The organism is Dinoroseobacter sp. S76, from assembly GCF_049801095.1.
Taxonomy (GTDB): Bacteria; Pseudomonadota; Alphaproteobacteria; order Rhodobacterales; family Rhodobacteraceae; genus Dinoroseobacter.
Genome location: NZ_JBNAGH010000009.1, coordinates 1 through 95,776, shown reverse-complemented (window position 1 = coordinate 95,776; position 95,776 = coordinate 1). Strand labels below are relative to the sequence as shown.

The 95,776-nt window shown below is 61.6% G+C and carries 86 protein-coding genes, 1 tRNA gene and 1 pseudogene; 43 read left to right on the top strand and 45 right to left on the bottom strand.

What is annotated here, in order from left to right:
• Positions 1-480: 480 nt before the first annotated feature.
• The 4 genes from ACP153_RS19435 to ACP153_RS19420 all read right to left on the bottom strand — a co-directional run bounded on the left by ACP153_RS19435 (position 481) and on the right by ACP153_RS19420 (position 4,033).
• Positions 481-1,689 carry an IS91 family transposase gene (locus ACP153_RS19435; protein ID WP_424972062.1) on the bottom strand — a complete coding sequence of 403 codons (1,209 nt, stop codon included), beginning with the start codon at positions 1,687-1,689 and terminating at the stop codon, positions 481-483.
• Positions 1,690-1,695: 6 nt separating this feature from the next.
• The gene (locus ACP153_RS19430) at positions 1,696-2,610 is read right to left on the bottom strand and encodes a tyrosine-type recombinase/integrase (RefSeq protein WP_424972061.1); all 915 of its coding nucleotides are present in this window, start codon (positions 2,608-2,610) and stop codon (positions 1,696-1,698) included.
• Between the two features lie 216 nt (positions 2,611-2,826).
• Positions 2,827-3,219 carry an ester cyclase gene (locus ACP153_RS19425; protein WP_424972671.1) on the bottom strand — a complete coding sequence of 131 codons (393 nt, stop codon included), beginning with the start codon at positions 3,217-3,219 and terminating at the stop codon, positions 2,827-2,829.
• 223 nt (positions 3,220-3,442) lie between these two features.
• Positions 3,443-4,033, bottom strand: a complete 591-nt coding sequence (locus ACP153_RS19420) for a GNAT family N-acetyltransferase (RefSeq protein ID WP_424972670.1) — start codon at positions 4,031-4,033, stop codon at positions 3,443-3,445.
• A gap of 104 nt (positions 4,034-4,137) precedes the next feature.
• On the opposite strand from ACP153_RS19420, the gene ACP153_RS19415 reads away from it, so the two are divergent.
• A complete protein-coding gene (locus ACP153_RS19415) occupies positions 4,138-5,013 on the top strand; it encodes a LysR substrate-binding domain-containing protein (protein WP_424972669.1) in 876 nt (291 codons plus the stop codon).
• A gap of 334 nt (positions 5,014-5,347) precedes the next feature.
• Here the strand turns inward: ACP153_RS19415 and ACP153_RS19410 are convergent, their stop codons facing one another.
• From ACP153_RS19410 to ACP153_RS19385, 6 genes are all read right to left on the bottom strand, one after another.
• Positions 5,348-6,064 (bottom strand): VPLPA-CTERM sorting domain-containing protein, encoded by a 717-nt coding sequence (locus ACP153_RS19410; RefSeq protein ID WP_424972668.1) that lies wholly within the window; start codon positions 6,062-6,064, stop codon positions 5,348-5,350.
• 309 nt (positions 6,065-6,373) lie between these two features.
• Positions 6,374-6,946 (bottom strand): TIGR04282 family arsenosugar biosynthesis glycosyltransferase, encoded by a 573-nt coding sequence (locus ACP153_RS19405; protein ID WP_424972674.1) that lies wholly within the window; start codon positions 6,944-6,946, stop codon positions 6,374-6,376.
• A 29-nt stretch (positions 6,947-6,975) separates the two neighbouring features.
• The gene (locus ACP153_RS19400) at positions 6,976-7,407 is read right to left on the bottom strand and encodes a GNAT family N-acetyltransferase (RefSeq protein WP_424972667.1); all 432 of its coding nucleotides are present in this window, start codon (positions 7,405-7,407) and stop codon (positions 6,976-6,978) included.
• The gene (dapE, locus tag ACP153_RS19395; protein ID WP_424972666.1) at positions 7,404-8,561 is read right to left on the bottom strand and encodes a succinyl-diaminopimelate desuccinylase; all 1,158 of its coding nucleotides are present in this window, start codon (positions 8,559-8,561) and stop codon (positions 7,404-7,406) included. The genes ACP153_RS19400 and dapE overlap by 4 nt, the downstream gene beginning before the upstream one ends.
• Before the next feature lie 3 nt (positions 8,562-8,564).
• The gene (locus tag ACP153_RS19390; protein WP_424972665.1) at positions 8,565-8,927 is read right to left on the bottom strand and encodes a hypothetical protein; all 363 of its coding nucleotides are present in this window, start codon (positions 8,925-8,927) and stop codon (positions 8,565-8,567) included.
• A gap of 132 nt (positions 8,928-9,059) precedes the next feature.
• A complete protein-coding gene (locus tag ACP153_RS19385; RefSeq protein WP_424972664.1) occupies positions 9,060-9,506 on the bottom strand; it encodes a carboxymuconolactone decarboxylase family protein in 447 nt (148 codons plus the stop codon).
• Between the two features lie 204 nt (positions 9,507-9,710).
• Between ACP153_RS19385 and ACP153_RS19380 the strand changes: the two genes are divergently transcribed.
• Positions 9,711-10,568, top strand: coding sequence for a homocysteine S-methyltransferase family protein (locus ACP153_RS19380; protein ID WP_424972663.1), 858 nt, complete (start codon positions 9,711-9,713; stop codon positions 10,566-10,568).
• 180 nt (positions 10,569-10,748) lie between these two features.
• On the opposite strand, the gene ACP153_RS19375 is transcribed toward ACP153_RS19380, so the two are convergent.
• The 3 genes from ACP153_RS19375 to ACP153_RS19365 all read right to left on the bottom strand — a co-directional run bounded on the left by ACP153_RS19375 (position 10,749) and on the right by ACP153_RS19365 (position 13,392).
• Complete coding sequence (locus ACP153_RS19375) at positions 10,749-11,780, bottom strand: peptidoglycan-binding domain-containing protein (protein WP_424972662.1); 1,032 nt, start codon at positions 11,778-11,780, stop codon at positions 10,749-10,751.
• A 60-nt stretch (positions 11,781-11,840) separates the two neighbouring features.
• Positions 11,841-12,668, bottom strand: a complete 828-nt coding sequence (dapD, locus tag ACP153_RS19370) for a 2,3,4,5-tetrahydropyridine-2,6-dicarboxylate N-succinyltransferase (protein ID WP_424972661.1) — start codon at positions 12,666-12,668, stop codon at positions 11,841-11,843.
• 64 nt (positions 12,669-12,732) lie between these two features.
• Positions 12,733-13,392 (bottom strand): hypothetical protein, encoded by a 660-nt coding sequence (locus ACP153_RS19365; RefSeq protein WP_424972660.1) that lies wholly within the window; start codon positions 13,390-13,392, stop codon positions 12,733-12,735.
• 254 nt (positions 13,393-13,646) lie between these two features.
• On the opposite strand from ACP153_RS19365, the gene ACP153_RS19360 reads away from it, so the two are divergent.
• Positions 13,647-14,498, top strand: a complete 852-nt coding sequence (locus ACP153_RS19360) for an LOG family protein (RefSeq protein WP_424972658.1) — start codon at positions 13,647-13,649, stop codon at positions 14,496-14,498.
• A gap of 115 nt (positions 14,499-14,613) precedes the next feature.
• Here the strand turns inward: ACP153_RS19360 and ACP153_RS19355 are convergent, their stop codons facing one another.
• The 5 genes from ACP153_RS19355 to ACP153_RS19335 all read right to left on the bottom strand — a co-directional run bounded on the left by ACP153_RS19355 (position 14,614) and on the right by ACP153_RS19335 (position 24,066).
• Positions 14,614-16,665: a M12 family metallopeptidase gene (locus ACP153_RS19355; RefSeq protein WP_424972657.1), complete on the bottom strand. Its 2,052-nt coding sequence runs from the start codon at positions 16,663-16,665 to the stop codon at positions 14,614-14,616.
• Positions 16,666-16,807: 142 nt separating this feature from the next.
• Positions 16,808-21,346, bottom strand: a complete 4,539-nt coding sequence (gltB, locus tag ACP153_RS19350; RefSeq protein WP_424972656.1) for a glutamate synthase large subunit — start codon at positions 21,344-21,346, stop codon at positions 16,808-16,810.
• On the bottom strand, positions 21,343-21,789 hold the full coding sequence (locus ACP153_RS19345; RefSeq protein ID WP_424972655.1) for a GFA family protein: 447 nt from the start codon (positions 21,787-21,789) through the stop codon (positions 21,343-21,345). The genes gltB and ACP153_RS19345 overlap by 4 nt, the downstream gene beginning before the upstream one ends.
• Entirely contained in the window at positions 21,789-22,493 is a 705-nt protein-coding gene (locus ACP153_RS19340; RefSeq protein WP_424972654.1) for a hypothetical protein, read from the bottom strand. Before ACP153_RS19340 ends, ACP153_RS19345 begins: the two co-directional genes overlap by 1 nt.
• A gap of 133 nt (positions 22,494-22,626) precedes the next feature.
• On the bottom strand, positions 22,627-24,066 hold the full coding sequence (locus tag ACP153_RS19335; protein ID WP_424972653.1) for an NAD(P)-dependent oxidoreductase: 1,440 nt from the start codon (positions 24,064-24,066) through the stop codon (positions 22,627-22,629).
• A gap of 219 nt (positions 24,067-24,285) precedes the next feature.
• Here ACP153_RS19335 and ACP153_RS19330 point away from each other — a divergent pair, with 219 nt between their 5' ends.
• From ACP153_RS19330 to xrtE, 4 genes are all read left to right on the top strand, one after another.
• Entirely contained in the window at positions 24,286-25,089 is an 804-nt protein-coding gene (locus tag ACP153_RS19330; protein ID WP_424972652.1) for an undecaprenyl-diphosphate phosphatase, read from the top strand.
• Between the two features lie 403 nt (positions 25,090-25,492).
• Entirely contained in the window at positions 25,493-31,405 is a 5,913-nt protein-coding gene (locus ACP153_RS19325) for an SdrD B-like domain-containing protein (protein WP_424972651.1), read from the top strand.
• A gap of 142 nt (positions 31,406-31,547) precedes the next feature.
• Positions 31,548-31,742, top strand: coding sequence for a hypothetical protein (locus ACP153_RS19320; RefSeq protein WP_424972650.1), 195 nt, complete (start codon positions 31,548-31,550; stop codon positions 31,740-31,742).
• A gap of 103 nt (positions 31,743-31,845) precedes the next feature.
• Positions 31,846-33,474 (top strand): exosortase E/protease, VPEID-CTERM system, encoded by a 1,629-nt coding sequence (gene xrtE / locus ACP153_RS19315; RefSeq protein WP_424972649.1) that lies wholly within the window; start codon positions 31,846-31,848, stop codon positions 33,472-33,474.
• A gap of 71 nt (positions 33,475-33,545) precedes the next feature.
• Here the strand turns inward: xrtE and ACP153_RS19310 are convergent, their stop codons facing one another.
• A complete protein-coding gene (locus ACP153_RS19310; RefSeq protein ID WP_424972648.1) occupies positions 33,546-34,529 on the bottom strand; it encodes a complex I NDUFA9 subunit family protein in 984 nt (327 codons plus the stop codon).
• A gap of 171 nt (positions 34,530-34,700) precedes the next feature.
• Between ACP153_RS19310 and ACP153_RS19305 the strand changes: the two genes are divergently transcribed.
• The 16 genes and pseudogenes from ACP153_RS19305 to ACP153_RS19230 all read left to right on the top strand — a co-directional run bounded on the left by ACP153_RS19305 (position 34,701) and on the right by ACP153_RS19230 (position 45,793).
• Positions 34,701-34,787, top strand: a tRNA-Leu gene (locus ACP153_RS19305).
• A gap of 137 nt (positions 34,788-34,924) precedes the next feature.
• On the top strand, positions 34,925-36,076 hold the full coding sequence (locus tag ACP153_RS19300) for a tyrosine-type recombinase/integrase (RefSeq protein ID WP_424972647.1): 1,152 nt from the start codon (positions 34,925-34,927) through the stop codon (positions 36,074-36,076).
• Positions 36,077-36,100: 24 nt separating this feature from the next.
• Positions 36,101-36,934, top strand: a complete 834-nt coding sequence (locus ACP153_RS19295; protein WP_424972646.1) for a helix-turn-helix domain-containing protein — start codon at positions 36,101-36,103, stop codon at positions 36,932-36,934.
• Between the two features lie 30 nt (positions 36,935-36,964).
• Positions 36,965-37,333 (top strand): helix-turn-helix domain-containing protein, encoded by a 369-nt coding sequence (locus ACP153_RS19290; RefSeq protein ID WP_424972645.1) that lies wholly within the window; start codon positions 36,965-36,967, stop codon positions 37,331-37,333.
• A 418-nt stretch (positions 37,334-37,751) separates the two neighbouring features.
• Positions 37,752-37,988, top strand: a complete 237-nt coding sequence (locus ACP153_RS19285; protein WP_424972644.1) for a hypothetical protein — start codon at positions 37,752-37,754, stop codon at positions 37,986-37,988.
• Between the two features lies 1 nt (position 37,989).
• A complete protein-coding gene (locus ACP153_RS19280) occupies positions 37,990-38,166 on the top strand; it encodes a hypothetical protein (protein ID WP_424972643.1) in 177 nt (58 codons plus the stop codon).
• A 51-nt stretch (positions 38,167-38,217) separates the two neighbouring features.
• The gene (locus tag ACP153_RS19275; protein WP_424972642.1) at positions 38,218-38,418 is read left to right on the top strand and encodes a helix-turn-helix transcriptional regulator; all 201 of its coding nucleotides are present in this window, start codon (positions 38,218-38,220) and stop codon (positions 38,416-38,418) included.
• 108 nt (positions 38,419-38,526) lie between these two features.
• The gene (locus ACP153_RS19270) at positions 38,527-38,874 is read left to right on the top strand and encodes a DUF3768 domain-containing protein (protein WP_424972641.1); all 348 of its coding nucleotides are present in this window, start codon (positions 38,527-38,529) and stop codon (positions 38,872-38,874) included.
• Between the two features lie 445 nt (positions 38,875-39,319).
• The gene (locus ACP153_RS19265; RefSeq protein WP_424972640.1) at positions 39,320-40,303 is read left to right on the top strand and encodes a type IV secretory system conjugative DNA transfer family protein; all 984 of its coding nucleotides are present in this window, start codon (positions 39,320-39,322) and stop codon (positions 40,301-40,303) included.
• 2 nt (positions 40,304-40,305) lie between these two features.
• Positions 40,306-40,644 carry a hypothetical protein gene (locus tag ACP153_RS19260; RefSeq protein ID WP_424972639.1) on the top strand — a complete coding sequence of 113 codons (339 nt, stop codon included), beginning with the start codon at positions 40,306-40,308 and terminating at the stop codon, positions 40,642-40,644.
• Entirely contained in the window at positions 40,644-42,209 is a 1,566-nt protein-coding gene (locus tag ACP153_RS19255) for a type IV secretion system DNA-binding domain-containing protein (protein WP_424972638.1), read from the top strand. Before ACP153_RS19260 ends, ACP153_RS19255 begins: the two co-directional genes overlap by 1 nt.
• A complete protein-coding gene (locus tag ACP153_RS19250; protein ID WP_424972637.1) occupies positions 42,210-42,689 on the top strand; it encodes a hypothetical protein in 480 nt (159 codons plus the stop codon). It begins immediately after the preceding gene.
• Positions 42,690-42,743: 54 nt separating this feature from the next.
• Positions 42,744-43,724 carry a hypothetical protein gene (locus ACP153_RS19245; protein ID WP_424972636.1) on the top strand — a complete coding sequence of 327 codons (981 nt, stop codon included), beginning with the start codon at positions 42,744-42,746 and terminating at the stop codon, positions 43,722-43,724.
• 38 nt (positions 43,725-43,762) lie between these two features.
• Complete coding sequence (locus ACP153_RS19240; protein ID WP_424972635.1) at positions 43,763-44,320, top strand: CHC2 zinc finger domain-containing protein; 558 nt, start codon at positions 43,763-43,765, stop codon at positions 44,318-44,320.
• Between the two features lie 149 nt (positions 44,321-44,469).
• Positions 44,470-44,679, top strand: a complete 210-nt coding sequence (locus ACP153_RS19235; protein ID WP_424972634.1) for a hypothetical protein — start codon at positions 44,470-44,472, stop codon at positions 44,677-44,679.
• 357 nt (positions 44,680-45,036) lie between these two features.
• Positions 45,037-45,793: pseudogene (locus ACP153_RS19230) on the top strand (IS5 family transposase).
• Between the two features lie 32 nt (positions 45,794-45,825).
• On the opposite strand, the gene ACP153_RS19225 reads toward ACP153_RS19230, so the two are convergent.
• The gene (locus ACP153_RS19225; protein ID WP_424972633.1) at positions 45,826-46,809 is read right to left on the bottom strand and encodes a hypothetical protein; all 984 of its coding nucleotides are present in this window, start codon (positions 46,807-46,809) and stop codon (positions 45,826-45,828) included.
• Positions 46,810-47,433: 624 nt separating this feature from the next.
• Here ACP153_RS19225 and ACP153_RS19220 point away from each other — a divergent pair.
• The 4 genes from ACP153_RS19220 to ACP153_RS19205 all read left to right on the top strand — a co-directional run bounded on the left by ACP153_RS19220 (position 47,434) and on the right by ACP153_RS19205 (position 50,205).
• The gene (locus tag ACP153_RS19220; RefSeq protein ID WP_424972632.1) at positions 47,434-48,414 is read left to right on the top strand and encodes a tyrosine-type recombinase/integrase; all 981 of its coding nucleotides are present in this window, start codon (positions 47,434-47,436) and stop codon (positions 48,412-48,414) included.
• 267 nt (positions 48,415-48,681) lie between these two features.
• The gene (locus tag ACP153_RS19215; protein ID WP_424972631.1) at positions 48,682-48,858 is read left to right on the top strand and encodes a hypothetical protein; all 177 of its coding nucleotides are present in this window, start codon (positions 48,682-48,684) and stop codon (positions 48,856-48,858) included.
• A 131-nt stretch (positions 48,859-48,989) separates the two neighbouring features.
• Complete coding sequence (locus tag ACP153_RS19210) at positions 48,990-49,529, top strand: hypothetical protein (RefSeq protein WP_424972630.1); 540 nt, start codon at positions 48,990-48,992, stop codon at positions 49,527-49,529.
• Between the two features lie 55 nt (positions 49,530-49,584).
• A complete protein-coding gene (locus ACP153_RS19205) occupies positions 49,585-50,205 on the top strand; it encodes a hypothetical protein (protein WP_424972629.1) in 621 nt (206 codons plus the stop codon).
• Between the two features lie 51 nt (positions 50,206-50,256).
• Here ACP153_RS19205 and ACP153_RS19200 read toward each other — a convergent pair whose 3' ends face one another.
• Together ACP153_RS19200 and ACP153_RS19195 are read right to left on the bottom strand one after the other, a co-directional pair.
• Positions 50,257-50,472 carry a WGR domain-containing protein gene (locus ACP153_RS19200; protein WP_424972628.1) on the bottom strand — a complete coding sequence of 72 codons (216 nt, stop codon included), beginning with the start codon at positions 50,470-50,472 and terminating at the stop codon, positions 50,257-50,259.
• A 5-nt stretch (positions 50,473-50,477) separates the two neighbouring features.
• Positions 50,478-51,083, bottom strand: coding sequence for a tyrosine-type recombinase/integrase (locus ACP153_RS19195; RefSeq protein WP_424972627.1), 606 nt, complete (start codon positions 51,081-51,083; stop codon positions 50,478-50,480).
• Between the two features lie 175 nt (positions 51,084-51,258).
• Between ACP153_RS19195 and ACP153_RS19190 the strand changes: the two genes are divergently transcribed.
• Positions 51,259-51,855, top strand: coding sequence for a hypothetical protein (locus tag ACP153_RS19190; RefSeq protein WP_424972626.1), 597 nt, complete (start codon positions 51,259-51,261; stop codon positions 51,853-51,855).
• 91 nt (positions 51,856-51,946) lie between these two features.
• Here ACP153_RS19190 and ACP153_RS19185 read toward each other — a convergent pair.
• Positions 51,947-52,704 (bottom strand): IS5 family transposase gene (locus ACP153_RS19185; RefSeq protein WP_424972625.1). Its coding sequence is split into 2 segments (ribosomal slippage): positions 51,947-52,383 and positions 52,383-52,704, totalling 759 coding nucleotides; the frame shifts between segments, so codons are not numbered across the junction.
• A gap of 590 nt (positions 52,705-53,294) precedes the next feature.
• Here ACP153_RS19185 and ACP153_RS19180 point away from each other — a divergent pair.
• The 8 genes from ACP153_RS19180 to ACP153_RS19145 all read left to right on the top strand — a co-directional run bounded on the left by ACP153_RS19180 (position 53,295) and on the right by ACP153_RS19145 (position 59,252).
• A complete protein-coding gene (locus ACP153_RS19180) occupies positions 53,295-53,906 on the top strand; it encodes a ribonuclease D (RefSeq protein ID WP_424972624.1) in 612 nt (203 codons plus the stop codon).
• 10 nt (positions 53,907-53,916) lie between these two features.
• Entirely contained in the window at positions 53,917-54,879 is a 963-nt protein-coding gene (locus tag ACP153_RS19175; RefSeq protein WP_424972623.1) for a KpsF/GutQ family sugar-phosphate isomerase, read from the top strand.
• 3 nt (positions 54,880-54,882) lie between these two features.
• Complete coding sequence (locus ACP153_RS19170) at positions 54,883-55,485, top strand: hypothetical protein (protein ID WP_424972622.1); 603 nt, start codon at positions 54,883-54,885, stop codon at positions 55,483-55,485.
• Positions 55,486-55,498: 13 nt separating this feature from the next.
• Positions 55,499-56,008 (top strand): LptA/OstA family protein, encoded by a 510-nt coding sequence (locus ACP153_RS19165; RefSeq protein WP_424972621.1) that lies wholly within the window; start codon positions 55,499-55,501, stop codon positions 56,006-56,008.
• A complete protein-coding gene (lptB, locus tag ACP153_RS19160) occupies positions 56,005-56,763 on the top strand; it encodes an LPS export ABC transporter ATP-binding protein (RefSeq protein ID WP_424972620.1) in 759 nt (252 codons plus the stop codon). The genes ACP153_RS19165 and lptB overlap by 4 nt, the downstream gene beginning before the upstream one ends.
• Positions 56,764-56,769: 6 nt before the next feature.
• Complete coding sequence (locus ACP153_RS19155) at positions 56,770-58,098, top strand: RNA polymerase factor sigma-54 (RefSeq protein WP_424972619.1); 1,329 nt, start codon at positions 56,770-56,772, stop codon at positions 58,096-58,098.
• A gap of 74 nt (positions 58,099-58,172) precedes the next feature.
• Positions 58,173-58,748, top strand: a complete 576-nt coding sequence (hpf, locus tag ACP153_RS19150) for a ribosome hibernation-promoting factor, HPF/YfiA family (RefSeq protein ID WP_424972618.1) — start codon at positions 58,173-58,175, stop codon at positions 58,746-58,748.
• Positions 58,749-58,787: 39 nt separating this feature from the next.
• Entirely contained in the window at positions 58,788-59,252 is a 465-nt protein-coding gene (locus tag ACP153_RS19145; protein WP_424972673.1) for a PTS sugar transporter subunit IIA, read from the top strand.
• On the opposite strand, the gene ACP153_RS19140 is transcribed toward ACP153_RS19145, so the two are convergent.
• The 8 genes from ACP153_RS19140 to cysQ all read right to left on the bottom strand — a co-directional run bounded on the left by ACP153_RS19140 (position 59,249) and on the right by cysQ (position 68,529).
• The gene (locus ACP153_RS19140) at positions 59,249-60,688 is read right to left on the bottom strand and encodes a nodulation protein NodH (RefSeq protein WP_424972617.1); all 1,440 of its coding nucleotides are present in this window, start codon (positions 60,686-60,688) and stop codon (positions 59,249-59,251) included. The genes ACP153_RS19145 and ACP153_RS19140 overlap by 4 nt on opposite strands.
• Positions 60,689-60,692: 4 nt before the next feature.
• Positions 60,693-62,405: a beta-1,6-N-acetylglucosaminyltransferase gene (locus ACP153_RS19135; RefSeq protein WP_424972616.1), complete on the bottom strand. Its 1,713-nt coding sequence runs from the start codon at positions 62,403-62,405 to the stop codon at positions 60,693-60,695.
• Complete coding sequence (locus tag ACP153_RS19130) at positions 62,402-63,418, bottom strand: glycosyltransferase family 2 protein (protein WP_424972615.1); 1,017 nt, start codon at positions 63,416-63,418, stop codon at positions 62,402-62,404. The genes ACP153_RS19135 and ACP153_RS19130 overlap by 4 nt, the downstream gene beginning before the upstream one ends.
• An 85-nt stretch (positions 63,419-63,503) precedes the next feature.
• Positions 63,504-64,562, bottom strand: coding sequence for a glycosyltransferase family 2 protein (locus tag ACP153_RS19125; protein WP_424972614.1), 1,059 nt, complete (start codon positions 64,560-64,562; stop codon positions 63,504-63,506).
• A gap of 82 nt (positions 64,563-64,644) precedes the next feature.
• Positions 64,645-65,538 carry a UTP--glucose-1-phosphate uridylyltransferase GalU gene (gene galU, locus ACP153_RS19120; RefSeq protein WP_424972613.1) on the bottom strand — a complete coding sequence of 298 codons (894 nt, stop codon included), beginning with the start codon at positions 65,536-65,538 and terminating at the stop codon, positions 64,645-64,647.
• A 116-nt stretch (positions 65,539-65,654) separates the two neighbouring features.
• Positions 65,655-66,935 carry a glycosyltransferase family 2 protein gene (locus ACP153_RS19115; RefSeq protein ID WP_424972612.1) on the bottom strand — a complete coding sequence of 427 codons (1,281 nt, stop codon included), beginning with the start codon at positions 66,933-66,935 and terminating at the stop codon, positions 65,655-65,657.
• On the bottom strand, positions 66,932-67,732 hold the full coding sequence (locus ACP153_RS19110; protein ID WP_424972611.1) for a 3-deoxy-manno-octulosonate cytidylyltransferase: 801 nt from the start codon (positions 67,730-67,732) through the stop codon (positions 66,932-66,934). The genes ACP153_RS19115 and ACP153_RS19110 overlap by 4 nt, the downstream gene beginning before the upstream one ends.
• The gene (cysQ, locus tag ACP153_RS19105; protein ID WP_424972610.1) at positions 67,732-68,529 is read right to left on the bottom strand and encodes a 3'(2'),5'-bisphosphate nucleotidase CysQ; all 798 of its coding nucleotides are present in this window, start codon (positions 68,527-68,529) and stop codon (positions 67,732-67,734) included. The genes ACP153_RS19110 and cysQ overlap by 1 nt, the downstream gene beginning before the upstream one ends.
• A gap of 143 nt (positions 68,530-68,672) precedes the next feature.
• On the opposite strand from cysQ, the gene ACP153_RS19100 reads away from it, so the two are divergent.
• Complete coding sequence (locus tag ACP153_RS19100) at positions 68,673-69,497, top strand: ABC transporter permease (protein ID WP_424972609.1); 825 nt, start codon at positions 68,673-68,675, stop codon at positions 69,495-69,497.
• Between the two features lie 10 nt (positions 69,498-69,507).
• Here the strand turns inward: ACP153_RS19100 and ACP153_RS19095 are convergent, their stop codons facing one another.
• The gene (locus ACP153_RS19095; protein ID WP_424972608.1) at positions 69,508-70,143 is read right to left on the bottom strand and encodes an alpha-ketoglutarate-dependent dioxygenase AlkB family protein; all 636 of its coding nucleotides are present in this window, start codon (positions 70,141-70,143) and stop codon (positions 69,508-69,510) included.
• 166 nt (positions 70,144-70,309) lie between these two features.
• Between ACP153_RS19095 and dnaK the strand changes: the two genes are divergently transcribed.
• The 3 genes from dnaK (at position 70,310) to radC (ending at position 74,251) form a co-directional block, all read left to right on the top strand.
• Positions 70,310-72,226, top strand: a complete 1,917-nt coding sequence (gene dnaK / locus ACP153_RS19090) for a molecular chaperone DnaK (protein ID WP_424972607.1) — start codon at positions 70,310-70,312, stop codon at positions 72,224-72,226.
• A gap of 74 nt (positions 72,227-72,300) precedes the next feature.
• Positions 72,301-73,455 (top strand): molecular chaperone DnaJ, encoded by a 1,155-nt coding sequence (dnaJ, locus tag ACP153_RS19085; protein WP_424972606.1) that lies wholly within the window; start codon positions 72,301-72,303, stop codon positions 73,453-73,455.
• A 34-nt stretch (positions 73,456-73,489) separates the two neighbouring features.
• Positions 73,490-74,251, top strand: coding sequence for a RadC family protein (radC, locus tag ACP153_RS19080; protein ID WP_424972605.1), 762 nt, complete (start codon positions 73,490-73,492; stop codon positions 74,249-74,251).
• Here radC and ACP153_RS19075 read toward each other — a convergent pair.
• Together ACP153_RS19075 and secA are read right to left on the bottom strand one after the other, a co-directional pair.
• The gene (locus ACP153_RS19075) at positions 74,223-75,734 is read right to left on the bottom strand and encodes a hypothetical protein (protein ID WP_424972604.1); all 1,512 of its coding nucleotides are present in this window, start codon (positions 75,732-75,734) and stop codon (positions 74,223-74,225) included. The two genes, radC and ACP153_RS19075, sit on opposite strands and share 29 nt — an antisense overlap.
• Positions 75,735-75,736: 2 nt before the next feature.
• Positions 75,737-78,448, bottom strand: coding sequence for a preprotein translocase subunit SecA (gene secA, locus ACP153_RS19070; protein ID WP_424972603.1), 2,712 nt, complete (start codon positions 78,446-78,448; stop codon positions 75,737-75,739).
• 227 nt (positions 78,449-78,675) lie between these two features.
• Here secA and ACP153_RS19065 point away from each other — a divergent pair, with 227 nt between their 5' ends.
• From ACP153_RS19065 to ACP153_RS19055, 3 genes are all read left to right on the top strand, one after another.
• Positions 78,676-79,518, top strand: a complete 843-nt coding sequence (locus ACP153_RS19065; protein WP_424972602.1) for a peptidylprolyl isomerase — start codon at positions 78,676-78,678, stop codon at positions 79,516-79,518.
• A gap of 122 nt (positions 79,519-79,640) precedes the next feature.
• Positions 79,641-80,849, top strand: a complete 1,209-nt coding sequence (gene argJ, locus ACP153_RS19060; protein ID WP_424972672.1) for a bifunctional glutamate N-acetyltransferase/amino-acid acetyltransferase ArgJ — start codon at positions 79,641-79,643, stop codon at positions 80,847-80,849.
• Positions 80,846-81,244 carry a (deoxy)nucleoside triphosphate pyrophosphohydrolase gene (locus tag ACP153_RS19055; RefSeq protein WP_424972601.1) on the top strand — a complete coding sequence of 133 codons (399 nt, stop codon included), beginning with the start codon at positions 80,846-80,848 and terminating at the stop codon, positions 81,242-81,244. Before argJ ends, ACP153_RS19055 begins: the two co-directional genes overlap by 4 nt.
• Before the next feature lie 363 nt (positions 81,245-81,607).
• Here the strand turns inward: ACP153_RS19055 and infB are convergent, their stop codons facing one another.
• The 11 genes from infB to acs all read right to left on the bottom strand — a co-directional run.
• Positions 81,608-84,097, bottom strand: coding sequence for a translation initiation factor IF-2 (infB, locus tag ACP153_RS19050; RefSeq protein WP_424972600.1), 2,490 nt, complete (start codon positions 84,095-84,097; stop codon positions 81,608-81,610).
• The gene (locus tag ACP153_RS19045) at positions 84,094-84,732 is read right to left on the bottom strand and encodes an RNA-binding protein (RefSeq protein WP_424972599.1); all 639 of its coding nucleotides are present in this window, start codon (positions 84,730-84,732) and stop codon (positions 84,094-84,096) included. Before ACP153_RS19045 ends, infB begins: the two co-directional genes overlap by 4 nt.
• Positions 84,733-84,752: 20 nt before the next feature.
• Positions 84,753-86,387, bottom strand: coding sequence for a transcription termination factor NusA (nusA, locus tag ACP153_RS19040; protein ID WP_424972598.1), 1,635 nt, complete (start codon positions 86,385-86,387; stop codon positions 84,753-84,755).
• A 14-nt stretch (positions 86,388-86,401) separates the two neighbouring features.
• Positions 86,402-86,992, bottom strand: a complete 591-nt coding sequence (gene rimP / locus ACP153_RS19035) for a ribosome maturation factor RimP (RefSeq protein ID WP_424972597.1) — start codon at positions 86,990-86,992, stop codon at positions 86,402-86,404.
• A gap of 162 nt (positions 86,993-87,154) precedes the next feature.
• Positions 87,155-88,612 (bottom strand): exonuclease domain-containing protein, encoded by a 1,458-nt coding sequence (locus tag ACP153_RS19030; RefSeq protein ID WP_424972596.1) that lies wholly within the window; start codon positions 88,610-88,612, stop codon positions 87,155-87,157.
• A gap of 20 nt (positions 88,613-88,632) precedes the next feature.
• Positions 88,633-89,148, bottom strand: coding sequence for a hypothetical protein (locus ACP153_RS19025; protein ID WP_424972595.1), 516 nt, complete (start codon positions 89,146-89,148; stop codon positions 88,633-88,635).
• Between the two features lie 12 nt (positions 89,149-89,160).
• Positions 89,161-90,981: a putative nucleotidyltransferase substrate binding domain-containing protein gene (locus tag ACP153_RS19020; protein WP_424972594.1), complete on the bottom strand. Its 1,821-nt coding sequence runs from the start codon at positions 90,979-90,981 to the stop codon at positions 89,161-89,163.
• Between the two features lie 117 nt (positions 90,982-91,098).
• Positions 91,099-92,865, bottom strand: a complete 1,767-nt coding sequence (locus ACP153_RS19015; RefSeq protein ID WP_424972593.1) for a sodium:solute symporter family protein — start codon at positions 92,863-92,865, stop codon at positions 91,099-91,101.
• A gap of 18 nt (positions 92,866-92,883) precedes the next feature.
• Positions 92,884-93,141, bottom strand: coding sequence for a DUF4212 domain-containing protein (locus ACP153_RS19010; protein ID WP_424972592.1), 258 nt, complete (start codon positions 93,139-93,141; stop codon positions 92,884-92,886).
• A gap of 56 nt (positions 93,142-93,197) precedes the next feature.
• Complete coding sequence (locus ACP153_RS19005) at positions 93,198-93,887, bottom strand: adenylate kinase (protein WP_424972591.1); 690 nt, start codon at positions 93,885-93,887, stop codon at positions 93,198-93,200.
• 5 nt (positions 93,888-93,892) lie between these two features.
• Positions 93,893-95,776, bottom strand: a 1,884-nt coding sequence (gene acs / locus ACP153_RS19000; RefSeq protein ID WP_424972590.1) for an acetate--CoA ligase, incomplete at its 5' end; no start/stop codon positions are given.

Sequence of the window (95,776 nt, the reverse complement as noted above, 5' to 3'; positions counted from 1 at the left end):
AGAAGGCCGCAGGTCGACCACGCCGCTCAGCGCCTTCTGTTCGAGCAGAGCCAAAAGCGAACAAGCGACACAGCGCCCCTGAAGTCTCCTCCGGGCCATTCCGGCCGCCTGAGCGCCCCGCTTCCCAGGTCTGCTGTGATTCGGGTTTCTCGGACGCCGTGCGCTTTCGTTTGAGTTGCGCGGGGCGCTGCCCGGCGTCGGAGAAGCGCTCAGGCGGGAAATCGCGGGTTTGGTCTTGGTGGGTGGGTTCTATGGGGATTTGTAGGCTGGGCTGGGCTGGGCTTTGGGCTAACCCTGCCAGGCCGTAGAACGACTCCCGTCTGGCTGGGCGCGGCATTGGCCTGGCTTGTTTCTGGGCGATATGGACGGTGTTTTTCACGAGCCCTCGCCTTTTGAGATTTCGGTGACGTGATCCACACATAACTATGGTGCCGCAGGTGGCTGCAGCTGAGGTGTCGTCAGTCCTATTTGGCGCGTGTGTCATGCTGCGTCTCTTGCCGATCTCGGCGGTGCTCTGGGATGTTGCGCAGGGGCGAAGGTGTCGGTGATCATCAACCGCCCACCGCAGCAGGGGCATGGCAGCGCGAGGACCCTGGGGTGCTGATCGGTGTCGCCTCCATTTGCATCACCGGTGTCGTTTCGGCTCGGCGCTCTGGCCCCGATCAATTCTCTGATCCGGGCGATATTGGCGGCACGGTTGCCATTTCCGTAGAAGCCGTAGTGGCGGATACGGTGCTGGCCTTTGGGCAGGACGTGGATCAGGAACCGGCGGATGAATTCCTCGGTTGCGAACGTCATAGTGGTGTGTCGTCTGGGGCCGTCGACCCTGTAATCCTTCACCTTGAAGGTCACGCTTGCCGCATCGAACCGGACCAGGCGACTGTTGGATGCCGCGATGCGGTGGGTGTAGCGCGACAGGTAGGCCAGCACGGCCTTTGGTCCGGCGAAGGGTTCTTTGGCGTAAACGACCCAATCGATCTTGCGTAGCGTTTGCAGAAATGCCCCAAAGACTGCGGGATCGGCAAGTTTGGCGTGATCGCCGAAAAACTGCAGCTTTCCTGCGCTGTGCAACTTCGCCAGCCCTTCCAAAAGCAGCCGCCGGTAGAGCCGGGACAGAACCCTGACGGAGAGCAAGAAGTTCTTGCGGCAAGTGATCCACTTGGTGCCGTCCGCAGACAGACCGCCGCCCGGCACGATCATGTGGACATGCGGGTGGTGCGTCATTGCGGAGCCCCAGCTGTGCAGTACCGAAGTAATACCGACTCGAGCACCAAGGTGCTTGGGGTCGGCGGCGATTTTGATCACGGTGTCGGCGCTCGCGCGCATTAACAGATTGTAGATCTCGCGTTTGTTCTGGCGGGCGATGTCGGCAATGGGCTTTGGCAACGTGAAGACAAGATGGAAGTACCGCACCGGCAGCAGTTCAGCCTCCGGCGCGGCAAGCCAAGCCTTTGCCGCGCCGGACTGACATTCAGGACAGTGCCGATTGCGGCAGGAATTGTAAGCGATGTGCTCGTGCATGCAGTCTTCGCAGCGTGTCACATGACCGCCAAGTGCCGCTGTGCGGCAGCGTTCAACGGCGCTCGTGACCTTCATCTGATCAAGGCTGATATGGCCTATATTGGCCGCGCGCCACGCCGCACCATGGTCACGGAAGATATCCGCGACTTCCAGGCCTGCCCGTGCCAACGCGGGCTATGGCGCGCCTTTCTTGCCCCTCTTACTTTTGGCTTGGCCAAGATTGTCCAGCGGGCTCTCCACCGCCGAGATCATGCCCGTGGCAACGCTGGCATAGCGCGCCGTCGTAGTCAGCTTGGTGTGTCCGAGCAGAGCTTGGATCACGCGGATATCCACGCCACGTTCCAACAGATGGGTGGCAAACCTGTGCCTCAGAGTGTGCAATGTGACTGGCTTGGTGATGCCCGCCGCCTTTGCGGCCTGCTTGAACAGGCGCGAGATCTGGCGCGGCGACAGGAGCTTGCCGTTATACCCTGGGAAGATCACCCGGTTCGGACCCGCCACGCCCTTGTCCTGACTGGTCGGGGCTTCTTTCCACCACTCGCGCATCAGGCCAAGAATATCAGCGGGCCGCATCACATTGCGATCCTTGCGCCCTTTGGATTGCACGATCCGGGTGATCTTCTGTTCCCCATCGATATCCCCAGCCTGCAGCCTGACCACCTCGCCCGCACGCATCACGCAACCATAGGCAAGCGACAACATCACCCGCGCTTTCAAGCTCGGGGCCATGAGTAGGATCCGTTTGACCTCGTTGCGGCTCAACACCAGCGGGATCTTGACGGGCTCCTTCAGGCTGAAAATCGCCGCCACCAAATCATGCCGCCGCAGGGTTACCCGGAACAGAAACTTCACCCCTGTCATCGTGCGATTGCGCGTGCAGATGCTGGTCCCGGTCTCAATCAGATGCTGCTGGAACTCGCGCACATCATCCGGCTCAGCGGTCTCCGGAGAGCGCTCCAACCACGCCGCGAACCTCTTGCAGGCCCGCAAGTGACCGAGCTGTGACGCGGGGCCAAGATTGCGCGATGTCATATCCGCGATCATGCGTGCACGCAGCGGCGTCATGTTCGTTGTTTGCTGAATGTTCATGGGAATATCCTCTGTCAACCAAGGCAAAATCACCTCGACCAACAGCAAACTTCCAACCCCACAATCCGCGAAACAAATCCCGGCTACGCCCAACCCACGCCAAAAGCACCCCTATCGCGAAGCGTTTTAGTGCGTGGGCCTACTTTGACCGATGCTGGGGTCTGCTCAAACGTCGGCATTAGCTCTATTTTTGCAATTCGGGTTCTAATAGCCTTTTCAGCCAGCCACTTGCCGCTCGTAGTTTTCTCCATCAAACCAGCCCAATGAGGATGTGACCTTCATGTCATCGTCGAGCTCCCACTCTTCCCAGCCCTGGACGTTCAAGGCGTTGCCGGTTTCAGCATGGTGACCGGTGAATGTCCAAAGATAAACGACATGCCTCCCAGCGCCACGAATGCCGTTACACGAGAGGTGCAAATCTGGAACGTCCGCGTGGAAGCCAGCCGCCATTTCGGTAAGTCCCATATGGCCAACTGAGGGCTCACCTTGATTTATAGTTATGCTACTGCTTTGTGTGTGGAAAAACGCAACATTCTCCGGAACTTTCGAGTTCCCAGCATCGGTATAACGTTGTGCAAGTTCATCTAAATCACTTTGTGTAAACGCCATGGGTTCGTCCTCCCTGGTTGGAAAATGGCATCGTCGGCGCACCCGAGAGACAACACACTGCTACTTGTCCAGAGCATCTGTGGCGCGTCCTTGTCCGCACACTTTCACCGCTCCGAGCAATATGGCGTGCAGTGGCCGAGGTCCGGTTGGAAACCAGAACAACCGGTGCGGCAAGCTGCATGAACGTCCGTTCTGACTCTGGGGAGATCAGTTCCGGCCCCACTTACAGGTCTTTTCGAAAGAAGATAAGGCAGTCGGCGATACCCGGTGACGCCTTGAGGGTCCCACTCGTCAAGGGCCGGTCTATTTGTTCGAATCCCAGGCTTTGATAGAGCGTCGGCATCTCGGGAAACGCGCCGATTGTGTCGGCAAAAACGGTTTTTGCCCCCATGGTGCGCGCGTCCTCTAGCCGAAGCTCAACCAATCGACGTCCCAAGCCGCTACCGCGATGATCATCGCGGACATAAAGGTGCTTCATTTCAACACTTGTATCGTCGAGTTTACGCATGGCCCCAAAGCCAATGGCTGCCCTTAGCTCATCGCGGACCATGTAAAAACGACCATTAGGAGGAATAACACCTTCTATCTTTTCCATGAACGCCGCCACATGTGCCTCTGGGTCGTTGTCGCGTTGGCCGATTTGAATCAGTCGACCATGCATGACTTCCGATTGCTCCAGAACGATGGACTTCACCTCATCCAAAGGGACCTCGGAAAGCGCCTCAAAGCTTTGAAACACATATCGGTAGTCTTGGCGCATTGATCGCGCCGTCACGCTCGCGGTCGTTTCTGTTTCAGTAAGTCGCTGGTCCACAGTGCCATTCCCGCATGTTGCTAGATCGCTTCACAAAAACGAGTATAGAAAAGTCGCTTGTTCTGAATAGACAAATAACTATTCAAGACATTAGATTTACTATCATGTCTTATGATTGGAAAACGCTGCCCTCTCTGACGGCACTAAAAGCGTTCGATGCAACGGCCACATACGGCGGTTTTGCCAAAGCTGCACGTGCGTTGAATGTGACTGATGCTGCAATCGCCCAGCAAGTGCGCGCCTTGGAGGCCGAGCTTGGTGTTCGGCTGACCATCCGCCAAGGACGACACATCAGACTAACCGAGCAAGGCAAAGGCCTGGCAATTGGTCTGACATCCGCCTTCCAGATAATCGGCGATGAGATCGCTTCATTGCGCGAAGCGACTCGTCGGAAAGGTCTGCGCGTGACGACGTCTCCTTACTTGGCGGACAAACTAATTGTTCCCAATCTGTCCGAGTTCTGGCGAAAGACTCCTGGAGCCGAAATATCGCTATCGCCCAGTCGGGACTTCGTTGATGTTGTGCGAGACGGATACGATCTCGCTATCCGCGCCTTTCCTCAGAAGGATACTCCGGATTGGCCCGGAACCGATGTTTTGCGCATCGCAGATGTGCCGATCACTGCGGTCTGTGCTGCTTCCGTCGCTGAGAATGCAGGCAATGACGTCCACAAAATGCCGTGGCTTTGGCATGATGGGATGAGCGTCAAAGTCGAAATGATGCGGGATTGCGGTATACAAGTAGACAAGATCAAGTGCGTCAGGATCGGCAGTCCGAACCTGCTTCTCGAGGCCACACGGCAGGGGCTCGGTGCGACGTTGTTCAACGCGCAGATCGCGCAGGAGGTTTTGAAAGATGATACTCTCGTCGAAGTTGAACCACCAATGAAAGCCATGCTGACGTATTATGCCGTTTTGCCCAAAGGGCCACGACATTACCTTACCGACCAATTTGTCGATTGGGTCGGTTCTCTGATGTGATTGCGTCACAGCCGTCGTGTCTGTCAGTGTTGCAGGCGGCGTAGCCTTTAGCATTTCACAGCGGTTTTGCTGCTTTTCCGCAAAGCGCGTCGTTGATGCGGTTGCAGCTAACGGCAGTTTCGTCCGCTCAGAGGTCGATCCACGCGGGCCGGCTGAGAGCGGCGAGACCGCCAGATCCTCGTAGGCAACGCTCTGCATCGTTACGGGATCCTTGGTGTGTTCACGGGTGGCAAGGCGGCCCTCGGCTGCAAACGGTGGCGCGTATGAGAGCGGCTCAGTTTCGCCCTATGTGTCGCCGAGGGACCGGACTTCGCCCGCCCCTCGGCGCGTCCGGTCAGCCCTCCTTCCGACGACGGGCCACGGAGGCCATCCCGCCGAACGCCATCGCCAGCAGAGGCAGGCTCGCCGGCAGCGGGACCGGCGCAATCGAGGTCCCGGTCTGCGTGGTGAAGCTGGTCGCCAGCGTGTGGTTGTCGGATTCGAAGTTCGGACCGGACAGAACCACCGTGTCGAACGGCGTGTCCGAGAACATGTTCAGGAACACGAAGGGTTCATGGGTGACCTTGCCCTGATACCTGTCATTCGGATTGCCGTAGTAGTCCGAGGAAATCGCCGCATTGGTGTCCAGAAACTCCAGCACATCATCGGTGTCGAAGACAAAGACGCTGACCCCGTCGCTGATAAGCTCGACGCTGTTCCCGACGCTGCCCGCAGACCACCACAGGCCGAAATAGGTCGCCTCGTCATCAAGGGTCAGCGTGGTGCCCGGGCTCGACTGGGAAAACAGGTACTGGGTTTCATCCGCCCCGCCATACTGGTTCACGGGTTTGACGCGCCCGGCGCTATAGGTGCCCAGATCCGATTGGTACTCGGTAAAAGACCCGGTTCCGATCATGTCGAAGGTCTCGACCTTGGCGCCTGTCGCGCCGATGGCGTCGAGGTCAACCTCCATGGCGCCGGGGTCACCAATGGTGACGGACACAGTCGCCGCCTGCACGGCCATGGGGAGAGACAGCAACAGCGCTGCGGTGCTCAGGGTCAGGATTTTCATAACGTCTTCCTCGCTGGGTTACCTACAAAACGCACCGGTCGCGCCGGGGACGATCAACTGGCGATCGTCAGCGGTTCCGGTGTTCACACAAAAGCAATACTGCGCGGATGGGGGCCGTGCGACGCAGCATGGGGATAGACGTTTATCCTTTGGGATAGGGTGGATGGCGCATCCGAGGGGGTGCTTCTGTCTGCGACCTTGCATGGACGGGAGCGGTGCAGGAACGGGACGGAGTGGGCCCGCCGACGGGGGCTTGCCGGGCAGCGGGTTCGGTGCGCGCGCGCGGACGGCAGACCGTCCCGCAGAATTTCAGCCCGCAGGCCCCGCGATCTTTGCCAGATCCGCGACGGTATCCACGTCCTGCAATTCAGAGACGAGCGCCACGCGGCAGTCGCGCAAACCGGCGAGCGTGTCGGCGCGGGTATGCTCCGTCGACCAGCGAACCCCGTCAAAGAGCCGGGCCGGCAGGGCGCGTTTTCCGGCCCAGCCGATCAGCCAATAGCCGCCATCCGGCGCGGGGCCCAACACTGCATCAGCGCGCCCGAGCGCGGCAAAGGCCTCGGCAATGCGGGGGGCGGTGATGCCGGGGATATCCGCGCCGATCACAACCACGGGCCCGGGCCCAAATGTATAGAGCGCGCGGCCCATCCGGTCGCCCAGATCCCCGCGCCCCTGGGGCCAGCGGGGCAGGTCCCCGGGCCAGACCCGGCTCGCGAGCCCTTCCGCATCGGGGGAGACCGCGAGCACCAGATCCCAGCGCGGGTCGCGCAGGCAGCGGATGAGGCGGCGCACCTGATGGCGAAACCACCAGGCCGCTCGGGTCATGCCGAGCGCGCGCCCGAGACGGGTTTTCACCCGGCCCGGATGGGGCTCCTTGATCATCAGAACGAGGGTCGGACGGGCCCGGGCAGTCACGGGATGGCCCGGCGCATATGGCGATGGGGCATGCCGCCATCCATGAACTCGGGGCCAAAGGCCTCAAAGCCCAGCGCTTCGTAGAAGCGGATGGCATGGAGCTGCGCGCCCAGCTTCGCCACGGTTACCCCCGGCATGGCGCCCAGCGCGTCAATCGCGGTCCTCATGAGGACCGCGCCATGGCCTGCCCCGCGATGGGCCGCCAGAACACAAACCCGCTCGATCTTGCCGGTCTCGCCCAGCTGGCGCAGGCGCATGGTGGCCACGGGCGTCTCGCCGTCGAACACCAGCCAGTGGCGCGCCTCGGTGTCGCGCCCATCCCATTCCTCGGCCTCGGGGACCGCCTGCTCGTCGATGAAGACCTCCCGGCGCAGGGCGCGACAGATCTCGAGCTCCTCCGGCCCGGCAATCTCACGGACCGTGATCATGCGAAATAGTCAGCCAGGATCCGGCCATAGATGGCCTTGAGCTGCGGGATCTGGTCGAGCGCCACGCGCTCATCCACCTGATGCATGGACTGGCCCACGAGGCCGAACTCCACCACCGGGCAATGGTGCTGCACAAACCGCGCATCGGAGGTCCCGCCAGAGGTCGACATCTCGGGCACCCGACCGGTCTCGGCCTCGACCGCGCGCGCCACCATATCCGAGAGCCGCCCGGGTTCGGTGATGAAGCTCTCGCCCGAGACCGACAGGCGATCGGTGATCTTGATCCCGGTCTCGGCGGCCACCGCGGCGGCCTCGGCACGGATCATCTCGGTCAGGCTGGCCGAGCTATGGGCGTCGTTGAACCGGATATTCACCGTGGCCCGACAGGTCGCCGGGATCACGTTATTGGCCGGGTTGCCCGTGTCAAAGGTCGTCACCGCAAGGGTCGAGGGATCGAAATGCGCAGTCCCCTGATCCAGCTCCAGCGCCGCGAGCCGGTCCACCAGCCGCGCCAGCGCGGGCACCGGGTTCTTCGCGCGATGCGGATAGGCGGAGTGGCCCTGCACGCCCTCGGCCTCGAAATAGAAGGTCATGGAGCCGCGACGCCCGATCTTCATCATCTCGCCCATTTCCGTGGGGCAGGTCGGCTCGCCCACAAGGCAGAGATCCATCGCCTCGCCCTCAGTCGCCATCCAGTCGAGCAGCGCGACCGTGCCGTCCCGCGCGTCGCCCTCCTCATCGCCGGTAATCGCCAGGATCACGGCCCCATCGGGCGGGGTCTGGGTGACGAAATCGATGGCGGCGGCTGCGAAACAGGCCACGCCGGATTTCATGTCCACGGCGCCGCGGCCATACATCCAACCCTCCGCCTGCTCGGCCCCGAACGGATCGAACTGCCAATCCTCGCGCGCGCCGATCGGCACCACATCCGTATGCCCGTTGAACCCGAAGCTGCGTGCATGGCCCTTGTCGCCCCAACGCGCATAGAGATTGGCGATCCCGCCACGGTCCACCCGGGTGCAGGCAAAGCCCGCCGCGCTCAGCCGCGCCTCCAGAAGAACCAGCGCCCCGCCCTCCTCCGGCGTCACCGAAGGGCAGCGGATCAGATCCGCCGTCAGGGCCACCGCATCGGTTTCAGCCACTGCGTCTTTCATGGCTCAGCTCCTCGCGCGCGGTGCGTCCGCGTCCTCGTAAAAGGCCGTGGTTTGGGCGATCACGACCGAATTTTCGTCCAGAGCGCGCTGCATCAGGTCGCGCTCCTCCTCCGGGATGTCATGCCCCTCGGCAAGCCGCTCCGGCAGGGAGCCATAGCCCGTCACCTCCAGCGGATTGAGATCGGCCTGCTTCAAAAGGGCCACGGTTTCGCGCACGGCCTCGGCCTCGTCCACGCCAGAGGCATAGCACATGAGCGCGGCACCGGTGGCGTGGTCCGGCAAGCCATCCCCATCGCACCGCCCGACCTCGACCAGCAAGGTATAGACCTCGTGGGGGCGCTTGGGTTTCTTGGGTGTCTGGGCCATGGGGCGCTCCGGAATTTGATCGCGGCAGACCTAGCACCAGAGATCCGCGCTGACCAGAGAGGGGCCTGCGTGAGGGGATGAAGGCTCTGTGAGCAGCACCCGATGCCTCTGGTGGGCTACATCGGCAGGGTGCTACTCCGCTCTGGGATCCGGCAGGTGGTGAAAGCCAATGGCCAGCCTGTTCCAGGCGTTCATCTGCGCGATGATCAGGGTCAGATCGACGATCTGCGCGTCGGAGAAGTGATCGAACAGGGCGTTGTACAGGGCCTCGGGCGCCCCGTTGCCCGCGATCCGGGTCAGGGCTTCGGCCCATGCCAGCGCGGCCTTCTCGGTCTCACTGTAAAACGGCACCTCGCGCCAAACCGGCAGGCAGTCGAGCCGTTGCGTCGTCTCCCCCGCATGCCGCGCCTCGCGCGTATGGAGGTCCACACAATAGGCGCAGCCATTGATCTGCGAGACCCGCAGCTCAAGGAGCGCCCGCAGCTTGCGATCAATCGAGGTCACGTCGGATTTGGCCTGCGCCATGCTCGCGATGGCCGGGCCGTTAATCGAGACATAGTCGAGACGTTCAATCATCATCTTCCCTCCGCGTTGCGCAGAGGGTCGCATGCTTCCGTCAGCTTCACCAGATCCACACCGACGACCATTCTGCGCCTGATAGAGGTGCAGAGCCGCGCGCCCCAGTGAATCTGCCGTGCGCCCCAGCGCAGCTTCGCAGGAAAGCCACTGGACAGACCATGCATTGCGCCCCATTTGGTGCCGATACGATGTGGGAGGCACGCGATGATCACGATCCTTGATGGCGGCATGGGCCAAGAGCTGATTGCCCGCAGCGATGCGGAGCCGACGCCGCTTTGGGCGACGAAGGTCATGCTCGATACGCCGGACCTGGTGCGCGCGGTCCATGATGACTTCTTCGCTGCCGGGGCGACCGTGGCAACAGCGAACACCTATAGCATCCACCACGACCGGCTGATCCCCGCCGGGCTGGATGACCAGTTCGAAGCGTTGCACCGCTCCGCCTGCGCCCTCGCTTCGGCGTCGCGCGATGCTGCCGGGGGCGGGCAGGTTGCCGGCGCGCTTGGCCCGCTGAACGGATCCTACCAGACGGACCGACTGCCCGAGGACGCCATTGACCGTTTCGAGGAGATCTGCCGCATTCAGGCACCGCTTGTGGATCTTTTCCTGATCGAGACCGCCGCGTCCATCGCACAGGTGCGCGCCACGCTGACCGGTGCGTTCGGCCATGGCAAACCGGTCTGGCTCGGGGTTTCCGTGGATGACAGGGACGGGACGAAGCTGCGCTCCGGCGAGCCCCTCGAGGAGGTGGTGGACTGGGCGGAAGGGGTCGATGCGCTTCTGGTGAACTGCTCCACCCCCGAGGCGGTCAGCACGGCGGTCGATGTGATCAAGGGCGTCGATGTGCCCTTCGGCGCCTATGCGAACGGGTTCACGCGGATCACCGACAGCTTCGTGCAGGTGGGCGCGACGGTGAAAAGCCTCGCGGCGCGGACCGACATGACCCCCGCCGCCTATGCAAGCTTCGCCGAGGACTGGGCTGCCAAGGGCGCCACGATCATCGGCGGCTGCTGCGAAGTCGGCCCCGCCCATATCGCAGAGCTGGCGCGGCGGTTGACCTGAACCCGCTCCTCCGGCGGGTTTGAAAACCGCCCCGCGCGCTAACTTCCGCAAGGTGGAACGCACGGCTTGGCCCGCCAGGCAGATCGCCCGGTCCTACCTGGCAATCTCCGATCTCGGTCACGAGGCGCTTGCCGCATCGAAACACTTCGAGTGCCCCGCCCGCAGATGTCAACCGCCCCGCTACTCGGAGGAGGATGGCGCGACCTCCGCGAAATGGTCCATGAACTCCAGCAGACCGATATCGAACGCGGCCTCAAACGCTCGGCTCGGCTCCAGACCAAGACCGATCCCCTTGTAGTAATCCGCGATGGCACCCTCATAGCCTCGATCCGTCAGATGGTAGACCGCGAGAGCACCGGCGTCATAGGCCTCGGACGCCAGACGCCCTTCCAGAGGAAACAAACGCAGCTCTTCCAGAGGCGGCAAGCCAGCTCGGTAGCCATCGGAGAACCAGCCGACGCTCCGACCAATGCGCTTGCGATCCGAGAGACCATAGGTCATCGCCCATTCTATGAACACTGCACTGCCTTCACGGAACCAGGCTGGGCCGAGCGGGCTGACCATCCCATTCGGAAGCTCCGTTCTGAGACGTTTCCCCGCCAATTGGGTTTCCGCATCATGGAACAGCTCATGGGCGAGGATACGCCAGACATCCTGTCGCCGGACCCGATCAGAAGGACCCGGCCCTGACCCAAGACAGATCAACACGCCGCTCCAAGTGTGTACCCCATCCCAGCTTCCCGGATGAAGGCACGAGCCGTCGGACCAGAGCTCCGCCTCCTTATCGGAAAACCCATGCTCGGCCTTCAAGGCGCTGCGGAAATCCTCGTTGTTGCCGACAACGCGCACATCCACTGCCAGCGGGAGTTCCGGGAAGGACATTTCTTCGAGCAGGGCTTCGAACAAGGCGAGTCCGGTTCGGACATCTCGTCGGTTCGCTTCGTCGACATCGTCCCCAAACCGGACAGTGTATTGCTCCGCACGCGCGGGCCAGGCCTGTTTGAGCTCTGGTCGTGCCTCCCCGGCCAACCGGCAAAAGACCACCGCGTTACGGTGCGTGAGGGATTGGAGGACCGGGAGAGGGGTCTCCTCGCGAAAACGGCGCAAGGCCGCACGGGTTCGGGGCCCAATCTGCCCATCCTCGGGCCCGGCGTCATACCCCGCTGCGTTCAGCACGGCTTGCAGGCATTGCACGCCCGGCTCCGAGGCCATTGCGCTCGTCGCAAAGAAAAGCGCGGTCAGAAGCGATGCAACGAAACCGCGCCCCAAGGATCAGTCCCGCAGCAGTTCGTTGATCCCGGTCTTGGAGCGGGTTCGTTCGTCGACGCGCTTCACGATCACGGCGCAGTAGAGGTTGATGCCGTTCTTCGACGGCATGGAACCCGCCACGACCACGGAATAGGGCGGGACCTCGCCATACATGACTTCGCCGGTCTCGCGGTCCACGATTTTGGTAGACTGGCCGATGAAGACACCCATGCCCAGCACGGAGCCTTCGCGGACGATGCAGCCCTCGACCACTTCGGAGCGCGCGCCGATGAAGCAATTGTCCTCGATGATGGTCGGACCCGCCTGCATGGGCTCCAGCACGCCGCCAATGCCCACACCGCCCGAGAGGTGCACGTTCTTGCCGATTTGCGCGCACGAACCGACCGTGGCCCAGGTGTCCACCATGGTCCCCTCATCCACATAGGCGCCGAGGTTCACGAAGGACGGCATCAGCACCACGCCCGGCGCGATGAAGGCGGATTTACGCACGACACAGTTCGGCACGGCGCGGAAGCCAGCCGCCTTCCACTGATTGTCGCCCCAGCCCTTGAACTTGCTGTCGACCTTGTCCCACCAGCCGCCAGCCTGGGGGCCGCCGTCCTGCTGTTCCATGTCCTTGATGCGGAAGCCCAGCAGCACGGCCTTCTTGGCCCATTGGTTCACATGCCAGCTGCCATCATCCTGTTTCTCGGCCACGCGCAGCGTGCCCCCGTCGAGCGCATTCAGCGTGTCCTCGATGGCCTCGCGGGTCTCACCCGTGGTGTTCGGCGTGATCGTGTCACGGGCTTCCCAGGCGGCTTCAATCGCGGTTTCGAGCTGTGCGTTGGACATCGGTCCCCTCCGAGGGTGCAAAATCAGGTTGCGTGCCTATAGACCGTCCCGGGCAGCGCTGCAATCAGCGCCGGGCGCTGGCCTGCTCGCCTTGCCCGGGCAGAGCGGCGCCGTTGCTGGCCGGCCCATGCGGGTGGCGGGTCAGGAATTCGGACATGCGTTCCGCCACATCCCCCGGAACCCGCTCCACATTCGCGGCGCGCAGGGGCGCCGCCATGGCCCGAGCCGAAAGGGTGAAATCCACGGCGAGGGTGACCAGCATCCAATCGCCGAGCCGCCCCACAGGACCGCGCAGCACGAAATGCTCGAAATGAGCCTGCCCCATGATCTCCCAGGATCCGCGGCGCTTCTGCTCGTCGGTCAGCACCCGCGAGAAATCCAGGGGAAAGACAGCCGGGGGCAGCTCGACCTCGATCGCCTCGCGCAGACGGTTGGGGGAGACCTGCAGCCCGTGACAGAAGCGCGCCATCATCTCCTGCTCCGCCTCCGGATCCCGCATTCCGAACCCGTCGGAGACCATGCACTGCAATGCCGGGCGCAAGACCAGCGGATCGCGCGGCACAGGCGCCTTCCAGCCTTGCGTGTCCTGATCCCAAACGTTCAATGGCGCAGGCGGCGGCACGAGGCGCGGCGCCACATTCTCCACAAACCCTTGATAATCCTGAAATCTTTCGAACGGCGCAGCCTCCAGCGACGCGCGTCCCACAGTAATGCGTAGTGCCACCCTTGTCCCCCGAAGGCAGGCTGAATAGCCGCCATGGCGAAAATCTTAGCCCGATCCCCGGCGAAGTCGCAACGTTTTTGCAACGAAGAGATGACAATCCGGTCGCAAGCGGATCGGACCCGAAGACGCAGCCCGGCAGCATCCCCTTGCGTTTTCACAGAAACCCGCCAGTTTGGGGCGATACGCTATGCGCCAGCCCCGCCTCCCGCGCCGCCTCAGACCCGGCGCCCCCATGTTCAGAAGCAGGCAGCCCGATGAAAGACGACCACAAGCACGGCCCGTTCCGCGACGCCCATCAGGACGTGGAAACCGCCGATAGCAGCCCCGACACGCCCCAGACCCGGGCGCCCGCCTATCGGCTCGCCTTTGACGACCCGGATTTCCTGTGCCGCGAAGAGCTGCGCCCGGTGCGGCTGCAGCTGGAGCTGCTGAAACCGCAGATGGTGCTGGATGAGCGCGGGGTCGAGAGCACGATCGTGATGTTCGGCGGCGCGCGCATCCCGTCGCCCGCCGAGAAGGCAACCGCGCGGACCCAGACCCTCGCCGATCTCTCGGGCTTTTACGAGGAGGCCCGCAAGTTTGCCTATGCCATGACCCAGAAGAGCATGGAGAGTTATGGCCGCGAGGACGTGATCGTCACCGGCGGCGGCCCCGGCGTGATGGAGGCTGGCAATCTCGGCGCCCATGAGGCGGGCGGGGCCTCGATCGGGCTGAGCATTGTGCTCCCCCATGAACAGGCGCCGAACGAGTACGTGACGCCGGATCTGTGCTTCAACTTCCACTATTTCGCCGTCCGCAAGATGCATTTCCTGATGCGCGCCAAGGCGATCGCGGTCTTCCCCGGCGGGTTCGGAACGCTGGACGAGCTCTTTGAATCGCTCACCCTGATCCAGACCGGCCGCATGGCGCGGGTGCCCTTCCTGCTCTTCGGTTCGGAATTCTGGCGCGAGATCATCAACTGGGACGCCCTCGCCGAGGCAGGCACGATCTCGGATGAGGATCTCGACCTCTTCCGCATGGTCGACACCGCCGAGGACGCCATCGCCCTGATCGAGGCTTGGGATGGCGAAACCGGCTGGCGCGACAGCATCCCCGGACGTCTCTAGACCCGCATCCAAAACCTGCATGTCGGAAAGGGCGGGCGTCGCCCCCTCCTCCATCGCCTCGTCATCGGAACGGGCGATGCATCGGTGCCCTCGCCCTGAAGCGCCACCCAGTGCCCTAGCGCGCCTGATCGATGGAATACCAACCTTCCATCTGTGGCACCGGAGCCTTGAAGATCATGACATTGCCGGCCCGCGTGCCGTTTCGCGCGTCATTGTTCGGCGCTCCGACAACCAATTCATCGGCCCCATCTGCATCCAGATCAATCGCGACAAATCGGGCTCCGAACTGATCTCCGTCCGTGTTTTCTGAGAGGGGCGCCTGGCTCACCATTGTCGTGCCCCGAATGGTGTTGCCAATGCCATCGAAGGACCCATAAGCGATCTGTATGTATCCCGGGCGCGTTACCAGGCGACTGGCTTGCTCCCCCGGAAGGCCGATGGCGAGGTCGGCGAAACCGTCTCCGTTGAAGTCACCCGCGACAACCGCATTCCCAAATCGGTCACCGGCCTCGGCGCCGCCCAAACCAAGATCGTTCTGGTCAAAATGTTGCTGCGGCGCGAATGTCAGAGGCGAGGTCGGTGAGCGGGTTGAGTTATAGAGGACACTGACCAGCCCAGCCGCCTGGCTGCTGTCGATGGCTTCGGAGGGTGTGCCGATGGCAATGTCCATCAAGCCATCGCCGTTGAAATCGCCCGTGGTGACGGAGTCGCCGAAGCGATCACCGGCCTCCGGGCTTGCGCCATTTCTCTGGGAGATATCCGCGACGATATTGGGGGCGATCCCGGGCGTTCCATCCGAGGCTGCGGGAAACTCCAGGACCTGAACGTGACCCGATTTCTTCGGCGTCCCCGGACGCTCGCCTCCGCCGTACCCAATCACCAGCTCCAAGCCGGGCGAGGAGGTCAGATCCGCCGCGGCCATTGTCGTAGCGCCGTTGGTGATAAAGGCACGCTGTTCGACAAAGCGTCGGTTTCTCGCATCCCAGTAGACAGGCAGCACACGCTGCACCCCGGCGGGGGTCTGAGCATTGAGAAAGACTTCGGCGCGCCCATCGCCCGAGACATCCGCGACCAGGAAATCGATCAGCCCTGCAAATCGCAGCCCAGACGCCGCGCTCGGAGAGAAGGTCGCCAATGGCGCCAGCGCCGCGCCGTCCCACTTATAGGCGAAAAGTGCACCGCGCGCCTGTGGATCGGATCCGGGCTTTTCAAACGGCGCGGACAGAAAGACCTCGTCGATGCCGTCCCCGTCCAGATCTCCCATCTTGACCAGCCACCCCAAGCGATCTTCGGGCTCTGTGTTTCCCATCCCGTCCTGGGTCAATAACTGCGTGGGACGCAGGGCCCCCACCGCATTCCCGCGATAGGCAAAGCCCGCTCCTGCAAGGCGTTGGCCCCGGAACTCTTCCAGCGGTGCGCCAACGACCACATCCGCAAAACCATCGCCGTCAAAATTGCCCGCCGCGAGCCCATAGCCGAAGAAATCGCCCGCCTCGTTGGCCCCAAGGGACAGCGAGGCATTGACACCATAGACCTGCTGCACGGCCTGGATATCCAGCGGGCTCAGATGCCCGATGCGGTAATCCTGTGTCCGGCAGTAATTCATGATCGAATCCGGGTCATACCGGGTCAATTCACTGGTCGGGTGGATCGGGTCGCTATTGCCAAGATCGGTGACACACCAATTCGGGTTGTCCTGCCGCGCCTGAGAATGGCTGAAGTTCAACACATGGCCGAACTCGTGCACAACCGTGCCGTCAGACGCGTTGAGATTGAGGCTGGTATAGCCTTTGCGGCCCTCGAACATCCCCGGCAAGGCCGAGGACGTGTCGGTGGTGAATTTGACACGCACACCTTGGCGGCTCTCCACACATGCCCCCACATCGGAAAAGGCCAGCCGCGAGTGGCGCGCCCAGGTTTCAGCCAGGACGCGTTGGACATTGTTGCGGAAGGCGCGCGTGCTGGTCGCCGTATTTGTGCTGTCGAAAACATAGCAGACCGGGATGCTGGTGATGTCCCAGTTTGCCCCCGTGTTCAGGGCCAAAGGTTGCTGAATCGTGACGTCTTGAGCATTGGCTGGTTGGCCGAGATGCAGCGGCACCGCAAGGGCAAGGGCCGTCAATACCAGCGCCTTGGAAAAAAGGTCGTCAAATAGAGCGCGTTTCAAAGGATCCTCCGTCCGTTCCAGTCAGGAGGGTATCGCTTTGGTTCCGTCAGACAAACGTTAGCGTGCGCCGGGCAGAGTATTGACAAGCAAAAAGAAAACGCCGCCCCGAGGGGCGGCGTTTCGTGTTTCTGGTCCCGCATGATTACTCGGCGGGGATGGCACTCTCCTCGATGCCGAGGGGCACCGGGATATGGACCAGCATCTCTTTCGGGCAGACCTGCAGGAAATGGTCCTTCTCGATGTCCCAATGCTGGAGGATATCGGCGGCCTTGCGGCTGCCGGTTTCCGCCAGATGACGCTCGATCAGGCCTTTCAGCTGGGCCTCCCAATGCTCCATGGTCACCGGGCAGCGCACCAGGGTCTCCATGTTCATCATGTCGGGCGCCTTGCCCTCGGGATCATAGAGGTAAGCCATCCCGCCGGTCATCCCGGCGCCGAAATTGGCGCCGATCTCGCCGAGGATCACCGCGACACCGCCGGTCATGTACTCACACCCGTTGGAGCCGCAGCCCTCGATCACTACCGACGCGCCCGAGTTCCGCACAGCGAAACGCTCGCCCGCGCGTCCGGCGGCAAAGAGGTAACCATCGGTCGCGCCATAGAGCACCGTGTTGCCGATGATCGTGTTCTCGCTCGCATTCAGCGGCGAGCCCAGCACCGGCTTGACGACAACCGTGCCACCGGAGAGGCCCTTGCCCACATAGTCATTGGCATCGCCCGACACTTCGAGCTTGAGGCCCGGGGCCGCGAAGGCGCCCAGCGACTGACCGGCAGAGCCTTCGAGCTTCACCGTCAAGTGATCCGGCTGCAGCGCGTTGCGCATGCCGAAATTGGTGACGATATGGCTCGAGGTCCGCGTCCCGATGGTCCGCAACGTGTTCTGCACCGCATAGGACAGCTGCATCTTCTCGCCTTCCTGCAGGAAACGCGCCGCGTCCGAGACGATCTGCGCATCCAGCGTATCCGGCACCGCGTTGCGCGGCTTGTTGCGGTCATAGACGATGTTCTGCGCGCCATCGACGGTGATCAGGAGCGGGTTGAGATCCAGATCATCCAGATGCGCCGAGCCGCGGCTGACCTGCTTTAGCAGATCCGCACGCCCGATCACCTCATCGAGGCTGCGCGCCCCGATGCTGGCGAGGACTTCGCGCACTTCCTGAGCGTAGAAGGTGATCAGGTTGACGACCTTGTCCGCATTGCCGGTGAACTTCTCGCGCAGCTCTTCGTTCTGGGTACAGACCCCCACCGGGCAGGTGTTGGACTGGCACTGGCGCACCATGATGCAGCCCATCGCGATCAGCGCGGCGGTCCCGATCCCGTATTCCTCGGCCCCCATCAGGGCGGCCAGAACAATGTCACGGCCCGTGCGCAGACCGCCATCGGTCCGCAGGGTCACCCGGTCGCGCAGGTTGTTCATGGCGAGCACCTGATGCGCCTCGGTCAGACCCATCTCCCACGGCAGACCCGCATATTTGATCGAGGTCGCGGGCGACGCGCCCGTCCCGCCATTATGGCCAGAGACAAGGATCACATCCGCCTTGGCCTTGGCCACACCGGCGGCAATCGTGCCCACGCCCGAGGAGGCCACCAGTTTCACGGTCACCTTGCAGCGCGGGTTGATCTGCTTGAGGTCATAGATCAGCTGGGCCAGATCCTCGATCGAATAGATATCGTGGTGCGGCGGGGGCGAGATCAGCGTCACGCCCTTGGTCGAGTGCCGCAGCCGCGCGATCAGGTCCGTGACCTTCATCCCCGGCAGCTGGCCCCCCTCCCCGGGCTTGGCGCCCTGGGCGACCTTGATCTCCAGCTCTTCGCAATGGTTCAGGTACTCGGCGGTCACACCGAAGCGGCCCGAGGCCACCTGCTTGATCTTGGCCGACGGGTTGTCCCCGTTCGGTTCGGGGACGAAATGCGCCGGATCCTCACCGCCCTCGCCACTATCCGAGCGCGCGCCGATGCGGTTCATGGCAACGTTCAGGGTCTTGTGCGCCTCGGGGCTCAGCGCGCCCAGCGACATGCCCGGCGTGACGAAGCGCTTGCGGATCGAGGTGACGCTCTCGACCTCCTCGATCGGCACCGGCTGGCCCATGGGCGTGATCGCCAGAAGGTCCCGCAAATGGATCGGCGGGTTCGACTGCATCGCCTTGGAGAACTGCTTCCACAGCTCATAGGACGACCGGTTACAGGCCGCCTGCAACAGGTGCATGGTCTGGGCTTCCCAGGCGTGCTTCTCGCCCGAGCGGCGCGCCTTGTAGAAGCCACCAATGGGCAGCACGTCCTGCCCTCCGCACCAGCCCTTGGCATGGACCTCTTCGAGCTTGGTCTGGATACCGGAGGTCCCGATCCCCGAGATCCGGCTGGTCATGCCCGGGAAATACTCGGCCACCATGGCACGGCTGAGACCCACGGCCTCGAAGTTCAGACCCCCGCGATAGGAAGAGATCACCGAGATCCCCATCTTCGCCATGATCTTCAAGAGGCCCTGATCGATGGCATCGCGATAGCGCCGCACGGCCTCGGTCAGGGTGCAATCCAAGAGCCCGCGCCGGATCCGGTCCGCGAGGCTGTCCTCGGCGAGATAGGCGTTCACCGTGGTCGCACCACAGCCGATCAGCACCGCAAAGTAATGCGGATCGACGCATTCCGCCGCGCGCACGTTGAGCGAGCAGAAGGTCCGCAGGCCCTTGCGGGTCAGCCATGAATGGATGGCGCTGGTCGCGAGGATCATCGGCATGGCCACACGGCCCTCGGACTGGGCCCTATCGCTGAGCACGATATGGGCCGCACCCGAACGCACGGCGTCCTCGGCCTCATCGCGGATCCGCCCAAGTTCCTTCTTGAGGGTGCCTGCGCCACTACCGGCCGGGAAGGTACAGTCGATATAGCAGACCGCATCGCCGAACTGGGCGATCAGACGCTCGAACTGGGCGTTGCCGACGAAGGGGCTCTCCAGCACGAGGATCTCGGTCTGTTCCGAGGTCTCGTCCAGCACGTTCTTGAGGTTGCCGAAGCGCGTCTTGAGGCTCATGACCCGGTATTCGCGCAGACTGTCGATCGGCGGGTTGGTCACCTGGCTGAAATTCTGGCGGAAGAAATGGCTCAGCGGGCGGTACTTGCCCGAGAGCACCGCGGGCGGCGTGTCATCGCCCATGGAGGCCAGGGTTTCCTTGCCGTCCTCGGCCATGGGCACGAGGATCTGCTCGATCTCTTCGATCGAGTAGCCCGCCGCGATCTGGCGCTTGCGCAGCTCGCCGCCCTCATAGAGCGCGGTTTCGGTCACGCCTTCGAGCTCGGCATCCATATCGGTGATCTTGCCGACCCACTCGCCAAAGGGCTGGGAGGCCGCGAGCTTGTCCTTGATCTCGGTGTCGTGGAAGAGCGTGCCTTCGGCCATATCCACGGCCAGCAGCTGCCCCGGACCCAGCGCGCCCTTCTCGACGACGCCATGCTCGTTCACAGGGACCATGCCTGCTTCGGAGCCCGCGATCAGCAGACCGTCGCCGGTCACCACATAGCGCATGGGGCGCAGGCCGTTCCGGTCGAGACCGGCGCAGACCCAGCGGCCATCGGTCATGGCCAGGGCTGCGGGACCGTCCCAGGGCTCCATCACAGAGTTGCAGTAGGAATACATGTCCCGCCAGGCCTGCGGCAGCTCCACCGCCTGCTTGGACCAGCTCTCCGGCACCAGCAGGGTCTTGGCCATGGGCGCGTTCCGGCCCGAACGCACGAGCACTTCGAACACCGCGTCCAGCGCGGCACTGTCCGACGAGCCGCCCGGGATGATCGGCTTGATGTCCTCGGCCAGCTCGCCAAAGGTCCCCGAGGCCATGCGGATCTCATGGCTCTTCATCCAGTTGGTGTTGCCCTTCAGCGTGTTGATCTCGCCGTTATGGGCCAGCATGCGGAAGGGCTGGGCCAGCCACCATTGCGGGAAGGTGTTGGTCGAGTAACGCTGATGGTAGATCGCGAAGGCCGACACGAAGCGCTCGTCCTGCAGGTCCGGATAGAACTCGGCGACCTGCTCGGCCAGCATCATGCCCTTGTAGATGATCGACCGGCAGGAGAGAGAACAGATATAGAGCCCGGCCACCTGGGCTGCGGCAGCGGCCTTCTCGATCCGGCGGCGGATGACATAGAGCTCGCGCTCGAAGGTTTCCTCATCCACGCCCTTGGAGTTCGAGATGATGATCTGCTCGATCTCGGGACGGGTCGCGTTGGCCTTCTCGCCGAGACAGGAGACATCCACCGGCACGTGGCGCCAGCCATAGATGCTGTAGCCGAGGCGGAGCACTTCGGACTCCACGATCGTCCGGCAGGTTTCCTGGGCGCCGTGATCCGTGCGCGGCAGAAAAACCTGCCCCACGGCCATCAGCTGATCCATCTCGGGCTCGTGGCCCGTGTGACGGACCTGATCATAGAAGAACTCGACCGGGATCTGCACATGGATGCCCGCACCGTCGCCGGTCTTGCCATCCGCATCCACAGCACCGCGGTGCCAGATCGCCTTCAGCGCGGTGATCCCCGCCTCGACAACGGAGCGGGACTTCTCGCCCTTGACGCTGACCACAAGGCCCACACCGCAGGAGGAATGCTCTTCTTCCTCGGAATAGAGGCCATGCTCGGCCATCCAGGCGCGCTTCGCTTCTTCGGCGGCGGCCCACTCTGCGTCATACTTCGTCATGGCGTCTCTCCTTCTTGGGCGGCCGCGACCATGGCCATGATATCGGCTTCGGTCAGGCGCGTGTGGTCTCCGGTCAGGGCATAGCCCGCCGGTTTGTGATCGATATAGACCTCCTGGGTCAGCTCCAGCCCGTCGAGGCTGTCGAGCGTGCCCGCCGCAACGGCATAGAGGCCGTGCATCGGTCCGGGGGCGGTCAGGCGCCAGTAAAGCGAGCTGCCGCAGGTGGCGCAGAACCCACGCTCCGCCCAATCGGAGGAGGTGTAGGTCCGCAAGGTTTCATCAGTCTCGAAAACGACCCCGCCGGCGGGCACTTCGATGCCCAGCTCGATCCCGCCCGAGAATTTCCGGCACATGCCGCAATGGCAGGCGCCAAGGCCCTTCGGGGGCTCGGCAAGGCGGTAGCGCACCGCGCCGCAGAGGCAGGAACCGGTTTGGGCAACCATCACAGCTCCTCCCCGCAATCGAACCGGCCCTGATGGGAGGCAAAGCCGGGATCGCCGGGCACGAGGATCTCGCGCACATCCGTGTCGAACTCGCGCGTGTCCCGGTCGGTCACCATGGTGGAGCGTCCGAGGATCACAAAGTTCTCGCCCTCGGGCAGCAGCAGATCCCAAACGCGGGAGAAGCCGCCAATCGAGGCTTCGGTCTCCATATCCATCCCGGCACTGCCCGTGCGGAAGGTCACCCCGTTCCGGATGACCGTGTTCTCCGACAGCTCCAGCCGCAGGGAGAGGCGGATCGCCACCTCCTCCCCCAGATCGAGGATCGAGTCCGTGCGGGCGGTCTCGCTGCCCGTCTCGCGCAGCAGGTTCAGGTCCAGCGGATCATGGGTCATCTCGACCGTGACCGAGCCCGGCCCGGCAAGGGAGACGAAATCCCCCAGATCGCCGGTCAGATCCGAGAACTCGACCCCGACCAGCTCGCCCGCCTCGGCGCTGACAATCGCATAACCCTGATCGGCACAGCGATAGAACTGATCGACCTCGCACATGCCCTTTTGCGCCGTGAGGATCGGTGTGCAGCGCTCGGTGATCTCATCAACCAGCGGATGGGCCCCGGCCCCAGAGGCGATCCCGGACGCAAGGAGGACTGTCAGCGGCAGCAGGGCCGCAGCATAGGCGGTGCGTGGCGATGCGGTGGCGCGCATGATGTCCTCTCCGTTTTGGGTCAGTCTCTCTGACCGTTGCGTTTTCTGGTGTTAACCGGATGCCCGACACTTGCCCGACAGGTGTCCGACACCTGTCAGACGCTCTGCCGACAGGGGTCGGGCAGGGTGTGCGTTACTCGGCTGCGACCGATGCGGATTTGGCGTTGAACGCTTCGAGCATGGCCTCGGCCGCCTCGCGCCCGTCGCGGATCGCCCAGACCACAAGGCTCGCGCCGCGCACGATATCGCCCACCGCATAAACGCCGTCCATGGCGGTCTTGTGGGTGCGGAAATCGGCCTTCACCGTGCCCCAGCGGGTCACTTCCAACTCGGGCTCGCCCCACAGCGTGGGCAGATCCTCGGGCTCGAAGCCGAGCGCCTTGATCACCAGATCCGCGTCCTCGACGTAATCCGCGCCCTCGATCAACTCGGGGGCCTGACGGCCCGTGGCATCGGGCGCGCCGAGACGCATCTTCTGGACCATGACACCGGACACATCCGCGTCGCCGGTATAGCCCTTGGGGGCGGTCAGCCAGACGAACTCGACGCCTTCTTCCTCGGCATTCTGCACTTCCCGCTGGGAGCCCGGCATGTTCGCCCGGTCCCGACGATAGAGACACTTCACGCTGGTCGCGCCCTGACGGGTCGCCGTGCGCACGCAGTCCATGGCCGTGTCACCACCGCCGATCACGACAACGCGCTTGCCCTCAGCATTCAGCTCACCACTGTCGAACTCGGGCACATCATCGCCAAAGCTCTTGCGGTTCGACGCGGTCAGATAATCGATCGCGCGCACGATGCCATTCGCGCCGGCACCCGGTCCGCCCAGATCGCGGGACTTGTAGACGCCCGTGGCGATGAGCACCGCGTCATGCTTCTCGCGGATCTTCGCAAAGGAGATATCCGTGCCCACGTCGCAGTTCAGCTCAAAGGTGACGCCCCCCTGCTCGAGCTGGTCGTTGCGGCGCGTGACCACGTCCTTTTCCAGCTTGAAGCCCGGGATCCCGTAGACCAGCAGCCCGCCCGCGCGGTCATAGCGGTCATAGACGGTGACCTGGATGCCCTGACGGCGCAGCACATCCGCCGCGGCGAGGCCACCCGGGCCCGCACCGATGATGCCGACGCTCTCGGGGCGTTCCTGAGACGGGGCGATGGGCTTGACCCAGCCCTGCTCCCAGGCGGTGTCGGTGATGTATTTCTCGACCGAGCCGATGGTGACAGTGCCATGGCCCGATTGCTCGATGACGCAGTTGCCCTCGCAGAGACGGTCCTGCGGGCAGATCCGGCCACAGATCTCGGGGAAGGTGTTCGTCGCCTGGCTGACCTCATAGGCCTCCTGCAGACGGCCCTCGGCGGTCAGCTTGAGCCAATCGGGGATGTTGTTGTGCAGCGGGCAGTGGCTCTGACAATAGGGCACGCCACATTGCGAGCAGCGCGAGGCTTGCTCGGCGGCCTTCTCGGTCGCATACTCGCGATAGATCTCGTCAAAATCCTGTTTGCGCGCGTCTGCATCGCGCTTCTCGGGCATATCCTTCGCGATCTTGACGAATTTGAGCATCGGCTGATGGGCCATAAGGTCCTCCTGGCTGTCGCGCGCTGTATAAACGCGACCTTCAGGAAATAAAAGTCATGTTTGCTGACCTTAAATGTAAAAAATTCGCCGCGAGCGAGGCTTGCGGCGATATATCACCCGATTTTAGGTCAGCATGTGATACCTACCCTGCGTCAATGGGTGGTTTTTCTTTTACACTTACGCTGGATAAGTTGCCATCGAATCAATGAAGCGTACGCAGTGTCTCTGTTCCACCTCTTCCTCATCGCCGTCATCCAGGGCCTGACCGAGTTCCTGCCGGTCTCCTCCTCGGGTCACCTCATCCTGCTGCCTGCGCTCACCGGGATGGAGGATCAGGGTCAAACCATTGATGTTGCAGTGCATGTTGGCACGCTCTTTGCGGTGGTTCTGTATTTCTGGGCGGATGTGAAGATTGCGGCGGGCGGCCTGACACGGCTCGTGCGCGGCAAGGTGGATACGGCGGGCGCTTTTCTCGCCCTGTGCCTTGTGATCGCGACAGTGCCGGTGATCCTCTTGGGCCTCGTGCTCAGCGTGACGGGGCTGAATGATGCCTTGCGCAGTACGGCGGTCATCGGGTGGACCATGCTCATTTTCGGGATCGTCCTCTACTGGGCCGACCAAAAGGGTCCCAGCACCCGCGAAGCCAGCGGCTGGTCCCTGAAACACGCGCTGATCATGGGGCTCTGGCAGGCGGTGGCCCTGATCCCGGGCACCTCCCGCTCGGGCATCACGATCACCGGGGCGCGCTTTCTCGGCTACAAGCGGGAGGACGCGGCCAAGCTCGCCATGCTCATGTCGATCCCGACAATCATCGCCTCGGGCACGCTTCTGGGTCTTGAGGTCGCCTCGGACGCCAATTGGCAGCTTCTGATCGACGGCGCGATCGCCGCCCTCTTCGCCTTTGTCGCAGCCCTCGCGGCTCTGGTCCTAATGATGCGTTTGCTGAAATCGGTGAGCTTCACACCTTACGTGATCTACCGGATCGCACTCGGCGTGATTCTGCTGATCATCGCCTATAGTTGATTTATTTCGCCTAAAATTTGTGCGGTCACTACCCGCGAAGTTATCAACAATAATTTACATAACACCGAATTGTTTCAGACTGTAACATCTAAAATCCGATATTTTCTTATGTTTTCAAAGCGGTTTTGTTAACGATTTTTTAACACGCTTGAATCGTCGGCAATTCTCCGCGTAACGTCCGATCACGTTTTTAGTAGTGAGGTAATGGTTCCGTCGATAGGTCGCGGGAAAATAGACCGAGACGGCTTGGTTCAAAAAGTCATTGATTTACGCATCCTGCGACAGCGCTGTTGAGCGCGTGTGTGTGTCGTTGCGGGACAGTTCTGTGCACTTTTTATGGCCCCATTCCCTTCGAACTTGATGCCGGAGCGACACCGGCGAGGTCTGATGAGGGAACAGCAGCATGACCACCAGGACATATGAATTCACGGCCTTCACGGAGGACGATCTGGTCCAGCAGGGCACGATCGGCGGAGGTCTTGGAGAGGGCGAGACATTCGTCATGCCCGCCGCGGCAACCACGGTCATCTCGACGAAGGATGACGACAACGTCCTGTCCGGCGACTACGGCAAGGACAAGGACGACAACGCCAAGGACAGCTCCGGTCAGATTGCGGTCATCAACGGCGTCGAGATCTCCGGTGAGCAGGTCTATATCGAGAAATACTTCGTGGTGAAGGGCTCGGACGGCAAGACCTACTACCTCGCGGAGATCGAGGTCGAGGATTACCACGCCCCCGGTCAGGGCGACGACTTCTTCACCTTCATCGGCGATGTTCCCCCGGCGGGCACCACCCTGAAGACGATCGACTCCTGTGGCGTTAAAGACGGCATCAAGTACGAAGATCTGGGCGCAGGCCCGCTCGAGGATGATGCACCGGATGGCGAGTGCATCACCATCGAAGCCGAGGACATGAACGACCATGGCTTCCGCACGGTCCATGGCGACAAGGCCTCCGGTGGCCAACTGGTCAAGATCGAAGGCAATGACGGCAAGCTCAGCACCGATTTCGACGGCCCCTCGGCGGTTTATGACCTGACCCTCTATGCGCAGGACGAAACCGACGGTGTCTCGAAGCTGCGGGTCTTCGTGGATGGCGAGCATGTGGGCACCATCATGCTCGACCGGCAGAGCAACGGTCAGGGCAGCGACAATAGCGGCTTCACCGGCTTCACCCTCGAAGGGCTGGAGATCCATGAAGGCGCCGAGATCGAAATCCAGGCCTGGAAAGACTGCGGCGAGTGGGTTCGGATCGACAAGCTCGAGCTGAAGAAGGTCGATGACCTGCCCGAGAACGAGGACCCGAGCTTCGACAACCTGCCCGATGACGGCGTGATCTGCGTTGACGAGAACGAGACCTTCGTCGCCGATATCGACGCCTCCGACGCCGATGGCGACAGCCTGACCTACGAGATCGTGGGCGGCCGCGATGGCGACATGTTCACCATCGACCCGAACACCGGCGAGCTGTCCTTCAAGACGGCCAAGGACTACGAGAACCCGACCTCCGGCGGTGGCAACAACACCTATGACGTGACCGTCAAGGTCAGTGACGGCAAGGGCGGCGAAGAGGTCAAGCCGCTCTGGGTCAAGGTCAAGGATGTGGACGAGCCGGACCCGGTCTGCATCGTCATCGAAGCCGAAGACATGCATCTCTGCGGCTACTCGGTAGAGCATAACGGCGACGCCTCGGGCGGCGCGAACATCAAGGCGACCGGCTATTACGGCATCGCCGAAACCGTGTTCAACGGCCCGGCAGGCACCTATGACCTGAGCGTCTTCTCCATGGACGAGAATGACGGCAACGGCGCCATCGATGTCTTCGTGAACGGCGAGTATGTGGACACGATCTGGCTCGACCAGGGCAATGATGGCGGCGGCGGTGCGAATACCGGCTCCACCTTCTCCGAAGACGTGTTCCAGGACCTGCAGCTCGACACCGGCGACGTGATCAGCCTGGTGGGCTACACCGATTGCTACGAGTTCGCGCGGATCGACAAGATCGTGCTCTGCGAAGACGGCAAGACCTGCCCGCCGGATTACATGAAGCTCGACTTCTCCGGCCTGCAGAAGGGCACCACCGTTTCGAACCAGTTCGACGGTGTGACCATCTCGGCCCAGAAGGCTGGCGACGGCGCGGGCTCGCCCAATGACGCGATGATCTTCGACAGCAACAACACCACCGGTGGTGACGGCGATCTGGGCTATAACGGGCTGGGCAATATCCTCATCATCTCCGAGGACAATGACGCCTCCGATCCCGACGACAATGCCGGCGGCGGCACGATCACCTTCGATTTCGACGCGCCCTCGGACCTGCAGAACATCCGTCTGCTGGACATCGAAGAGCATGGCGGCACGATCAAGCTGTTTGACGAAGACGGCAACCTGATCAAGACCGTGGCCATCCCTGCCGCGGGTAACAACTCCAACCAGCTGGTGGATCTGAACGCGACCGATGTCGCCTCCATGGAGATCAACCTGGTGGGCTCCGGTGCGGTCGATGACCTCTGCTGGAAGCCGGGCGATCCGCCCGTGGAGCTGGGCTCCCTCGCCGGGCGCTACTTCTGCGACGAGAACGACAATGATATCGACGATGGCGAACCCGGGATCGCAGGCGCCACGGTCGAGCTTCTGGACGCCGCGGGCAATGTGATCGGGACGACGACCACCAATGCCAATGGCGACTATCTCTTCGAGGGTCTCGAGGCGGGCACCTATGCGGTGCGCTTTGCCCCGGATGCCGATGGCAAGACCTTCGTGGCTCAGGATCAGGGTGGCGATGATGCCGTGGACAGCGATGTCGACCCGAACACCGGCGAGACCGGTCCGATCATGCTGGCCGCGGGCGAGAACAAGACCGACGTGGATGCCGGGGTCGAAGATCCGGGCACGGCAGCTCTGAAAGGCCGCTACTTCTGCGACGAGAACGACAATGACGTGGACGATGCCGAACCCGGTGTCAGCGGCGTCACGGTTACTCTCTTCACCGCAGCGGGCGTCTTCGTGGCCGATACGGTCACGGCAGCAGACGGCTCCTACGAGTTCCTCGGCCTTGATGCGGGCGACTACAAGGTGGTCTTTGACGCGGATCCGACCGGCAAGACCTTTGTCGCTCAGGATCAGGGCAATGACGACACCGTGGACAGCGATGTGGATCCGAATACCGGCGAGACCGGCGTGATCTCTGTCGCCATCGGCGAGGTTGTCGAGGATGTCGACGCAGGCGTCGAAGATCCGGGCACGGCCTCCCTGGGCGGGCGCTACTTCTGTGACGAGAATGACAACGACATCGACGACAGCGAACCGGCTGTCGCGGGCGTCGAGGTCTTCCTGCTGGATGCCGCAGGCAATGTGGTCGACAGCCAGTTCACCGACAGCAATGGCGACTACCTCTTCACCGGGCTTGAGGCGGGCACCTACTCCGTGCGCTTTGCTGCAGAGCCCACCGGCAAGACCTTCGTCGCGCCGAACGAGGGCAACGATGACACGGTCGACAGCGACGTGGATCCGAACACCGGGGAAACCGGCCCGATCCAGGTCAATATCGGCGACGCCATCCGCGACGTGGATGCCGGGGTCGAAGATCCGGGCACGGCCTCGGTCGGCGACACCGTGTGGTTCGATGCCAATGGCAACGGCTTGCTCGATGGTGGCGAAGCTGGCGTCTCTGGCGTGAGCGTGACCCTCACCGGTGCAGGCGCTGACGGCGTGCTGGGCACGGCAGACGACACCACCGCCACCGACGTCACCGACGGCAACGGCAACTACCTCTTCGATGGTCTGGATGCGGGCACCTACAAGGTGACCTTCGATGCCTCCACCACAGGTGGGCTCGTCTTCACCACCGAAGGTGCTGCAGCCGATGACGTGGGCGCCGATGACAGCGACGCGGATCAGGCCACGGGCATGACCGAAGCCTTTGAGCTCTCCATCGGTGAAGCCGAACTGGATATCGATGCAGGTCTCGTGGACCCGGGGACAGCTTCCCTCGGAGGTCGCTACTTCTGCGACGAGAACGACAACGACATCGACGACAGCGAACCGGCTGTCGCAGGCGTCGAGGTCTTCCTGCTGGATGCCGCTGGCAATGTGGTCGACAGCCAGTTCACCGACAGCAATGGCGACTACCTCTTCACCGGGCTTGAGGCGGGCACCTACTCCGTGCGCTTTGATGCGGAACCGACCGGCAAGACCTTCGTCGCGCCGAACGAGGGCAATGATGACACGGTCGACAGCGACGTGGATCCGAACACCGGCGAGACCGGCCCGATCCAGGTCAATATCGGTGACGCCATCCGCGACGTGGATGCCGGGGTCGAAGATCCGGGCACGGCCTCCCTGGGCGGTCGCTACTTCTGCGACGAGAATGACAACGACATCGACGACAGCGAACCGGCTGTCGCGGGCGTCGAGGTCTTCCTGCTGGATGCCGCTGGCAATGTGGTCGACAGCCAGTTCACCGACAGCAATGGCGACTACCTCTTCACCGGTCTCGACGCGGGCACCTACTCCGTGCGCTTTGATGCGGAACCGACCGGTAAGACCTTCGTCGCGCCGAACGAGGGCAACGATGACACGGTCGACAGCGACGTGGATCCGAACACCGGCGAGACCGGCCCGATCCAGGTCAATATCGGCGACGCCATCCGCGACGTGGATGCCGGGGTCGAAGATCCGGGCACGGCAGCTCTGAAAGGCCGCTACTTCTGCGACGAGAACGACAATGACGTGGATGATGCCGAACCCGGTGTCAGCGGCGTCACGGTTACCCTCCTCACTGCAGCGGGCGTGTTCGTGGCCGATACAGTCACGGCGGCAGACGGCTCCTACGAGTTCCTCGGCCTTGATGCGGGCGACTACAAGGTGGTCTTTGACGCGGATCCGACCGGCAAGACCTTTGTCGCGCAGGATCAGGGCAATGACGACACCGTGGACAGCGATGTGGATCCGAATACCGGCGAGACCGGCGTGATCTCTGTCGCCATCGGCGAGGTTGTCGAGGATGTCGACGCGGGCGTCGAAGATCCGGGCACGGCGTCTCTCGGGGACAAGGTCTTCCTCGACCTGAATGGCAATGGCGTTCAGGACGCGGGCGAACAGGGCGTGGCCGATGTTTCGGTGATGCTTCTGGACGAAAACGGCACCCCAATCGCCACCACAACCACCGACGACATGGGCATGTACCTGTTCGACGGTCTGGATGCGGGCACCTACTCGGTCAAGTTCGGGGAGCCGGACGGGTTCGACTTCACCGCTCAGGATCAAGGTGGAGACGACGCGGCCGATAGCGACGCGGATCCGACCACCGGTGAAACGGCGCAAGTCACCTTGGCCATTGGGGATGAGAACCTCACCCTCGATGCAGGCCTTGTGGTCGAGAATGGAGCCCCCACGCCGCAGGATGACGCAGGCATGATCTGCGCCAATGAGCTGCTGACGCTGGATGTTCTGGCCAATGACTCCGATCCCGAGAACGACGCTCTGACTGTGACGGCGGTCAACGGAACGTCGATCACGGAAGGTCAGACCATCAATGTGGACGGTGTGTTCATCACCCTGAGCGGAGGCCAGCTGGTCTTTGACGGCGAAGCCGCCTTCATCGATCTCGACATCGGGGACACCGCGGATGTGCAGTACACCTATACCGTCTCCGACGGGATGGGTAACTTCTCGGATGCCTTCATCGACGTGGCCTATTGCGGAACCGCCGAAGATCTCGAGGACATCGCGGCAAGCCTGCCGGTTCAGGTGAACTATCAGATCATCGACGAAGCAGCAGCAGGCACCACCGATGGCTTCACGATCAAGGTCACCGGCTCGGGCGACGCGCGTCTCGACGACATCGTGTTCGAAGCGGCGTACTGCGCCAGCGCCTTCGATCCGGCCGATGGCGGAACGGATTTCACCAACGCGCCGATCCTCACCGGGGATCTCTATGTCGCCGAGGCGAGCCTCCTGCCCGACAATGTGCTGGCCGGCCAGACGGGGATCAACGGCCAGAGCGCCGAGGATAACCTCGACCTGATCAACTGGATCCTCAACCAGGACTTCCAGGGCCAGGGTTACACCGATTTCGAGGTGCAGGGCGCCATCTGGAGCCTGACCGACAGTATCGATTTCATCCGCCCGGATCTGGGTGAGCTTGAAGATGTGCGCGAAATCGTGGCACTCGCCGAGGCAAATGGGGAAGGTTTCGTGGCCGGTGAGGGCGATGTGGTCGGATTGATGATCGATCCGAACCCTGCGTCATCGACGAACAGCCAGCCGTTCATCATAGGCATCGATTTCAATGACATCGATTGCCTCTGCTGATAAGGTATTAACAAAAGGTTTACGGCGGGACCCTGTCCCGCCGTTGCTGTGGCCGTAACCGGCTTCTAAGACGCGATGCGCCGCGCGTTACTTTGTTGGATGGATTTCGCGCATGAAACCATCGTCTTTAGGAGTTACGAATATGCTTCGTACTGCACTCACCACTGCCGGGGTTTTCGCCCTGACCGCGGGTGCTGCCATGGCGACGACCGATTGCTCGCTCGTCGGCAACTGCCCCACCGTTCCGGAAATCAGCGCCCTCGAAGGCACCGCAGCGCTCGCCGCTGTGCTCGCCGTCGTTGCTCTGGTTTGGGAGCGTCGCCGCCGCGCGGCCTGAGACTAAGTCTCACGCAATAATCATTGTCGGCCCCGTGACGTCTGCCACGGGGCCGATCTATTTGTGCCCCTGTTTAGTCCCTGTTTTCTGAGATGACGCGCACATGACCGATGTTTCTGTATCCGCCTCCCCCGCACGCTCCGCCCGTCGCATGGCCTGGGCTCTGGCCGCCGGGTTGCTTGGCGTCGAGCTGCTGCTGATCTCGGTGCTCTACCAACACAATTTCGACTTCACCTGCCGCGACCTCGCCCCGGATGGGTTCTGCGCCTTTGCCGGACGGATCGTGCCCCGCGCACTGGGCGTGCTGGCGGCCTTCGGGGTCTTCGCCCTCGCCTATTCCGAGCTGATCAAGCGGACGCTGACCACCCCTGGCCCCCGCCCCCTTGGACTGGGGCTGAGCCTTGCCGGGCTGGCGCTGGCACTGGCCCCATGGCTCTTCCTCAGCGATGCAAGCGGCGCGGGTCACGTGGCGCTTGGCGGGATCGGCTGGCTCGGCGGCGCGGCCTTGGCCGCCGCGGGCGCCGCGCTGATCCTTGCGCCCTGGTCTGCATGGCGCGCGCTTCTGGCTGAGAAGGGCCCGGCGCTCGGCGCGCTGCTGGTGGCGGGCATGGCGCTGCCGGAAATCGCCGACCGGATCCAGCCGCTCTGGCACGCGGATTGGGTCACCGACATTACATTTGAGTCCGTGCTCTGGGTGCTCGACCTCGTGGGCTACACGGTGGACGGCAATCCCGAGACCAAGATCATCGGGATTTTCGGGACCGGCGATGTGGAGAACTTCCTCGTCGCCGTCGGCAAGGAGTGTTCGGGCGTCGAAGGCTTTGCCCTCATCACGGTGTTCCTGACCGTCTATATGGCGCTGTTCCGGCGCGAACTGGCCTTCCCGCAGGCGCTGCTGCTCTTTCCCATTGGCATCCTGCTGAGCTGGGCCTTCAATGTGCTGCGGATCTCGGCGCTGTTGAGCCTCGGGTTCGAGGTCTCGCCCGAGCTGGCCATTGGCGGCTTCCACAGCCATGCGGGCTGGCTCGCCTTCACGACCCTCTCCGTCGGGCTGATCCTCGTGGCGCGGCATGTGGCCTTTTTCAACAAGGCGGAGGCTCTGGCCTCTGCCCCCGCGCCCTTGCCGCCCTTCTTCTCGGATCCGGTGGTGGCCAAGGTTCTGCCCTTCGCGATCTTCATGCTCTCGGCCCTACTAGCCTCAACCTTCAGCGAGACACCGAGCTTGCTCTACCCGTTCCGCGCCATCGCCATGGCGCTGGCCCTGGCGCTCTTCTGGCAGGTCCTGCGGGATCTGCCCTGGCGGCTCGACCCGCTCTCGCTGGCAAGCGGTGTGGTGATCGGGGTCGCCTGGATCGCGACCTCCCCTGCCGCGGACGGGCCGCCGCCCTTCGGGGCGCTGACCGGCGGCATGCTTGCCCTCTGGATCCTGTCGCGCGTGATCGGCACGGCTGTGCTCGTCCCGATCATCGAGGAGCTTTTGTTCCGTGGCTACCTGCTGGAGCGTCTGGCGCCCTCGGGCAAAGGGGTGCGCATGATGATCGCCATCGTGATCAGCGCGGGCCTCTTTGCCCTGCTCCATGATCGCTGGCTCGCCGCTGGGCTGGCCGGGATCGTGTTTGGCGCGCTGGTCTACCGGTCGGGCAATATCACCGATGCCATTGTCAGCCATGCGGGTGCGAATGCCACCATCGCCGCCTGGGCCCTGGCCATGGGCGCGTGGCACATCATCTGACGCGGTCCACAGCCCTCAAACGACAAAGGCCCGGAGCGATCCGGGCCTAACTTCATTCCAACGAGAGACTGTCAGGTCTTCAGGTTGCGACCCGAGCGCTTGAGCTCTTCGTATTGGCCCGAGGGGCGGAAGCGCCACAGATAGTCCGGCAGCACCGCCTCCAGCGCGACAGGCTCGATCCCCAGCGCGTCAAAGCCCTGCGCGTCCTCGGCGACGACGTTTTCATTGGCGAGGTTGCGCACCTGATCGCGGGTGATCATGCCGTTGTGGATCAAGCCCAGCGTCACCTTTTGAACCATGTCGAAGCCAAAGCCCATGGCGCGCGCCACCGGGAAGGGGACGTTCAGCACCAGCCGGCGGCGGTTGATCACCGCCAGCATCTGGCCCATGAGCGCGCGGAAGCTGCTCACATCCGGTCCGCCGAGTTCATAGATGCCCGGGGCTGCAGCGCCGCTGACAGCCTTGACCGCCGCTTTGGCCACATCATCCACATAGACCGGCTGGAACTTCGTCTCGGCCCCGACAACGGGCAGAATCGGCCCGAGGCGCGACATGGAGGCGAAGCGGTTGAAGAACTCATCCTCCGGACCGAACACGATCGAGGGCCGCAGAATCACTGCCGATGGGATCGCGGCGAGCACAGCCTGCTCGCCCTCGCCCTTGGTGCGGGCATAGTCGCTCTTGGCTGCGGGGTCCGCACCGATCGCCGAGATCTGCACAAAGCTGGTGATGCCCTCTGCGGCGGCGATCTTGGCGACGCGAGCCGCGCCATGGCTCTGGACGGAGCCGAAGGTGTTCTTGCCGCTCTCGGACAGGATGCCCACGCAATTCACTGCCGCATCAGCCCCTTGCAGGGCGGCCTGCACGGAGGCGTCGTCGCGGATATTGCAGAGCACCGGCTCCACCTGGCCGACCGCGCCATAGGGCCGCACGAAGAGCGCCTCATTCGGGCGTCGCACGGCCACACGGACGCGCCACCCCTCCTGCGCCATGCGCCGAGCGATGTATCGACCCACAAAGCCGGATCCCCCAAAGATGGTCACGAGTTTGGACATCTGGTGCTCCTTGATCCCTTCTCCCCAACGGGTTTAGCGGTGCGGAAAATGGCCGACAAGGCGCAGGTCGTCGCGGGCCGGACCAAGGGGCGACAGAAAATCTTTGGAAAGGCGATTGAGGGCCGTTGACACCCCTGCAAAGCGCCTGTAACTCACCGCCTCACGACACCTGCCCAGGTGGCGGAATTGGTAGACGCGCTAGCTTCAGGTGCTAGTGTCCGTATGGACGTGGAGGTTCGAGTCCTCTCCTGGGCACCATCACACCCCCTCAAGAAATCCCATCACGCCTCGAATCCAATGGAATTTCAGGCGCTTGACCGCTGAGCGGATCTCATGTCTTCTCATCTTGTCTCATAGTTTCGCAAGCGCTAGGGTGGCCTAAAAGGTGGCCCGGTATGACGAAGCTTCATGCGCTCTCACAGATGAAGGCCAAGGCACTTGGGCCGGGGAAGCACTTTGACGGACAGGGTTTGATGCTGGTGAAGAGCCGGAAGGACGCTGGTAAGTGGAAGTTGCGGCTTACGGTGGCTGGAAAGCGCAGAGAAATGGGGCTTGGGAGCTGGCCTGATGTCTCGATTGCGGAAGCCCGTGATCGTGCGGCGGAGGCGCGCAGGCAGCTTAGAGATGGCATTGATCCTATCGACGCGCGGCAAGCAGCACGGATGCGCGCGCATCGCCTGACTGTCGCCGAGGCGATTGAGACGTGTTTTGCCGCCCGCCAGGCTGAACTCAAGAATGATGGCCAGGCCGGTCGCTGGCTCTCCCCTCTCTCGGTGCATGTGATCCCGAAGATCGGCACGACGGCGATTGAGGCGGTCGATCAACATGTGCTCAAGAAGACGCTGCAGCCGATCTGGCACGAGAAGCCGGACACCGCCCGCAAGGCGATGAACCGGATGAACCTGACGCTGAAGCATGCGGCAGCACTTGGGCTCGATGTCGATCTGCAAGCGGTGATGAAGGCGCAAGCGCTGCTCGGGAAACGGCGGCACGAGACGAAGCACATCCCCTCGCTTCCCTACCAAGAGGCCCCGACATTCTATCGCTGGCTGTGCGATCAAAAATTCGGCTCGGCCCTGGCGCTGCGGTTTTTGATCCTCACGGTCGCCCGCACGAGCGAGGTGCGGTTCGCGACCCTCTCAGAAATCGAGGGCGATACCTGGGTGCTCGACCCCATGCGCACGAAGACCGCCACGGCCCATCGCGTGCCGCTGTCGGGCGAAGCACAAAAAGTCATCTCAGATCGTCTGGTGTTTCGTGACAGTGACTTGCTCTTCCCCACGCCGCGCGGGAAGGCAATGTCAGATGCCACGATGAGTAAGCTGATGCAGCGCGAAGAGATGGAGGCGCGCCCCCATGGCTTCCGGGCGACGTTCCGAACCTGGGTGGAAGAGACGACCGACACGCCGTTTGAGGTCAAAGAAACCGCCCTCGGCCACCAAGTTGGTAGTGAGGTTGAGCGCGCCTATCAGCGCAGTGACTTGCTGGAGAAGCGACGTGTCTTGCTCGAAGACTGGGCCGCTTTCCTGACCCGCGAGGCCGCGTGATCCGCGTGCTAGAATATCCGGTATATGAACGACACCACAATCGGACGATACCGGAGCACACCCCTGCACGCCGCTGAAGCGGGTGCTGATCATTCTGAGCTGAGCCCTCAAAATAACGCTCTGCAGGAGGATGCAGCGGTGCAGCCGCATACAGCGGCACCGCAAACGGAGGCCGAAAAGACCGACCTTCCCGCTGCTGCTGAGTACACGATTTCGGTGGAGCAAGTGCGCGATCACCTTCGCCTGAAAGGTCTCAGCAAGTCGAAAGACACGATCCAACGCTGGTGTCGTGCGGGCGATCTCGATTGTCGCAAGATGGGTTTGCTCAACCGGTTCTTCACCACCGAGGCTTCCCTGCAGGCGCTGGAAGAAAAACTCCTTCCCGACATGATCGCAGATCAAACCGGCACGGCGCAGCCGCATGAAGCTGCAGCTGAACCTGCGTTCAGCGGCACGCAGGAGAGTGCACCGGATAGATCAGTCCAACACAGCATCATGCAGCCGCAATTAGGTGCAGATGCAGCTGCGCCGACCGGGGCGCAGGCGGATGCAGAAGTACGTGCAGCTGCACAAAGCGGAACGCAGATTGATGCCGAAGTCGCGGAACTGCGCGCCAAGGTGGACGGCCTCACAAGCCAGTTGCAGCAGGCCCAGGAGATCACAAAATTCTTGCAAGACGAGATCGTCTCAGCACGCGGGCAGCGGGGAGACGTTGTCAAGATCGCGGAGCAGATGCTTGGGACGTTGGAGACGATTGCCGTTGGCGGGCGGTTGGAAAAACCGACATCTGCAACGCCGCCGAACCCCTCCGACCCTGTGCGTTACCAACAGGTCAATGATCGACCGGGTGAGGTATAATTCTTGGACATGGCCTCAATGGAAGATCTCATGAAGGCGCGGACGGTGCGGTTCAAGAAAGCCAACCCGTTGCTCGCGAGTGGCTTTGCGCAATTGCCGCGTGTGGTTATCCGAGCGGGCAAAAGGATCTCGCCCATGGCGAAGATCACCTTCGCCGCTTTGCTTGACTACGCCTGGCAGGACGGCTTCTGCTTTCCCGCCCAAGAACGTCTGGCCCGCGACATCGGCACCAATGAAAAGTCGATCCGAAAGTACCTGGCCGAGCTGCAGGACTTGCAGATGATCGAGGTGAAAAAGCAGGGGCGCGGTTTGCACAACATCTACGTGATCAATGACGAAGCCCCGGTGCTGAAAGAGGTGCAGCGCGAACTTGAGAAAGAACAGTCGGACGCGGCCTAAATCCCGAACGCGCCAAACCAGACCGGTAAGATTTACCGTTCTAGGACGGTAAAATTGGGTCACCCAGTTCGGTAAGATTTACCGCTCTAGGCCGGTAAGACTTACCGACTACTATACTCAAGGACTAAAACGCAGAGACTAGACCAGAAACAAATACACAAATTCCCGAATAAAAATTCGAAAAGATCTGTCTCGAAACCTAAGATCTCGGAGCCGCTCAAAGCCAGAACAGGGAAGCTACATATCCTGCTCAAGACGCCAGCAGAGCCCAAAAATGCCACGCTGCGCGATTTGCCCGCCAAAATCGACGTGACCCCCACCTTTGCCGAAAAAGACGCGCAGAGAGGCTTACAGAGCCTCACAGCGCTTGGGCCGCTTACCATGACAAATCTGGGCGTGTGTGGTAGGGTAATGGCATATGACTACAGTCGCATTGGACACGTTGAAGACCGTCCAAAAACTACAATCCAAAGGCTTTACCGCCGCGCAGGCGGAGGGCATTGTCGAGGCGCTCACCGAGAGCGAATTGGTGACCAAGCAAGATCTCAGACTTGCGCTCACGGAACTCAAATCAGACCTCAAGGTGTGGGTGGCGATGGCGCTTCTGGCGCAAGGCGCGCTGGTGGTGACGCTGCAGAACCTCTTGGGCGGGTAGTATGGACGCGCTCATCTCAGAAACAGTGGCCGCGTTGCACACTCTGCCAGAGGACGCCAAACGTCAGATTGCGTTGGACTTGCTGCATGGGGGAGCGCCGCTCGATCTGCCCGTGATCGAGTTCACCGACCCCACGCTTGACCGAGCAGACGCGGCCAGCGACACTCTTCCTGCCTAGGTTGTCGCAAACCGGGGTGATCGCGATTGCTCCTTAATCGGAGAAATCGTGATGACGAGACTACTGAGCAAAAAGCAAGTCCGGGAGATTGTAGGGTTCAGCTTTGCCCATATCGATCGCATGGAGAGCAAGTCTGAGTATGCGCATCTTGGCTTTCCAAAGCGCGTCCAGGTCGGCTTCCGGGTCTTTTGGGTGGAAGAGGAAATCTACGCCTGGGTTGCGGCGCAGATAGCCAAGCGCGATGCCTCCTAGCGGGGCGTGGGGGGCGGGTCCAACCGTCCCCCATTCTCTGAATGCTTCGTGTCGTCACCAGATCGATGCGCCCGAATGGTCGGACGCATCGAGACAGTGAGGACATCCATGTCAGACGATGACACCGCGATCATTCGACAAGCGAATGACGACTTCCGGGCAGGTAAGCCCAACATCCCCGGCCAGTGGCTCATGACCCAGGGCATCGCGGGCCTGATTGAAGAGACCAACAAAGCACCGCTCGACGTGCTCGCTATCGTGCAAGGCTTCGATCAGTTCAGCTCTGACAATGATCCTTACGGCGCGCATGACTTCGGCTCCTTCGCATTTGAAGGCGAGACCTGTTTTTGGAAGATCGATCTTTACGACACTGATCTGCGCTATGGCACGCCGGAGCCGACAGATCTGTCGCAGACCAAGCGCGTGCTGACCATCATGCTCGCATCGGAATACTGATCCCATCCCTCGGCCACCGCCGGGGGATGTTTTTTGTTTGGGTCGCGGGATTGGACACCCGCAATCACCAGGCTTGGACGCCTGCAAACAGACGTGCCTTCGCGCATTCCTTCTGTTTCCATGTCTGAAAGCACGTCACCACTTTCGAACATACGGCCTCATACAACACCATTCCGCATCAACTGGTCGTCAGGCATGCGCCATGACCCAATGCCTTTATGGCATAAAACCAAAACCCATTGGGTCATGGCGCAGCAGCGCCAGACGACACAGTTGAGCGGACACGGTTCCAGCGGAGATGCTGGCCACCACACATAAACTGTCCTTTACCCCCGACCTGATACAATTCCCGGTGGATGCTCTTTAACGGTAGCTTGCCTGCAGCCCCCGACTGGTCACCGCACACGGGGCGGGGGACTGGTATGCTACCGTTATGGCGCATCGGATGCTCATCGGCGCGCATGGCACGGGCAAGACGTCCCTGCTCGTCGAGATGATGACGGACAGCATCGCCAGAAGACACGGCGTTTGCTTTTTCGACGCGCATGGGCTGACGCTTCCTGGCACACTCATTGATCCCGCGACCAAGCGCTGGAACCCCCTGCGTGAGCCGATTGAGCCTGCGCTGGCGGCGACACTCTTCCAGGGGACCACCAAGAGCGCTTGGGACTATGCCGGGATGACCACACCCACGATGGACATGTTCCTGCTGTTCTCGGCAGCTGCGCTGATCGAGAATGCGCGCAATCTATCGGACATCCTCAAGCTGCTGACCGACAGACAGTACCGGTCGACGCTTTACTATTCCGATGAGGTCACGGCCAAGTTCTGGGCCGACTTCGAGGATCTCAACCCGGCACAACAACGCCAAGAGGTGTCGAGCACACTCAACAAGTTCTACAGCCTGCTGTCCGATCCGCGCATCCGGCGCATGCTGTCGGTGAACAAGAAGGGGATCTGCCTATCAGATTTCCTCGACGATCAGGTGCTCCATGTGCGTTTGCCCGTGCGGCTCTACGGCAAGGCCAAGGCGAAACTCATCGGCTCGCTGATCCTGTCCTACCTCACGCAGCTCTTGTTGGAGCGCAACGATCCACGTCCCTACGACATCTATATCGACGACGCCCACCTTTACGCCCACGATACGGTTCACAATACCCTGGTCAGTTCGAGCCGGTATGGGCTATCGGCAACCGTGGCTATCCAGAACAGCAAGCAGCTCGATCCGGGTCTGTTTGATGCATTGCTGGGCAACACTGACGCGCAATACCTCTTCCGCGTGTCGCGCGAGGATGCCGATGTGCTGTCGCCGCACATGCCGCCCAACCATTCGAAGGTTTCTCTTGATCGGCTGCCGAACCATTCCTACCGTGAAATACCATTTGATAAATTACGACCCGATGGGGTCACTATTCCACTGGAGATTTGACCGTGAAAGTTTCGATCACGCAAGAGACCCGCAAAGCCGGGCTATTGGGCGGCAAGAGAGAATGGACAACCACAATGACACTGACGCTGTCCGAAGAGGAGAAAGCCATCATAGCTGAAGGTGGTATCGGGTCCCGTATTGCCTTGGCAGTGCCCCAACGCGGTGATGTTGAGGATTTCAATTATTCAATCGAGCAAATCACAACCAGACCCGTGTCTGCCGACGCATTCAACAAATTGAGCGCCAACGATCATGCGAGAAACTTCAAATCGGCAGCGGCAAACCTCAAGGCAACCCTTGAAGACGTAACAACAGACGAAACCGGCGAATTTGAACTCTGATGGATGACACCCTGGGGCTGATCCTGGGAGCAGCAGTGCTGGCCTTGCTGACCTTTGCTGTCGTCGCGATGGGATCAGTGGTTGCTGTTGCTGCGATCCCTGGTGCCATCGGCTATGCGATCTACTGGCAAGCGACGAAGTCGCCAACAGCGCTGGAGAAGCAAGCCAAAGAGCGCACCTGGCAGCTCTACCGCGCGGTGCAGTCGAAGTTCACCGCCATCGACATTCCCGCCTTCATGGCCGACCGGCTGGGGGACGAGGGCGATCTTGACCCAAACATCCAAACGCAAACTGAGATCGCCCTTGAGCTGGTGCGCTTCGAGGGGCTGGACACCTATCCGCCAGAGCCGCCGGAGCTGTGCAACACCATCGAAGGCGGGCGGTATCGGGACTTCCTGAACCAGGTCTCGCCCGCTGACTTTGAACGCCGGTTGAGCCACATTTGCCGTGTGGCTGAACTGTGCAATCGGCCCGTGACCAATGAGACCGTGGCGGTTGTGATCTACACCGCCGTTGAGACCTTCGAGGACGAGCGGGCGCTGTTGCCCAATGTCACAAAGCGGCTCGACGAAAACTATGCGCTGCAAAAGCAAGTGGCACCGCGCGACTATACTGGCACCGATATTATCGGCGCGTATCTCAAAGGCACACCCCTGACGATGATGCGCGAGATGGTGTTCGACGACAACATCGAGATCCCGCATCACCTGCGCACCCAGCATCATATGATCGTGGCAGGCACTGGCCACGGCAAGACACAGTGCCTTCAGCAGATGTTGCTCAAGGATTTTGAAGAAGACGACGCTTGTGTGATCGTCATCGACAGCCAGGGCGCGATGCTGGAAAAGCTCCTGCATGTCGTGTCCTGGGATCGGATCATGTATCTGGACGGTGGCAATATCCGGCACCCGCTGGCGCTCAGCGCCTTCTCCATTGGCCGCACCGACCGCCCCGAGGACGAGCCGAAAGTGCGAACAGCCGTTGCCCTGTATGAGCATATGTTCGCAGCCCGCGAGACCGCCCTCACCACCACGCAATCGACGCTTTATCGGTTCCTGTCGCGGTTCTTGATGGTCATCCCCAACGCCAACTTCGACACGGCGCTTGAGATCCTGCAGGACGGCTATGACGCCTATGCCGCGCACCTGGATGCGCTTGACGAGACATCGCAGAAGTTTGTCACGACCCAGCTTTGCAGCCCCAAGGACAAAAGCGCGAGCCAAAGCTATCGCACGACCCGTCAGGAGGTGGCGCGACGGCTCTTCACGCTTATGGAAAGCCGGACGTTGAAGGGCATGTTCAATGCACCGACCAGCAAGGTGGACATCCCCCAGGCCATTCGGGATCGCCGGATCATTCTGATCAACACTGCGCAAGGGGTTCTGGGCGACGAGGGCGCGCAGCTTTTTGGCAAGTATTGCTTCGCTCAGATTGCCATCGAGATCCTGGCGCGACCGGAAACCAAGGATCGGGTGTATCTCTATCTCGACGAGGCCCAGGAGTATCTCTCGGACAGCCCGATCATCCGGCGGCTCTATGAGCAGGGGAGAAAGCGGGGGCTTTGAATGGTGACGGCATGCCAGGAGCTCGACCAGTTGGAGCGGGCGGGGATCGACCGGATGATGCATTCGCTGACGTCGATCAAATTTGCGGGCGGCGTGAGCGCGCAGGACGCGACCAAACTGGCCCGCGAGATGGACACAGACGGTGAGACCATCCGAGGCGTGCCGCCGCTGACCTTCGCGGCCTGGGTCAAGCACGAGGGCGCAGGGACATACAAAGTCACGCCTGGCCAGCTCGAAGCGCGGATCGCTGCGGAGCCGGAAGACATCGAGACGCTCAAGGAAATGTGCCTCAGTGCGTACCACTACGATCCGACAGAGAAGACCGATGCACCGTCTAAGCCAGAAAGCGAAGAGCCAGACTTCGAGACCTATTGGGATGATGAGGAAGAGAGTACTCAAGCAGATAAGGAAGACCCGCCCAAGCATGCGTCCAAGCCGAAAAAGGACATCGATCCCGACGGCCCGCAAAATCTCGACTGATTTTTGCTATACTGCATAGGTGTTTATCCGACCCATCGCTCACCACCGGACATCATGCTGACCTTTGACGCGGGCGCGCGCAGCACCCATCAAGAAGGTATGCGCAAGCCTCGGTTCAAACGTGTTCCCCCCAAATCCGCCCTCACCATGGCCCCGACCATGTATGAGGTTTTGGAACTGATCTATCAGTTCAAAGCGCTGCGCTCGCATCACATTGCGATGCACCTGCCGCATCGGCACGCGCGCGGATTGTCCCACTCACTGCGATTGCTCTTCGATCACGGGCTGATCGAAAAGCGCCTCTGCGGGCTCTACGAGCACGACACCTATTACCTTTTGCCGAGAGGATACGAGACCCTGTCCGGTCGCGATCTGCCACCGCGATATTTGTTCTTGGGCGGCGGGCTCGACATCAATTTGAGCCGCGAGTGGGATCATTCGATGATGACGATTGATCTGCTGTCGAACCTCAAAGCCGGAGCGGACGCCGCTGGGATCCGCCTGATCTCAGCGGAAGAGATCTATGCCAACGGGGAAGGGGACAGTCCGTTCATCTTCCCGCGCAAGTCGGTCTACACCGAGCGAAAAACCAAAGAGATCATGCCCTACACGGTCGTTCCGGACGGGGTCGTGGGGCTTGAGTATCAAGACAGCAAGCGCGCGTTCTTCGCCCTCGAGGCGGAGCACAACAAGGCCAACAGTCGCTTTGACGATGACGATTTGCGCTCAAAACAGAACTCGACACGGAAGAAGATCAAAGCCTATCGCGACGTGGACTGGCGGCAGGTCTACGCGAGGCTGGGCATCGGCAACATGCGCGTTCTGATAGTCGCACCAACGCCAAAGCAGATCGAGAACAAGTTCCAGGTGGCACGCAGCGTGGTCGCACAGAGCCACCTGTTTTTGGGCCATTGGATGCCGGTCGTGCAAGACAGCGATGTACCGATCTTGCCGGACATTCTCGACGCGCCGTGGCTTCGCATCGGCTTGCCACCAGAGCAGATCAACGCTTCGTCCCTGCGCAAACGCGCATGAGCTAGGGCGTCGAGACGGCGTGTTACAATACGGCACGGATGTCCTTCAGAAAGGAGACCGTGGTGTCTACATTCGTCGATTTTGAGGCGGTCAAAGCCGCAAACCCCTTTGCAGAGGTCGCAGAACGACTGGGCCTCATTCTCAAGAAAGCGGGTCAAAGCCTACGAGGCCCATGCCCATCGGGGGAGGGTGGCCCGAGAGCGCTCGCTGTAACGCCAAGCAAAGGCGTCTGGTATTCCTTCGGGAAACAAGAAGGCGGCGACGTGCTGGCGTTGGTTCAGCTCGTCCATGACTGCGACGTGAAGGAGGCTGCACAATTCCTCGCGGGTACAGAGCCACTGGAGAAGGCCCAAAAGCCCTCGCCAGAGAGGGGCGCGGGACGTGGCTTCCGCCCCCTCGACTATCTCCAGCCAGACCATCCGGCGGTAGGAGCGCTGGGGCTGGAAGCATCCGATGCCGAGATGTTGGGCATTGGCTACGCCCCGCGGGGCACGTTGCGCGGCACCGTGGCCGTCCCGATCCGCTCTGAGACCGGCACGTTGGCAGGCTATATCGGCATCACGGAGGCAAAGCTTCCGCCGAAATGGGAAGCTTAGTGCCCAGCGTGGCAAGAAAAGATGGCCCTAGAAGGCCATCTTTTTTGTACCAGGTTCGGAATGGTCAACATGGTCGGTACGATTTTATTGAAACAAAAACAGCGTCTTGCGATGATCTGCACATACGCATATCTCAAAAGGAACTGGCCATGGCGCGCAAAGACAAACTTGGGCTCAAGGATCACAAAGCAGGGCTGAAACGCCTGAAGACCAACGCCACTGAAGCTGGCAAAGACGTTCCACTCGGCGTGGCCAAAGAACTCAGCAGCATCTTAGCTTACTCTGTGCGCGAAGTAACTGGCGCGCAAAAGAGGACAACACCCTTCAAGTCAAACGTCGCGAAAGGGTGGTTTGAGTAAAACTATTTCTCTGGGAGATCTCACAGGCGCACCGCAATTGCGGAACGGCCCAACTTTTTCATATCGGTGACATGTCGACGTCGTTATCTCTAGGTGCGACACGCTTCTCCATAGATGTGGAATAGTCGCGGCGTGCAGCTGCAGAAAATGTCTGCTCTGAGCCAAATCGGCTCATCTATAGAAACCGCAGCATCCGTCATAGGGGCGGAAAGCGGTCCTCCGCTGCATCAGTGTAAGGTCAAGGCCCTGATTGAGATAGCAGAAGTTGATTGAGGCGCTGTTGCCCAGTTGCGAGTGTCTGGATCCATTGATTTCAGAGGCACGGCGTGAATCGCCGTTCGAAATGCGAGCAGTAATATGTCTGATCTCTTCTGGCTGAACGACGCCCGGATGGCGCGCCTAGTACCCTTCTTTCGCAAATCCCAAGGCAGGCCACGTGTCGACAACCGACGTGCCCTAAGCGTGATCAATTTCATAAACTGCAACCGCTTGCGGTGGCGGGACGCGCCGAGGGAGTACGGTCTGCACAAGACACTCTACAACCGCTGCAAGCGGTAGAGCAACAAGGGTGTCTTTGCCCGAATGATGGTTGGCCTGGGCGCCGAGCGCGGCGAAAAGAAGACCGTAACGATCGACGCAACGTATCAGAAGGCTCACCGAAGAGCGACCAGTATTGGTGTCAAAAAAGGGGGCGTGCCCGCCTGATTGGCCGTACCAAGGGTGGCATGAACACAAAGCTACCCTCCACTTGCGATAACCAAGGTGGTCCTCTCGACCTGTTCGTCACGGCAGGACAAGTCAGCGATTGCACCGGCGCACGGGCGCTGCTCAGCTCTCTGCCAAGCGCGGAATGGCTGCTCGGAGATCGAGTATGCGAAGCCGATTGGTTTAGAGAAGCTTTGAAAGACAAGGGGATACGGACCTGCATTCCCGGCCGCAAGAAACGCAAGACCCCCGTGCGACACGACAAACGCCGGTACAAGCCTCGCAATCACATCAAGATCATTTTCGGAAGGCTCAAGGATTGGCGCCGATGCGCGACACGGTATGACCGCTGCCCGAGGTCCTCCTCTCAGCCATCGCCTTGGCCGCGACGTTCATGTTCTGGCTATGAAGCAAGAATGAGTCCTGAGGCTAGATGATCTTTTACTGCCAGCACGTAACATGTGGTTCTGTGTCTGATAGTTCGCACTCAAATCCCGCGTGCGCGATCTGGCTTTGCCTGCTTAGCGCTGAAAAACGAAACCGAGAAGTTCTTAGCAATGGGCGCAGGGCGTCCTCTCTCAATAGATGGTACTTTAGTCTGAGAGGATAGGAACTGGTTTTAGAAACCGATATTGATCCCGACCTGCCAAACCCGTCCGCGTCAAGACGTGTGATCCAACCATGATCTTGCATCCACGCAGTCCCAAAACGATCTATGATAACCGGCACTAACGCGCATGCACTTGGCAGTTCATTAGGCGCTCTAAGCTCCGCGCGGTAGATGAAGTTACTATTGGTTTCCTCCAATACGGTTACATCAAAATCATCAACCATGATCTCTGCAGAGCAAATCGCATCGACTGCAGTGCCATTCGGCTCTAATTGATTTGAGGTAGTGGCTATCCCTGCCACCGAGTTCATCCTTTGAACCTCGTTTCGCAAACGAACCACCTCGTTCCGGAGCGCCTCAACTCCGGAACTACCTTCAAATGCATTGGGAGTTTTTTTATTTGAAGACTGACTAGCAATCAACTCTACTTCTGTTTTTGTCAATTCAGCCTCCAACTCAGCGATCTTTTCAAGTCGCGAGACCTCCTCCTCAGCCCAGCCTTTAGCATCTTCATCATCAAGCGTCTTAGCAAGATAGCGCAACACAAACACACGCTCAGATCCCTGCTGTGCAAGCGTATTGTTAACTATATTGAACTCTAGATTCTGCTTATTATTCTCATTGCTAACCTGCATTGCAGCAACTTCCTGCTTAGCCAGTTCAATATCTTGTTGCTTCGATAAATAATCTCCAACAACTTCAGGAACAGTAAGAAACATCCCAAGCAAGCCAACAACTGAAGTTACCCAACCCGGGCTGTGCCAAATCGGTTTTTGTGGGGACGTAGTATCGTCGTCGCGTTGCTCAGTCATCATAACTAACTGCTGAACCTACTTACTTAACACTGTCATACTCGACAGTATCGGTTCATTCTGATCAGTCAATCCAGTTTCTCGCGAACTAAGTCCTTGCGAACTTAGCTCCGTAGTCAAAGCTCCGGCCTTCGGTAAATTGCGCGCTCTGGACGGTTACAACTCTTAGCCGCCAAATTGATAACCGGAATCTAGTTGGCTCATGATTTATAGCGTTTTCGTCCTTCGATCTGTAAAACCGACTTACGTTCAGTTTGCGCCCATAGCGAATGTCTCCTCTTGATGGCTGCAGCTCAGCAACCAACCCAATGTGTGAATGTCTGCTAAGGGCCGTTCCCTGCGATTACGAGCTCAGACTGATGTACCTATGCTGCGCTTGCTCAGAGGTCTGCAACGAGCCCAGAGCTCGTCGTGCTGCACTGCGTGCGAATGGCCGGTCAATGCGCGTCATTCCGCGTCATGCTGTTGGGTTCGGGAGGGTTAAACTACTTGGCCCACCTGAAAATCGGCATTTGCGGAATGCGCGACCGACCCCCAGATTACCTATGAGAGGATCGCAGAGAATGGATGTAAATGTTTCCCCATAACTTATTTTATGGGGGAACATTTATGGTATGATTTTGAGGTATGTCAGACTACCCGGAGATCTCTGTGAACCCCCTGATCGATGTCACCAACGCTGAGCTTGAGCGATTGGATGCCTTTGCCGCGCTCGCAGATGTCCGCGCCGAGAGCGTCTGGCTTGCGAACTTTTCCTCTTCTAACACGCGCGCAGCTTATCAACGCGCCGTTGGATCCTTCATCGCGACGATCGGGATCACCACGCCAGAGGATCTCTACGCTGTCAAACAGGCGCATATCCTGGCTTGGCGTGCATCGATGGAAGCGGCGGGTCTCTCCCCTTCCAGCATTGCCAGTCGCTTGGCGGCGCTCTCCTCGCTCTACAAGCATCTGACCGATCGCCAGCTCACTACCAGTAATCCGGTTGCTGGGGTGCGTCGGCCGAAAACAGGCAATGCGGGGATCGGCGCAGGTAAATCGCCCACCCTCTCCAAGCGCCAGGTGCGGGCGATGCTCGATGCGCCTGATCCAGAGACAGTCCAGGGGCTGCGCGATCGGGCGCTCTTGCACATCTACTTCTTTGTTGGTGCGCGGTGCACGGAGCCGACGCTGTTGCGCGTGCGGGACTTTACTTATGACAATGAGTTTCCTGTGCTGCATCTCACGATCAAGGGCAACAAGACCAACACCGTGGCGATCAACCTGGAATGTGCGGCAGCCATTCGGGCCTATCTCGACCAAGCTGACCATAGCCGGGATCCAGACGCCTACATGTTCCAGGCCAAGATCAACGGTAAGGATGGCCAGCCGATGGATCGCAGTACGATGTATTATCACTTCCGCCGCTATGCCGCGAAGGCCGGGATCGACGTTGCCGCTTTCCCGCACATGGCGCGCGCAACGATGATCACGTCAGCCTATGAGGCAGGTGCCACCGGTGAAGCTATCCAGCGTACGGTCGGCCACTCCTCGATCACGACCACCGAGGGCTACAACCACACCGCCAAGAAGCACCGAGAGAGTGCTAGTTTGAAGGTAGGCTACTGAACCCGTAGGGTTTATTATGTGAAAAGTAGAGATGTTTATTGTCGACATTGCAGCATGTTAGCTGAATATTTAAGCGCTTCACTGTTAACGTAACAAAAAATACATCTTACTTCACAGAAGCATAGTGTTGCACACTGTCTATTTTTTCAATAAAATTGAAGTAGTCTTTTGAGTCGAATTTCGACTGTAAGCTCAGATTTTGTCAAAGAGTACCACGGCTCAATTTTTAACTTCAGATCTACATCGGAATATTCAAGGGAGAGAAATATGGCATTATCTTTAGGGGATGCATATAAAATTGCACAACGGGAGGCAGACAAGGCAGGCGTTCCTGTATTTATTTGTCAGAATGGTGATCTTAACACAGCAATTTTCCCAGCTGGAGATCCTCGAATCAATGATGGTTGGTGGACGGTGATGCAGGAATATAGGCCGGCGCGTTAAGCGTAAAGTTACTGACTTGTCAACAAAAGCACTACAATAAAAAGACTGTTGAGTAAGCTACCCTGCAAACTCATACATTCCTTTGCTGTGCGGAGAAATCAGAATATATTAAAAATTATATGGAGAGAGTAATGATAACTTTAGTGGAAGTAAAAGATACTACAACCATTGAACAGAACTTAATAGATGATTTAAAATGCGAAATGACGCAACGACAGCCCTCTCGGAGAGAGCTTTTACGGCTTTCTGCACATCTCGCTGCTTTTGGCATCGTTGTTCCGCCAGCCTTGTTGACTGCGCGCCCAGCTAGTGCTGCCGACCTAACAGTGTTAGTCACTGTTTTCGCGTCGCTTTTAGAACTTGTAAAGTACTTAGTTGAAAATACAAATGTCTTTGGTCCCCGTGAGGAGGTTGGTTCAGAAGTTGATGTCATGGTTCCAAATGAGGGCACGTTTACAGGGACTATTACTTACAGTTTAAAAGATGGGAGTGAAATTATTGATCAAACCACTTCTCAAGCTGTTGAGCTAGAAGGTATGAAAAGATACAGAGTGAAACATTCCGGCAGAGGCTTGGAAACTCCACGCGTAGACACTGGAGAGTTGGATGTTAAAATCGAAGCTAACTCAGGAAGAGATAGTCGCGATGCAGAGTTAATTGTTATTGGGTAATATTTTTGATTATTTGTTGGATTTTATGCTGCGACGTGGATTTGGGGGCTTGTAAGTGAACTATTTACGCTATTTTAGACTTTATTCTTTAATAACTGCTTTCTTTCTTTCCTCCACATCAGTGTCATTAGCTGAGTATGAGCCAAATGTTCAGGTATATAGTACACTCCCGGAAACAATTGGGGAGCAGCTTCTCTCTTTGGTATCAAGATCATGGAAACGTTCGAGGTACGATTCTGATCACATAGGAGACCTATTAAGCGGAGATGCGCCATATCAGGATACTTTGGATGAAATAACTAGTACTATTGCGGTGGGAGTTGGTATTTCGTTCGGGGTTACAAGTGCTTCGGGTCTTGCAAGGAAGTTTGGAGCTGCTGCATACTGTCCGAAAGATGGGGTTTTTGGGATTGCCAAGACTGATAATGCCTCCTCCGCGGGTGTGGAGGCAACTAATGCCTGCACAAATAGTACTAGTAATACAACACCAGTAGGATGTTGCCAGTTTTTGACGTCTGTTGAGCAAGGTTTTTGTTTCGTTATCGCGCAAAGCGATGACAAGTACCACGCAGCGGTTGCCAAAGGCGAGGCATTTGAAATTGATAAAATTAGAGAATTGGCGATAGATAAGTGTGAACACGAGACCTGCAAGTCGCGAGTACGGGTGTGCCCTTAGGGTACGAAATTTTGGTAATCGGCTCAACTTCTCCTGAATTTTGCTAGAAGGCTACTCGTACCCGCGCTTCGCCTTCGCCATGTGGATATCAAACCGAGCGTCCTTCGCCTCGGCTTCCGATGCAAACCAGTCGGTCCGAATTTGGCCGGAACTGCCGATCCGACCCCAATTGCGAACAAGGCCCCAATCCCCGAAAAGGCCGCGCACAATCTCCATGCGATAGAAACGATGCAGATTAGCGTTTGGTGTGATCCTCGTCAGATGCATGTCCCCTACCCCCACATCCTGGCTGCAATGTCTTGCTCTTCTTTGCCGACAGCATCCGCATAGATCGCGGTGGTGCTGAGCTGTGCGTGTCCCATCCATTTCTGGAGCATGTTCAGCGGAACACCGTTTACACTCGCGTTGATCCCAAACCCGTGGCGCAACCCCTTTGGACTGCGATGGGGCGCATCTGGGATCCCCGCTTCGATCATGATCCGTTTCACGATCTGCCAGACACGCACTCGGCTCAAAGGCCAGATCGGTGCACTGGCTTGCTTCTTGGACTGCTGCGCCTCGCGGATCCCATGGGCGGTATTGAGCGTGTCCAGGTAGTCGGGCGGTACCGGCACTGTCCGATAAACGATCTTCGCCTTGCCCGATGCATCCTTCCGCTTCTTCAGGCTCCGGATTGCGATGGTGCCGCCCGACAGGTCTACCCGTGCCGGGGCAATCTCCAGGAGCTCAGATGGACGGCAGCCCGTATAGTGTAGTGTCTCGCACAGGGTCCGGTCTCGAGCGGGCTGACGACGTGCTGTCGCAAGGAAGACGTCACGTTCTTCAGCGTTCAGATAAAGCCTGTTCCCGGCGGTGTCGTAGAGGCGCATTTCGCTCATATTTAACAGTCTATCCGAAAACTGTTAAATAGCGAAGCAGAAAGGTACCCCCCTACCCTATCGATCCACAGGCTGGAGATGGAGGATATTTAACACTATTACAAATAGTGTTAAGGTCACTTGCCTTCCTAATACAGGGCGGCGATGGTATACACTGCCTTATGGAGTGACCGAAATGACAGAAACATCCTTTCAGTTCAGCCGATTTATTGCAATTGGCATCGCTTGGCTTTCACTTGCTGGTATCGTCTCAGACTTCGTTGTTTGGAAAACATGGTTTGAAACAGGCCTCTTTGAATACTATAAAGTCTTCACGGGCCTTGTGAATGAAGTTTTGATAAAAGTGATCGGCGCAGAAGTGCCCATATTTCTGATCAGCCTTTTTTTGTTAGCAATGATATCAGTACGATCAAAGTTTTTGATACTCTCTCGAGATGGCGACGAAGACGTAGCGGTGAGAGAGATTTACGGGATATTGGTTTGGAGCTTTATTTCCGCTCCAATAATCTCGACTGTTGTGCTTATCTCAGGCGGCCCATTCCCTATTGTCCCAATGTTTTTTTCTATATTGCTGGGTAACATGCTGATGATGTCGACTGCTGTCCCGATTTTCCAAATGACCATGGAAATGATTGATAGTATTGTTGATGGAAGACCTCTAAAAGAATATGCTGATTTGCAGAGCACCTCGGTTCTAAAAGAGTTCTGTATACAGTTGGCTTTTGGGCTGGTGCTGGTGGTCATTAGCGTTGACGTAGTCAACAAGATTTAGATACCACCGCTGTAAAAAATCACGTTACTTTACATCGTTGCGTAGGTAGCACAACGACTTTGATAATCCGCTCCAGACTTAGGGTCAGGACTCATAGCCAATAGATGACGGTTGCCGCCAGGGCGATGGCTGAGAGGAACACCTTTGGGCATCTGTCGTATCGGGTCGCCACACGCCGCCAATCCTTCAGTCTGCCGAACATGATCTCAATCCGGTTTCGTCGCTTGTATCGACGCTTATCGTATTTGACGGTTTTCTTCCGTTGCTTCCGTCCGGGGATACAAGGGCGTATCCCTTTGTCTTTCAACGCTTCTCTGAACCAATCGGCGTCATAGCCTCGGTCCCCGAGCAGCCAGTCGACACTTGGCAGGCTGCTCAGCAATGCCCGTGCGCCGATGTAATCGCTGACCTGTCCCGCGGTCACGAACAGGTTCAGCGGGCGTCCCTGACTATCGCAGATGGCATGCAATTTCGTGTTCATGCCACCCTTGGTTCGGCCAATCAGACGTCCACGCCCCCCTTTTTGACGCCCATGCTGGTCGCGGTGCGGTGTGCCTTCAGGTAGGTCGCGTCGATCATCACAGTCTTCTCCTCGCCATGTTCGGCGGCCAGACCAGCCATCATCCGCGCGAAGATGCCCTTATCGCTCCACCGTTTCCAGCGGTTGTAGAGCGTCTTGTGCGGTCCGTAGGCGGTGGGGGCATCCCGCCACCGCAACCCATTGCGATTGACGAAGATAATCCCACTCAGCACACGTCGGCCATCGACGCGTGGCTTGCCGTGTGACTTTGGAAAGAAGGGCTCAAGACGCGCCATCTGGGCGTCGGTCAGCCAAAACAAATCAGACATGTTCACCGTTCGTTTTCGAACCGTGAACCACGCCGCTGGACGGAAATCAATGGGTCCTGACCCTAGGACTATTCTTTGTACCAAACCAAATCCGTCCGTGCTCTCACAAGTTGCTCGAGTTCATAGCGGAAGATTGCGCCTACTGACTTCTGCACACTGCCAAGCTAATCAGATTTGGCGCGTGAAATTGCATCTCGTAGCACATGCTCTGGGTAGCGCTGGCACAAGAAGATCATGAACCCGCGCTTCGGAGGAAATGCTTTAGGCACGCCCGAAAAGAGCTCCAAAAGATCATCCGCCAGAAGCGCTGCATCTTGGTTTTGTAGGATGGTCTTGACAAAAACCCACTCTACACCGACTTAGCGAACTCGCTTTACGTTACCAATGGCAAGTTGCTAGTAGGAATGCAGGGCGCAGCAAGAGGCGGCCCAGAAGGTGGCCTGAAAATCAAGAAGTGCTCCAATTTCCTGTTTTTATTGGTCAAAATGGGGTGAAGGGTTCCTCTCCTGGGCACCATTCCCCTTCCGTGCCGCATAGACAGGGTCATGTCGCCCAATCGCGACGAGACACCGATCACAGAAGGGGGTCAGATGACCAATCACCTGCACATGAATGATTTGCCCGATGGGCTGGATCTGGGGCCGGTTGTGGCCATCGATACCGAGACCATGGGGCTTGTGCCCCAACGCGACCGGCTCTGTGTCGTGCAGCTTTCTTCCGGGGATGGAAACGCCCATGTGGTGAAGATCGCCCAAGGCCAGACCGAGGCGCCGAATCTCTGCCGGATGCTGGCGGATCCGGCGGTCACCAAACTCTTTCACTTCGCGCGATTCGATGTGGCCGCACTGGAGAAGGCCTTTGGCGTGACCACCACGCCAATCTACTGCACCAAGATCGCCTCCAAGCTCGTCCGGACCTATACGGATCGCCACGGGCTCAAGGCGCTGCTCCATGAGCTCTTGGCGGTGGATGTCTCCAAGGCGCAGCAGAGCTCGGACTGGGGCGCGCCGACCCTGACCGAGGCGCAGGTGGAATATGCGGCCTCCGACGTGCTCTACCTCCATCGCCTCCGAGAGGTTCTGGACGGCATGCTTGCCCGCGAGGGGCGCACCGAGCTGGCCCAGGCCTGCTTCGACTTCCTGCCGACCCGCGCCCAGCTCGATCTGGGCGGGTGGTCCGAGATGGACATCTTCCACCACTAAAGGCAGCGCCATGTCACAGACGTCTTTCCAGGAGACCGCGCGCCGGGTCATAGGGGTTGAGGCCGAGGGCCTCGCGCAATTGGCCGCCGGGCTCGATGACAGCTTTGACCGGGCGGTCGAGACGATTCTGGCCGCGCGCGGGCGGGTCATCGTCTCGGGCATGGGCAAATCCGGGCATATCGCGCGCAAGATGGCCGCGACCTTTGCCTCCACCGGGACGCCTGCGCATTTTGTCCACCCGGCCGAGGCCAGCCATGGCGATCTCGGCATGATGGCGGCCGGCGATGCGGTGCTGGTGCTGTCGAATTCCGGCGAGACGCCGGAGCTTGCGGATCTGGTCGCCTATACCCGCCGGTTCCGCATCCCGCTCATTGGGGTGGCGAGCAACCCGGACAGCACGCTTCTGCGGCAATCCGATGTGGCGCTGGTTCTGCCCAAGGCCCCCGAGGCCTGCGGGACCGGGATTGTGCCCACGACGTCCACCACCATGACCCTCGCTCTGGGGGATGCGCTGGCCGTGGCGCTGATGGAGCATCGCGCCTTCAGCCCCGAGAATTTCCGGGATTTCCACCCCGGTGGCAAGCTGGGCGCTCGGCTGTCGAAGGTTGCCGACCTGATGCATCGCGATGCCGAGCTGCCCCTGATCCCGGAGAGCGCCGAGATGGGCGATGCCCTGCTCGAGATCAGCCAGAAAGGCTTTGGCGTTGTCGGCGTGACCCGGGACGGAACGCTGGCGGGGGTGATCACCGATGGCGACTTGCGGCGGCATATGACCGGCCTGCTGGACTTGCGCGCGGGCGATGTGATGACCCGCGACCCGCTGACCATCGCGCCCGACGCGCTGGCCGAAGAGGCCGTGGCGATCATGAATGACCGCAAGATCACTTGCCTGTTTGTGGTGCCCGAGGATGGGTCGCGCAGGCCTGCGGGGTTCCTCCATATCCATGACTGCCTGCGCGCCGGGATCGGCTGAGCCATGCCCCGCGCCGACAACCGCTATTCGCAGTTCGTCACCGCGGCCAAGATCATCCTGCCCCTGGCCGGGCTGGGCCTGTTATCGAGCCTGTTCCTGATTTCGGGCGCGGGCGACACGCAGCAGGAGATCCCCTATTCCGATGTGGAACTCGAAGAGATCGTCGAGGGGCAGCGGATCTTCCAGCCGCGCTATCAGACCGTGCTCGACGATGGCTCGGAGGTGGAGCTTCTGGCCGAGAGCGCGCGGCCGCTCCTGACCAGCCCGAACAAGTTCATGGCCAGCGAGATCTCGGGCAAGGTCTTCACCCCCGACGGGCTGCAGGTGGATATCCGGGCCGCCCGGGGTGTGGTGGACAACGCAGCCGAAACCGTCCGCATCGAAGGCGGGCTGCGCCTGTCACGGACAGATGGCTTTGTCCTGAGCTCCGAAGGGGCCGAGGCACAGCTTGACGGGCTCCGCGCCCAGAGCAGTGGCGATGTCATCGTGCTCGGGCCTGGGGTCACGCTCAGCGCCGGCGCGGCAGAGTTTCGCCGCGACCCCGCAAGCGGTGCGTCGCAGGTGCTGTTCACACAAGGTGTGAAACTGGTATACACACCGCAGTGAGTTTGGAGGTTCCATGGGTTCGGTCTTGGTACGAAATGGTCTGGCAGGGGCGTTGATCGCCGCGACAGCGCTGTGGAACATGGCCGCCGCCCAGGGCACGGAGATTTCGCTGGGGGCCGCGCGGGTGGATCGCAGCGCCCCGGTCGAGATCGACGCGGATGCGCTGGCGGTGAACCGACAGGATGGCAGCGCGATCTTTTCCGGCAATGTGCGTGTCGCCCAAGGCCCGCTGAAGCTCGAGGCCGATGAGGTTCAGGTGAGTTACGACCAGACCGCAGCCGACGGTCAGGGCGCCATTCGCGAGGTCCGCGCCGAGGGCAATGTCCTGATGGTGAGCGGCCCGGATGCCGCCGAAAGCCAGCGCGCGGTCTACAGCCCCGGAACCAATGAGATCCGACTGAGCGGCGATGTCCTGCTGAGCCAGGGCCAAATCGTGATCGCAGGCGATGATCTGGTGGTCGATCTGACCACGGGCATCGGCCAGATGGAGGGGCGGGTCCGCACCGTTCTGCAGCCCCAATGAGCCCTGCTGCCTTCGAGGTGACCGAGGGCTCGGTCGGGTTGAACATCCGCAACCTGCGCAAGAGCTACAAGCGCCGTCCGGTGATCCGCGATGTGAGCCTTGAGGTCACGCGCGGCGAGGCGGTCGCCCTGCTCGGCCCGAACGGGTCCGGCAAAACCACCTGTTTTTATGCCATTGCCGGGCTGCTCACCCCCGAGGCCGGGATCGTCTCGATCGACGGGCGGGACGCGACCATGCTGCCCATGTATCGCCGCGCCAAGCTCGGGATCGGTTACCTGCCCCAGGAAATGTCGATTTTCCGCGGCATGAGTGTCGAAGACAATATCCGCGCGATCCTCGAGGTGAATACCCGCGACCGGACCAAGCGGATGGAGCGCCTCGAAGAGCTGCTGGCCGAGTTCAATATCGAACATCTGCGCCGCACTTCGGCCCTGGCCCTTTCGGGCGGCGAGCGGCGCCGGGTCGAGATTGCGCGCTGCCTCGCGGCGGATCCGAAATACCTGCTGCTCGATGAGCCTTTCGCCGGGGTCGACCCGATCGCCGTGGGGGATATCCGCGCGCTGGTGGCCCAGCTCAAGACCCGTGGCATCGGCGTGCTGATCACCGACCACAATGTGCGCGAGACGTTGGAGATCGTGGACCGGGCCTATATCCTCCATGACGGCGTCGTCCTGATGAGCGGGACCCGCGACGAGGTCATCCGCGACGAAAACGTGCGGCGCGTCTATCTCGGCAACACCTTCTCGGTCACCTGATCCGCCATGTCTGCCCAGCGCGACGGTCTCACCCTCCGCCAGCAGCAGCGGCTCACCCTCACCCCGGAAATGCGTACGACCCTGTCGGTGCTGCGCATGTCCGGCACCGCCTTGCAGGACCATCTGGAGGCGCAGGCCGCCGAGAACCCGATCCTGACCCTGCAACGTCCAAGTGCCGAGCCCGGAGCTGCTGCATCGCAAGGACCCTCGGCCTATGATCTGGCGCTGGACACGACGAGCGCGGAACGCTCGCTTGGCGATCGGTTGCGCGAACAACTTGGACTGATGGCGCTTGATCCGCAGATCCAGGAGATCGCCTTCGTGCTGACTTGGTCACTGAGCGATACGGGCTATCTCGATATCGATCTGGCCGATCTCGCGCAGGAACTGGACCTGCCCCCGGACCGGATCGACACGGCGCTCTCGGCGGTGCAGTCCTGCGAACCGGCAGGGGTGGGCGCGCGCTCCCTCGCGGAGTGCCTGTCCCTGCAACTGATCGAACTGGGCTTTGATGCCGTACTGGCAGAGGGCGCGACCCGGGTGCTCGACCGGCTCGCCGCCGGCGAGATCGCGAAGGCCGCCCGGGCCACCGGTCTGGAGGAAGCCGCGCTGGCGAAGGTCGCCGAGGCTCTGCCCAAGCTCACGCCCTATCCCGGTCAGGCCGCCCTGCCCGCCCCGCGCGTGAGCCTGCCGGATATCGAGCTGCGCTTTCCCGAAGGTGCGCCGCCGGAGATCACGGTTCTGCGCGGCAACGCCCGGACCCTCAGCCTCGACGAAGACCTGCTGCGGGCGGCGCGGCTCGAATCGGAAACCGCTCTGGCGCGCTATGGGGCCGAGGCCGAGGCCCTGCGCCGGGCCTTGGGCTACCGCACCACGACCCTGACCCGGATTGTCGCCTTTCTCGGCGATTACCAGATCGGATTCTTTCGCGAGGGCGGTGCCGCGATGAAACCGCTGACTCGCACCCAATTGGCGCAGGAACTCAAGCTGCACCCTACAACGGTGGGGCGTGCTGTCGCAGACAAGACCCTGGCACATCCCGGCGGGGTTGTGCCGCTCTCGGCCTTCTTTTCGGCGACATTGGGTGCCGACTCACAAGATGCAGTGAGCGCCTATGGCGCCCAGGCCCGGATCGCGGCGCTGGTGGCCGAGGAAACCGAGGACGCGATCCTGACGGACACGGAAATTGCCCATAAGTTGAAAAACGAAGGCGTTGACATCGCACGTCGAACTGTCGCCAAATACAGGGGATGCTTGAACATCCCGTCATCCTACGATCGCAAGCGCCTCAGGGCAGCGGCACGGATGCGCGGCCGGGCGACACCGCCCGGATGATCCCACTTCATGTAAGCCTATGGTTTCACACCTGAATACAGGTGCCCCTCGGCTTGCGCATTCAGGGAGGTACTATGCGCTACCAAATCACCGGCAAACAGATCGACATCGGCGAAGCCTTGCAGAGTCATGTGAAAGCGGAGCTTTCCGAGGCTGTCAGCAAATACGCTGAGCGCCCCACAGACGCGAATGTGGTGTTTTCCAAGGACGCCTATAATCACGTCTGCGAGGCGACCGTCCATCTGTCCACGGGGCTGACAGCGCAAGCCAAAGCCTCTGCCGGCGATATTTATGCAGCCTTCGACAAGTGCAGCGAGAAGATGGAGAAGCAACTGCGCCGCTACAAGCGCCGGTTGAAGAACCATCACCGCGAGCGGACGGAACCCGTTGCACTTTCCGGCGCCTCTTCCTATATCCTCGACGGAGCTGAAGTGGCCGAGGAACACGAACCCGAGACGCTGCAGCCGATCATCGTTGCCGAGATGGAAACGACGATCCCATCTGTCTCCGTCGGGGAGGCGGTGATGCAGATGGAGCTTGCTGAGGCGCCTGTCCTGGTGTTTCGCAACGAGGGACACGGAGGGATCAACGTCGTGTATCGCCGCGAGGACGGCAATATCGGCTGGATTGATACCAAGTTGGATAGTTAAAGCCGACCAGGTCGCCTGGCGGGAATGGAAGCGTTTGATATGGATCTGTCAGACTTGCTGGTCCCCGATGCCGTGAAGGTATTCGGGAATATGAGCAGCAAAAAGCGCCTGATGCAGGACCTGAGCGACATCGTCTGCTCGGCCTATGGCGTGTGCCCGGTCAATGCTGTCGACGCGCTTCAGGAACGCGAGGCTCTGGGGCCAACGGGTGTGGGGCATGGTGTTGCCCTGCCCCATGCGCGGCTCAAGGATATCGACCGGGTGGTGGGCGTCTTCGTGCGCCTCGAAAAGCCCATGGCGTTTGATTCCGTGGACCGCCAGCCGGTCGACCTGGTCTTCGGTCTATTTGCGCCCGAGGATAGCGGCGTCGCCCATCTCAAGGCGCTGGCTCTGGTCTCCCGCACCCTGCGGGACCCCGGCGTCTGCGCCAAGCTGCGCGCCAATAGCGACAGCGCGACGCTCTACACGGTTCTCACCGAGAGCGAGAGCACCCGCGCCGCCTAGGCCGCGCCTGCCCCGCGATATGCCCGAAACCCGAACGTCGTGAAATCGCGCGCATAGGCCATGCGCGCGAGCTTTTCCATGTCAGGCGCATAGATCGCGTCGAGATCAGCATGATCAAAGCGCGGCACCAGATCCGGCGCCGGGCGCCCGACCTCTGCCGCGAGCGCCTGCAGATCCGCCGCAAGATCCGGCCCATCGCGCAGGATCCGGTCCGGCAGGGCCACCTGCGCCATCCCTTGAAGGACGGTCGTCTGCGCCACCCAGGAGGCATCGATGCGCAAACTGGTTTGCGCTGCGAGATTCGGTTTGAGGAATTTCAGAAACCGCCGAAACGCTTTTTGCAGCTCCTGCGGGGACACATCCGTGGCCGGGTAGTGCTGCGGCAGGGGAACATTATAGGCGGCGATCAGTCCGTGGCGCAGATCCGCAAAAGACTGCAGATCGCTGGGCAGGATCCGCGTGGCAAAGGCCGTATGCGCGCGCGCCAGGGGATGCCGCAACAGGGTGAAGGTGCGACTGTTGGGATGCGCCTCCCGCCAGTCCCGCAGATCCTTCTGGCGCATGCCCGTGATCAGATCCTCGGGCGCGCACCCTTCCAGCGCGGCCATCCAGTCGAGCACCGGGTCGGGCTGCGGACCTTGCATGGGCAGATAGAGCAGCCCCGTTTGCGGGCAGGCCACATAGCTGCGCACCGCCGGGCCGCGATCCACGGGCTGCGGCGACGCATGGTCGATACCGAAAGGATCCAGGGCTGCCACGGAGTCCCGCAAGGCCGCCATATCGGTGACCTTGGTTTCCAGAGGCTCCGGGTTCTGGCGCTTCAGGCTCCGTTCCAGCCGGGGCAAGACATGCCGCGAGCCGAGATAGGCCAGGACTCCGTTGATCACATCGAGATCCTGCAGATCCTCGTAGCGCAGGGTCAACGCGGTCTGACCCGCCCGCGCGAGCCCCTGACGAATATCGGCCAGAAAGTCCTCATGGGGGCGCAGAAAGTCGGCAAAGGCCTCGCCATCGAACTCCACCGCTTCGGTCGCGATCTGGCCCTTGGCGTCGGTCAGCACCCATTGGTTCGAGGCCAACGCCCGCTGGTAGGACACAAAGCTCTCGAGCGGATTGCGGGTCAGCACGATCTTGCCCGCGCGCGGATCGGCGAGGGCCTGGGCGCGCATGCGCGGATCATGGTCGTGAAAGAGACGGAACCCCGCGAGGCCCGTCGCCTCCTCCCTCACGCGGGTCACGAGGGCGTTCGGGTCCGCCTCCCGATCGGCGAGGGACAGGCCGAGATAGTCTTCCTGGCCCTCATGGGCGATGAAATAGGGATTGAAGAGCTCCCCGAAGCAGCGGATGTCCGGGGCGGCGTTCAGGTTCCTTTCCAGATAGTTGGAACCGGTGCGCATGCCCGCAAAGATCACGAAGTAGTCGAAACGCGATGTCATCGGATCAGGTCACGAGATAGGGCCGCGCAGGGGCCGCCGGCGCCGTCAGATCGCTGGTATCCAGCGGGAAATCCCCAGTCAGATAGGGTTTCATCCCGGCATTCTTGAGCGCCTGCAAGAACGCGCCAAACCCTGTCAGATCCACCAGCTCTGGCGCATGGACCAGACGCCGCCGGGTGAACGGGGTCATCAGATCGAGCACATCCTGCAATTGCGCCATGGGGTCGGCGACAAACTCCGCCAGGGATGTCACCCGGACATTGGCCGGCAGGCTCTTGTTGCGAAGCTGCCCGAGGAAATGATCCTCCACCTTCTGCATCCAGGCCGCCTCGCGCCGCGCTTGCTCAAAAGGCAGATCATCGCGAAAGAGCTTGAGCGCCCAGGAGCCTGTCACCACCGAAATATGAGCGTTGGGATCCCACATCATGTATTCGTTCAGATCCTGCCGGTCATAGGGCGCGATCTGAAAACACTGGCGCTCCCCCCGGCTGTTCCAGATCAGGTTCGTCAGAAAGCTCTGCGGATTGTAGTCGCGTAAGGACACACTGTCCGACAGCCCGCCATTGAAACAGGGCGCCCCCTCGGCATAGCGGATTTCGCGCCAGTCAAAGAGATGGCCATGGACCCGCGCGCCCGTGCGCTGCGACAGCCAGGGAGCGAACCCGGCGATGACCTCATTGTACCCTTGAAAGACGAAATAGGGCGCGGCGGTCTTGCCCGCCTGCCAGGTGTCGCTGGGAAAGCGGCTCTGCATGAAGAGACCCGCGCGGCCTTCGCGGTTGCGCTCCATCGCTTCGTCAAACACCTGTTCGATCCGGTGCGGATTGCTCGGCCCCCGTTCCGGCGCGCCCTGCTCGGGATCGAGCAGCTGCGCATAGAGTCGGTCCGCCCGCGGCCAGACCTTGCGCAGCAGGAAACAGTCGGATTGGCCCACCAGTTCCAGATGATCGTCATAGAAGAGGAAGGGTTTCCCCTGGGTGTCGAATTTCGACAGCATCAGTGACCGGCTCTCGATATGCGGAGAGACGCGGCGGATCAGGGTTTGGAAGTAGGATTCGTCCGGGATCCAGACCCGTTTGAAATAACGTGCGAACTCAGTCCGGCGCGGATCGTGCAGGATCGCCTCGAGGCTGCGCCGGGTCAGGCACCACCATTGGGAGCCGAGATGCGGCTCGATCCCATCGGGGATGCGGCGTCTGACGCCCAGCTTCCGCTGCAGCTCCACATAGCGGTCAAAGAGCTTGCGTTGGCTGCGCCAGGAGAAGGGGAAGCGCAGTGTAAAGCGCTCTTTCTGCAAGCCCCCGATGGTCCAGGGCACATCCGAGACGGTGACGGATTCGATGTAATCCGTCTCTGGCTGGGCCGCGAGAAAATCAATCAACCGATCCAGAGGGCGCAAAGGCAGGCAATCGCCGCTGATCAGGGCCACATGGGTGACATCCGGCTCCGCCGCGAGCAGCGTTTCGGCCGCGGTCTCCGTGGCCTGCACCATGGACCAGCGCCCCCAGCCACAATCATGCTGCCGGATCAGCCGGACGCGGGGCAAATCCACGAGCGCTTCGCAGAGCCCGGCATAAGCCCGCGCCTCGGTCTTGCGATCCACATGGATCACCACGGGGCAGCCGAACCCGTCGAGATAGCGCGCCAGCTCCGCCACGCGCCCGAGCTCCGTATGGGCGAGCATGACAAAGCCGAGGGAGACCGACGCGCCGCTCATGCCCAGCTGCCCTTGGACAAAAGGCCGAGGATCTCAAGCTGGCGCCAGGACACATAGCGTTCGGACATCTCGGTCCAGAGCGACGGCGCGCCCTCCGCCTCCAGCTTCTCGGCATAGGCCTTGTATTCGCGCCCCTTGGCGTAATGCTCCTGCCGGACGACCTCCTCCTCGGATTTCTCGATGAAGGTGTTGAGGAATTTCGTGTGCAACAGGCAGCCCGAGATCCGCTCGCCCCCGCCTGTCTCATAGACATTGTTCAGACCCCGGGGCAGGACCATATGGGTGCTGTCCACATAGGCGTATTTGCGGTCCCATTTGACCAGCGGGATCTTGTTCAGGGCCGGGGCTGCCGCGGGACGGTCAGCGAAAAACGCCCGGGCCCGCGGTCCCCCCTGGATCCAGAGGTTCCCGAGTTCGGGATTGCGGGTGATGGTGTAATTGCCACTGTCAAACCAGCAGGCCAGCTCCATCGGGTTCTGCCCTTCCGCATAGACCGCGCTGTCGAGCGTCCCCTTCGGATAGAGATCCAGAAGCATCGCTGGGAAGGCCCGCAGGCCAGAGGAATCCATCCAATCGGTCAGCGCGCCGAGCGGGCGCGTTTCGCAGAAGGGATAGATCAGGAACTCGTCCACATCCACGGTCAGGCACCAATGGCCGTGGCCATATTTCATCTGCAACCAGGTCAGCCAGTCGACCCCGAACCGGGCCCGTCGATAGCTGTGCGGCGTGGTCCAGAGCGAGACATCCGGTTGCGCCGCCAGATAGGCCGCGGACCCATCCTCGGACCCGTTATCCACCATCAGGAAATGGGACACGCCCTGCTTGCGGTAGTAGTCGAGGAAGAAGGGCAGGCGAACCCGCTCGTTGCGCAGGGTCGTGAAAGCGAGAATGTCGCCGGTGCCGATGCGATCCGTCCGGTTCTCGGCTGGCGTCAGCTCCCGGCGGCGGCGAAATCCGCGCCAGAGCATGCGTTTCCGCCTGAGCCTGAGCTTGTAGCGCTCAAGAACCTTCAAGATCCTGCTCCCCTATCCTTGCCCGACAGGTGCCAAGCGCCCTGCGCGTTGGTTCAGATATATGGTTAATGTTCTTACCCGAAGCCTAACGCGGCTTCGCCTTTGCCACAATGTGAGGCGGGGCATCGCCCCAACCGGGGCTGCGGGACATGAAGCCGAGCGCTTCGAGCTGCGCGGGACCCTCATAGGCGCAGGACTCAGGGCACCAGAGATCCGGATCCGCGATCAGCCCGTCGTAATAGGCGTCAAAGAGGGCGCTCTCCCCGAAATGCTCCTGCCGCGCTTTCTCTTCCGCAGAGCGGGCCACGACCGATGGCAGGAACTTGGTGTGGAGCAAAGCGCCCGAGAGCCGTGGGCTTTCAGGCGTGGAGAACACCGCATTCAGACTGGGCGGCAACAGGGAATGGGTGGAGTTCATATAGGCCCAGCGCCAATGCCATTTGACCAGCGGGATTTTGTTCAAGGTCGGCGCTCGCCGAGGCTCGGACCCGAAAAAGAGCCGCTCGCGCACCCCCCCCTGATAGAGCGTCGCCTTGAGATGGGGCTGCGGCGTGGTCCGGTATGGGGTGGCATCAAACCAGCTCAGGATCTGGGTCGGATCCTGCCCCGGACTGTAGGACTGCGCACCCAGAGGACCTTTGGGATAAAGCTCCACCATCAAAGCGCCAAAGGCACGGCGCCCTTGTCGATCGAGCTCGGCAACCAGATCCGGAAGGGGCCGGTGCTCATGATCCGGATAGACCAGCAGCTCATCGAGATCGACCGTCAGGCACCAGCGATCCCGGCCATGGCGCCGCAAGAGCGTGGTCAGCCAGTCCATCCCGAAGCGGGCGGCCTTGTAGCTCGTGGATGTGCGCCAGACGGAGACATCCGGCGCCGCGCTCAGAAGATCGAGACTGCCATCGGTGCTGCCATTGTCGACCACAAGGAAATGGGAAACCCCGAGCGCGCGATAATGGGACAGCCAATAGGGCAGCCGCTCCGCCTCGTTCCTGAGACAGGCAAAGCAGAGCACGCCCTCTTGCGGGATATCCCCGGTGCGATCCGCGACCGGGACCAGCTCGGAGCGCTTGCGCCAGGCCCGCCAGAGGAAACCGCGCCGTTTCCAGCGCAGTTTATAGGCCTGTCGCAGCGACGCGGTCACGTGGGCGGATCCAGAAACACCATCGCCGTGACCCTAGCCAAAGGATCACGGCGTGCAAGGCATCCGCCAAGAAGGAGTGGGTTTACTGCGCCGCTTTGCGGGAGAAGGCCAGCTCTTGCAGGAAGTCCGACAGCTCATCGGCCAGGTCCGGACGGGCCAGCGCGAAGGAGACCGTGGCCTGCAGGAAGCCCGCCTTGGAGCCGCAATCGAAGCGCTGCCCGGCGAAGCGGAAGCCATACACATTGTCGTTCGCGGTGATCTCATGGGCGATGGCATCGGTGAGCTGGATCTCACCACCGGCGCCGACCTGACCTTTGTCGAGATTGTCGAGCACTTCGGGGCTCAGAATATAGCGACCGATCACGGCGAGGTTCGACGGCGCGTCCTCGGCCTTGGGCTTTTCGACCATGCCCTTGACCTGAACGATGGACCCCATGTCCTCCTTCACGTCGACGATGCCATAGGCAGAGGCTTTGCTCATGGGCACTTCCATGGTCGCAACCATGTTGCCGCCGGTTTCCTGATAGGCTTCGACCATCTGGGCGAGGCAGGGCTTCTCGGCGGCGATCACATCATCGGGCAGGATGACGGCGAAGGGCTCATTGCCAAGCAGGCGGCGGGCACACCAGACCGCGTGGCCCAGGCCCAGCGCGCGGGTCTGACGGACATAGGCGATCGCGCCACTGTCCATATTCGTGCTGCGCAGGGTCTTCAGAAGCTCGGTCTTGCCCTTGTCCTCAAGCGTTTGCTCAAGCTGGGGTGCGGCATCGAAATAGTCCTCAAGCGCGCTCTTGCCGCGCGAGGTCACAAAGATGAATTCTTCAATCCCGGCAGCACGTGCCTCGTCGATGGCGTATTGCACCAACGGGCGATCCACGAGGGTCATGATCTCTTTCGGAACGGATTTTGTCGCAGGAAGAAAACGAGTCCCCATGCCGGCGACAGGGAAAACAGCGGTTTTAACACTTCGAGACATTATCGGGCCCTATTACAATCATTGTCGTCACCATAGCAGAGTTTCTAAGGCACGGGGGAGAAACAGCAACCTTTCGCCCCCCAACACAGCGGATCTGTTGTCGCACTGCAGCATTTTTAATCCACGTCCAACTCTACGCCAGCGTCCTCGGACGTTGGTACGCCCCTTATACGGATACCCGAGTAGTCTTTGTAAACTCCGTCGGAAATGCGGCGAGAACTTGCTGATTGCCAGATAGAATCGGGCAACTCGTGGACCCACACTCCCGGCATGTGGAAGCGGACACTGCCAGGCTTTCGGCGCCCAGCCGCAGTGATCAATGTCACCATGCGGCCTTTTTGAGCTTGTTTTTCTGCACGTGCGAAGGCTCCGGGCATCTCAAATCGCGGAGAGGTGACCCAAACCGGCGATAGGGCCGGATCGTCGTCGCGGCGCGCCATGAACATCCGGGCGGCGGGTTTGTGCTCAGGCGCGGCGGGCAGGTCCTGCATCTTGCTCGGGCCGGGTTTGGTTTCAGCCTCGGCCTGCCCTTCGGCGGCCCCGCGATCGAATCCCTTCATCCGTCCCCAGACCTCATCCGGATAGAGACGCCCGGACACCATCGCGCGCGCAAGGTCGAGTTGCTGGGCCAGCCTATGGGCGCGAATCGCAACCGCCGGTCCATGGCGGGCATGGGACTGCGCAAAGATCGCAACCGAGCGGCCAAGCTCGAACAGCGCCTGTGGCCCGGGGAGCGAGGGCTCAGGGCCCACCGAGCTCGGCGCATGGATCACCTGAGCCTGCGGTGCATAGGCGATCTGCCCGTCCCCGGCCACGAGGCGCAGGACCAGATCCCGCGCGCTCAGATGGTCCCGCAACCGGGGATCAAAGCCGCCGATCCGGCGCACGGCCTGACGCAGAACGGCAAAATTTGCCTCCGCCCCTCCGGGCACACGCCCGGACCCTGGCGCGAGGATCCCGGCCTCCTCCGGAACCGGCGTCATGGGCGCGGAGGTGCCATCGGTCGACAGCCACTCCCCCTGCCATTGGAACCCGACACCGTCCGGGCCGCGGACATAGCCCGATGCGAGCACGACCCCGGGCACGCGCAGCGCCTTTAGGAGGTTCTCAAGCCAGCAGGGCTCGGCCACCGCCCGATCATCCAGAAACGCCACATAGGGTGCCGAGGCAATCGCGATCCCGGCATTGCGCGCGGCGGCGGCGTTCGCCTCGTCAAAGGGCACGAAAGTCACGGCAGGCATGCCCGGCCCTTCGGACACGGCGCGGCGCGCGGAGGTGTCTCCGACGATGATGAGTTCGAAGGCCGGGCAGGTTTGAAAGGACAGCGCTTGCAGGCAGCGGGCGAGGTGTGGGCCCCGTCCGCGGCTGGTAATAACGACGCTGGCCTCGGGGATCACTCTTGACCCATCTGCGCCAGCATCGCCTCGATCCGCGGCACATCCTCGGGGTTGTTCAGCTCCCAGAAGGCACGGCCCCGTCCCTCCACCTCGACACAGAGCACCGTGTGCCCATTCTCGAGAAAGCGCAGCTGTTCGAGCCCTTCGAGGGTCTCGAGCGGTCCGACCGGCCAGGTGCCATAGGCGACAAGCGCGTCGGGACGATAGGCATAGAGGCCTACATGGTGGAAAACCGGGGTCGGGTCATCGGCGGGGTAGTCGGTTGTGGTGTAGGGCACCACTTCCTTGGAGAAATAGAGCCCGTGATTGTTGCGATCAAAGACCGCCGTGGTGCCGCCCACGCGTCCCGCGCGACGGTCTTCGAGGAACCCCGAAAGCGCTGCCCCGTCGCAACGCAGCACAGGCGTGGCCAGCGACGCATCGGGCGCGGCGCGCAGTCCCGCCACCAGATCCGCCACGAACCAGGCCGGGGTCAGGGGCGCGTCACCTTGCAGGTTCACGACGATTTCCGGCGTGATGTTCATCCGCTGAATGGCTTCGGCGCAGCGCTCGGTCCCGTTCCGGCAGGTGTCGGAGGTCATCACGACCTCGGCGCCGAAAGCCTCTGCATGCTCCTGAATGCGGGTGTCATCCGTGGCGATCACCACGCGGTCCACCCCCTCGGCGGCCTGGGCGGCATCCCAGCTCCGCCGGATCAGAGAGCGCGAGACGCCCGTGGCGCCGCGCAGTTCCACCAGCGGCTTGCCGGGATAACGAACCGAGGGATAGCGCGCCGGGATGACAACCAGAACAGACATCAAGCGCTCTTGAGTTCCACGCCCGGAGCGTAGGCGATGAAGAACGGATTGGCGTAGCCGTCCTTGCCATAGCTGAGCGGCGTGTGATCATCGAACCGCACGACCTGCCCGCCTGCGCCGAGCAGAACCGCGTGCCCTGCGGCAGTGTCCCACTCCATGGTGCGCCCCAGACGGGGATAGAGATCCGCTTCCCCCGTGGCCACAAGGCAGAATTTCAGCGAGGAGCCCGCCGAGGTCATGTCCCGCACGCCGTACTGGCCGATATAGTCGTCGGTTGCCTGATCCCGGTGGGATTTTGACGCCACCACCATAAGAGCCGCATTGTCCGGCGCGCTCACAGAGAGGGGCTTTGTCTCTCCCGGCTGATCCTTGTCGAAAGGTCCGGTTTCCTCGACCGTCTGGCCATCGGCCAAGGTGTAGAAAAGCCGCCCCTTGGCGGGCGCATAGACCACCCCGCGCACGGGCGTACCATCCTCGACATAGGCGATATTGACCGTGAAATCCCCGCGGCGATGGACGAATTCCTTGGTGCCATCCAGCGGATCGACGATGAAGAACGACCCGGCGGTCTGACTGTGGGAAGCGGCCTGCTCCTCCGTCACCGTCAGGACATCCGGAAAGGCCGCAGCGAGCCCTGCCGAGATCAGCGCATCGGCGGCCTCATCGGCAGCCGTCACCGGGCTGTCATCGGACTTGGACCGGACGTCGAAATCTTCGGAGCCATAGATCTCCATGATGGCGTCGCCCGCCTCCAGCGAAAGCTTGCGTAGAACGGGAATAACTGCGTCAAAATCCATGATACTCTCCTATGGCTCACCCCGGCGCAGGCGCGCGGTTGCCCATTGACCTGAATTTTCTATGCTTCCCGGTTAAATGATCCGCAACCATTGTGTTGTTCTGTCGGACAAGGTGTCACTCCAAAGAAACGGTTCAGGCTGTCGTGTTTCGCGTCGAAGAAAGATCTACCAACTCCTTTGCGACCGCGTATCGGACGCTGTCGCTGATCTATCACGCGACGGTGCGCTCGGTGCGCAAGACCCATGGCAATGCCCTGGTGAGCCTTTTTATCAACCTGTTCCAGACCATTGTTTTCGTGGTCGCCTTCTATGTGATCTTTCAACTGCTGGGCGTCCGCGGCGCGGGTCTGCGCGGGGATTTCATGATGTATGTCCTGAGCGGGGTCTTCCTGTTCATGACCTTCACCAAGACGATGGGGGCGGTGTTCGGGTCCGAGGGACCCGCCTCGCCCATGATGAAGCACCCCACGATGAACACGATGGTTGCGATTGGCGCGGCGGCGCTGAGCAGTCTCTATATTCAGGCGATGTCGGTTCTCGTGATCCTGACCGGGTATCAGCTTGTGACCCATAATGTGGCGATCCACGATCCCGGCGGCGCGGCCAAGGTCATGCTGCTGGCCTGGACCGGTGGGGCGGCGCTCGGCATGGTGTTCCTGGCCGCCAAGCCCTGGGCCCCAAACGGAACGAAGATGATCCAGACGATCTTCAGCCGGGTGAACATGTTTGCCAGCGGCAAGATGTTCGTGGCCAACACGCTACCGGCTTTCATGCTGCCGCTCTTTGCCTGGAATCCGCTGTTTCATTTGATCGATCAGATGCGCGGCTACGTGTTTCTGAACTACACGCCCCGGCACACCAATCTGGAATACCCGTTCTGGATCATGGTCGGTTGCATGATGATTGGCCTGATGGGGGAGTTTTATACCCGCCGCCGTGCCTCGATCAGTTGGAGTGCCGCGCGTTAGCACCGCGCGCTCAGGTCACGACGCGCAGGGTGATGTTGATCCGCCCGCCATCGGGCAGGAGCGTCGAACTGCCGGCCTTGATCCGATCAACCCCGTGATGGATCAGACGTGCCGCCCCGCCCATCACCGCCACATCCCCGGAATTGAGCCAAAGGGATTCTGTCGAGCCGCCCTTTGTCTCGGCACCCACGCGGAACCGCCCCGAATCCCCGAGAGAGATCGAGACCACGGGCTCCGCAAGATCCGCCTCGTCATTGTCCTGATGCAGACCCATCCTGGCTTGCGCATCATAGAAGTTGATCAGACAGCATTCCGGGGTCCGGGCGCTGCCCGAAACCGCCTCCCAGACCGACAGGATACGCGGGGGAATCGCGGGCCAGGGCGTGCCGTTCAGATGCGTCCGCGCATAGCGATAGCCCTGCCGATCCGACACCCAGCCAAACTGCCCCGCCGCCGTCATCCGCACGGACATGCGCCGCCCGGACGGGGTGATCATGCGCTGAAAGGGCACGACCTGCGCCACCGCACGCAAATCGGCGACCATCGCCTCCTGCGCGGCCCGATCCAGGAAGCCGGAATGGATCGCAACCCCCCGCAACCACAGGTCCGGGGCCGGGATCCGGACATCTTGCCGCGATTTGTCCATTTCAATCCCTCCAGATGCCGCCGGGACGCTTGCAGGGGTGCACCCCCCTCCTTATATACGCCGAGACGTTGATCGCGGGCCCCGTGATCTTTCTTGGGATCGGAGACGAGAGGCCGCGTACGGATCTTGTCTCTCAACTATCGCCACGACGAAAGGGACTATAGCAATGGGCAAAGTCATTGGTATCGACCTCGGCACCACGAACTCCTGTGTTGCCATCATGGACGGCTCGCAACCGCGGGTCATCGAAAACTCGGAAGGCGCGCGCACCACGCCCTCGATTGTCGGTTATACCGACGATGAGCGGCTCGTGGGTCAGCCCGCCAAGCGCCAGGCTGTCACGAACCCCGAAAACACCGTCTTCGGTGTGAAGCGCCTGATCGGGCGCCGGTTCGACGACGCAGATCTGGAAAAAGACAAAAAGAACCTGCCCTACGCGGTCGTCAATGGCGGCAATGGCGATGCCTGGGTGGGCGTGCAGGGTGAGAACTTCTCTCCCGCGCAGGTCTCTGCCCTCATCCTGCAGAAGATGAAGGAAACCGCCGAGAGCTATCTGGGCGAGGACGTGACCCAGGCGGTGATCACCGTTCCTGCGTATTTCAACGACGCCCAGCGTCAGGCCACCAAGGATGCGGGCAAGATCGCCGGTCTCGAGGTTCTGCGGATCATCAACGAACCGACCGCCGCCGCGCTGGCCTATGGTCTCGACAAGTCCGAAACCCAGACGATCGCGGTCTATGACCTCGGCGGCGGGACGTTCGACATAACGATCCTCGAGATCGATGATGGTCTCTTCGAAGTGAAATCCACCAATGGCGACACGTTCCTTGGCGGTGAAGACTTCGACATGCGGATCGTCAACTACCTGGCGGACGAATTCAAGAAAGAGCACGGCGTCGATCTGACCAAGGACAAGATGGCTCTGCAGCGCCTGAAAGAGGCCGCGGAGAAAGCCAAGATCGAGCTCAGCTCGTCGACCCAGACCGAGATCAACCAGCCGTTCATCTCCATGGATCCGAATGGCGGTCAGCCGCTGCACATGGTCATGAAGCTGACCCGGGCCAAGCTGGAAAGCCTCGTGGGTGACCTGATCAAGGCGTCTCTCAAGCCGTGCAAGGACGCGCTGAAGGATGCCGGGCTGAGCACCTCCGAGATCGATGAGGTCGTGCTGGTCGGCGGGATGACCCGCATGCCGCGCGTGATCGAGGAAGTTTCGAAATTCTTCGGCAAGGACCCCCATAAGGGTGTGAACCCGGATGAGGTTGTGGCCATGGGCGCCGCGATCCAGGCCGGTGTTCTGCAGGGCGATGTGAAGGACGTGGTTCTTCTCGACGTGACCCCGCTGTCGCTGGGGATCGAGACGCTGGGCGGCGTGTTCACCCGCCTGATCGACCGCAACACGACCATCCCGACCAAGAAGTCTCAGGTCTTCTCGACCGCCGAGGACAACCAGAACGCTGTGACCATCCGGGTCTTCCAGGGGGAACGCGAGATGGCGGCCGACAACAAGATGCTCGGCCAGTTCAACCTCGAGGATATCCCACCCGCGCCCCGGGGCCTGCCGCAGATCGAAGTGACCTTCGATATCGACGCGAACGGCATCGTCTCCGTGTCCGCCAAGGACAAAGGGACCGGCAAGGAGCAGAAGATCACGATCCAGGCCTCTGGCGGTCTGTCGGACGAAGAGATCGATCAGATGGTGCGCGATGCCGAGGCGAATGCCGACGCGGACAAAGAGCGCAAGGAGCTGGTCGAGACCAAAAACCAGGCCGAAAGCCTCGTGCATTCGACGGAGAAATCCCTCGAAGAGCATGGCGACAAGGTGGATCCGTCCACGGTCGAGGCGATCGAGCTGGCCGTCTCTGCGCTCAAGGAAGTGCTCGAGACCGACGATGCCGGCAAGATCAAGTCGGGCATTCAGAACGTGACCGACGCGGCCATGAAGCTCGGCGAAGCGATCTACAAGTCGCAGCAGGAAGCGGCGGGCGAAGATGCGCCCGAAGGCGCGGACGAGCCGCGCGACGTGGATGACGACATCGTGGACGCAGATTTCGAAGATCTGGACGACCGGAAACAGGGCTAACGCCTCCATGCACGACATGACGCCGATCCGCCCCGTGCGGGTCGGCGTCCGCGTTCAAGCGAAGGGACCCGGTCATGGCCAAACGCGACTACTATGACGTCCTCGGCGTGTCCAAAGGGGCGTCTCCCGACGAAATCAAGAAGGGCTTTCGCAAGAAGGCCAAGGAGCTGCATCCGGACCGCAACGCGGACAACCCGAATGCGGAAACCCAATTCAAAGAGGCCAATGAGGCCTATGACATCCTGAAGGATCCCGACAAGAAGGCCGCCTATGACCGCTATGGTCATGCAGCCTTCGAGAACGGCACCGGGGGACCGCGCGGACCGCAAGGCTTTGGCGGTGCGGGCCAGGGCGATTTCGCCTCCGCCTTCTCGGACGTGTTCGAGGATCTCTTCGGCGACTTCATGGGCGGTCAGCGCGGCGGCGGCGGACGGCAACGGGCCGCACGCGGCTCGGACCTGCGCTACAACCTGCGTATCGACCTCGACCAAGCCTATCGTGGCCTGCAAAAGACCATCTCCGTCCCCGGCAGCGTAGCTTGTAGCGCCTGCGAAGGGACCGGGGCCGAAGGCGGCGCGGAGCCTGTGGTCTGCCCGACCTGCTCCGGCATGGGCAAGGTGCGCGCCCAGCAGGGCTTCTTCACCATTGAGAAGACCTGCCCCACCTGCTCCGGCGTCGGCCAGATCATCAAGAACCCCTGCCCGGTCTGCCGCGGCGCGGGACGCGAAGAAAAGACCCGGTCTCTCAGCGTGAACATCCCGGCAGGTGTCGAGACCGGCACCCGGATCCGGCTGGCAGGCGAAGGCGATGCGGGGATGCGCGGCGGCCCGTCCGGCGACCTCTACATCTTCATCGAAGTGCAGGAGCACGCGATTTTCCAGCGCGACGGCCTGGACCTCTTCTGCCGCGTGCCGGTGAGCATGTCCTCCGCCGCCTTGGGCGGCGACGTGGAAGTGCCCACGATCGATGGGGGCCGCAGCCGGGTGAAGATCCCCTCGGGTTCGCAATCCGGCCGGCAGATGCGCCTGCGCGGCAAGGGCATGCCCGCCCTGCGCGGAGCCGGAACCGGCGATATGTTCATCGAACTGGCTGTCGAAACCCCGGTCAACCTGACCTCTCGCCAGCGCGAATTGCTTAAGGAATTCGAGGCGGAATCGCAGGATAACCAGCCCGAAACCTCCAAATTCTTCAAAACCGTGAAGAATTTCTGGGACGGGATGAAGAGTTAACTCTTCGGAAACCATCGCGGGGCAGGCTACGGCAATGTCCCGCAACCGCGCCTTTCACGAAGCCCCGATGCCCCTCTTTGCTGAGGGGCAGGTGCCTCCGCAGCGCGCGAAACCCGCGCCGCAACCCTCCTATATCAAGGATCACCGCAAGCGCTTGCGGCAGCGGTTCCTGGAAGGGGGTGCTGATGCGGTACCCGATTACGAGCTTCTGGAGTTGGTCCTGTTCCGCGCCATCCCCCGACAGGATGTGAAGCCGCTGGCCCGGCGGTTGATCGAAACCTTTGGCGATTTTACCCATGTGCTCGCCGCCCCCCTGCCCCGGCTTCTGGAGGTGGATGGGGTGGGCGAAGCGGTCGCGCTGGAGCTGAAGATCGTCGAGGCAGCGGCCCACCGCCTTGCCCGTGGCAAGGTGCTCGACCGGCCCGTTGTCTCCAGCTGGGACGCCCTGCTGGAATACTGCCAGACCGCCATGGCGCATTTGGATCGGGAGCATTTCCGGGTGCTCTATCTCGACAACAAGAACGTGCTCATCGCCGATGAAGCCCAAGCGCAGGGCACAGTGGATCATGTGCCCGTCTATCCGCGCGAGATTGCCAAGCGCGCGTTGGAGCTCAACGCCTCGGCCCTGATCCTTGTGCACAACCACCCCTCGGGCGACCCGACACCCTCGGAACAGGACATCACCATGACCTACGCGATCCGCGACGCGGCAGAGGTTCTGGGTCTGCGCCTCCACGACCATCTGGTGATCGGCAAGTCGCGCGAGGTCAGTTTTCGATCCGAAGGCTATCTGTAAGCGGGCGCTGCCAGAGATCAATCCGACGGTTCATCTCAGCCGCCCAACGGTCTTCGGAACAGGCGATGGGCAAGGCCGCGCCCATGGCAATTACATCCATCGCCAGCGCGGGACGATTCCCGCGCGCCTCGGCCAAGTCAATCCGGGCCTGTTGCGCATCGGCCTGTGCTTGCGCGACCGTATCCGCATAGGCTACCATGACCAGCTCCGCATTCGGTTCAAACTGGGCGAGGACATCCAGCGCCCGCTCTGACAAAGCACGCAAGTCACGACGCGTAGCCGCGGGTCGGAGGCTCAGTCCCAACTGGTCGGCCCCTTGCAGTGCGCGCGAGAGCGTCTGCAACACTTGTAGCTCCTCCGCACTGGCCTCCGCCATGGCACGGAACACCCGTTCCGCGACACTGGACTCGACCACCCGCGCATTGGGCAGCACATAGCCTGCACGTTGCAGAACCAACGCAGCATCGGGCGTCTCCAGAAACGCCAGAAACGCCAGCAAATCCAGTGGCATACGACGATCCGGCGCATAGATCGCAAGGGGAAAGGTCCAAGGGTAGCGGCCCAGAGCGACACCGGTCGTGCTGGGCGCATGGGTCAGACCACAGCTCCCCACAATCGGCAGGGCCTGCGCCGGACCCCGGCGGGAGAGCGGCAGAAGGCCGAGCCCCGAAGGCTGATCCCGCAAAACCGCGGCAAGATCGGCACCATTCTCATGGTAGGTCACCGGCGCACCGGGCGAGGCGCCGGTGTCATCCAACTTGGCCAGATCCTCCCCATGGGCCCGGGCATGGAGCCGTAGCGGGGCAGCCGGATAACCAAGACCAGCCCAGTCCGGGCGGCGGTTGTACCAAAGCGCGCGAAAGCCCTCCGCTGTGATCGCCTGCGATGGGCGGCGCGGGGATGTTGCGGCAACCAGTGCGTCAAAGGCGAGGATCCGCTCCTGATCCAGCGCGGTCAGGTCCCCGATCCCCGCATCTTGCGCGATCGCCATCTCATCCGATGAGACCAGACGGTCGCTCAGAACCAGATCGGCCTCCCCCACCGCGAGATCCGCAAACCCCTCAGCGGGTAGCGCAAGACGCACCCGTACGGTGAACCATTGGGGTGTCTCGGCATTGCCGAGCTCAAAAAGGATATGGCTGTCATCGACCGCCTCGCGGGTCAAAGGCAGGTCACGCGCGCGGGCATAGGCCTGCAGCAATGCCGGGAGCAGAACGCTCCCCGGTCCATGGGCCGCGGTCACCGCAAACCCCGTGGTTTCATTGGGCGCCGGACAGCCAGCCCCGGCACATGTGACCTGATCCGCGGACAGGGTCAGCAGACCGTGCTCCGCCTCTATCTGAAAATAGGTTCCGTCAAACGCCCGCAGGTCTCCGGTCACGGCAAATCCGTCGGACCGAGAGGTGAGTGTCACCGTCTCGGCCTGCGCAAGGGCGCCTCCGGCTGTGAGCGCGATCAGGCCGAGGCCGACCGCGCGCCACATCCTCAGGTGTAGCGCCCGTGGCAATGCTTGAACTTCTTGCCGGATCCGCAGGGGCACGGATCATTCCGGCCCGGATTGCCCCAGGTGCTCGGATCGTCCTCGACAAAGCCTTCCATGGCCGGACCCTCAGCGCCCGCGGTTTGCAACGCCGGTTGCGCCTGCGCCTGGGCAGCGGCCGCAGCGGCGGCCTGCTGTGCCGCGATCTGCTGCATCATCGCCTGCTGCTCTTCTTCGGTGAGCGGACGGATCTTACCAAGCTTGTCGGTGATCTCGACCCGCAGACTGTCGAGCATGCCTTCGAAGAGCTGGAACCCCTCGGTCTTGTACTCGTTCAGCGGATCCCGCTGGGCATAGCCCCGGAAGCCGACAACCGAGCGCAGATGCTCCAGCGTCAGCAGATGCTCGCGCCACTTCTGGTCGATGGTCTGCAACAGGACCTGCTTTTCGATCCGCCGCATATTGTCGACGCCGAATTGCGCGGTCTTGGCAGCCATGAACTCATCCGACGCACGCTCCAGACGCTCGCGGATTTCCTCGTCATCGACACCCTCTTCATCAGCCCAGCGGATGACCTCGGTATCGACGCCGACCTTTTCGAGCACCGCCGCATAAAGCCCCTGAGCATCCCACTGATCTGCATAGGTTTTCGGCGGGATGAATTCGTCCACCAGATCATCGATAACCTGGTGGCGCATGTCGCGGGTGATCTCTGCGACATCCTCGGTTTCCATGATTTCCATGCGCTGCGAGAAAATCGTCTTGCGCTGGTCATTCATCACGTCGTCGAACTTGAGCAGTTGCTTGCGGATGTCGAAGTTGCGGCCTTCGACCTTCGCCTGCGCCTTCTCGAGCGATTTGTTGACCCAAGGATGCACGATGGCCTCGCCATCCTTCATACCCAGCGAGCTCAGCACCTTGTCGAGACGCTCGGACCCGAAGATCCGCATCAGGTCATCTTCGAGCGACAGGAAGAAGGAGGACCGGCCCGGATCCCCTTGACGACCGGAGCGGCCGCGCAGCTGGTTGTCGATGCGACGGCTCTCATGGCGCTCGGTGGCCAGAACGAAGAGGCCACCGGCGTCGAGCACCTTCTGCTTTTCGTCCTGCACCTCGGCTTCGATCTTGGTCCGGATCTCGTCCGGGTTGGCATCCGGCGTCTCGGCCAGCGCCTGCAGCACGCGCATTTCCACATTGCCGCCAAGCTGAATATCGGTGCCGCGACCGGCCATGTTCGTGGCAATCGTCACAGCGTTGAGCTTGCCCGCATCGGCAACGATCTGGGCCTCTTGCTCGTGCTGACGGGCGTTCAGGACGTTATGGGGCACGCCCTCCTTTTTCAGAAGTTGGGCGAGGAATTCCGACTTCTCGATCGAGGTCGTACCCACGAGGATCGGCTGCCCCTTTTCATGGGCCTTCTTGATCGTCTCGACAATGGCGTCGAACTTTTCTTTGACCGTGCGATAGATCTGGTCGTGCTCGTCTTCGCGCTGGATCGGCCGGTTGGTCGGCACTTCGACCACGCCCAGCCCATAGATCTCGGCAAATTCCTCGGCCTCGGTGGAGGCCGTCCCGGTCATGCCACCAAGTTTGTTGTAGAGGCGGAAATAGTTCTGGAAGGTCACCGAGGCGAGGGTGACATTCTCCGGCTTGATCTCGACGCCTTCCTTGGCCTCGAGCGCCTGATGCAGTCCTTCGGACATGCGGCGACCCGGGGTCATCCGGCCTGTGAACTCGTCAATCAGCACGACCTCGCCATTGCGGACGATGTAGTGCTGGTCCTTGAAGAAGATCTTATGCGCCTTCAGACCCTGGTTCACATGGTGCACGATGGTCGTGGATTCCGGATCATAGAGCGACTGCTCTTCCGGCAGGATCCCGGCCTCGTGCAGCTTCTCTTCAAGAAACTCGTTGCCTTCATCGGTGAAGGTCACGCCACGGGTCTTTTCATCCAGCGTATAGTGCTCTTCGGTCAGGGCGGGGATGATCTTGTCCACGGCCGTATAAAGTTCGGACTTGTCCTGGCTCGGGCCGGAGATGATCAGCGGCGTCCGCGCCTCGTCGATCAGGATCGAATCCACCTCGTCCACAATCGCGAAGTTGTGACCGCGCTGGGACATCTGGCTCAGCTCGGATTTCATGTTGTCCCGCAGATAGTCGAAGCCCAGCTCGTTATTCGTCGCATAGGTGACATCGGCGGCATAGGCCTTGGACTTCTCGTCCTCGGCCTGGAACGGCACGACAACGCCGCAAGTCAGCCCGAGCTGGGCATAGACCTTGCCCATCCATTCCGCATCGCGGCGGGCCAGATAATCGTTCACGGTGACGATATGCACGCCCTTGCCGGTCAGCGCATTGAGGTAGGCCGGCAGGGTCGCCACGAGGGTCTTGCCCTCGCCCGTCTTCATCTCGGAGATATTGCCCTGATGCAGGAAGATCCCGCCCATGAGCTGCGTATCAAAGGCCCGCAGACCCAGCGCCCGGCGCGCGCCCTCACGGGCATTGGCAAAGGCCTCCGGGAGCAGCGCGTCGAGGGACTCGCCATTCGCGATCCGCTCTTTGAACTCGGCGGTCTTGGCGATCAGGCCCGCATCGTCGAGCGCTTTGAACTCATCTTCCAGCGCGTTGATCTTGGCCACGAGGGGGCGAACGGATTTGACCTTGCGATCATTGGGGGTCCCGAAGACCTTTTTGGTGATGGTTCCAAGACCCAGCATTGTCGATATCGTACTCCGGTTGCGGCCCTATCGACCGTTCGTGATCCTTGCCCGAAGCTCCGCGCTTGCCCACGCCTCGGGTGCGGCTTACAAACGGCATCTGAGACGGTGCGGCCACACGGCCCCCGGGGACATACCGCACTTAAGGGGCGGGCCCGAAACTGTCAATGTGGCCTTGTAGACAAGGCAAAAACGCCGCTAACGCGTGCGCAACAGGAGACGCCTTCGTGAACATCATCAGCACCCCCCTCGCCCGGCTCGCGCTTGGGATGACACTGCTCTTTCCGATCTCGGCTCAGGCCCAGGATGCGAGCACCGTTCTGGCCACGGTCGGCGGGGAAGAGATCACGCTCGGGCATGTGATTGCGGTGGCCGATAGCCTGCCCGCGCAGTTCCAGCAGCTGCCCGATGATCAGCTGTATTCAGGCCTTCTGGAGCAATTGGTGCGTCAGGCCGCGATCGCGCAATCCCTTGGGGATAGCGTGCCAAAGAGCCTGCAGCTGTCGGTGGAAAGCCAACGTTGGGCCCTGCTGGCCAACTCGGTCATTGAAGGCGCCATTGATGCAGCCGTGACCGAAGAGGCCCTTCAGGCGGCCTATAACGAACGCTTCGCAAGCGTCGAGCCGGAGAAGGAATATAACGCGTCTCACATTCTCGTTGCCACCGAGGAAGAGGCGCTGGAACTGATCGCCGAGCTCGAGAGCGGTGCCGATTTCGCCGAGCTGGCGCAAGCCCGCTCCACCGGCCCTTCGGGTCCCAATGGCGGGTCCCTTGGCTGGTTCGGCAAGGGCATGATGGTCCCGCCCTTTGAGGCCGCCGTGCTCGCCCTGGAGCCGGAATCCATCTCGCCGCCGGTTCAGACCCAGTTTGGCTGGCACGTGGTGCGGCTGAACGAAGTGCGTGACGCAGGCGCGCCCAGCCTCGAAGAGGTTCGCGAGAACCTGGAAAGCGAACTGAGCGAAGCCGCGGCACAAGAGGTCGTGGACTCTCTGGTGGCGGCGGCGGATATCACCCGCTCCGAGGTCGAGATCGATCCCGCCCTGATCCGCGACACCAGTCTTCTGGACTAAGCCCCATGCGCCGGAACACGTCTCGCCGCGCGCGCTGGCACCAGTCCGCGCGGCTGCGCAAAGCCCTGCGCGCGCAGGAGGCGCCTGCGGGGCCGGTGGTCTCTCCGCTCGCGCCGCCCGCCATGCCGGAACTGCCGGAGATTGCCGGGCTGCGCCTCGCGACCTGCGCGGCGGGGATCAAGTATCGCAACCGCGATGATGTGATGCTGGCGGAGCTTGCGCCCGGTTCCGTCGTGGCGGGTGTCTTCACCCGCTCCGCCACGCGGTCAGCCCCCGTGCTCGATTGCGAGGCAAAGCTCGCGGCGGGTGCGGATCTGGACGCGGGCGCTGCAATCCTCGTGAATGCGGGCAATGCCAATGCCTTCACCGGCAGCGCGGGCTCCGGCACGGTCGAGGCGGTGACAGAGGCGCTGTCCGAGACCCTCGCAGTGCCGGTGTCACGGATTTATACCGCGTCGACGGGTGTGATCGGCGAGCCCCTGCCCCATTCCAAGATCGTGGACAGGCTCGCGGATCTGAAGGCCGGGTTGCGTGCCGATGGCCTGCGCGACAGCGCCCATGCGATCATGACGACCGACACCTATGCCAAGGCCGCGACGGCGACGGCGCAGGTCGCCGGGACCGAGGTAACCGTGGCTGGGATCGCCAAGGGCTCTGGTATGATCGCGCCCGATATGGCGACGATGCTCGTCTACGTCTTCACCGATGCAGTGATCACCCAGCCCGCGCTGCAGACGCTGGTGTCGCGCCTGAATGCCAGCAGCTTCAATGCGATCACCGTGGATGGCGATACCTCGACTTCGGACAGCCTGATTTGCGCCGCGACCCGCGCTGCGGGTCATCCGCCGATCACCGACCCGGACAGTCCCGAAGGCGCGGCCTTTGCCGAGGCGCTTGGCACTGTCTTCCACGATCTCGCCCAACAGGTCGTCCGCGATGGCGAGGGCGCGACCAAGCTGATCGAAGTGCGGGTCACCGGTGCCGCGAGTGATGCGGATGCCTGGGCCGTGGCACGCAGCATCGCAAACTCGCCGCTCGTCAAGACAGCCGCGGCTGGTGAGGATCCGAATTGGGGCCGTATCGTCATGGCCGTCGGCAAATCCGGCGCGCAGGCGGATCGCGACCGGCTGACCATCCGGTTTGGCGGTATCCTCGTGGCCGAGGCCGGTTGGGTCGCAGCGAGCTATACCGAGGAAGACGGCGCCGCCTATATGCGCCGCGAAGAGATCACGATCCACACGGATCTGGGCCTCGGGAGCGGCGCGGCGACCATGTGGACCTGCGATTTCACGAAACGCTATATCGAGATCAACGCGGACTATCGCTCATGAAGATCATACTGGTGTCTGCGGTCGCCCTGGTAGACGCGGATGGACGGGTTCTGCTCGCGCAACGCCCCGAGGGAAAGTCCATGGCAGGGCTCTGGGAGTTCCCCGGCGGCAAGGTCGAACCGGGGGAAACGCCCGAAAACTGCCTGATTCGGGAGTTGCGCGAAGAGCTCGGGATCGAAACCTGGGACAGTTGTTTGGCGCCGCTCACTTTCGCGTCGCATACCTATGCAGATTTCCACCTTCTCATGCCTCTTTTTGTCTGCCGCAAATGGGATGGCATCCCGAAACCTGTTGAGAATCAGGTTCTTAAGTGGGTCGAACCGAACAAGCTGCGCGACTATCCGATGCCGCCAGCGGACATCCCACTTATCCCGATTTTACGCGATTGGCTGTGACTCCGTAAACAATTCGCCCAATTTGTGACCTGCCGCCGAAATTTTAGTAACGTTTTTGTGGCAGTTTTTAGATGAATCAAACCGTTATGAATGCTATATGTGTCTGGCACTACACTGGAGACACACATGCTTCGTACCATCACTCTCGGGAGCTGCGTTTCCATCCAAGGTCTTTTCGTGAAGACGTTGGATAACGGTCGGATTGTCGTGCGTGTGGGAACGCGCACGTTTGAAGGTTTGCCGATCGGACACGCAGCCTAACGGTTACGCGATTCAGAACGGAAAAAGGGTGGCCTGAACAGCCACCCTTTTTTAATGCCGTGTTGGTGCGACGGGGCCCCCGTGATCCGGGGGCCGTGCCGATCAGTCGAGGCTGCGCTCGACCTCTTCGCGCTCGAAGATCTCGATGACATCGCCGGGGCGGATATCGTCATAGTTTTCGAAGGCCATGCCGCATTCCTGACCGGACTGCACTTCCTTGACTTCGTCCTTGAAGCGCTTGAGCGTCTTGAGCGTGCCTTCGTGGATAACCACATTGTCCCGCAACAGACGCACGCCGGCCGAGCGCCGTGCAACACCATCGGTGATGAGACAGCCCGCGACCTTGCCGACGCCGGAGACCTTGAAGACCTCCTTGATCTCGGAATAGCCGATGAACTTCTCGCGGATCTCCGCAGAGAGAAGCCCGCTCGCCGCCGCTTTCACGTCGTCCACGAGGTCGTAGATCACCGAGTAGTACCGGATCTCCACGCCCTTTTGCTGGGCCGCGTTCCGCGCGGGCGCGTTGGCCCGGACGTTGAAGCCGAAGACCGGCGCGCCCGAGGCTTCGGCCAGACCGATATCGGATTCCGTGATCGCGCCCACACCTGAGTGGAGCACGCGCACGCGCACCTCGTCGTTCCCGATCTTCTCCATCGCCTGAACGATGGCCTCGGCAGAACCCTGCACGTCGGCCTTCATAACGATGGGCATCTCGGTCACGTTCTCGTCGGACTTGGCTTTCGCCATCAGCTGTTCGAGCGTCGTGGCGGCCCCGGCTGCGGCACGCTTCTCTTTCGCGGCGTTCTCGCGGTATTCCGCGATCTCGCGCGCTTGCGCTTCGGTCTCAACCACGTTGAGCACGTCGCCCGCTTCGGGTGTGCCGTTCAGGCCCAGAACCTCGACCGGAACCGACGGACCCGCTTCGTTCACGCGCTCGCCCTTGTCGTTGATCAGCGCGCGGACCTTGCCCCACTGCTCACCCACAACGAAGATATCGCCGCGCTTCAGCGTGCCCTTCTGCACCAGAACGGTTGCCACCGGACCCCGGCCCACATCGAGCTGAGCTTCGATCACGGCACCTTCGGCGGCACGATCCGGGTTAGCGGTCAGCTCGAGGATCTCGGCCTGCAGCGCGATCGATTCCAGCAGCTGGTCGAGACCGGTGCCGTTGATCGCAGAGACCTCCACATCCTGCACGTCGCCCGAGAGCTTCTCGACGATCACTTCGTGCTGCAGCAGATCGGTCCGCACCTTGTCCGGGTTGGCCTCGGGACGGTCGATCTTGTTGATCGCGACGATCATCGGAACCTGCGCCGCCTTGGCGTGGTTGATGGCCTCGATGGTCTGCGGCATCACCGCGTCATCGGCGGCAACCACGAGGATGACGATATCCGTCACCTGCGCACCGCGTGCCCGCATCGAGGTAAAGGCCGCGTGGCCCGGCGTGTCGAGGAAACTCAGCTTCGTGCCATCGTCGGTCTGCACCTGATAAGCGCCGATATGCTGGGTGATCCCGCCAGCTTCGCCCGCAACCACCTTGGCATTCCGGATCGCGTCGAGCAGCGAGGTTTTCCCGTGGTCGACATGGCCCATGACCGTGATGACCGGAGGACGCGGCTTGAGATCGGCCTCGTCATCTTCGACCGCATCAATCACGTCTTCCACATCGGCGTCAGAGACGCGCACGACCTTATGGCCGAACTCTTCGATGATGAGTTCCGCGGTATCGGCGTCGATGGACTGGTTCTGCGTGACCATCATGCCCATTTTCATGAGCTCTTTGACCACGTCGGCCACACGCTCGGCCATGCGGTTGGCGAGCTCCTGGACCACGATGGTCTCGGGCAGCTGCACGTCACGGACGACCTTCTCGCGTTCCTGGCTCCCGCCCATGGCCTTGCGGCGTTCGCGTTCCTGCTTGCGCTTCATGGCCGCGAGGGATTTCTGACGCCCACCATCGCCCGAGAGCGCCTGGTTCAGGGTCAGCTTGCCGGACCGGCGACGGTCATCGCCCTTGCCCTTCTGTTCCTTGCGGGGCTGCGCGCGATCATTGCGATCCTTGCGCGCGCCAGAGGAGGGCTTGGCCCCACCGCGCCCGGCCTCGGCCGCCTGGGCCGCTGCGGGATCGACAGGCGCCGGATCATTGGATTTCGCCCGGGCTGCGGGCTTGGCCGCTGCAGCCGCTTCGGCTTTCTTGCGAGCCTCTTCTTCCTCGGCACGCTGGCGAGCCCGCTCGGCGCGCTCCTGCTCTTCGCGTTCCTTGGCTTCGATCTCGGCCCGACGGCGCGCGCGCTCTTCCTCGCGTGCCTTTTCCTCGGCGGCGCGACGCGCGGCTTCTTCGGACTCGTTGGCCTTCGCCGCGCGAAGTGCGCGCAGGCGGCGCTCCATCTCCGCATCGGTGGCTCCGCCCGGCTTCTTGGGATCGGCGCCGCGGCCGCCCCCAGACGCACCCGGCTTCGGCACCAGAACGCGCTTGCGCTTGGTTTCGACCACAACGTTCTTGGTCCGGCCATGGCTGAAGCTCTGCTTCACCTGACCTGTCCGGGACCCGCTGCGGAGACCGAGTGTTTTCTTGCCGTCTGTATCGCTCATACGCTTGTCGTACCCTTTCCGGCGGCGGACCCGCCGTCATCGTTTTCGCGGACGCCTGCAAGCCGCGTGGCTTCCTCTACAACACGCTTTGTGAGTCCGCCAGCCGTTAAGGCGCCATGTATCACACTATCGCGGCCAAATGCCAAACCCAATTCCCGGGCCGACAGCCAGCCGATATAGCTTGCCGGGCCATCTGGTGGCCGCAGCTTCGATTTGCCCCGTTCAGAGCCGTCGGCGGCCTGCAAAAGCACGACCGCCTGACCGGTATCCAGGGCGCCGCGAACCTTCTCGAATCCGCAGATCGCCTGTCCGGCCTTCCGCGCGAGCGCCAAGAGCGACACCACACGCGCCTGAAGTTGGTCTTCGACCTGCGCCACCAGATCGTCCGGCGTCTTCACCGGCGCCTTGGCGGCGCGCGGGAAGAGGTTCTTGGCCACCGCGCGGGACAGAGCCGCGCGCTCTGCCTTCACCCACATGCCCCGGCCGGGCAGCTTGCCCGCGAGATCCGGAACCACCGCGCCCTCGGGACCGACGACGAAGCGGACCAGCTCTGCCGTGGGCAGGATATCACCTGTGGCGATACATTTCCGCGTCGTTTCCGCCGCGCGGTCCTTTTGTCGCCCACCCCGGGTCATGGCTGCGCCCGTGCCTGCGCTCAGGCCTGGGCTTCCTCCTCGGCGGAACCGTCGATCTCACCCTCTTCGGAGATCTCCTCTTCCTCGGGCTCGAGATCCGCCGGATCGACCCAGCCGAGCTGGACCCGGGCGGTCATAACCAGAAGCTGAGCTTCCTCGAGGGACACATCGAAGGGCTCGAGGACACCGTCATCCTTCACCCGCTCGCCATCGATGGTGGTCCAGCCGCCGGCCAGTTCCCAATCCGCGCAGGTCGCGAAGTCTTCGAGGGTTTTCACACCGTCCTTGGCCAGAGCTTCCAGCATTTGGGGTGTCAGGCCTTCGAAGTCAACCAGGCTGTCCTCGACACCCAGTTCGCGGGCGCGGGCCAGGGCCTGTTTCGCCTGCTCTTCGATGAACTCGCGGGCGCGGGTCTGGAGCTCTTCGGCGGTGTCTTCGTCGAACCCGTCGATCACCAGAAGCTCGTCCTGATCCACATAGGCCACTTCCTCGAGCGAGGTGAAGCCTTCGGAGACCAGAAGCTGCGCCAGCACCTCATCTACGTCGAGCGCGTCGACGAACATGTTGGTGCGCTCGGCGAACTCGGCCTGACGGCGCTCGGATTCCTGCGCCTCGGTCATGATGTCGATGTCGAGCCCGGTGAGCTGCGAGGCCAGACGCACGTTCTGACCCCGGCGACCAATGGCGAGGCTGAGCTGCTCGTCGGGCACCACGACCTCGATCCGCTCGGCATCTTCGTCCAAAACCACCTTGGAAACCTCGGCGGGCTGCAGCGCGTTCACGAGGAAGGTCGGCTGATCCTCGTTCCACGGGATGATGTCGATCTTCTCGCCCTGCAGCTCGTTGACCACCGCCTGCACGCGAGAGCCCCGCATACCGACACAGGCCCCGACCGGGTCGATGGAGTTGTCATAGGAGATCACGGCGATCTTTGCGCGCGAGCCAGGATCCCGGGCCACGGCCTTGATGTCGATGATGCCGTCATAAATCTCGGGCACTTCCATCTTGAAAAGCTCGGCCATGAATTCCGGCGCGGTGCGGCTCAGGAAGATCTGCGGCCCGCGCACTTCGCGGCGCACATCTTTGATGAAGCAGCGGATCCGGTCATTCGGACGATAGCTCTCGCGGCCGATCTTCTCGTTCCGGCGCAGTACGCCTTCGCCCCGGCCAATATCGACGATGACATTGCCGTATTCCTCGCGCTTGACGACACCGTTGATGATGGTGCCCGCGCGGTCCTGGAATTCCTCGAACTGGCGATCCCGCTCGGCTTCGCGGACCTTCTGCAGGATGACCTGCTTGGCCGACTGGGCGGCGATCCGGCCCATCTCCACGGGCGGCACCTGATCGACGATGGTGTCGCCGACCTTGGGATCGTCGAGATAGGGCTTGGCCTGCTCAACGGTCAGCTCGGCCTGATAGTTCTCAAGCTCTTCATCCTCGACCACGGTGCGGACGCGGGTGAAGGTCGCCACACCGGTCTTGCGGTCGATGGACACGCGGATGTCCATCTCCGAGCCATAGCGGGACTTGGCCGCCCGGGCGAGGCTCTCTTCCATGGCCTCGATCACCAGAACGGGATCGATCATCTTTTCGCGGGCCACGGCTTCGGCGGTCTGCAAAAGCTCCAACTGGTTGGCGGAGGTGATTGCCATTCGTCTCTCTCCCCTTACGCGGTGTTCGCGGGTGGTTCATCATCGCCGTCGATGATGGTCTGGATTTCGTCAAACTGGGTTTCGTCCACCTGGCCTGCATCCTTGCGGCCTTTGAGGACATCCCGGATCAAATCGTCAGTCAGCACAAGTTTGGCGTCGCTCAGCCAATCGAATTGCAGGCCGATCGTGCCTTCCTCGATCTCGATCAGCACTTCGCCGTCTTCGGTCCCGGCAATATTGCCCTTGAACCGGCGGCGGCCATCGATCAGCTCGGTGGTCTCGATCTTGGCCTCATAGCCCTGCCACATGTCGAAATCCTTGAGCCGCGTCAGCGGGCGGTCGATGCCCGGCGAGCTCACTTCGAGCGTGTAGTTGTCCTCGATCGGATCCTCCACATCGAGGGTCGCCGATACGGCCGTCGAGATCGCCGCGCAATCATCGACCTCGATCCCGCCTTCGGGCTTCTCAGCCATGATCTGCAGGGTGCGGGTCTTGCCGCTCATCACCCGCAGGCGCACAAGCTCATAGCCCATATCCTCGATCACCGGGGCCACAATGGCCGCGATGCGCTGATCGAGCGTGGTTTTGGCAATCAGATCGGTCACAGGATCGGTCGGCCTTTCTCGGCAGGTCTGGTCGTTGGAAACAAAAAAACGGGCCCTGCGGCCCGTCGGATCAGATCGGTGGAGGCTTCGGTTTGGACCCGCAGCCGCCGCTGTTGAGGGCGATATACGCTCGAATCCCCTCCGGGACAAGCCCCGAGACGCTCAGGCGTTGAGATCTTCGAGCAAACGCCCGTGTTTCTTGGTCTCGGTCAGCAGATCGGCAAAGGTTTCGATCCCCTTGGCCTGCAGCATCGGCAGGAATTTCAGGAAAACCTCGGTCGTGGCCAAGGCATCGCCCAGCGCCGTGTGCCGCGCCTCTTCGGGGATGGTGACATGCAGCCTGTCAGCGATCGCATCCAGCGAATGCTCCGCCGTTTGGCCATAGATCACCGCCGAGAGGAGCACCGTATCGAGCACCGGGTGATCGAACCGCGCGCCCATCTCGCCCTGTTTGCGATAGAAGAAGGCCATGTCAAAGGGCGCGTTATGGGCGATCAGGACCGCGCCATCCGAGAAGTCGTGGAACGCCTTGCCCGCCGTCAGGAAGTCCGGCGCGTCCTGCACCATGGCATCGGTGATCCCGTGGATATTCGTCGCCGAGAGCGGGATCGGGCGGTTCGGATTGACCAGCGTGTCAAAGACCTCGGTCTTGACCATCTTGCCATTCACCACCCGGCAGGCGGCGATCTGACAGACCTCATCGCCGCGATCCGGCAAAAGGCCCGTCGTCTCCGTATCGAAGATCACGTATTTCAGATCGTCGAGGCGATGCTCCATCACATCCCGGGAGGGGCGCGCATGGAGCAGGTCGAAATCGAACGCGGTCTCCCGCGGGATCGAGATCGGCTCGGCGCAGGGCGCATCGGCCAAAGGCGCCTCGCGCAGGGTCAGGATGTAGCCGGGCTCGACCTCGCTATCGGGGAGCGGTTCAACCAGCCGCATGCCCACGCCCAGACGCAACCGCCCCTCGTTGAGCTCAAGCCGCATATCGGCGCAGGCCTCCCGGGGCTGCGCGATCAGCTGGGCATAGGCTGCCTCGACCGGGGCGGCGTCGAGCACCGTGGCGAGCGAGCGGTCGAGCCCAATCCCGCCCAAGGGCTCCAGCAGGGTCCGGGCCCGGCCATTGTAGAAGACCACTTGATGATGGGCATTGCAGAGCACGACACCCGTGGGCAGATCACAAAGAAGCGCCTCAAGATGGCTCTTCTCCGCCGAGAGCAGCGTTGTTTCGCGCATCACGGCCTGCGCCAGCCCGTTCTTCATGTCAGAGAGATTGGCGGTGACGGCCGCCGCCGCCGGCGCGAGATCGCCCAGATATTTCGCCGAGCCTTGATCGAGATCGCGCTCCACATCCGCATGGGCCCGGGCGCGCATATCCGTGGCGAGGTTCTCCAGCGCCTTGGCGACATTCTCGTCAAAGAGCAGCCAGACCCAGGTCACCAGTGACAGGATCACGAACCCCGCCACCGCGCCGCTCGTCACAAAGGCGGACAGGGCGTCCGCATTGCCCAATTGGCGGTAGCCCAGAAACAGAGCCCCCGCGACGGCCAATACGGCCCCCCCGGCCACAAAGGCAAAAAACAAAAACACGCGCAGTCGTAAACTTAGTGTCTCCAACATCGCACTCCCCCTTCAAATCGTTAGGTGCACACAGCCTCCAACAGGGGATCGTCCGCCTCCACGGCGATCCAGTCTGCGTTCACCAAAGCTCCCACTTCATCAAATTCGATACCGTCGGCGAGATCCGCGCGCCTTGACTCAACGCAATCGACCACCACCGGGATCTCGGCGCCGGGTGCCCAACGGCCCATGAAAACAACGGGCACCATGACCTGCTCCGGCACATTCTCGTTGCGGCGGATCCGGGCCTTGTCCACGGCCGCAAAGCGATCGACGAAAGGCGTGACATAGGTCCAGGGGCGGTAGACTGCCTGGGACTCGTTCGTCGAGATGATCTCGATCCCCTCGGGCAGTTGCGCCAGCGTGCGCGGGTACCAGTTATACTCGCTCCAGATCGTGAAACCGATCATCGCCAGCCCCGCACCCACGGGCAGCACGGCCCCGGGCAGGCGCCGCCCAGTCATGGCATTCACGATCAGGATCAGACCGGCCACACCGAAGCCGATGACGAAGGTCGCTATGAGTTCCAGAAACATCCGCGTCTTTCTCTAGGTAACCGCCCCACGGCCAGAGCCGACGGCGGATTGCATGGTCCGGATCACCACAAAGGCGTCCCGCAAGTGACTGCGCTCGAAATCCGAGAGGCTGGTCGGGGACATGTAATTGTCCGGCTTCTCGCCCGCGCGCACTTGCCGAGCTTGGTGCTGAAGCCGGGATTCCGCAATAAGGTCATAGGCGTCGAGCAGATCCGCCGCCCCGGAGGTGGAGATCACCCCGCTCTCCTTCGCGGCCTCGAGACGCGCGCGGGTGTTCACCGCCGTAAGCTGGGCCTGCAGGGCATAGACCCGGCCCAGATCCACCACCGGCACGACACCATTATGCTTGAGGTCGAGCTGGTTCTTGTGCTCGCCGGATTTGATCGTGGCAAACCCGCGGAACATGCCGAGCGGCGGCGTATGCTTCAGCGAGTTGGCGATCATATGGGTGACGAAGATGCTGTTGGCCGAGGCCGCCTTGAGCGTCGCGCCCTGCAGATCCTCGAACAGGCTCTGCTCTCCGCCGATCCCGCGCAGGTCGAACATGACCGAGGCCAGCATCTGCGCCTCATTGTCGGGCTTGGCGATCCATTTCTGGAAATAGGACTTCCACACCCGGAGCGGCTGACGCCAGCGATCCGCGGTGGCCATCATGTCGCCCGGACAATAGATATAGCCCGCCTCGTTCAGGCCATCGCAGACGAACTCGGCAAGCGCCTTGAAATAAGCATCCATGCCGGGCGTCATGGCATCATCGATGATCAGGCAATTGTCCTGATCGGAGACGCCGGTCTGCTCCTGCCGACCCTGACTGCCGCAGGCGAGCCAGAGATAGGGGACGGGTGGCGGGCCGAGACTGTCCTCGGCCAGGCTCAGCAGCCGCCGCGTGGCTGCATCGGCGATATCCGTGATCAGCCGGGTCACCACCTCATGGGGGTTGCCCGCGCCGACCAGCTGCGCGAGCAGCTCCGGCAGGCGCTTTGTGACCAGCGCAATCTCCGCCGGGGTCTTGGCATAGACAATGTCATGGACGAGCTGCGCCGAGGAAAGCGCCTGAAACCGGATCAGATCGGTCTGTGTGACAATGCCGACCAGAGCGCCTTTGTCGGTGATGGGCAGATGGCCAATCTTGCGCTCCAGCATGGTGTGCAGCACGTCCGATCCCAGCGCGTCGGGCGACAGGGTGATCGGATCGCGCGCCATCAGGTCCGAGACCGGGTCATCGCTGGCGAGGCCATCGGCCACAACGCGGGTCATGTCGCGCACGGTCAGGATCCCGGCCAAACGCCCGCCCTCCATCACCGCGAGGGACGAAACCCGCTTGGAATGCATCAGATGGGCGGCCCGCTCGATCGTGGCATCGGCGGTGATCCCGAGGACCTGCTTGGTCATCAGCTCCGAGATCCGGGCCGTGGCCAGATCGGTCTTGCGGACATCCGAGCCGCGGGAGCGGTCAAAGAACTTGGCGATGGCCGGATGGGCCTCGATCAGCTCGTGATAGACCTCGGCAGGCACCACGAGCAGCTCTGCATCGCTGGCACCGGTGGCGGTGGTCACGGCCAGCCCATCGCGCGCCAATCCGCGCTCGCCAAAGCTGTTGCGGACCCCCAGATGAGAGATCTGCGCGCCGGTCTCATCGGCAATCGCAACCTCACCGGCGGCAATCACATAGACGCCGCGCAAGGTCTCTCCGAGGGCATAAATCGTGTCCCCGGCGGCAATCTCGACCCGCTCGACACGGCCCGCAAGGGCGGCCAGTTCGGCTTCAGTCAGACTGTCATAGGGGTGTACATGGGCGAGGAACGCCTGGATCTTCGTCAGGTCTTGCAACATGTTGCGCGCTCGTCAGCTGTAACTGAGGAAGAATGCGCCCCGACCTGAAACAGGCCGGGACGCAAGGATTTGGGGTGGGATGAGACCGGGTGGGCCGGTCCCATCCAGGGGAGGAGCTTAGTGATCGACGGCTGCGCCGGCACCCTTCGGGATGCGCACGCTTTCGACGAGTTGGACGATATCGTCCGGCACCGGATCCGTCGCTTTGGACACGAAGTAGGCCGTCGCGAAGTTCAGAGCCGCACCAACCGCGCCGAACGAGGTCGACTTGATGGTCAGCAGAAGCGGATCAGCATCGGAGAAGCTGTTGGTGCCCGGGATGAAGAACCAACCCTTGTGCAGGAAGATGTAGATCAGCGTGGTCACGAGACCCATCAGCATGCCGGCAACCGCACCCTTGTTGTTGATGGTCTTCGAGAAGATACCCATCATCAGCGCAGGGAAGAGCGATGCAGCCGCCAGACCGAAGGCCAGAGCCACGGTTTGCGCCGCAAAGCCCGGCGGGTTCAGACCCAGATAGGTGGCCACACCAATGGCAACCGCCATCGAGATCCGCGCCGTCAGCAGTTCGGCTTTCTCCGACATGTTCGGGGTCAGCTGACCCTTGAAGAGGTCATGAGACACCGCCGAGGAGATTGCGAGCAACAGACCCGCCGCCGTGGACAGAGCCGCAGCCAGACCACCCGCAGCGACCACCGCGATGACCCATGCCGGAAGCTGAGCGATCTCGGGGTTGGCCAGCACGAGGATGTCGCGGTTCACGCTGAGCTCGGAGCCCTGCCAGCCATTGGCAGTCGCCGTGGCCGCAAACGCGTCGGACTTGTCGTTATACCACTGGATCTGGCCGTCGCCGTTCTTGTCTTCGAACTTCAGGAGGCCGGTGACTTCCCAGTTCTTCATCCAATCGGGGCGTGCTTCATACTCGAGCGGCTGAGCTTGGGTGCCGTTCGGGTACACGGTGTCGATCAGGTTCAGACGAGCCATGGCGCCAACCGCCGGAGCCGTGAGGTACAGCAGGGCGATGAAGATCAGCGTCCAGCCAGCGGACCAACGGGCGTCGGCCACTTTCGGGACGGTGAAGAAGCGCATGATCACGTGGGGCAGACCCGCGGTACCGATCATCAGCGAGATCGTGAAGAGCAGCATGTTCAGCGTGTCGGCATGGTGGCCCGTGTAGGACGCGAAGCCGAGCTCCTGAACCACCTGGTCCAGCTTCTGCAGCAGCGGCTCACCGGAGGCGGTGTGCTCACCAAAGAGGCCCAGACCCGGGATCGGGTTGCCGGTCAGCTGCAGCGAGATGAAGATCGCCGGGATGGTGTAGGCGGTGATCAGCACGCAGTACTGAGCAACCTGGGTGTAGGTCACACCCTTCATCCCACCGAGAACAGCGTAGCAGAACACAACGCCCGCACCGATGAACAGGCCGGTTGCCACATCCACTTCGAGGAAGCGGGAGAATGCAACGCCAACGCCGGTCATCTGGCCGATCACGTAGGTCACGGAGGCAACGATCAGGCAGATCACAGCCACGAGACGCGCGGTCGGGGAGTAGAAGCGGTCGCCGATGAATTCCGGCACGGTGAACTTGCCGAACTTCCGCAGATACGGAGCCAGCAGCAGCGCCAGAAGCACATAACCACCGGTCCAACCCATCAGGAAGGAGGAGTTGTCATAGCCGGTGAAAGCGATGAGGCCCGCCATCGAGATGAACGAGGCCGCAGACATCCAGTCCGCCGCTGTCGCCATACCGTTGGTGACCGGGTGAACGCCGCGACCCGCAGCGTAAAACTCAGATGTGGAACCCGCACGGGCCCAGATCGCGATGCCGATGTAAAGCGCAAAGGTCGCGCCAACCACCAGCAAGTTCAGGGTAAACTGATCCATTGTTCCGTGTCCCTCGGATTACTCTTCGACGCCGTATTCTTTGTCGAGGCTGTTCATGCGCCAGGCGTAGAAGAAGATCAGTGCCAGGAATACGAGGATCGATCCCTGCTGGGCGAACCAAAAGCCCAGGTCTGTTCCTCCCACCGCGATGCCCGAAAGCAACGGACGCAGTAGAATGCCAAATCCGAACGACACGAGCGCCCAGATTACGAGGCAGATTTTCACAAGGCGAATATTGGCCGCCCAGTAGCCACTATTGTCAGAATTGTCCGACACGACTCTCTCCCTTTCCAAAATCAGGAAGACGCCCCTGCGTGAGGCGCTCCCATGGGTTATCCCAAAACACGCTTAACGATAGTCTCAAGCGAGGATGCAACCTCATCGATCGCCGCCATGGCATTGATCTCGGTCAAACTGCGCTTTTTGTCGTAGTAGGTGATCAGGGGTGCCGTCTGGGCGTGATAGGCCTTCAGCCGCTCCCGCACCGTCTCAGCGTTGTCGTCGGCACGACGCTTCATGTCCGTGCCGCCGCATTTGTCGCAAGTGCCTGCAATTGCAGGCTTCTTGAACGTATCGTGATAGCCTTCGCCACAGCTTCCGCAGGTGAAACGGCCAGAGATCCGCTCCACCATCGCCTCGTCATCCACGGCGAGCGAAATTGCCGCATCAATACCTTGGTCGGAGGCCGCCAGCATCTCGTCCAGCGCTTCGGCCTGGGCCGTGGTGCGCGGGAAGCCGTCGAGGATGACCCCGGCCTTCACATCGTCTTCGGCCAGACGGTCCTTCAGGATCGCCAGAACGATCTCGTCAGACACAAGCCCACCGGATTCCATGACAGCCTTGGCTTCCTTGCCCGCCTCGGTTCCTGCCGCCACAGCCGCGCGCAGAAGGTCGCCCGTGCTGAGCTGAACCAGACCGAATTTCTCCTCGAGCATCCGGGCCTGGGTCCCCTTGCCGGCCCCCGGAGGGCCCAACAGGATGACATTGACGGTTTTCGCGGTTGTCAGAGTTGCACCATCCATCTCGATTACCCCTGCTTATTCATTCTGTTTTCGATGAGGTCATCGACGACGGAGGGGTCTGCGAGTGTTGAGGTGTCTCCGAGGGCTCCGAAGTCGTCTTCGGCGATTTTGCGCAGGATGCGGCGCATGATCTTGCCGGAGCGGGTTTTCGGCAGGCCCGGGGCCCATTGGATCAGGTCCGGGGCGGCGATCGGGCCGATCTCGGTGCGGACCCAGGTGCGCAGCTCCTTGCGGAGCTCCTCGCTGGGCTCTTCGCCGTTCATCAGCGTCACGTAGCAATAGATGCCCTGGCCCTTGATCTCATGCGGGTAGCCGACCACGGCGGCCTCGGCCACCTTGGCATGGGCGACCAGCGCGCTTTCGACTTCGGCGGTGCCCATCCGGTGGCCCGAGACGTTGATCACGTCATCGACCCGGCCGGTGATCCAGTAATAGCCATCCGCGTCCCGGCGGCAGCCATCGCCCGAGAAGTAGTAGCCCTTGTAGTCGCTGAAATAGGTCTTCACGAAGCGCTCATGGTCGCCGTAAACCGTGCGCATCTGGCCGGGCCAGCTGTCCTTGAGGCAGAGCACGCCCTCGCATTCGGTCGTGGTGATTTCCTCGCCCGTGGTGGGCTCGAGCACGACGGGCTGCACGCCGAAGAAAGGCGTGGTGGCCGAGCCGGGCTTCAGGGCCGTGGCCCCGGGCAGCGGCGTCAGCAGGTGACCACCGGTCTCGGTCTGCCACCAGGTGTCGACGATCGGGCATTTGCCCTTGCCCACATGGTCATTATACCAGTTCCAGGCCTCGGGGTTGATCGGCTCGCCCACGGTGCCCAGCACTTTCAGGGTGCTCAGATCGCATTTCTCGACGAATTCCGGCCCCTTCGCCATCAGCGCGCGGATCGCGGTGGGGGCGGTGTAGAACTGGGTGACCTTGTGCTTGTCGCAGACCTCCCAGAAGCGGGACGCATCCGGATAGGTCGGCACGCCCTCGAACATCACCGTGGTGCCGCCATTGGCGAGCGGGCCATAGACGATGTAGCTGTGGCCCGTGACCCAGCCCACATCGGCGGTGCACCAGTAGATATCGCCCTCATGCACGTCGAAGACGTATTTCTGGGTCATCGCCGCATAGAGCAGGTAGCCACCCGAGCTGTGCACCACGCCCTTGGGCTGCCCGGTGGAGCCGGAGGTGTAGAGGATGAACAGCGGATGCTCGGCCTCGACCTCGACGGGCATGTGGTGGTCGGAGGCCTCCATGGCCATCTCGTTATAGTCGAAATCGCGCCCATCGACCCAGGTGGTCTGACCGCCGGTGCGCTTCACGACCAGCATCTTGACGCTGTCCTTGGTGTGCAGCAGAGCCGCATCGGCGTTGGATTTGAGCGGGGTCTGACGGCCGCCGCGCGGTGCGTAATCGGCGGTGACCACGACCTTGGCATCGGCGCCGTTCACACGGGCGGCCAGGGCGTCGGGGGAGAAGCCCGCAAAGACGATCGAATGGATCGCGCCGATCCGCGCGCAGGCGAGCATCGCATAGGCCGCCTCGGGGATCATCGGGAGATAGAGGATGACCCGGTCGCCCTTGCGCACGCCCATCTCCTCGAGAACATTGGCCATCTTGCAGACCGAGGCATGCAGCGCCTTGTAGGTGATGTGCTGGGCCGGCTCCTCGGGATCATCGGGCTCGAAAATGATCGCCGTCTGATCGCCGCGCGTGGCCAGATGCCGGTCGATGCAATTGGCCGCCACGTTCAGCGTGCCGTCCTCGAACCACTTCACATGCACATCGTCATGGGCAAAGGACGTGTCCTTCACCTTGGTGTAGGGCTTGATCCAGTCCAAAGACCGACCATGCTCCCCCCAAAAACCCTCAGGATCAGAAACCGACAACGCATACATCGCGTC

Bases quoted from the DNA above. Each gene is read 5' to 3' on its own strand.
- cysQ (WP_424972610.1), bottom strand. From the start codon at position 68,529: ATGGATTTTGACGCAGTTATTCCCGTTCTACGCAAGCTTTCGCTGGAG.
- ACP153_RS19430 (WP_424972061.1), bottom strand. From the start codon at position 2,610: ATGAACATTCAGCAAACAACGAACATGACGCCGCTGCGTGCACGCATG.
- ACP153_RS19360 (WP_424972658.1), top strand. From the start codon at position 13,647: ATGAAAGACGACCACAAGCACGGCCCGTTCCGCGACGCCCATCAGGAC.
- argJ (WP_424972672.1), top strand. From the start codon at position 79,641: ATGCCGGAACTGCCGGAGATTGCCGGGCTGCGCCTCGCGACCTGCGCG.
- ACP153_RS19195 (WP_424972627.1), bottom strand. From the start codon at position 51,083: ATGAGCGAAATGCGCCTCTACGACACCGCCGGGAACAGGCTTTATCTG.
- ACP153_RS19375 (WP_424972662.1), bottom strand. From the start codon at position 11,780: ATGGCCTCGGAGCCGGGCGTGCAATGCCTGCAAGCCGTGCTGAACGCA.
- ACP153_RS19145 (WP_424972673.1), top strand. From the start codon at position 58,788: ATGGATCTGTCAGACTTGCTGGTCCCCGATGCCGTGAAGGTATTCGGG.
- dapD (WP_424972661.1), bottom strand. From the start codon at position 12,668: ATGTCCAACGCACAGCTCGAAACCGCGATTGAAGCCGCCTGGGAAGCC.
- ACP153_RS19290 (WP_424972645.1), top strand. From the start codon at position 36,965: ATGAAGGCGCGGACGGTGCGGTTCAAGAAAGCCAACCCGTTGCTCGCG.
- ACP153_RS19400 (WP_424972667.1), bottom strand. From the start codon at position 7,407: ATGATCACGGTCCGTGAGATTGCCGGGCCGGAGGAGCTCGAGATCTGT.
- dnaJ (WP_424972606.1), top strand. From the start codon at position 72,301: ATGGCCAAACGCGACTACTATGACGTCCTCGGCGTGTCCAAAGGGGCG.
- ACP153_RS19240 (WP_424972635.1), top strand. From the start codon at position 43,763: ATGTCCTTCAGAAAGGAGACCGTGGTGTCTACATTCGTCGATTTTGAG.
- ACP153_RS19320 (WP_424972650.1), top strand. From the start codon at position 31,548: ATGCTTCGTACTGCACTCACCACTGCCGGGGTTTTCGCCCTGACCGCG.
- ACP153_RS19025 (WP_424972595.1), bottom strand. From the start codon at position 89,148: ATGTTTCTGGAACTCATAGCGACCTTCGTCATCGGCTTCGGTGTGGCC.
- ACP153_RS19245 (WP_424972636.1), top strand. From the start codon at position 42,744: ATGCTGACCTTTGACGCGGGCGCGCGCAGCACCCATCAAGAAGGTATG.
- ACP153_RS19415 (WP_424972669.1), top strand. From the start codon at position 4,138: ATGTCTTATGATTGGAAAACGCTGCCCTCTCTGACGGCACTAAAAGCG.
- ACP153_RS19190 (WP_424972626.1), top strand. From the start codon at position 51,259: ATGACAGAAACATCCTTTCAGTTCAGCCGATTTATTGCAATTGGCATC.
- ACP153_RS19380 (WP_424972663.1), top strand. From the start codon at position 9,711: ATGATCACGATCCTTGATGGCGGCATGGGCCAAGAGCTGATTGCCCGC.
- ACP153_RS19390 (WP_424972665.1), bottom strand. From the start codon at position 8,927: ATGGCCCAGACACCCAAGAAACCCAAGCGCCCCCACGAGGTCTATACC.
- ACP153_RS19075 (WP_424972604.1), bottom strand. From the start codon at position 75,734: ATGTGGCGCGCGGTCGGCCTCGGCCTGATCGCGCTCACAGCCGGAGGC.
- ACP153_RS19155 (WP_424972619.1), top strand. From the start codon at position 56,770: ATGTCTGCCCAGCGCGACGGTCTCACCCTCCGCCAGCAGCAGCGGCTC.
- nusA (WP_424972598.1), bottom strand. From the start codon at position 86,387: ATGGCAATCACCTCCGCCAACCAGTTGGAGCTTTTGCAGACCGCCGAA.
- ACP153_RS19165 (WP_424972621.1), top strand. From the start codon at position 55,499: ATGGGTTCGGTCTTGGTACGAAATGGTCTGGCAGGGGCGTTGATCGCC.
- ACP153_RS19405 (WP_424972674.1), bottom strand. From the start codon at position 6,946: ATGATCAAGGAGCCCCATCCGGGCCGGGTGAAAACCCGTCTCGGGCGC.
- ACP153_RS19340 (WP_424972654.1), bottom strand. From the start codon at position 22,493: ATGCGCGCCACCGCATCGCCACGCACCGCCTATGCTGCGGCCCTGCTG.
- ACP153_RS19180 (WP_424972624.1), top strand. From the start codon at position 53,295: ATGACCAATCACCTGCACATGAATGATTTGCCCGATGGGCTGGATCTG.
- ACP153_RS19295 (WP_424972646.1), top strand. From the start codon at position 36,101: ATGAACGACACCACAATCGGACGATACCGGAGCACACCCCTGCACGCC.
- ACP153_RS19285 (WP_424972644.1), top strand. From the start codon at position 37,752: ATGACTACAGTCGCATTGGACACGTTGAAGACCGTCCAAAAACTACAA.
- ACP153_RS19235 (WP_424972634.1), top strand. From the start codon at position 44,470: ATGGCGCGCAAAGACAAACTTGGGCTCAAGGATCACAAAGCAGGGCTG.
- ACP153_RS19135 (WP_424972616.1), bottom strand. From the start codon at position 62,405: ATGAGCGGCGCGTCGGTCTCCCTCGGCTTTGTCATGCTCGCCCATACG.
- ACP153_RS19410 (WP_424972668.1), bottom strand. From the start codon at position 6,064: ATGAAAATCCTGACCCTGAGCACCGCAGCGCTGTTGCTGTCTCTCCCC.
- ACP153_RS19335 (WP_424972653.1), bottom strand. From the start codon at position 24,066: ATGGCCCATCAGCCGATGCTCAAATTCGTCAAGATCGCGAAGGATATG.
- ACP153_RS19200 (WP_424972628.1), bottom strand. From the start codon at position 50,472: ATGCATCTGACGAGGATCACACCAAACGCTAATCTGCATCGTTTCTAT.
- ACP153_RS19175 (WP_424972623.1), top strand. From the start codon at position 53,917: ATGTCACAGACGTCTTTCCAGGAGACCGCGCGCCGGGTCATAGGGGTT.
- ACP153_RS19030 (WP_424972596.1), bottom strand. From the start codon at position 88,612: ATGTTGGAGACACTAAGTTTACGACTGCGCGTGTTTTTGTTTTTTGCC.
- ACP153_RS19250 (WP_424972637.1), top strand. From the start codon at position 42,210: ATGGTGACGGCATGCCAGGAGCTCGACCAGTTGGAGCGGGCGGGGATC.
- ACP153_RS19325 (WP_424972651.1), top strand. From the start codon at position 25,493: ATGACCACCAGGACATATGAATTCACGGCCTTCACGGAGGACGATCTG.
- xrtE (WP_424972649.1), top strand. From the start codon at position 31,846: ATGACCGATGTTTCTGTATCCGCCTCCCCCGCACGCTCCGCCCGTCGC.
- lptB (WP_424972620.1), top strand. From the start codon at position 56,005: ATGAGCCCTGCTGCCTTCGAGGTGACCGAGGGCTCGGTCGGGTTGAAC.
- ACP153_RS19005 (WP_424972591.1), bottom strand. From the start codon at position 93,887: ATGGATGGTGCAACTCTGACAACCGCGAAAACCGTCAATGTCATCCTG.
- ACP153_RS19140 (WP_424972617.1), bottom strand. From the start codon at position 60,688: ATGACATCGCGTTTCGACTACTTCGTGATCTTTGCGGGCATGCGCACC.
- galU (WP_424972613.1), bottom strand. From the start codon at position 65,538: ATGTCTCGAAGTGTTAAAACCGCTGTTTTCCCTGTCGCCGGCATGGGG.
- ACP153_RS19220 (WP_424972632.1), top strand. From the start codon at position 47,434: ATGTCAGACTACCCGGAGATCTCTGTGAACCCCCTGATCGATGTCACC.
- ACP153_RS19055 (WP_424972601.1), top strand. From the start codon at position 80,846: ATGAAGATCATACTGGTGTCTGCGGTCGCCCTGGTAGACGCGGATGGA.
- ACP153_RS19210 (WP_424972630.1), top strand. From the start codon at position 48,990: ATGATAACTTTAGTGGAAGTAAAAGATACTACAACCATTGAACAGAAC.
- radC (WP_424972605.1), top strand. From the start codon at position 73,490: ATGTCCCGCAACCGCGCCTTTCACGAAGCCCCGATGCCCCTCTTTGCT.
- dnaK (WP_424972607.1), top strand. From the start codon at position 70,310: ATGGGCAAAGTCATTGGTATCGACCTCGGCACCACGAACTCCTGTGTT.
- ACP153_RS19270 (WP_424972641.1), top strand. From the start codon at position 38,527: ATGTCAGACGATGACACCGCGATCATTCGACAAGCGAATGACGACTTC.
- gltB (WP_424972656.1), bottom strand. From the start codon at position 21,346: ATGACGAAGTATGACGCAGAGTGGGCCGCCGCCGAAGAAGCGAAGCGC.
- ACP153_RS19425 (WP_424972671.1), bottom strand. From the start codon at position 3,219: ATGGCGTTTACACAAAGTGATTTAGATGAACTTGCACAACGTTATACC.
- ACP153_RS19255 (WP_424972638.1), top strand. From the start codon at position 40,644: ATGGATGACACCCTGGGGCTGATCCTGGGAGCAGCAGTGCTGGCCTTG.
- ACP153_RS19265 (WP_424972640.1), top strand. From the start codon at position 39,320: ATGCTCATCGGCGCGCATGGCACGGGCAAGACGTCCCTGCTCGTCGAG.
- ACP153_RS19345 (WP_424972655.1), bottom strand. From the start codon at position 21,789: ATGGTTGCCCAAACCGGTTCCTGCCTCTGCGGCGCGGTGCGCTACCGC.
- ACP153_RS19045 (WP_424972599.1), bottom strand. From the start codon at position 84,732: ATGACCCGGGGTGGGCGACAAAAGGACCGCGCGGCGGAAACGACGCGG.
- ACP153_RS19275 (WP_424972642.1), top strand. From the start codon at position 38,218: ATGACGAGACTACTGAGCAAAAAGCAAGTCCGGGAGATTGTAGGGTTC.
- secA (WP_424972603.1), bottom strand. From the start codon at position 78,448: ATGCTGGGTCTTGGAACCATCACCAAAAAGGTCTTCGGGACCCCCAAT.
- ACP153_RS19015 (WP_424972593.1), bottom strand. From the start codon at position 92,865: ATGGATCAGTTTACCCTGAACTTGCTGGTGGTTGGCGCGACCTTTGCG.
- ACP153_RS19215 (WP_424972631.1), top strand. From the start codon at position 48,682: ATGGCATTATCTTTAGGGGATGCATATAAAATTGCACAACGGGAGGCA.
- dapE (WP_424972666.1), bottom strand. From the start codon at position 8,561: ATGAAAGACGCAGTGGCTGAAACCGATGCGGTGGCCCTGACGGCGGAT.
- infB (WP_424972600.1), bottom strand. From the start codon at position 84,097: ATGAGCGATACAGACGGCAAGAAAACACTCGGTCTCCGCAGCGGGTCC.
- ACP153_RS19110 (WP_424972611.1), bottom strand. From the start codon at position 67,732: ATGTCTGTTCTGGTTGTCATCCCGGCGCGCTATCCCTCGGTTCGTTAT.
- ACP153_RS19310 (WP_424972648.1), bottom strand. From the start codon at position 34,529: ATGTCCAAACTCGTGACCATCTTTGGGGGATCCGGCTTTGTGGGTCGA.
- ACP153_RS19385 (WP_424972664.1), bottom strand. From the start codon at position 9,506: ATGATGATTGAACGTCTCGACTATGTCTCGATTAACGGCCCGGCCATC.
- ACP153_RS19095 (WP_424972608.1), bottom strand. From the start codon at position 70,143: ATGGACAAATCGCGGCAAGATGTCCGGATCCCGGCCCCGGACCTGTGG.
- ACP153_RS19170 (WP_424972622.1), top strand. From the start codon at position 54,883: ATGCCCCGCGCCGACAACCGCTATTCGCAGTTCGTCACCGCGGCCAAG.
- ACP153_RS19280 (WP_424972643.1), top strand. From the start codon at position 37,990: ATGGACGCGCTCATCTCAGAAACAGTGGCCGCGTTGCACACTCTGCCA.
- hpf (WP_424972618.1), top strand. From the start codon at position 58,173: ATGCGCTACCAAATCACCGGCAAACAGATCGACATCGGCGAAGCCTTG.
- ACP153_RS19300 (WP_424972647.1), top strand. From the start codon at position 34,925: ATGACGAAGCTTCATGCGCTCTCACAGATGAAGGCCAAGGCACTTGGG.
- ACP153_RS19225 (WP_424972633.1), bottom strand. From the start codon at position 46,809: ATGATGACTGAGCAACGCGACGACGATACTACGTCCCCACAAAAACCG.
- ACP153_RS19020 (WP_424972594.1), bottom strand. From the start codon at position 90,981: ATGTTGCAAGACCTGACGAAGATCCAGGCGTTCCTCGCCCATGTACAC.